This window comes from Aliivibrio sp. S10_S31, assembly GCF_014694495.1.
Lineage (GTDB): Bacteria > Pseudomonadota > Gammaproteobacteria > Enterobacterales > Vibrionaceae > Aliivibrio > Aliivibrio fischeri.
In genome coordinates, this window is record NZ_JAAUWR010000002.1 from 173,015 (window position 1) to 288,357 (window position 115,343).

At 38.7% G+C, this 115,343-nt stretch carries 111 protein-coding genes and 7 tRNA genes (2 of these 118 running past the window's edge); 68 read left to right on the forward strand and 50 right to left on the reverse strand.

The genetic code is table 11. The features are described 5' to 3' along the window. Window positions 1–992 carry the 5' portion of a glutamyl-tRNA reductase gene (gene hemA, locus HC728_RS02290; protein ID WP_188863894.1) on the reverse strand. 265 nt of this gene lie to the left of the window's left edge, so the window shows 992 of its 1,257 coding nt (coding positions 1–992); it begins with the start codon at window positions 990–992; the stop codon falls past the left edge of the window. 169 nt (window positions 993–1,161) lie between these two features. On the opposite strand from hemA, the gene lolB reads away from it, so the two are divergent. From lolB to HC728_RS02350, 12 genes are all read left to right on the forward strand, one after another. Then, complete coding sequence (gene lolB / locus HC728_RS02295; protein ID WP_233650317.1) at window positions 1,162–1,788, forward strand: lipoprotein insertase outer membrane protein LolB; 627 nt, start codon at window positions 1,162–1,164, stop codon at window positions 1,786–1,788. Further along, window positions 1,785–2,651 carry a 4-(cytidine 5'-diphospho)-2-C-methyl-D-erythritol kinase gene (ispE, locus tag HC728_RS02300; protein ID WP_065624609.1) on the forward strand — a complete coding sequence of 289 codons (867 nt, stop codon included), beginning with the start codon at window positions 1,785–1,787 and terminating at the stop codon, window positions 2,649–2,651. Before lolB ends, ispE begins: the two co-directional genes overlap by 4 nt. A 38-nt stretch (window positions 2,652–2,689) precedes the next feature. Then, window positions 2,690–3,637, forward strand: coding sequence for a ribose-phosphate pyrophosphokinase (locus tag HC728_RS02305; protein WP_005418196.1), 948 nt, complete (start codon window positions 2,690–2,692; stop codon window positions 3,635–3,637). Window positions 3,638–3,818: 181 nt separating this feature from the next. Continuing rightward, window positions 3,819–4,409, forward strand: a complete 591-nt coding sequence (pth, locus tag HC728_RS02310) for an aminoacyl-tRNA hydrolase (protein WP_005418195.1) — start codon at window positions 3,819–3,821, stop codon at window positions 4,407–4,409. A gap of 19 nt (window positions 4,410–4,428) precedes the next feature. Beyond that, the gene (ychF, locus tag HC728_RS02315) at window positions 4,429–5,520 is read left to right on the forward strand and encodes a redox-regulated ATPase YchF (protein ID WP_005418193.1); all 1,092 of its coding nucleotides are present in this window, start codon (window positions 4,429–4,431) and stop codon (window positions 5,518–5,520) included. 307 nt (window positions 5,521–5,827) lie between these two features. Further along, window positions 5,828–5,904 (forward strand) — tRNA-Met (locus tag HC728_RS02320). Between the two features lie 78 nt (window positions 5,905–5,982). Further along, window positions 5,983–6,067: transfer RNA gene (locus HC728_RS02325), tRNA-Leu, on the forward strand. A gap of 25 nt (window positions 6,068–6,092) precedes the next feature. Next, window positions 6,093–6,167: transfer RNA gene (locus HC728_RS02330), tRNA-Gln, on the forward strand. Between the two features lie 80 nt (window positions 6,168–6,247). After that, window positions 6,248–6,332 (forward strand) — tRNA-Leu (locus tag HC728_RS02335). 10 nt (window positions 6,333–6,342) lie between these two features. Continuing rightward, window positions 6,343–6,419, forward strand: a tRNA-Met gene (locus HC728_RS02340). An 88-nt stretch (window positions 6,420–6,507) separates the two neighbouring features. After that, window positions 6,508–6,592: transfer RNA gene (locus tag HC728_RS02345), tRNA-Leu, on the forward strand. A 25-nt stretch (window positions 6,593–6,617) separates the two neighbouring features. Continuing rightward, window positions 6,618–6,692 (forward strand) — tRNA-Gln (locus HC728_RS02350). Window positions 6,693–6,880: 188 nt separating this feature from the next. Here HC728_RS02350 and HC728_RS02355 read toward each other — a convergent pair. Then, complete coding sequence (locus tag HC728_RS02355) at window positions 6,881–8,038, reverse strand: 2-octaprenyl-3-methyl-6-methoxy-1,4-benzoquinol hydroxylase (RefSeq protein ID WP_190395093.1); 1,158 nt, start codon at window positions 8,036–8,038, stop codon at window positions 6,881–6,883. Between the two features lie 214 nt (window positions 8,039–8,252). Here HC728_RS02355 and miaB point away from each other — a divergent pair, with 214 nt between their 5' ends. From miaB to lnt, 5 genes are all read left to right on the forward strand, one after another. Further along, on the forward strand, window positions 8,253–9,677 hold the full coding sequence (gene miaB / locus HC728_RS02360; protein WP_190395094.1) for a tRNA (N6-isopentenyl adenosine(37)-C2)-methylthiotransferase MiaB: 1,425 nt from the start codon (window positions 8,253–8,255) through the stop codon (window positions 9,675–9,677). A gap of 145 nt (window positions 9,678–9,822) precedes the next feature. Beyond that, complete coding sequence (locus tag HC728_RS02365; RefSeq protein ID WP_190395095.1) at window positions 9,823–10,896, forward strand: PhoH family protein; 1,074 nt, start codon at window positions 9,823–9,825, stop codon at window positions 10,894–10,896. A 16-nt stretch (window positions 10,897–10,912) separates the two neighbouring features. Beyond that, complete coding sequence (gene ybeY, locus HC728_RS02370; protein ID WP_012533592.1) at window positions 10,913–11,374, forward strand: rRNA maturation RNase YbeY; 462 nt, start codon at window positions 10,913–10,915, stop codon at window positions 11,372–11,374. A gap of 67 nt (window positions 11,375–11,441) precedes the next feature. Then, complete coding sequence (gene corC / locus HC728_RS02375) at window positions 11,442–12,320, forward strand: CNNM family magnesium/cobalt transport protein CorC (protein WP_005418183.1); 879 nt, start codon at window positions 11,442–11,444, stop codon at window positions 12,318–12,320. A 95-nt stretch (window positions 12,321–12,415) separates the two neighbouring features. Continuing rightward, a complete protein-coding gene (gene lnt / locus HC728_RS02380; protein ID WP_190395096.1) occupies window positions 12,416–13,930 on the forward strand; it encodes an apolipoprotein N-acyltransferase in 1,515 nt (504 codons plus the stop codon). A gap of 58 nt (window positions 13,931–13,988) precedes the next feature. Here lnt and HC728_RS02385 read toward each other — a convergent pair whose 3' ends face one another. Continuing rightward, the gene (locus HC728_RS02385; protein WP_017018574.1) at window positions 13,989–14,471 is read right to left on the reverse strand and encodes a zinc ribbon-containing protein; all 483 of its coding nucleotides are present in this window, start codon (window positions 14,469–14,471) and stop codon (window positions 13,989–13,991) included. 166 nt (window positions 14,472–14,637) lie between these two features. Between HC728_RS02385 and leuS the strand changes: the two genes are divergently transcribed. The 12 genes from leuS to lipA all read left to right on the forward strand — a co-directional run bounded on the left by leuS (window position 14,638) and on the right by lipA (window position 27,326). Further along, the gene (leuS, locus tag HC728_RS02390) at window positions 14,638–17,214 is read left to right on the forward strand and encodes a leucine--tRNA ligase (protein ID WP_017018575.1); all 2,577 of its coding nucleotides are present in this window, start codon (window positions 14,638–14,640) and stop codon (window positions 17,212–17,214) included. Window positions 17,215–17,381: 167 nt separating this feature from the next. Then, window positions 17,382–17,999, forward strand: a complete 618-nt coding sequence (lptE, locus tag HC728_RS02395) for an LPS assembly lipoprotein LptE (protein ID WP_017018576.1) — start codon at window positions 17,382–17,384, stop codon at window positions 17,997–17,999. Window positions 18,000–18,001: 2 nt separating this feature from the next. After that, complete coding sequence (holA, locus tag HC728_RS02400; RefSeq protein WP_017018577.1) at window positions 18,002–19,036, forward strand: DNA polymerase III subunit delta; 1,035 nt, start codon at window positions 18,002–18,004, stop codon at window positions 19,034–19,036. Between the two features lie 47 nt (window positions 19,037–19,083). Beyond that, window positions 19,084–19,407 (forward strand): ribosome silencing factor, encoded by a 324-nt coding sequence (gene rsfS, locus HC728_RS02405; protein WP_080562627.1) that lies wholly within the window; start codon window positions 19,084–19,086, stop codon window positions 19,405–19,407. Between the two features lie 4 nt (window positions 19,408–19,411). Next, window positions 19,412–19,882, forward strand: coding sequence for a 23S rRNA (pseudouridine(1915)-N(3))-methyltransferase RlmH (gene rlmH, locus HC728_RS02410; RefSeq protein WP_005418174.1), 471 nt, complete (start codon window positions 19,412–19,414; stop codon window positions 19,880–19,882). Between the two features lie 3 nt (window positions 19,883–19,885). Beyond that, window positions 19,886–21,766, forward strand: coding sequence for a penicillin-binding protein 2 (gene mrdA, locus HC728_RS02415; RefSeq protein ID WP_012534288.1), 1,881 nt, complete (start codon window positions 19,886–19,888; stop codon window positions 21,764–21,766). Then, window positions 21,766–22,887, forward strand: a complete 1,122-nt coding sequence (gene rodA, locus HC728_RS02420) for a rod shape-determining protein RodA (RefSeq protein ID WP_005418170.1) — start codon at window positions 21,766–21,768, stop codon at window positions 22,885–22,887. The genes mrdA and rodA overlap by 1 nt, the downstream gene beginning before the upstream one ends. Beyond that, window positions 22,887–23,696 (forward strand): septal ring lytic transglycosylase RlpA family protein, encoded by an 810-nt coding sequence (locus HC728_RS02425; protein WP_017018578.1) that lies wholly within the window; start codon window positions 22,887–22,889, stop codon window positions 23,694–23,696. Before rodA ends, HC728_RS02425 begins: the two co-directional genes overlap by 1 nt. 280 nt (window positions 23,697–23,976) lie before the next feature. Beyond that, a complete protein-coding gene (locus tag HC728_RS02430) occupies window positions 23,977–25,152 on the forward strand; it encodes a serine hydrolase (RefSeq protein ID WP_005418164.1) in 1,176 nt (391 codons plus the stop codon). A gap of 134 nt (window positions 25,153–25,286) precedes the next feature. Beyond that, entirely contained in the window at window positions 25,287–25,556 is a 270-nt protein-coding gene (gene ybeD / locus HC728_RS02435) for a DUF493 family protein YbeD (protein ID WP_005418162.1), read from the forward strand. A gap of 134 nt (window positions 25,557–25,690) precedes the next feature. Next, window positions 25,691–26,368, forward strand: coding sequence for a lipoyl(octanoyl) transferase LipB (gene lipB / locus HC728_RS02440; RefSeq protein ID WP_017018579.1), 678 nt, complete (start codon window positions 25,691–25,693; stop codon window positions 26,366–26,368). Continuing rightward, complete coding sequence (gene lipA / locus HC728_RS02445) at window positions 26,361–27,326, forward strand: lipoyl synthase (RefSeq protein WP_190395097.1); 966 nt, start codon at window positions 26,361–26,363, stop codon at window positions 27,324–27,326. Before lipB ends, lipA begins: the two co-directional genes overlap by 8 nt. A gap of 78 nt (window positions 27,327–27,404) precedes the next feature. Here lipA and HC728_RS02450 read toward each other — a convergent pair whose 3' ends face one another. The 5 genes from HC728_RS02450 to HC728_RS02470 all read right to left on the reverse strand — a co-directional run bounded on the left by HC728_RS02450 (window position 27,405) and on the right by HC728_RS02470 (window position 33,125). Then, window positions 27,405–28,661: a glutamate-5-semialdehyde dehydrogenase gene (locus HC728_RS02450; protein WP_190395098.1), complete on the reverse strand. Its 1,257-nt coding sequence runs from the start codon at window positions 28,659–28,661 to the stop codon at window positions 27,405–27,407. A gap of 14 nt (window positions 28,662–28,675) precedes the next feature. Next, a complete protein-coding gene (proB, locus tag HC728_RS02455; RefSeq protein WP_011261449.1) occupies window positions 28,676–29,785 on the reverse strand; it encodes a glutamate 5-kinase in 1,110 nt (369 codons plus the stop codon). 168 nt (window positions 29,786–29,953) lie between these two features. Then, a complete protein-coding gene (gene frsA / locus HC728_RS02460; protein WP_190395099.1) occupies window positions 29,954–31,192 on the reverse strand; it encodes an esterase FrsA in 1,239 nt (412 codons plus the stop codon). Window positions 31,193–31,336: 144 nt separating this feature from the next. Next, window positions 31,337–31,795 (reverse strand): xanthine phosphoribosyltransferase, encoded by a 459-nt coding sequence (gene gpt, locus HC728_RS02465; RefSeq protein ID WP_005418150.1) that lies wholly within the window; start codon window positions 31,793–31,795, stop codon window positions 31,337–31,339. Window positions 31,796–31,832: 37 nt separating this feature from the next. Next, window positions 31,833–33,125, reverse strand: a complete 1,293-nt coding sequence (locus HC728_RS02470; RefSeq protein WP_012534046.1) for an NCS2 family permease — start codon at window positions 33,123–33,125, stop codon at window positions 31,833–31,835. A gap of 830 nt (window positions 33,126–33,955) precedes the next feature. On the opposite strand from HC728_RS02470, the gene HC728_RS02475 reads away from it, so the two are divergent. Continuing rightward, window positions 33,956–35,410: an aminoacyl-histidine dipeptidase gene (locus HC728_RS02475; RefSeq protein ID WP_017018582.1), complete on the forward strand. Its 1,455-nt coding sequence runs from the start codon at window positions 33,956–33,958 to the stop codon at window positions 35,408–35,410. Window positions 35,411–35,523: 113 nt separating this feature from the next. Here HC728_RS02475 and alr read toward each other — a convergent pair whose 3' ends face one another. The 11 genes from alr to bolA form a co-directional block, all read right to left on the reverse strand. Next, complete coding sequence (gene alr / locus HC728_RS02480) at window positions 35,524–36,735, reverse strand: alanine racemase (RefSeq protein ID WP_063653214.1); 1,212 nt, start codon at window positions 36,733–36,735, stop codon at window positions 35,524–35,526. 189 nt (window positions 36,736–36,924) lie between these two features. Beyond that, a complete protein-coding gene (gene dinB / locus HC728_RS02485) occupies window positions 36,925–38,022 on the reverse strand; it encodes a DNA polymerase IV (protein ID WP_190395114.1) in 1,098 nt (365 codons plus the stop codon). 112 nt (window positions 38,023–38,134) lie between these two features. Continuing rightward, on the reverse strand, window positions 38,135–38,368 hold the full coding sequence (gene nqrM, locus HC728_RS02490; protein WP_005418142.1) for a (Na+)-NQR maturation NqrM: 234 nt from the start codon (window positions 38,366–38,368) through the stop codon (window positions 38,135–38,137). An 11-nt stretch (window positions 38,369–38,379) separates the two neighbouring features. Beyond that, a complete protein-coding gene (locus HC728_RS02495; RefSeq protein WP_370539778.1) occupies window positions 38,380–39,372 on the reverse strand; it encodes an FAD:protein FMN transferase in 993 nt (330 codons plus the stop codon). Between the two features lie 199 nt (window positions 39,373–39,571). Then, window positions 39,572–40,798: an NADH:ubiquinone reductase (Na(+)-transporting) subunit F gene (gene nqrF, locus HC728_RS02500; protein WP_005418137.1), complete on the reverse strand. Its 1,227-nt coding sequence runs from the start codon at window positions 40,796–40,798 to the stop codon at window positions 39,572–39,574. 29 nt (window positions 40,799–40,827) lie between these two features. After that, complete coding sequence (gene nqrE / locus HC728_RS02505; RefSeq protein WP_005418136.1) at window positions 40,828–41,424, reverse strand: NADH:ubiquinone reductase (Na(+)-transporting) subunit E; 597 nt, start codon at window positions 41,422–41,424, stop codon at window positions 40,828–40,830. A 7-nt stretch (window positions 41,425–41,431) separates the two neighbouring features. After that, window positions 41,432–42,064, reverse strand: a complete 633-nt coding sequence (locus HC728_RS02510; RefSeq protein ID WP_005418135.1) for an NADH:ubiquinone reductase (Na(+)-transporting) subunit D — start codon at window positions 42,062–42,064, stop codon at window positions 41,432–41,434. Continuing rightward, the gene (locus HC728_RS02515; RefSeq protein ID WP_065597188.1) at window positions 42,064–42,831 is read right to left on the reverse strand and encodes a Na(+)-translocating NADH-quinone reductase subunit C; all 768 of its coding nucleotides are present in this window, start codon (window positions 42,829–42,831) and stop codon (window positions 42,064–42,066) included. Before HC728_RS02515 ends, HC728_RS02510 begins: the two co-directional genes overlap by 1 nt. Further along, complete coding sequence (locus HC728_RS02520; RefSeq protein ID WP_005418132.1) at window positions 42,821–44,065, reverse strand: NADH:ubiquinone reductase (Na(+)-transporting) subunit B; 1,245 nt, start codon at window positions 44,063–44,065, stop codon at window positions 42,821–42,823. Before HC728_RS02520 ends, HC728_RS02515 begins: the two co-directional genes overlap by 11 nt. Before the next feature lie 3 nt (window positions 44,066–44,068). Then, a complete protein-coding gene (locus tag HC728_RS02525) occupies window positions 44,069–45,409 on the reverse strand; it encodes a Na(+)-translocating NADH-quinone reductase subunit A (protein ID WP_017018585.1) in 1,341 nt (446 codons plus the stop codon). Window positions 45,410–45,802: 393 nt separating this feature from the next. After that, a complete protein-coding gene (gene bolA / locus HC728_RS02530; protein WP_017018586.1) occupies window positions 45,803–46,117 on the reverse strand; it encodes a transcriptional regulator BolA in 315 nt (104 codons plus the stop codon). 95 nt (window positions 46,118–46,212) lie between these two features. Here bolA and HC728_RS02535 point away from each other — a divergent pair, with 95 nt between their 5' ends. From HC728_RS02535 to HC728_RS02565, 7 genes are all read left to right on the forward strand, one after another. Next, window positions 46,213–47,361 (forward strand): methyltransferase, encoded by a 1,149-nt coding sequence (locus HC728_RS02535; protein WP_005418124.1) that lies wholly within the window; start codon window positions 46,213–46,215, stop codon window positions 47,359–47,361. 14 nt (window positions 47,362–47,375) lie between these two features. Next, complete coding sequence (locus HC728_RS02540) at window positions 47,376–47,945, forward strand: YajG family lipoprotein (protein WP_005418122.1); 570 nt, start codon at window positions 47,376–47,378, stop codon at window positions 47,943–47,945. Next, the gene (locus tag HC728_RS02545) at window positions 47,945–48,508 is read left to right on the forward strand and encodes a peptidylprolyl isomerase (protein ID WP_065621602.1); all 564 of its coding nucleotides are present in this window, start codon (window positions 47,945–47,947) and stop codon (window positions 48,506–48,508) included. Before HC728_RS02540 ends, HC728_RS02545 begins: the two co-directional genes overlap by 1 nt. 86 nt (window positions 48,509–48,594) lie before the next feature. Further along, window positions 48,595–49,938, forward strand: coding sequence for an MFS transporter (locus tag HC728_RS02550; RefSeq protein ID WP_005418120.1), 1,344 nt, complete (start codon window positions 48,595–48,597; stop codon window positions 49,936–49,938). A gap of 282 nt (window positions 49,939–50,220) precedes the next feature. Beyond that, window positions 50,221–51,045, forward strand: coding sequence for an outer membrane protein OmpK (locus tag HC728_RS02555; RefSeq protein WP_054775853.1), 825 nt, complete (start codon window positions 50,221–50,223; stop codon window positions 51,043–51,045). Between the two features lie 107 nt (window positions 51,046–51,152). Next, the gene (gene panE / locus HC728_RS02560) at window positions 51,153–52,046 is read left to right on the forward strand and encodes a 2-dehydropantoate 2-reductase (protein WP_176694932.1); all 894 of its coding nucleotides are present in this window, start codon (window positions 51,153–51,155) and stop codon (window positions 52,044–52,046) included. Continuing rightward, window positions 52,043–52,633, forward strand: a complete 591-nt coding sequence (locus HC728_RS02565) for a DJ-1 family glyoxalase III (protein WP_005418115.1) — start codon at window positions 52,043–52,045, stop codon at window positions 52,631–52,633. The genes panE and HC728_RS02565 overlap by 4 nt, the downstream gene beginning before the upstream one ends. A 72-nt stretch (window positions 52,634–52,705) precedes the next feature. Here the strand turns inward: HC728_RS02565 and thiI are convergent, their stop codons facing one another. From thiI to pomA, 3 genes are all read right to left on the reverse strand, one after another. Further along, window positions 52,706–54,154: a tRNA uracil 4-sulfurtransferase ThiI gene (thiI, locus tag HC728_RS02570; protein WP_005418113.1), complete on the reverse strand. Its 1,449-nt coding sequence runs from the start codon at window positions 54,152–54,154 to the stop codon at window positions 52,706–52,708. Window positions 54,155–54,313: 159 nt separating this feature from the next. After that, window positions 54,314–55,243, reverse strand: a complete 930-nt coding sequence (locus HC728_RS02575; protein WP_005418111.1) for a flagellar motor protein MotB — start codon at window positions 55,241–55,243, stop codon at window positions 54,314–54,316. 15 nt (window positions 55,244–55,258) lie between these two features. Next, on the reverse strand, window positions 55,259–56,023 hold the full coding sequence (pomA, locus tag HC728_RS02580; protein ID WP_005418107.1) for a flagellar motor protein PomA: 765 nt from the start codon (window positions 56,021–56,023) through the stop codon (window positions 55,259–55,261). A 278-nt stretch (window positions 56,024–56,301) separates the two neighbouring features. Between pomA and xseB the strand changes: the two genes are divergently transcribed. The 3 genes from xseB to dxs are packed head-to-tail and all read left to right on the forward strand — an operon-like array spanning window position 56,302 to window position 59,338. Continuing rightward, the gene (gene xseB / locus HC728_RS02585; RefSeq protein WP_005418105.1) at window positions 56,302–56,544 is read left to right on the forward strand and encodes an exodeoxyribonuclease VII small subunit; all 243 of its coding nucleotides are present in this window, start codon (window positions 56,302–56,304) and stop codon (window positions 56,542–56,544) included. Continuing rightward, window positions 56,537–57,433 carry a (2E,6E)-farnesyl diphosphate synthase gene (gene ispA, locus HC728_RS02590; RefSeq protein ID WP_012533019.1) on the forward strand — a complete coding sequence of 299 codons (897 nt, stop codon included), beginning with the start codon at window positions 56,537–56,539 and terminating at the stop codon, window positions 57,431–57,433. The genes xseB and ispA overlap by 8 nt, the downstream gene beginning before the upstream one ends. A 21-nt stretch (window positions 57,434–57,454) precedes the next feature. After that, window positions 57,455–59,338, forward strand: coding sequence for a 1-deoxy-D-xylulose-5-phosphate synthase (gene dxs, locus HC728_RS02595; RefSeq protein ID WP_065622221.1), 1,884 nt, complete (start codon window positions 57,455–57,457; stop codon window positions 59,336–59,338). A gap of 62 nt (window positions 59,339–59,400) precedes the next feature. Here dxs and HC728_RS02600 read toward each other — a convergent pair whose 3' ends face one another. Next, the gene (locus HC728_RS02600; protein ID WP_012533834.1) at window positions 59,401–59,751 is read right to left on the reverse strand and encodes a putative quinol monooxygenase; all 351 of its coding nucleotides are present in this window, start codon (window positions 59,749–59,751) and stop codon (window positions 59,401–59,403) included. Between the two features lie 72 nt (window positions 59,752–59,823). Between HC728_RS02600 and HC728_RS02605 the strand changes: the two genes are divergently transcribed. Continuing rightward, window positions 59,824–60,102 carry a hypothetical protein gene (locus HC728_RS02605; protein WP_017018593.1) on the forward strand — a complete coding sequence of 93 codons (279 nt, stop codon included), beginning with the start codon at window positions 59,824–59,826 and terminating at the stop codon, window positions 60,100–60,102. Here the strand turns inward: HC728_RS02605 and HC728_RS02610 are convergent, their stop codons facing one another. The 10 genes from HC728_RS02610 to nrdR form a co-directional block, all read right to left on the reverse strand. Further along, a complete protein-coding gene (locus tag HC728_RS02610) occupies window positions 60,103–62,337 on the reverse strand; it encodes a LuxQ periplasmic sensor domain-containing protein (protein WP_012534091.1) in 2,235 nt (744 codons plus the stop codon). Between the two features lie 2 nt (window positions 62,338–62,339). Next, window positions 62,340–63,458 (reverse strand): substrate-binding domain-containing protein, encoded by a 1,119-nt coding sequence (locus HC728_RS02615; protein ID WP_012532964.1) that lies wholly within the window; start codon window positions 63,456–63,458, stop codon window positions 62,340–62,342. Further along, window positions 63,458–63,961 (reverse strand): phosphatidylglycerophosphatase A, encoded by a 504-nt coding sequence (gene pgpA / locus HC728_RS02620; RefSeq protein ID WP_017018595.1) that lies wholly within the window; start codon window positions 63,959–63,961, stop codon window positions 63,458–63,460. Before pgpA ends, HC728_RS02615 begins: the two co-directional genes overlap by 1 nt. Next, window positions 63,958–64,956, reverse strand: coding sequence for a thiamine-phosphate kinase (gene thiL, locus HC728_RS02625; protein ID WP_017018596.1), 999 nt, complete (start codon window positions 64,954–64,956; stop codon window positions 63,958–63,960). Before thiL ends, pgpA begins: the two co-directional genes overlap by 4 nt. Before the next feature lie 84 nt (window positions 64,957–65,040). Then, complete coding sequence (gene nusB / locus HC728_RS02630; RefSeq protein WP_005418093.1) at window positions 65,041–65,508, reverse strand: transcription antitermination factor NusB; 468 nt, start codon at window positions 65,506–65,508, stop codon at window positions 65,041–65,043. Beyond that, window positions 65,508–65,978, reverse strand: coding sequence for a 6,7-dimethyl-8-ribityllumazine synthase (gene ribE / locus HC728_RS02635; protein WP_005418092.1), 471 nt, complete (start codon window positions 65,976–65,978; stop codon window positions 65,508–65,510). The genes nusB and ribE overlap by 1 nt, the downstream gene beginning before the upstream one ends. Before the next feature lie 153 nt (window positions 65,979–66,131). After that, complete coding sequence (ribBA, locus tag HC728_RS02640) at window positions 66,132–67,241, reverse strand: bifunctional 3,4-dihydroxy-2-butanone-4-phosphate synthase/GTP cyclohydrolase II (RefSeq protein ID WP_017018597.1); 1,110 nt, start codon at window positions 67,239–67,241, stop codon at window positions 66,132–66,134. 40 nt (window positions 67,242–67,281) lie between these two features. Continuing rightward, window positions 67,282–67,938 carry a riboflavin synthase gene (locus HC728_RS02645; RefSeq protein ID WP_017018598.1) on the reverse strand — a complete coding sequence of 219 codons (657 nt, stop codon included), beginning with the start codon at window positions 67,936–67,938 and terminating at the stop codon, window positions 67,282–67,284. Between the two features lie 3 nt (window positions 67,939–67,941). Next, window positions 67,942–69,060: a bifunctional diaminohydroxyphosphoribosylaminopyrimidine deaminase/5-amino-6-(5-phosphoribosylamino)uracil reductase RibD gene (gene ribD / locus HC728_RS02650; RefSeq protein WP_017018599.1), complete on the reverse strand. Its 1,119-nt coding sequence runs from the start codon at window positions 69,058–69,060 to the stop codon at window positions 67,942–67,944. 1 nt (window position 69,061) lies between these two features. Continuing rightward, window positions 69,062–69,511 (reverse strand): transcriptional regulator NrdR, encoded by a 450-nt coding sequence (nrdR, locus tag HC728_RS02655; protein WP_005418088.1) that lies wholly within the window; start codon window positions 69,509–69,511, stop codon window positions 69,062–69,064. A gap of 169 nt (window positions 69,512–69,680) precedes the next feature. Between nrdR and HC728_RS02660 the strand changes: the two genes are divergently transcribed. Then, window positions 69,681–71,669, forward strand: a complete 1,989-nt coding sequence (locus tag HC728_RS02660; protein ID WP_017018600.1) for a methyl-accepting chemotaxis protein — start codon at window positions 69,681–69,683, stop codon at window positions 71,667–71,669. A gap of 84 nt (window positions 71,670–71,753) precedes the next feature. Next, window positions 71,754–72,080, forward strand: coding sequence for a lipoprotein (locus HC728_RS02665; RefSeq protein ID WP_011261423.1), 327 nt, complete (start codon window positions 71,754–71,756; stop codon window positions 72,078–72,080). A 95-nt stretch (window positions 72,081–72,175) separates the two neighbouring features. Here HC728_RS02665 and HC728_RS02670 read toward each other — a convergent pair whose 3' ends face one another. Continuing rightward, the gene (locus HC728_RS02670; protein ID WP_190395100.1) at window positions 72,176–76,627 is read right to left on the reverse strand and encodes an SslE/AcfD family lipoprotein zinc metalloprotease; all 4,452 of its coding nucleotides are present in this window, start codon (window positions 76,625–76,627) and stop codon (window positions 72,176–72,178) included. Window positions 76,628–76,929: 302 nt separating this feature from the next. Next, the gene (gene glyA, locus HC728_RS02675) at window positions 76,930–78,180 is read right to left on the reverse strand and encodes a serine hydroxymethyltransferase (RefSeq protein WP_005418084.1); all 1,251 of its coding nucleotides are present in this window, start codon (window positions 78,178–78,180) and stop codon (window positions 76,930–76,932) included. 399 nt (window positions 78,181–78,579) lie between these two features. Between glyA and HC728_RS02680 the strand changes: the two genes are divergently transcribed. Next, window positions 78,580–79,188 (forward strand): YitT family protein, encoded by a 609-nt coding sequence (locus HC728_RS02680; protein WP_011261421.1) that lies wholly within the window; start codon window positions 78,580–78,582, stop codon window positions 79,186–79,188. A gap of 93 nt (window positions 79,189–79,281) precedes the next feature. On the opposite strand, the gene HC728_RS02685 is transcribed toward HC728_RS02680, so the two are convergent. The 8 genes from HC728_RS02685 to gmhB form a co-directional block, all read right to left on the reverse strand. Beyond that, complete coding sequence (locus HC728_RS02685) at window positions 79,282–79,611, reverse strand: MliC family protein (protein WP_012532970.1); 330 nt, start codon at window positions 79,609–79,611, stop codon at window positions 79,282–79,284. A gap of 77 nt (window positions 79,612–79,688) precedes the next feature. Then, window positions 79,689–80,657: an ABC transporter ATP-binding protein gene (locus HC728_RS02690; RefSeq protein ID WP_017018602.1), complete on the reverse strand. Its 969-nt coding sequence runs from the start codon at window positions 80,655–80,657 to the stop codon at window positions 79,689–79,691. Beyond that, window positions 80,654–81,658 (reverse strand): ABC transporter ATP-binding protein, encoded by a 1,005-nt coding sequence (locus HC728_RS02695; protein ID WP_017018603.1) that lies wholly within the window; start codon window positions 81,656–81,658, stop codon window positions 80,654–80,656. The genes HC728_RS02690 and HC728_RS02695 overlap by 4 nt, the downstream gene beginning before the upstream one ends. Before the next feature lie 87 nt (window positions 81,659–81,745). Then, window positions 81,746–83,584: an extracellular solute-binding protein gene (locus HC728_RS02700; RefSeq protein ID WP_190395101.1), complete on the reverse strand. Its 1,839-nt coding sequence runs from the start codon at window positions 83,582–83,584 to the stop codon at window positions 81,746–81,748. 33 nt (window positions 83,585–83,617) lie between these two features. Then, window positions 83,618–84,670, reverse strand: a complete 1,053-nt coding sequence (locus tag HC728_RS02705) for an ABC transporter permease (RefSeq protein ID WP_017018605.1) — start codon at window positions 84,668–84,670, stop codon at window positions 83,618–83,620. Window positions 84,671–84,672: 2 nt separating this feature from the next. After that, complete coding sequence (locus tag HC728_RS02710) at window positions 84,673–85,701, reverse strand: ABC transporter permease subunit (RefSeq protein ID WP_005418068.1); 1,029 nt, start codon at window positions 85,699–85,701, stop codon at window positions 84,673–84,675. Window positions 85,702–85,994: 293 nt separating this feature from the next. After that, window positions 85,995–86,162 (reverse strand): hypothetical protein, encoded by a 168-nt coding sequence (locus tag HC728_RS02715; protein WP_012533973.1) that lies wholly within the window; start codon window positions 86,160–86,162, stop codon window positions 85,995–85,997. A 215-nt stretch (window positions 86,163–86,377) separates the two neighbouring features. Next, window positions 86,378–86,929: a D-glycero-beta-D-manno-heptose 1,7-bisphosphate 7-phosphatase gene (gene gmhB / locus HC728_RS02720; protein WP_054776033.1), complete on the reverse strand. Its 552-nt coding sequence runs from the start codon at window positions 86,927–86,929 to the stop codon at window positions 86,378–86,380. Between the two features lie 223 nt (window positions 86,930–87,152). On the opposite strand from gmhB, the gene metN reads away from it, so the two are divergent. The 17 genes from metN (at window position 87,153) to ureG (ending at window position 102,980) form a co-directional block, all read left to right on the forward strand. Next, window positions 87,153–88,187, forward strand: a complete 1,035-nt coding sequence (metN, locus tag HC728_RS02725) for a methionine ABC transporter ATP-binding protein MetN (protein ID WP_065597199.1) — start codon at window positions 87,153–87,155, stop codon at window positions 88,185–88,187. Continuing rightward, window positions 88,177–88,854 carry a methionine ABC transporter permease gene (locus HC728_RS02730; RefSeq protein WP_065597200.1) on the forward strand — a complete coding sequence of 226 codons (678 nt, stop codon included), beginning with the start codon at window positions 88,177–88,179 and terminating at the stop codon, window positions 88,852–88,854. Before metN ends, HC728_RS02730 begins: the two co-directional genes overlap by 11 nt. A gap of 38 nt (window positions 88,855–88,892) precedes the next feature. Beyond that, entirely contained in the window at window positions 88,893–89,702 is an 810-nt protein-coding gene (metQ, locus tag HC728_RS02735) for a methionine ABC transporter substrate-binding lipoprotein MetQ (protein WP_065597201.1), read from the forward strand. Window positions 89,703–89,781: 79 nt separating this feature from the next. Next, complete coding sequence (tsaA, locus tag HC728_RS02740; RefSeq protein ID WP_065597202.1) at window positions 89,782–90,495, forward strand: tRNA (N6-threonylcarbamoyladenosine(37)-N6)-methyltransferase TrmO; 714 nt, start codon at window positions 89,782–89,784, stop codon at window positions 90,493–90,495. A gap of 148 nt (window positions 90,496–90,643) precedes the next feature. Continuing rightward, window positions 90,644–92,359 (forward strand): proline--tRNA ligase, encoded by a 1,716-nt coding sequence (locus tag HC728_RS02745; RefSeq protein WP_065621591.1) that lies wholly within the window; start codon window positions 90,644–90,646, stop codon window positions 92,357–92,359. Between the two features lie 440 nt (window positions 92,360–92,799). After that, window positions 92,800–94,407: an ABC transporter substrate-binding protein gene (locus HC728_RS02750; RefSeq protein ID WP_235630875.1), complete on the forward strand. Its 1,608-nt coding sequence runs from the start codon at window positions 92,800–92,802 to the stop codon at window positions 94,405–94,407. Next, window positions 94,398–95,381 (forward strand): ABC transporter permease subunit, encoded by a 984-nt coding sequence (locus HC728_RS02755; protein WP_190395102.1) that lies wholly within the window; start codon window positions 94,398–94,400, stop codon window positions 95,379–95,381. The genes HC728_RS02750 and HC728_RS02755 overlap by 10 nt, the downstream gene beginning before the upstream one ends. 18 nt (window positions 95,382–95,399) lie before the next feature. After that, window positions 95,400–96,182, forward strand: a complete 783-nt coding sequence (locus HC728_RS02760) for an ABC transporter permease (protein WP_005418038.1) — start codon at window positions 95,400–95,402, stop codon at window positions 96,180–96,182. Then, window positions 96,154–96,909: an ATP-binding cassette domain-containing protein gene (locus tag HC728_RS02765; RefSeq protein WP_190395103.1), complete on the forward strand. Its 756-nt coding sequence runs from the start codon at window positions 96,154–96,156 to the stop codon at window positions 96,907–96,909. Before HC728_RS02760 ends, HC728_RS02765 begins: the two co-directional genes overlap by 29 nt. Window position 96,910: 1 nt before the next feature. After that, window positions 96,911–97,498 (forward strand): ATP-binding cassette domain-containing protein, encoded by a 588-nt coding sequence (locus HC728_RS02770; RefSeq protein ID WP_190395104.1) that lies wholly within the window; start codon window positions 96,911–96,913, stop codon window positions 97,496–97,498. Between the two features lie 369 nt (window positions 97,499–97,867). Then, a complete protein-coding gene (locus HC728_RS02775) occupies window positions 97,868–98,731 on the forward strand; it encodes an urease accessory protein UreD (RefSeq protein WP_065597207.1) in 864 nt (287 codons plus the stop codon). A 16-nt stretch (window positions 98,732–98,747) separates the two neighbouring features. Continuing rightward, the gene (ureA, locus tag HC728_RS02780; RefSeq protein ID WP_005418034.1) at window positions 98,748–99,050 is read left to right on the forward strand and encodes an urease subunit gamma; all 303 of its coding nucleotides are present in this window, start codon (window positions 98,748–98,750) and stop codon (window positions 99,048–99,050) included. A 10-nt stretch (window positions 99,051–99,060) separates the two neighbouring features. After that, on the forward strand, window positions 99,061–99,417 hold the full coding sequence (locus HC728_RS02785; protein ID WP_005418033.1) for an urease subunit beta: 357 nt from the start codon (window positions 99,061–99,063) through the stop codon (window positions 99,415–99,417). Then, window positions 99,417–101,120 (forward strand): urease subunit alpha, encoded by a 1,704-nt coding sequence (gene ureC, locus HC728_RS02790; protein ID WP_005418031.1) that lies wholly within the window; start codon window positions 99,417–99,419, stop codon window positions 101,118–101,120. Before HC728_RS02785 ends, ureC begins: the two co-directional genes overlap by 1 nt. A gap of 61 nt (window positions 101,121–101,181) precedes the next feature. Further along, window positions 101,182–101,673 (forward strand): urease accessory protein UreE, encoded by a 492-nt coding sequence (gene ureE, locus HC728_RS02795; protein ID WP_190395105.1) that lies wholly within the window; start codon window positions 101,182–101,184, stop codon window positions 101,671–101,673. A gap of 11 nt (window positions 101,674–101,684) precedes the next feature. Continuing rightward, a complete protein-coding gene (locus tag HC728_RS02800; RefSeq protein WP_190395106.1) occupies window positions 101,685–102,350 on the forward strand; it encodes an urease accessory UreF family protein in 666 nt (221 codons plus the stop codon). A 9-nt stretch (window positions 102,351–102,359) separates the two neighbouring features. Then, window positions 102,360–102,980, forward strand: coding sequence for an urease accessory protein UreG (ureG, locus tag HC728_RS02805; protein ID WP_190395107.1), 621 nt, complete (start codon window positions 102,360–102,362; stop codon window positions 102,978–102,980). A 117-nt stretch (window positions 102,981–103,097) separates the two neighbouring features. Here the strand turns inward: ureG and nanQ are convergent, their stop codons facing one another. From nanQ to HC728_RS02825, 4 genes are read right to left on the reverse strand one after another with little or no spacing between them, the layout of a single operon-like run. Next, a complete protein-coding gene (nanQ, locus tag HC728_RS02810) occupies window positions 103,098–103,568 on the reverse strand; it encodes an N-acetylneuraminate anomerase (RefSeq protein ID WP_155653293.1) in 471 nt (156 codons plus the stop codon). 55 nt (window positions 103,569–103,623) lie between these two features. Continuing rightward, window positions 103,624–105,141 (reverse strand): sodium:solute symporter, encoded by a 1,518-nt coding sequence (locus tag HC728_RS02815; RefSeq protein ID WP_012532967.1) that lies wholly within the window; start codon window positions 105,139–105,141, stop codon window positions 103,624–103,626. A gap of 60 nt (window positions 105,142–105,201) precedes the next feature. Then, the gene (locus HC728_RS02820; RefSeq protein ID WP_190395108.1) at window positions 105,202–106,077 is read right to left on the reverse strand and encodes an N-acetylmannosamine kinase; all 876 of its coding nucleotides are present in this window, start codon (window positions 106,075–106,077) and stop codon (window positions 105,202–105,204) included. Beyond that, entirely contained in the window at window positions 106,074–106,811 is a 738-nt protein-coding gene (locus HC728_RS02825) for an N-acetylmannosamine-6-phosphate 2-epimerase (RefSeq protein WP_005418021.1), read from the reverse strand. The genes HC728_RS02820 and HC728_RS02825 overlap by 4 nt, the downstream gene beginning before the upstream one ends. Before the next feature lie 227 nt (window positions 106,812–107,038). Between HC728_RS02825 and nagA the strand changes: the two genes are divergently transcribed. After that, window positions 107,039–108,199 (forward strand): N-acetylglucosamine-6-phosphate deacetylase, encoded by a 1,161-nt coding sequence (gene nagA / locus HC728_RS02830; protein WP_190395109.1) that lies wholly within the window; start codon window positions 107,039–107,041, stop codon window positions 108,197–108,199. Between the two features lie 58 nt (window positions 108,200–108,257). On the opposite strand, the gene HC728_RS02835 is transcribed toward nagA, so the two are convergent. Beyond that, window positions 108,258–109,136 carry a MurR/RpiR family transcriptional regulator gene (locus tag HC728_RS02835; RefSeq protein ID WP_005418003.1) on the reverse strand — a complete coding sequence of 293 codons (879 nt, stop codon included), beginning with the start codon at window positions 109,134–109,136 and terminating at the stop codon, window positions 108,258–108,260. A 283-nt stretch (window positions 109,137–109,419) separates the two neighbouring features. Between HC728_RS02835 and HC728_RS02840 the strand changes: the two genes are divergently transcribed. The 3 genes from HC728_RS02840 (at window position 109,420) to HC728_RS02850 (ending at window position 110,834) form a co-directional block, all read left to right on the forward strand. After that, window positions 109,420–110,313 (forward strand): dihydrodipicolinate synthase family protein, encoded by an 894-nt coding sequence (locus HC728_RS02840; protein ID WP_065604039.1) that lies wholly within the window; start codon window positions 109,420–109,422, stop codon window positions 110,311–110,313. A 126-nt stretch (window positions 110,314–110,439) separates the two neighbouring features. Continuing rightward, on the forward strand, window positions 110,440–110,646 hold the full coding sequence (locus HC728_RS02845) for a YaeP family protein (RefSeq protein ID WP_005418000.1): 207 nt from the start codon (window positions 110,440–110,442) through the stop codon (window positions 110,644–110,646). Then, window positions 110,646–110,834 (forward strand): DUF4250 domain-containing protein, encoded by a 189-nt coding sequence (locus tag HC728_RS02850; protein ID WP_005417999.1) that lies wholly within the window; start codon window positions 110,646–110,648, stop codon window positions 110,832–110,834. The genes HC728_RS02845 and HC728_RS02850 overlap by 1 nt, the downstream gene beginning before the upstream one ends. 99 nt (window positions 110,835–110,933) lie before the next feature. On the opposite strand, the gene HC728_RS02855 is transcribed toward HC728_RS02850, so the two are convergent. After that, window positions 110,934–112,280: a sodium-dependent transporter gene (locus tag HC728_RS02855; protein ID WP_012534139.1), complete on the reverse strand. Its 1,347-nt coding sequence runs from the start codon at window positions 112,278–112,280 to the stop codon at window positions 110,934–110,936. A gap of 491 nt (window positions 112,281–112,771) precedes the next feature. On the opposite strand from HC728_RS02855, the gene HC728_RS02860 reads away from it, so the two are divergent. The 3 genes from HC728_RS02860 to HC728_RS02870 are packed head-to-tail and all read left to right on the forward strand — an operon-like array spanning window position 112,772 to window position 115,171. Beyond that, window positions 112,772–113,212: an ATP-dependent zinc protease gene (locus tag HC728_RS02860; protein WP_005417997.1), complete on the forward strand. Its 441-nt coding sequence runs from the start codon at window positions 112,772–112,774 to the stop codon at window positions 113,210–113,212. After that, window positions 113,212–114,117 (forward strand): 30S ribosomal protein S6--L-glutamate ligase, encoded by a 906-nt coding sequence (gene rimK, locus HC728_RS02865; protein ID WP_012533521.1) that lies wholly within the window; start codon window positions 113,212–113,214, stop codon window positions 114,115–114,117. Before HC728_RS02860 ends, rimK begins: the two co-directional genes overlap by 1 nt. Then, window positions 114,104–115,171, forward strand: coding sequence for a succinylglutamate desuccinylase/aspartoacylase family protein (locus HC728_RS02870; RefSeq protein WP_005417995.1), 1,068 nt, complete (start codon window positions 114,104–114,106; stop codon window positions 115,169–115,171). The genes rimK and HC728_RS02870 overlap by 14 nt, the downstream gene beginning before the upstream one ends. 60 nt (window positions 115,172–115,231) lie before the next feature. Here HC728_RS02870 and HC728_RS02875 read toward each other — a convergent pair whose 3' ends face one another. Further along, window positions 115,232–115,343, reverse strand: the final stretch of a protein-coding gene (locus tag HC728_RS02875; RefSeq protein ID WP_005417988.1) for a GreA/GreB family elongation factor. 374 nt of this gene lie beyond the right edge of the window; 112 of the gene's 486 nt are visible here — the last part of the coding sequence; the start codon falls outside the window, past its right edge; its stop codon occupies window positions 115,232–115,234.

The window sequence follows — 115,343 nt, forward strand, 5'->3', positions numbered from 1 at the left end:
AATTCTGCGCTCTCTTCACTGACAATTGCTTCAGCTTGTATCGCTTCTATTTTTCGTTGTTCTATATTGTGATCAATAATAGATTGAAGATCATCAACTGAATATAAATACGCATCATTTAATTCTGCGACTTCACCCTCAATATCTCGAGGAACAGCAATATCAACAAACAACATTGGTTGGTGTTTACGTAATTTCAACGCACTTTCAACCATCCCCTTACCAATAATAGGCAAAGGACTTGCAGTAGAACTAATAATGATATCGGCTTTAGGGAGATGCTCAGGGATCTCAGGAAGACTAATGACTTCAGCATTAAATTGCTCCGCTAATCCCATCGCTCGCTCACGAGTTCGGTTAGCAACAATCAGTCTTTTACAACCAGAATCATCTAAATGTTTTGCGACAAGCTCAATGGTTTCACCTGCTCCAACCAAAAGTACGGTCGAATCAGACAGAGATTCAAAAATTTGACGAGCTAATGTACATGCTGCATAAGCAACAGAAACGGCATTGCCACCAATATTGGTTTCAGTGCGTACTCTTTTTGCTACCGAGAAATCCTGCTGAAATAATTTTTCAATTGTTCCTTCAACCGCATTGTGCTCTCGTGCATCTGCAAAGGCTTTTTTAACTTGCCCCAAAATTTGTGGTTCACCTAAAACCAGCGAATCCAAACCACAAGAAACACGCATAAGGTGTTTTACTGCAGCTTGCTCTTCATGGATATAAATACTAGGCATTAAGACTTCTAGTGCGACATGATGAAATTCAGCGAGCCAATTAATCACATAACCGCTGCTAATACCGTGTTTAACTTCGCAATAGATTTCTGTTCGATTACAGGTCGATAGGATTACACCACTTTGAATTGCATCACTGTTTTTTAATTCATCTAACGCTTTTGTCAATTTTTCCGGAGAAAATGCAACTTTCTCACGTAAATCAACAGAGGCTGACGTATGATTAATTCCAATAACAAGCAATGACATTCGGCAAACGGACCAATAATAAAAATAACAAGGGCGGATTTTACTTGATGCGACCCAATTTTAAAAGGCATCAGGGCTTTTGTGTAAGAAATTAGTGATATTCAAATACTATTTGGCTCCAAATTCGCCATTAATTTGCTACAATTGTTGCATTACTTCAGAATTAAAGATGAGATTATCAAGAATGTTTCCTCGCTTTGTACGTTCCCCTTTTACTATTCTCATATTCACGCTTTTTCTTAACGCCTGTTCAACAACCCCTTTAACACCTCAACAATCGACAGATTGGGATAAACATCAAGCAAAACTCGAACAGATTACGCAATATAAAGTAACAGGAAAAATTGGATATCAAGCACCGAACCAACGCCATAGTTTAAATTTCCAGTGGATTCAGAAACCAGAACAAAGTCAACTATTGCTCACTTCATTTCTTGGCCAAACGGTAATGAAACTAACAATGACAGAGCAAATGACAACAATCGAGACTGGCGATGGACAAAAATTTGAAGGTCGTGATCCTGGAAGATTAATGTATAGCTTAAGTGGCATCAGCATGCCTATAGGGTATTTACAAGATTGGATTAAAGGCTTACCAACCGCCGCAGATAATTTCCAACTCAATGAGCTTAATACTGTAGAACACTTATCAAAACAAATTGGTCAAACTAACTGGCATTTACGTTACAACAGCTATATTGAAAAAAGTAACCTACTTCTCCCTAATTCAATGAAACTCACTCAACAAGATACCACCATTAAAATCATTGCTTCAAATTGGATAATTTCTCAATGATCACCAAAACAACTCGCTGGCCATCCCCAGCCAAATTAAACCTATTTCTTTATATCAATGGCCAACAAGAAAATGGCTATCATGAGCTTCAAACTTTATTTCAATTTATTGATTTATGTGATCACCTCACCATTACTGCTAATCAATCAGGTCAAATAACCCTTGCACCAGACATTCCTGGAGTAAAAACGGAAGATAATCTGATATGGAAAGCGGCAACGCTATTACAGCAGCACAGTCAATGTGAATTCGGTGCTCATATCGAAATAGAAAAGATTTTACCTATGGGTGGAGGTATCGGTGGTGGTTCCTCTAATGCAGCGACCGTACTCGTCGCCCTTAATTTTCTATGGCAGCTCAATTTAAGTAACGATACTTTAGCAGCACTCGGAGTAAAACTAGGGGCTGATGTGCCTATTTTTGTTCATGGATTTGCCGCTTTTGCAGAAGGTATTGGCGAGAAATTGCAACCAGCCACCCCTAAAGAGTTATGGTACGTTTTAATCAAACCAGAAGTCAGTATCGCAACCGTCGATGTTTTCACTCATCCTGATTTGGTCAGAAATACACCAAAACAGCCACTTAACGCACTTTTAGAGGCAACATACGTAAACGATTGCGAAAAAATTGTCAGAAGTGTGTATCCAGAGGTTGATTACCAACTTTCATGGCTGTTAGAATATGCGCCATCGAGATTAACAGGAACAGGCGCTTGTGTTTTTGCTGAATTTAATAGCGAAAAAGAAGCACAAGAGGTTTATTCTTTAATCCCTGATAATGCAACCGGATTTATCGCCCGAGGTATGAATACTTCGCCACTCAACCGAACACTGGAAGAGTATAAATCATTATGCAAAATATAAAATTCTCACAATTTGGACGCAACCCTGAGGTTTCCACCGTGCCTGACATGAAGCTATTTGCTGGTAATGCAACTCCTGAACTAGCCCAACGTATCGCTGATCGACTATATATTTCACTTGGTGACGCTACTGTAGATCGTTTTTCTGACGGCGAAGTAGCCGTTCAAATTAACGAGAATGTACGTGGTAGTGATGTTTTCATCATTCAATCGACTTGTGCTCCTACTAATGACAACATTATGGAATTAGTAGTGATGATTGATGCACTTCGTCGTGCTTCTGCTGGCCGTATTACTGCGGTAATCCCATACTTTGGTTACGCTCGTCAAGATCGTCGTGTACGTTCTGCTCGTGTACCAATCACTGCAAAAGTTATTGCTGATATGCTTTCAAACGTTGGTGTTGACCGCGTTTTAACTATCGACCTTCACGCTGAACAAATTCAAGGTTTCTTCGACGTACCTGTAGACAACATCTTCGGTACTCCTGTACTGCTTGATGACATGCGTACTCGTGGTTTAGAAAACCCTGTTGTTGTTTCTCCTGACCTAGGCGGTGTTGTTCGTGCTCGTGCAACAGCAAAAGCATTAGGTGATGTTGATATCGCTATCGTTGATAAGCGTCGTCCACGTGCTAACGTTTCTGAAGTAATGAACCTAATTGGTGATGTTGACGGTCGTGATTGTGTAATCGTTGATGACATGATCGATACTGGCGGTACATTATGTAAAGCTGCTGAAGCGCTTAAAGAACGTGGCGCAAAACGCGTATTTGCATACGCAACTCACGCAGTATTCTCTGGTAGTGCACCACAAAACATTGCAAATTCAGTTCTTGACCAAGTTATCGTAACTGACTCAATTACTCTTTCTAAAGAAATGGCAGCAACAGGTAAAGTAACTGAACTTAGCCTTTCTCGCATGCTAGCTGAAGCGATTCGTCGTATCAGCAATGAAGAGTCTATCTCTGCAATGTTTGACCACTAATCAAACAGAAATCTATTCAAACGCCCTGCCTTTGCGGGGCGTTTTTGTATTTGGAATTCTTGTGGTAATATGGCGCGCCTTTTTAATGGTGCATACTAATATCATTAATTGTATTTAGCTCTCATACGCTCTAAACAAGTTCATTAATCATATTAGTATCCAAGATAAGAGAGATAATTCTTTGAGTAATCAGATCAAACTTCTCGTTGGACTAGCAAACCCTGGTCTTGAGTATAAAAGAACTCGCCATAATGCTGGTGCATGGGTTGTTGAAGAACTCGCTCGAGTTCATAATGTTTCTATGCGAGAAGAAGCTAAATTCTTCGGCTTAACTGGTAGGATCCAAAGTAATGGTGATGATCTTCGATTGTTAATCCCAACCACTTTCATGAATCTATCAGGTAAAGCTATCGCTGCGATGGCAAAGTTCTATCAGATCAAACCAGAAGAAATTCTTGTTGCTCATGATGAACTGGATCTCCCTCCTGGTGTTGCTAAATTTAAAAAAGGTGGTGGACACGGGGGCCATAACGGTTTGCGTGACACCATTAGTAAATTAGCGAATACGAAAGAGTTTTACCGCCTTCGTATTGGCATTGGTCATCCTGGCCATAAAGATAAAGTTGCCGGTTTTGTTTTAGGTAAAGCGCCAACTAAAGAGCAAGAATTAATCGATGCTGCAGTAGATGAATCTACACGCTGCCTTGATATCCTTCTCAAAGATGGATTAAGCAAAGCACAAAATCGTTTACACACATTCAAAGCTGAATAACACAGATAAGGTTTACATCATGGGTTTTAAATGCGGAATCGTTGGTCTTCCAAACGTTGGTAAATCAACACTATTTAACGCACTAACAAAAGCAGGAATCGAAGCAGCAAACTTCCCTTTCTGTACAATTGAACCAAACACAGGTGTGGTTCCTGTTCCTGATCTACGTTTAGATGCATTAGCAAAAATCGTAAAACCAGAACGTATTCTTCCTACTACAATGGAATTCGTTGATATCGCTGGTTTAGTGGCAGGCGCATCTAAAGGTGAAGGTCTAGGTAACAAATTCCTAGCAAACATCCGTGAAACAGATGCAATTGGTCATGTTGTTCGTTGTTTTGAAAATGAAAACATCATTCACGTTGCTGGTAAGATTTCACCAATTGAAGATATTGAAATCATCAACCTTGAACTTGCTCTTGCTGACTTAGATTCGTGTGAACGTGCAATGCAACGTAATGCGAAAAAAGCAAAAGGCGGAGACAAAGACGCGAAGTTTGAAATTTCTGTACTTGAGAAACTGCTTCCAGTATTAACTGAAGGTGGTATGGCTCGTACTGTTGAGCTAACGAAAGAAGAAGCGGCAGCTATTGGTTACCTAAACTTCCTAACGTTAAAACCAACCATGTACATTGCTAACGTAAGCGAAGATGGCTTCGAAGATAACCCATTCCTAGATATGGTTCGTGAATACGCAGAAAAAGAAAACAACGTGGTTGTTCCTGTTTGTGCTGCTATTGAATCTGAGCTTTCTGAACTTGACGATGAAGATCGTGAAGAGTTCCTTGCTGATATGGGTATCGAAGAACCAGGTCTAAACCGTGTAATCCGTTCTGGTTACGAACTGCTTACTCTTCAAACTTACTTCACTGCTGGTGTTAAAGAAGTTCGTGCATGGACTATCCCTGTAGGAGCTACAGCACCACAAGCTGCTGGTAAGATCCATACTGACTTTGAAAAAGGCTTTATCCGTGCTGAAGTTATTGGTTACGACAACTTCATCGAGTTCAACGGTGAGAGTGGTGCTAAAGAAGCAGGTAAATGGCGTCTAGAAGGTAAAGAATATATCGTTAAAGATGGTGATGTTGTTCATTTCCGCTTCAACGTATAATTAAATAAGGCCAGCAAATTTGCTGGCCTTTTTATTACTTGCTAATAATTCAACCACTTAAGATTACTTTTCAACCAGTCCTCTGTTATTTTTCTTCCCCCCTTTTTATCTCTTATATACTGAGTTTTATTCATTTATGCTCATATTTGCATATAAAAAGCACGGTTTGATTAAATTCCGTTCGAACAAACAAAGAATTACTGTTTTTTTCAAAAAAGTGTTGACGCATAAGCCTTAGATACGCATAATGCGCTCCGTCCTCACCGCTAAGGCGAAAGAGAGACAAGCAAGAAATGCAATACAATTTGGCTACTTAGCTCAGCTGGTTAGAGCACATCACTCATAATGATGGGGTCACAGGTTCAAATCCCGTAGTAGCCACCATACAATTTTTAATTGATTATCCAATTGTCGATTAAAATAAAATTTCTACTTAACGTATTAACGTTAAAATAGTAGAATGCGGACGTGGCGGAATTGGTAGACGCACCAGATTTAGGTTCTGGCGCCGTAAGGTGTGAGAGTTCAAGTCTCTCCGTCCGCACCATTATTTAGATTCGTAAGAATCTCGTTGGGATATCGCCAAGCGGTAAGGCAGCGGCTTTTGATGCCGCCATTCCCTGGTTCAAATCCAGGTATCCCAGCCACTTTAAAACATAATTGATTCATTTCGATTATGACAACGTGTTATTGAATCACCAATCTTCAATTTCACTACAATATTTGTGCGGACGTGGCGGAATTGGTAGACGCACCAGATTTAGGTTCTGGCGCCGCGAGGTGTGAGAGTTCAAGTCTCTCCGTCCGCACCATTAATTGAATGGCTACTTAGCTCAGCTGGTTAGAGCACATCACTCATAATGATGGGGTCACAGGTTCAAATCCCGTAGTAGCCACCATTCTTCTCTTCCTCATTAACTTGAGAGTAAGTAAGAAAGGAAAAAGTGTTATTAGATCACCAATCTCTAATTTCACTATAAAATTTGTGCGGTCGTGGCGGAATTGGTAGACGCACCAGATTTAGGTTCTGGCGCCGTGAGGTGTGAGAGTTCAAGTCTCTCCGACCGCACCATTATTTAGGTTCGTAAGAATCTCGTTGGGATATCGCCAAGCGGTAAGGCAGCGGCTTTTGATGCCGCCATTCCCTGGTTCAAATCCAGGTATCCCAGCCACTTTTAAAAAGCTCATCATTAATTTGATGGGCTTTTTTTTCGTCTGTAAGATCCTATTTTCATCCACTCATGCCAATCAGGATAATTAGTTAATCAGATACAAAAAAGGTGACCAATTAATGATCACCTTTCGTTTTTTGTCCCTTGTCCCTTGTCCCTTGTCCCTTGTCCCTTGTCCCTAATATTTTCTATAACCCTAATGCATATTTCAATGCTTGGATCTTTAATGGACCTGCTGATTCTGCAGCTCTTAATCCAATATTACGTAATAATTTAACCGGAGGCAGTGTATTGCTAAATAAGGTATAAAAAACATCCATACTGGTTTGCATTAGTAAATTATCTGTTCGTCTTCTGTTTTCATATCTTACTGGCGCTTTATCACTCTCTACGCCATTTTTTTCGACTTCTTCTAAAAAGACATTCACATCTTTAAAACCTAAATTAACACCCTGCCCTGCTAGCGGATTAATGGTATGTGCCGCATCACCAAGTAACACACACCGATGGTTTACATATTGTTGAGCATGCCTGCGTGTAAGAGGAAAAGAACCAAAGCGTTCAACTTTAAAACCACCAAGTTCTGCAGGAAAGTGTCGCTTGATTTGTTCTTCTAATTGAGTATTACTCATTGTAGTTAATTGCTTAATACGAGTAGGTGAGTCATACCAAACTAATGAGCCTTTATTTCCAAATAAAGGTAAGAATGATCTTGGCCCTGACGGTGTAAACCATTGCCATGTAATGTCTTGCTGTTCTTGCTCGGTTTCAATATTAATCAACATACAATGTTGACGATAATCCCAAGCAGTTATTCCTATTTTTGCTTGTTGACGAACATAAGAGTTAGCGCCATCAGCTCCAATCACCCATTTTGCTTTTAATACGGAATTATCACTTAGAGTTAACTCATTGTATTCTTGATGAAAAGTGATTGTATTAATGTTTATTGGAGTGAGTACATTTAGGTTACTGTAATGAGAAAATTCATTCCAAAGACCTAATTGGATTAATCGGTTTTCAACAATAAAGCCAAGTTGTTCCAGATTAAGAGCATCTGAATGAAAACGCGTCCTACACTCAGGATGTTCCCACGTTTCTAATCGCTTATAAGGGCATACTCTTGTCTCGCTTATAAATTTCCAAGCACCTAAAGAATCTAATAAGTCGACTGATGATTGTGAAATAGCCGAAACTCGAATATCCATAGGTTGTGCTTTGTCATAAACCGCTGGTTCTCTTGCTTCAAGCAAAACAACTGAGTGACCTAATTTAGCCAAACCAACCGCAGTTGCTGCGCCAACCATGCCACCACCGACTACGGCATAATCATATTCTTTTATCATCCATCGACCTTATTGAATCAATTATTTTCCCTTATTCTAGCCTGATTTATCAGTAATCGAAATCACTCACTGCATGTCCTTATAATTTTCATGGTCTACTACACCTAGTCACAGCGCTTGGAAAGCAGTACAATACGCGCCCTATCCGTTTTGATCGAGCTTGTCTCTCAAAACTGTACCGAATTTTAGTAATACAAAACGAGTGAAAAGTTACATGACTAAGAAACTGCTGATCAAAACCTGGGGCTGTCAGATGAACGAATACGATTCATCTAAAATGGCCGACCTTTTAGGTGCCGCAAATGGTTATGAATTAACAGAAGAACCAACAGAAGCTGACGTTCTACTATTAAATACCTGCTCTATTCGTGAAAAAGCACAAGAGAAAGTGTTTCACCAATTAGGCCGCTGGAAAAACCTAAAAGATAAAAAACCAGATCTAGTGATCGGTGTTGGTGGTTGTGTTGCAACTCAAGAAGGTGATCATATTCGCCAACGAGCTCCATATGTTGACGTTATCTTTGGTCCACAAACTTTACACCGTTTACCTGAAATGATCCGTCAATCTCAATCAAATGAAAAGCCAGTAATGGATATTTCATTCCCAGAGATCGAAAAGTTCGACAACCTTCCAGAACCAAAGGCAGAAGGTGCAACAGCATTCGTTTCTATTATGGAAGGGTGTTCTAAGTACTGTACTTACTGTGTTGTTCCATACACTCGTGGTGAAGAAGTAAGTCGTCCTCTTGATGACGTATTATTTGAAATCGCACAACTTGCAGAGCAAGGCGTACGCGAAGTAAACCTATTAGGTCAAAACGTTAACGCGTACCGTGGTCCAATGCACGATGGTGATATCTGCACATTTGCTGAATTACTACGTATGGTCGCATCTATCGATGGTATCGACCGTTTACGCTTTACAACAAGCCACCCATTAGAGTTTGGTGATGACATCATCGCTGTATACGAAGATACGCCAGAGCTAGTAAGTTTCTTACACTTACCTGTTCAAAGTGGTTCTGATCGTATTCTAACTATGATGAAGCGTCCTCACACAGCGATTGAATACAAATCTATCATTCGTAAGTTACGTAAAGCTCGTCCTGATATTCAAATCAGTTCTGACTTTATTGTTGGCTTCCCTGGTGAAACGGCGAAAGACTTCCAAGATACAATGAAACTGATTAAAGATGTTGATTTCGACATGAGCTTTAGTTTCATCTTCTCTGCACGTCCAGGAACACCTGCTGCTGATTATCCATGTGATATCCCTGAACAAGAGAAGAAAGATCGCCTAGCTGAACTGCAACAGCAAGTAAACAGCCAAGCAATGCGCTACTCTCGTTTAATGCTAGACACAGAGCAACGTGTATTAGTTGAAGGTCCATCGAAGAAAAACCTGATGGAGCTTCGTGCTCGTACTGAAAACAACCGTATTGTAAACTTTGAAGGTTCAGCGGATCTTATTGGTCAATTTGTTGATGTTAAAATCACAGATGTATTTGCAAACTCACTGCGTGGTGAACTAGTTCGTACAGAAAAAGACATGGGTTTACGTGTTGTTATGACTCCAGCAGAAATGATGGAAAAAACACGTCGTGAAGATGATCTTGGTGTAGGTACTTTTACGCCATAATGTGACATCCTCAATAAAATCAAAAACTAAAAAAGATGATTAAGGTTTCTTGATCATCTTTTTTCTTATTTAACCTTGAGATAATTTATACTTTACCCAATAAATAATAGATAAGCATTCGTAATTAGTATTCTGAGAGGCAATATTGAGCATTAAAACAACCAAATTAGAGTTGACCTTAGAGCCAGCAGACAATCATCGTTTATCTAGCCTTTGTGGGCCTTTTGATGACAACATCAAGCACCTTGAACGTCGTTTAGGGGTGGAGATTAACTATAGAGGCAACCTATTTACTGTGGTCGGTAAACCTCATACCGTTTCAGCTACTATTGATATTCTCAAAGATCTATACGTCGATACCGCTCCTGTAAAGAATCAATACCCTGATATTGAGCCAGAACAAATCCATTTAGCGGTAAAAGAATCCGGTGTTTTAGAACAGGCGAAAGAAGACGTTTCAACCATTCCTTATGGAAAAGAAGTCTTTATTAAAACCAAAAAAGGGTTAATAAAGCCAAGAACCGAAAACCAAGCGCAATACGTAACCAATATGGTAACTCATGATATTACCTTTGGCATTGGCCCTGCAGGTACAGGGAAAACCTACCTTGCGGTTGCTGCTGCCGTTGATGCTTTAGAACGCCAAGAAGTTCGTCGTATCCTGCTTACTCGTCCAGCTGTTGAAGCGGGTGAAAAATTAGGCTTTTTACCAGGTGATCTTAGCCAAAAGGTTGACCCGTATTTACGCCCTCTTTATGATGCGCTATTTGAAATGCTTGGCTTTGAGCGTGTTGAGAAACTTATTGAACGCAACGTCATTGAAGTAGCTCCACTTGCTTATATGCGTGGTAGAACCCTTAACGATGCCTTTATCATCCTAGATGAAAGCCAAAATACAACTGTAGAACAAATGAAAATGTTCTTAACTCGTATTGGTTTTAATTCACGTGCGGTTATTACTGGCGATGTAACTCAAATTGATTTGCCTCGTGGCGCTAAATCAGGTCTTCGTCACGCGATTGAAGTACTTTCTGAAGTAGATGAAATCAGCTTCAACTTCTTTATTGCAGATGATGTGGTTCGTCATCCTGTCGTAGCTCGAATTGTGAACGCTTATGAAAAATGGGAAGCAAAAGATCAAAAAGAGCGTAAACTAGAGGAAATACGCAGAAAGCAGGAGCGTGATGCTCGTATTGCTGAAGCAGAAAATAATCAGTAACAAAATCAGGTGAACAATGAGTATTGAACTCGATCTACAAATTGCATGTGAAAATGAAAACGGCTTACCATCAGAAAAAGATCTGATGACATGGTTAAATGCAGTTATTCCACAATTTCAACCGCAAGCCGAATTAACCATTCGTATTGTAGACGAAAAAGAAAGTCATGAATTAAATCACGAATATCGTGGTAAAGATAAGCCAACTAATGTACTTTCATTTCCGTTTGAAGCTCCTCCTGGTCTTGAACTCGATTTACTTGGCGATTTAATTATCTGTCGCCAAGTTGTTGAAGAAGAAGCTATCGAGCAAAATAAGCCATTATTAGCACATTGGGCTCATATGGTTGTACATGGTAGTCTTCATCTGCTAGGTTATGACCATATCGAAGATGATGAAGCTGAAGAGATGGAATCGCTCGAAACAGAATTAATGCAAGGTATGGGATTTGAAGACCCATATATTGCTGAGAAATAACAACGGAATAACCCGTAGTTACTAATGTGCGCTATCCACATTGATAGCATTTACTTTAAAAGAAGCCATGAACGACGAAAATTCACAGAATACAGAAGGTCCGAGTAGAAAGTCCTTCTTAGGACGCCTTTCACAACTATTTCAAGGAGAACCTAAAGATCGCCAAGAGTTGGTTGATGTATTTAGAGACTCTGAAGAAAATGAAGTTATCGACCATGACACTCGAGATATGCTTGAAGGTGTTATGGAAATAGCCGAAATGAGAGTAAGAGACATTATGTTACCTCGCTCTCAAATGGTCACGGTCGAGAAAACTCAAGACCTTGAATCACTGATAGCAACCATCATTGAAGCGTCTCACTCACGCTATCCAGTGATCAGTGAAGATAAAGACCATGTTGAAGGTATACTCCTTGCGAAGGACTTACTAAGATACTTAGGCTCTGACTGTGAAGCCTTTGAAATAGAGCAAGTTATTAGACCTGCTGTTGTAGTTCCAGAAAGCAAACGTGTTGATAAGCTTTTAAAAGAGTTTAGAGAAGAGCGTTACCACATGGCCATCGTTGTCGATGAGTTTGGTGGAGTTTCTGGTCTAGTTACCATTGAAGATATCTTAGAAGAAATCGTTGGTGACATTGAAGATGAATTTGATGACGAAGAAGAAAAAGACATTCGTCAGTTAAGCAAACACACATTCTCTGTGAAAGCATTAACTGAAATCGAAGATTTTAATGAAGCGTTCTCAACCAACTTCAGCGACGAAGAAATTGATACTGTAGGTGGTCTTGTATTAACTGGATTTGGTCATTTACCAGAAAGTGGTGAAACGATTGAAATCTCAGGATTTACATTCAAAGTTACTGCTGCAGACAACCGTCGTATTATTCAACTTCAAGTGACGATTCCTGATAAAGAGTCTGAAAACAAAGATCCTGAAGAAGAATAACAAAATCAGCCACTGATATTTCAGTGGCTGAACTTTATCTAATTTATACAGACTAACTCTCTTTCGCTACTTACCATCTATTTGAGTTATAGCCGATGCCTTTACTTTCTCATTACTTTATTCGCCTTCTTGTTGCTTTACTCTCTGGCGCAAGTGCAACCCTTGCTTTTGCTCCCTACTCTTTATGGCCTTTTGCTTTTATTGCGCCTTTAATCCTTTTATTACTAATGCATAAACAAACAACCAAAAAAGCCACTTGGTTAGGTTTTGTTTGGGGTTTAGGCTACTTTGGTGCAGGTGTGAGTTGGGTTCATGTCAGTATCGATAATTTTGGTGGTATGCCTGTTGCTGCCAGTCTATTTTTAATGATAGGGCTGATCAGCTACCTTTCGTTATATCCAATGCTATTCTCGTTTCTTTTACAACGCTTTTTTAGCAATCACAACATCACAAAGTATTTACTTGCCGCACCTGCTCTTTGGATTATCACCGATTGGCTTCGTGGTTGGGTATTTACTGGCTTTCCATGGTTATGGCTAGGTTACAGCCAAATTGATAGCCCACTGTCAGCTTGGGGGCCAATATTAGGCGTTGAAGGCATTACTATAATGATCCTTCTATCTGTTGGCACTATTGCGTACAGTTTCCTTGAAAAGAAATGGTCTCTATTACTTATTCCAGCTGTAATTTTAGCGACATCTTTTGCTATAAAACCTTTTGATTGGGTTACACCTCAAGCAGATAAAGCAACTAAAGTGGCGTTAATTCAAGGGAATATCAATCAAGCAATTAAATGGCTACCGAGCGAGCGTTGGCCAACGATCATGAAGTACATGGATTTAACACGTAAAAATTGGGATGCCGATGTCATTGTATGGCCAGAAGCCGCTATTCCAGCATTAGAAGTAGAGCTCCCTAGCTTTCTTCGCAACTTAGATAGTGCTGCATCAATGAATAACAGCACAGTTATCACCGGGATTGTAGGTCAAAGCCCTACCGGTAATTTCTACAATAACATTATTTCATTAGGTGTTAACGGCACTAATGGATACGATTACGGACAGCAACCAAGATACAGCAAACACCATTTACTTCCATTTGGTGAATTCGTCCCTTTTGAAAATTTATTACGCCCAATTGCACCAATATTTAATCTACCTATGTCATCATTTAGCCGAGGTGATTATATTCAACCAAATATGAAAGCTAGCGGCACTCATTTAGCCCCTGCATTGTGCTACGAAATCGTTTATGGGGAACAAGTGAGAGAAAATATCACACCACAAACCGATTATATTTTAACCCTGTCTAATGATGCATGGTTTGGTACTTCTATTGGTCCATTGCAACATATGGAAATGGCTCAAATGCGAGCGTTAGAGATAGGGAAACCAGTAATTCGTTCAACTAACAACGGGGTTACAGCAATTACTGACCATAAAGGGCATATAACAAAACAAATCCCACAGTTCACTACTGCAGTATTACGTGGAGAGGTTATTCCTACTACAGGGACTACCCCTTACCGCTACTGGGGTTCGATTCCTTTATACTTATTAGTCGGTCTATTTCTGCTTGTTGCTTGGCGTAAACGAAAAGACAATATGTAACATCTTACGGTCTGTATCTCTTTTTGATATACAGACCTTTAACCAATAGCCTTTTAAACTAAGGTTTTAAAGAAACTCTTGTAAATTCTTCATGTTGACAGTGAGTACACGGCTCTATGATTTGAGCGTGGTTAAATTGCTCACGATGCCCGCACTTTTCACACACTAGAATACCTAAACCAATAACCTCTCCTGCCTGATATACCCCTTGATGCTCCAAATCATCAAAGACCTCCTTCCATTCAACTTGCGTTCTATCGGTTATCTCCAATAAGCCATGCCAAATTGAATCCGCAATTAATCGGTAGAAAGGCGAATCAGGGAATGTGCTTTTGCTCTCTTCATAACTTTGAGCAAATTCTTTAATATCACGTTTAACGTAAGTGGAAATGAGAGCAAGCTCATCTTTAGTCATATCAGAAGCGGCATCCACCACTTCCTCTGAAGATTTAGCCCAATGTTCAAATTCTTCAGGACTTCTTTCTAATACATTCATTACCCGCTCAAAGACGGCGTTATAACCTGTTTTTTGCTTAGACATAAGTCACCTCCAAGATTTCACTAGATTTATATAGCGAAGAGTGAGTTAAAGGTTATCAGGTCGCTTGAGTATAAGCGCTCCATTAGTTATTCTATGCCGATCAAGTATTATCTGATCAAACCGATCTCACATTTTTTGTGATCCACTGACATAACTGGGTAAATCGATGCAAGAACAATATAATCCACAGGATCTTGAACAAAAGATCCAAAAACATTGGGACGACAACAAAACGTTTGTTGTAACTGAAGACGCAAATAAAGAAAAATTCTACTGTCTCTCAATGTTCCCATACCCAAGTGGTCGTCTACACATGGGTCACGTTCGTAACTACACTATCGGTGATGTAGTTTCTCGTTACCAACGTCTACAAGGTAAAAACGTAATGCAACCTATTGGTTGGGATGCGTTTGGTCTTCCTGCTGAAAATGCGGCTGTTAAAAATAAAACAGCTCCAGCACCTTGGACTTATGAAAATATCGAGTACATGAAGAACCAACTTAAGCTATTAGGCTTTGGTTACGATTGGAATCGTGAATTTGCAACATGTACTCCTGAGTACTACCGTTGGGAACAAGAGTTCTTCACAAAACTGTACAACAAAGGTCTAGTTTACAAGAAAACCTCTTCTGTAAACTGGTGTCCTAATGACCAAACAGTTCTGGCTAACGAACAAGTTGAAGACGGTTGTTGTTGGCGTTGTGATACCCCTGTTGAACAAAAGAAAATTCCACAGTGGTTCATTAAAATTACTGAATACGCACAAGAGCTTCTTGATGATCTAGATAACCTTGATGGTTGGCCTGAAATGGTTAAAACCATGCAACGTAACTGGATTGGCCGTTCTGAAGGCGTTGAGCTTTCATTTGCTGTAAACGGCGAAGAAGCACCTTTAGAAGTATATACTACACGTCCTGATACGCTAATGGGCGTAACTTACGTTGGTATTGCTGCTGGTCACCCTCTTGCAGAAAAAGCATCTCAAAATAACCCTGAGTTAGCCGCTTTTGTTGAAGAATGCCGTAACACTAAAGTTGCTGAAGCTGAATTAGCAACAATGGAAAAGAAAGGCATGGACACTGGTCTACGTGCTATTCACCCATTAAATGGTCGTGAAGTACCAGTATTTGTTGCTAACTTCGTATTAATGGATTACGGCACAGGTGCGGTAATGGCGGTTCCTGCTCACGATCAACGTGACTTTGAATTTGCAACTAAATACGGCCTAGATATTATCCCTGTAATCAAGCCAGAAGATGGTTCTGATTTAGATGTATCTGAAGCGGCTTACACAGAAAAAGGCGTTCTATTCGATTCAGGTGAATTCGACGGCCTTGCTTTCCAAGAAGCATTCGATGCTATCGCAGCGAAACTTGAAGCTGAAGGCAAAGGTAAGAAAACAGTAAACTTCCGTCTACGTGACTGGGGTGTATCTCGTCAACGTTACTGGGGCGCTCCAATCCCAATGGTAACCACTGAAGATGGTGAAGTTCACCCAGTACCTGCTGACCAATTACCAGTAATTCTTCCTGAAGACGTGGTAATGGATGGCGTTACTAGTCCAATTAAAGCAGACAAAGAGTGGGCTAAAACGACATTTAACGGCGAACCGGCTCTACGTGAAACAGATACGTTCGATACCTTTATGGAATCATCTTGGTACTACGCTCGCTACTGTTCCCCACAAGCAGACGATATCCTAGATCCAGAAAAAGCAAACTACTGGTTACCAGTAGACCAATACATTGGTGGTATCGAGCACGCTTGTATGCACCTATTGTATTCTCGCTTCTTCCATAAGCTTCTACGTGATGCGGGTTATGTTACTTCTGACGAACCATTCAAACAGCTTTTATGTCAAGGTATGGTACTTGCCGATGCATTCTACTACACCAACGACAAAGGCGGTAAAGAGTGGGTTGCTCCTACGGATGTAACTATCGAGCGTGATGGTAAAGGTCGTATCGAGAAAGCCGTTGATGATCAAGGTCGTGAAGTTGAACACTCAGGCATGATCAAAATGTCTAAGTCTAAAAACAACGGTATCGATCCACAAGAAATGGTAGACAAATACGGTGCTGATACCGTTCGTCTATTCATGATGTTTGCTTCACCAGCAGACATGACACTTGAATGGCAAGAGTCTGGTGTTGAAGGTGCAAACCGTTTCCTTAAACGTGTATGGAAACTGGTTCACGAGCACACAAACAAAGGCACAACTGAAGCGCTAGATACATCATCACTAACAGGTGATCAAAAAGCACTTCGTCGTGACGTTCACAAAACAATCGCAAAAGTAAGTGATGATATTGGCCGTCGTCAAACATTCAATACAGCAATCGCTGCTATTATGGAATTGATGAACAAGCTAAACAAAGCTCCTCAAGAATCAGCACAAGATCGTGCTCTTCTTGATGAAGCACTAAAAGCAGTTGTTGCTATGCTTTACCCAATGACACCACACGCAAGTTTTGCAATGTGGGAAGCACTAGGTGAATCAGATTTAGATTCTGCAACATGGCCAACATTCGATGAGAATGCACTAGTTGAAGATGAAAAAACAATCGTAGTAATGATCAACGGTAAACTTCGTGCAAAACTTGTTGTTGCAGCTGATGCAACAGAAGAACACGTACGTGAACTTGGTCTAAAAGACGAAAACGCAATGAAGTTCTTAGATGGCTTAACAATTCGTAAAGTTATCTACGTACCTGGTAAGTTATTAAACATCGTAGCGAACTAAGAAACGATAAGAAAAGTAATTTGAACCATTTTTCTTATTACTTTTCTACTAAAGCATAAGCGGATATCCGCTTGTGCTTATTTAACCATTTTGTCTTATGCAATCCATAAGAGTGCCGATAAAATGGTTAAATAAGCATTTTTATCACCACTTGAGGGAGTTACTCGGTGAAACGACTTTTATCTCTATTTTCTCTTCGAACGTTAATTGTTCTGACTCTTTCATTAATAACTTCAGCCTGTGGATTTCACCTACGTGGTGATTATTTATTACCAGATGAAGTTCATGAAATATCATTAACGAGTTTTGACCAATACAGCGCATTAACTCGTGATGTTCAAAAGCAACTTCGCATGAATGGTATCCGTCAGGTGGCACCAACAACAGTAACGCCAAGCTTAGATTTAATCAGTGAAAGCCTAAATGAGCGTACGTTATCACTTTATCAAAACAGCCGTGCAGCTGAAAAAGAACTTACTTACAATGTTCGCTATAGCGTTTTAATTCCGGGCCATGATTTAAAAATATATACAACAACGGTAAACCGTAATTATCTTGATAACCCACTAACAGCCTTAGCAAAATCGGTCGAACGAGATATGATTGAAGGTGAGATGCGAACTCAAGCTGCTGAACAAATCTTACGTCAAATGGCGCGTTTAAAAGCAGATGATACGCCAGTTGTGACAACTGATGTAATTACGCACGATGATGAAACTGAAAGTAAAGTGACAACGAAAGAAGTCATAAAATCAATGAGTTCTACAGCTGAAACGACTCAATAATCATGCGTGTATTTCCAGAACAACTAGCTCAAAACTTAGAACGTGGGCTACGTCAATGCTATTTACTGTTTGGTAATGAGCCTCTGTTAAAACAAGAAAGCCTTGATGCAATTCGCCAAGCGGCATTTGCACAAGGTTTTGAAGAAAAGCACCAATTTACACTAGATAAGCAGTTAGATTGGAATAACGTTTTTGATTGTACTCAAGCGTTAAGCCTTTTTTCATCTAGACAAATAATAGAGCTAACCATTCCTGATACAGGAATGACAACCGCACATACAAGTAAGCTAAAAGAACTCGTACCAACACTGCATGACGATATAATTTTATTGTTACAAGGTCCAAGAGTTAATAAAGCTCAAGAAAGCACTCAATGGTTTAAGGCGTTAACGCAGTTAGGTTTATTTATTCCATGTAATACACCTGACAATCAGCAGTTACCTCGTTTTATCCAACAACGTTGTAAAAAATTAAAGCTAAAACCTGATGCAGAAGCGATTCAAATGCTTGCCCAATGGCACGAAGGCAATTTATTAGCGCTTGCTCAAAGCCTAGATAAATTAGCCCTTTTATATCCTGATGGCTTACTAACATTAATTCGAATAGAAGAAGCCTTAAATAGAAACAATCATTTTACGCCGTTTCAATTGGTCGACACGTTATTATCAGGTCAAGCCAAACGTGCACAGCGCATTCTTCGTCAACTTGAAAGTGAAGGAACAGAAGTCATCATTCTTCTGCGCACATTACAAAAAGAGCTACTATTACTACAAACATTCCAATATTCGCTATCTCAAGGCGAAGCAATGTTTACTGTTTTTGATCGATATAAAGTATGGCAAAACCGCCGAGCACTATATCAAGCAGCTTTACAGCGCTTATCAATAACTCAAATAAAACAATTAATTCGCTTACTTGCACAGATCGAAATAGCGACAAAAACAGACTATGACAGTGATTGCTGGCCACAACTTAGCCAACTAACGCTGGATATGTGCAATATTCACATTTCGGTGACATCGAACGTCTCTCATTAAGCGGCGTTCACTGATATACTTCATTATAAATAACCCATTTCTAGGTGATGACTTTGCAAGATAAAGAACTCCATGATTTTCTATTCAACAACGTTGATGATATGAAAGCTGAAAACATAACAACTCTTGATGTTCGTGGTAAATCAAGCATTACCGATTTTATGATCGTATGTACAGGAACATCTAAACGTCATGTAAGCTCTATTGCATCAAATGTATCAGACAAAGCAAAAGAAGCTGGCCTAATGCCTTATGGGATTGATGGTGAAGCAGAAGGCGAATGGGTTGTTGTCGATATGGGAAATGTTATGGTTCATATCCTACAAGAAGAACACCGTGAGTTATACCAACTAGAAAAACTGTGGAGCTAACTCCATGAAAATTCAGTTAATCGCTGTTGGAACCAAAATGCCTAAATGGGTTGAAGAAGGCTACAAAGAATACAGCCGACGCTTCCCTAAAGATATGCCTCTTGAGCTCGTAGAAATCACAGCAGGAAAACGTGGTAAAAATGCCGACATAGCTCGAATCCTTCAAAAAGAAGGCGAAGCAATGCTTGCTGCTGTTCCTAAAGGCAACCGTATCGTAACGCTTGATATTCCAGGAAAACGCTGGGATACAGAACAATTAGCAGAACAACTAGAAGCTTGGAAATTAGACGCTCGTGATGTCTCTATTTTAATAGGTGGCCCTGAAGGTTTAGCTCCTGCATGTAAGGCTGCGGCCGATCAAAGCTGGTCTTTATCACCACTAACCCTTCCTCATCCTCTGGTTCGAGTTGTGATGGCTGAAAGCCTATATCGAGCATGGAGTATTACGGCAAATCATCCTTACCATAGAGAATAAGAGTTGATTAAGCGCAAACGCACACAGATCCGTGACTATCACGCTGAAACGAGATTATTTGCATCACGTGCAATTATCTCGTTTTCAGGGATCATTGTACTTATTGGTCTGCTTTTGACTAACTTGTACAACATTCAAATCAATGAATTTCAAGATTATAAAACACGCTCAAATGATAACCGTATTAAGATAGTCCCTATCGCACCAAACCGAGGATTGATTTTTGATAGAAATGGAAATCCATTAGCGGAAAACCGCCCTGTTTTTAATTTAGAAGTCACCCCTGACAAAGTGTCAGATCTTTCTCTTTTGTTTACAGAATTACAAACTATCTTGCCAATAACACAAGATAATATTGATGACTTTCAGAAAGAACGTCGTCGTACTCGTCGTTTTAAATCCGTCCCTCTTCTTACTCAATTAACACAAGAGCAAGTTGCAATATTTTCTGTTAATCAGCACAAATTCCAAGGGGTTGAAATAAAAGCCTACTTAAAGCGCTTTTATCCTTACGGTAAAACACTCACTCATGTACTTGGTTATGTAGCTAAAATTAACGATCGTGATTTAGCTCGTCTAGCACGAGAAGAAAAAGACGCAAATTATCAAGCAACTCGTGATATTGGTAAATTAGGTATTGAGCGCTTTTATGAAGATATTCTTCATGGAACCGCAGGCTATCAAGAAGTTGAAGTAAATAGTCGTGGTCGTGTTATTCGTACTCTGAAGTACGTACCACCAATCCCAGGTAAAGATATCGTTTTAAACCTAGATATCAAACTTCAAAAATTTGTTGAAAAGCAACTGGATGGACGTAGAGGTTCAGCCATTGTACTTGACCCTAAAACCAGTGCAGTTTTAGCTATGGTTTCAAGTCCAAGCTACGATCCAAACTTATTTGTACATGGTATTTCAAGTAAAAATTACAGCGCTTTATTAAATGACCCTGATCGTCCACTAGTTAACAGAAGTACATTAGGTATCTATCCACCAGCATCAACCGTAAAACCATTTATCGCTGTTTCTGCATTAAAAGAGAAAATTGTTACCACAGAAACAACTCGTGATGATCCTGGCTATTGGCGCATACCGAACTCTAAAACTAAACCATTTAGAGACTGGAAGCGTTGGGGTCACGGTACAGTTAACTTAAAACAATCGATTGAAGAGTCTGTTGATACCTTCTTCTATCAAATCGCCTATGATATGGGCATTGATAGATTATCAAGTTGGATGATGAAATTTGGTTTTGGTGATTACACCGGTATTGATATTCGTGAAGAAAGTAAAGCGAATATGCCTACCCGAGAATGGAAAGTTGCTCGTTTCCGTACCCCATGGTACCAAGGGGATACTATCCCTGTAGGTATTGGTCAAGGCTACTGGACAGCAACGCCAATGCAGCTTGCAAAAGCAACGGCTGTATTAACCAATCATGGTAAAGTTCAAGCACCACATTTATTAAAAGGCATTATTGAAAATAATAAAGAAGTGCCTTATGAACCAGAGCCTTACCCACCAATTGAAGGGGTAAAAGACAGTTACTGGCAATTAGCTATTGATGGCATGATTCTAGTAAATAATGGACGTAAAGGTACAGCAAGACGAGCTTTTGCTGGCACACCTTATGTAAGTGCTGGTAAATCAGGTACATCGCAAGTATTCGGTCTAAAAGAAGATGAAGAATATAATGCAGATGAAATTGCAGAACACTTACGTGACCACGCTTTATTTACCGGTTTTGCACCAGCAAAAGATCCAAAAGTTATTATTTCTCTCGTATTAGAGAATGGTGGTGGTGGCTCTAGCCAAGGTGGTCCAATAGCTCGTCATGTCTTCGATTATGTATTACTACCGAAAACGGAAGAGGCAGCTAAGAAGTAATGAGAGTTGATATTGCATCAGGAAAGAATCGCGACTTTTTTCATCGAATTCATTTAGATTTACCACTATTGCTAGGCATTTTATTATTGATGGCATGTGCCTTAGTTATTATGTATAGCGCCAGTGGTCAAAGCTTATTGATGATGGATAAGCAAGCAATGAGAATGTTGCTTTCTTTGGGAGTCATGTTCTTTCTTGCGCAAATATCACCAAGAGCCTACGAAGCCGCTGCTCCCTATGTTTTCACTATAGGAATTTTCCTATTATTAGGGGTTCTCCTTTTTGGAGAGGCATCAAAAGGGGCTCAACGGTGGTTAAACTTCGGCTTTGTTCGATTTCAACCATCAGAACTTATCAAATTAGCCGTACCATTAATGGTGGCTCGTTATATTGGTAATAAACCCTTACCACCAACGGTTAGAACTCTCTTTTTCGCTCTGTTAATGGTCTTTGTTCCAACCATCATGATTGCCAAACAACCAGATCTAGGGACCTCAATACTGATTGCAGCATCAGGTATTTTCGTTATTTTTCTAGCCGGTATCAGTTGGAAAATAATCACAGCAGCAGCAGTTGCCGTTGGCGCTTTTATCCCTATTTTGTGGTTTTTCTTGATGCGGCCTTATCAAAAAGTTCGTGTTCAAACATTATTTAACCCCGAATCCGATCCTCTTGGTGCTGGTTATCATATTATTCAATCCAAGATAGCGATTGGTTCTGGTGGCCTATTAGGAAAAGGATGGTTACACGGGACTCAGTCTCAACTCGAATTCATACCTGAACGACATACCGATTTCATTTTTGCCGTGATTGCAGAAGAATGGGGACTTATTGGTGTTATTGCTTTATTAACACTCTATCTATTTATCATTGGTCGCGGTTTATTTTTGGCGAGTCAAGCACAAACGGCTTTTGGGCGCATGATGGGAGGAAGTGTTGTACTAAGCTTCTTTGTTTATATTTTTGTAAACATCGGCATGGTCAGTGGTATTCTTCCTGTTGTAGGCGTTCCTCTTCCCTTAGTTAGTTATGGTGGTACTTCCATGGTTACCCTAATGGCAGGTTTTGGTATTCTAATGTCAATTCACACTCATAGAAAAGTTCACTCAAAGGCAAATTAATGCGCGTTATTTTACTTGCAGTTTCTCTTATATTAGCAGGTTGTGCTTCTGAACCACCTCAAAAAACAACTGATGAACCTAATGCTGGTCGTTATCAAATAGATAATGATATTGCACCTGATATGCCAATTTCAGTTGAACATATCGAAGATGCTCACCCTCGCTATGAACCAAAAAGTTTATATGGTAATAAAGATTACACCTTATTAGGCAAAGATTACCCGATAGTGAAAAAACCCAAAGGGTTTACTCAAGAAGGGATAAGTTCTTGGTATGGTAAAAAATTTCATGGCCATAAAACATCAAATGGCGAAGTGTATGATATGTATTCAATGAGTGCTGCTCATAAAACACTGCCACTTCCAAGTTATGTAAAAGTAACTAACAAAGACAATGGAAAAACAGCCATTGTTCGAGTCAATGACCGTGGACCTTTTCATGAAGGTCGAATTATAGACCTAAGTTTTGCAGCGGCCGCCAAACTTGATGTACTTAAAACCGGTACAGCAAATGTTAAAATCGAATATATTTCTGTAGCTAAACCGACTAACCCACAAGAATGGCACGCAATAGACCCTAATCAATATCATATTCAAATGGTCGCCGTTAAAAATGAACAAAGTGCGGATAAAATAGCAAAGAAACTAGAAGCACAATTTAATGCTCCAACAAACATTATAAAATCAGGTAATGTTTACCGTGTTCGTTTAGGGCCTTTTATTGATAGAGACAACGCAGATAAAACATTAATCGAAGCAAAAAATGGACAATATACTTCAGCATTTATCATCCAAGAATTGAAGAAATAATGATTTCAAAGACAACAATATCAACAGAAATGTCAATCTTTAGTAAATATTGTAAGTAAATATCTAGCATCTCTTATTGATGTAAATATTAATGAACTAATGCGAAATCTTATTGTCTTTAGATAACAACAAGATAGGGATGTCTCATAAAAAGAGCAGATGAATTTTTATTATCTTTCTTTTCATATAAAATCAGTTATTTAATTACACATCTGGTTATGATATTCAAATCTGCTATTATGTACGCAGTTTCACTACCTCACAGTGCAAAGTTATTATTATGAAAAATTCAGCGAAACAGTTAAAACGACTTATCTTATCGAGCTTTATTTTAGGCTCAACCGTTGCTGTAGCAGCACCTGCGGTTATTCCAAATGCACCGCAAATCGCAGCTAAAGGCTACGTATTAATGGATTATCATTCAGGCAAAGTATTGGCTGAAAAAGATATGAACGTTCGTATGAACCCTGCAAGCTTAACTAAAATGATGACAAGTTATGTTATCGGTCAAGAAATTGAAAGTGGCAACATTTCAATGGATGACGATGTAGTTATCAGCAAAAATGCTTGGGCTAAAAACTTCCCTGGTTCATCAAAAATGTTCATCGAAGTGGGCAGTACTGTAAAAGTTCGTGAACTTAATAAAGGTATTATCATTCAATCTGGTAACGATGCTTGTGTAGCAATGGCTGAGCACGTAGCGGGATCTGAAGATGCATTTGTTGACCTAATGAACGCGTGGGCAAAAACATTAAATCTGAAAAACACACACTTTGCTAACGTTCATGGTCTTGATCGTGATGACCTATACTCAACGCCTTACGATATGGCATTAATTGGTCAAGCTTTAATCCGTGATGTGCCTGAAGAATATCGCGTATATTCTGAAAAATCATTTACTTACAATGGTATCACTCAATACAACCGAAATGGTCTATTGTGGGATAAAAGCATGAACGTTGATGGCATTAAAACAGGCCATACAAACGGTGCTGGCTTCAACCTAGTAAGTTCAGCAACAGAAGGAAAAATGCGTTTAGTTGCTGTTGTTATGGGAACTAAATCAGGTAACGCTCGTAAAGCAGAAAGTAAAAAATTACTTAACTACGGTTTTCGTTTCTTTGAAACAGTTTCACCACATAAAGCAAATGAAACATTCGTAACTGAAAAAGTATGGATGGGTAGCACCGATGAAGTTGCTTTAGGTGTTGCAGAAGATACGTATGTAACTTTACCGCGTGGCCAAGCTAAGAAAATGACCGCAAGCTTTGTATTAGAAAAAACGCTTGAAGCACCTATCTACAAAGGTGATGTTGTTGGTAAACTTTACTACCAAATCGATGGTGAAGACATTGCTGAATACCCACTACTTGCTCTAAATGATGTTGAAGAAGGTGGTATCTTTAGCCGTCTTATCGATTACATTGTTCTAATGTTTAAAGGCTGGTTAAGCTAATATTCAGCTAAACTTAGAATACATAAAAGGCAACTTCGGTTGCCTTTTTAATTTACTGGATTAACACTTGTTATCTGACCTAGGTCACAGTAATATTCTCAACATATATCATCCACTCTCGATTGGAGACGGTTATGCAAGAGCAACCAAAGCTAAAAGATCTTCTAGAATTCCCATGTAAATTTACTTACAAAGCCGTTGGCCTTGCTCATGAAGAGCTACCTGAGCTTGTTCTTGAAGTAATCCAACGTCATGCTCCTGGCGATTACACACCAGCAGTAAAGCCAAGTGGCAAAGGTAACTACCACTCAGTATCTGTTAGCATTACAGCAACCTCTATTGAGCAAGTAGAGACGCTTTATAAAGAACTAGCGGAAATCGAAATCGTTCGTATGGTTCTATAATAAAATGATAGGCAATATTAGTTGATAATATTGCCTACCTTTTTGATCTTTTGATATACCCCTACATTTCTTATCTATTCCTTCCCTTCTATCCTTGCTATCATTAGGCAAATTTTCAACCTAGTGTGATCTAATTGAACAAACGTCTAGTGGTTAAAAATCTTGGTCGACAAGATTACGAACCGGTATGGAAAGCAATGCATACTTTTACCGATGAACGTGATGAAAATACATGTGATGAAGTATGGCTAGTGGAACATAACCCTGTATTTACACAAGGACAAGCAGGTAAAGAAGAACACGTTCTTGCTGCTGGTGATATCCCTATTGTAAAAAGCGATAGAGGTGGGCAAGTGACTTATCACGGTCCGGGTCAATTAGTTGCTTATGTATTAATTAATTTGCGACGTAAGAACATTGGTGTACGTGAATTAGTAACGCATATTGAAAATACCGTAATCAATACATTAAGTCATTTTAATGTTGAGTCAGCTGCACGTCCTGATGCTCCGGGAGTGTATGTTGATAATAAAAAAATCTGTTCATTAGGATTACGTATCCGTAAAGGGTGTTCATTCCATGGATTAGCACTTAACATTAATATGGATTTATCTCCTTTCCTACGTATAAACCCTTGTGGTTATGCTGGTATGGAAATGACCCAACTTCATGACTTAGTTAAAGATAACATGACAGTAGAGAATAAAGTAGAACACGTCGAAGATGTTCATCCTTTACTGATTAAAGAATTAACAACACTACTTGATTACATTGATATCGAGTATTTAACGGAAAGCAGCAATCATGAGTAAGCCAATCCAAATGGAAAAAGGTGTAAAATACCGCGATGCCGATAAAATGGCATTAATTCCAGTTAAAAACATGCCTACAGAGCAAAAAGAAGTACTACGTAAGCCTGAATGGATGAAAATCAAACTTCCTGCTAGCAGTAAACGTATCGACGATATCAAATCAGCAATGCGTAAGAATAATCTTCACTCGGTATGTGAAGAAGCGTCTTGCCCTAACCTCGCTGAATGTTTTAACCACGGTACTGCAACCTTCATGATCTTAGGTGCTATCTGTACCCGCCGTTGCACTTTCTGTGATGTTGCCCATGGCCGTCCTGTTGCACCAGAAGCTGAAGAACCAAAAAAACTGGCTAAAACAATTCAAGATATGAAATTGAAGTATGTGGTAATTACTTCGGTTGACCGTGATGATTTACGTGATGGCGGTGCTCAGCATTTTGCAGATTGTAACCGCGAAATTCGTGCATTAAATCCTGAAATCCGCATTGAAACATTGGTTCCAGATTTCCGTGGTCGTATGGATCGTGCTCTTGAAGCGATGATCGATAACCCACCAGATGTATTTAACCATAACTTAGAAACGGCTCCTCGCTTATACCGTAAAGTACGCCCAGGAGCGAATTACCAATGGTCTTTAGATCTACTTAAAAAGTTCAAAGAGCAGCACCCGAACGTTCCAACTAAATCGGGCTTAATGATGGGCTTAGGTGAAACAAAAGAAGAAATTGTTGAAGTATTAAAAGACTTACGAGCTCATGGTGTAACCATGCTTACTTTAGGTCAATACTTAGCACCAAGTCGTCACCACTTACCAGTTGAGCGCTACGTTCCACCTGCTGAGTTTGATGAGTTAAAAGAAATTGCATTAGAGCTTGGGTTTACTCACGCTGCTTGTGGTCCTTTTGTTCGCTCTTCTTACCATGCTGATCTTCAAGCTAAAGGCGAAGAAGTTAAGTAAGGTCTAGGGTCTGAATAATAAAAAAGGTTGACGTTTTGGCGTCAACCTTTTTTGTTTATAGATACTTTAGAGTTAGAACTAAGAACGGATTAGGTAATCTGCTTTACCAACCCATTTATAGCTTGTTAGCTCTTCTAAGCCCATTGGACCACGCGCGTGAAGCTTCTGAGTAGATACTGCAACTTCTGCACCTAAGCCAAACTGAGCGCCATCAGTAAAGCGTGTTGATGCATTAACATATACCGCAGCAGATCCAGCCATATTAATAAACTTCTCTGCCGATTCAATGTTGTTAGTTAAGATGGTATCTGAATGACTCGCGTTATGCTTTTGCATATGTGCAGCAGCTTCATTTACATCTGCCACCACTTTGACACCTAATGTATAACTTAGCCATTCGGTATCAAAATCGCCCTCTTGCGCTTCACGTAATGATACGCCTTGAAACTCTTTTAATAATGCGTACGCTTTAGGCTCTGCAACTAACTCAACACGGCCTGCCATGTTATCGGCAAGTAGTGCTAAAAACTGTGGTGCGACCGCTTCATGAACCAATAAGGTATCGAGTGCATTACATGCTGATGGGCGCTGCGCTTTTGAGTTATCAACAACAACTAATGCTCTTTCTAGGTCAGCACTTTCATCAACAAACGCATGGCTAATACCAAAGCCACCAATGATCACAGGAATAGAGCTGTTTTCTTTACACATTTTATGTAAACCAGCACCACCACGTGGAATGATCATATCAACATAATCATCCATAGTCAGAAGTTGAGACACTAATTCACGATCTGGCTTTTCGATATATTGAACAGACGCCGCTGGTAATCCTGCTTTTTCCAAAGCGACTTGAATAACTTTTACCAATTCCATGTTAGAGAAAAACGTCTCTTTACCACCACGTAAAATGCTTGCATTACCTGTTTTTAAACACAAGGAAGCAATATCAATAGTTACATTTGGTCGTGCTTCATAAATCACACCGATAACCCCAATAGGTACACGACGGCGTGATAATGACATACCGTTTTCAAGGACTTTACTATCAATCTCACTACCTACAGGATCGTTCAGATTAATAACATTACGCACATCATTAGCAATACCAACCAAACGCTCTTCAGTTAATAGAAGACGATCTTGCATCGCTTCAGAAATACCAGCTTCTACAGCCGCTTTAATGTCTTTTGCATTGGCAGCCAATATCGCATCTTTATTTGCTTCTAATTCATCAGCAATAATTGCAAGTGCTTTATTCTTTTGCGCTGTTGGAGCAACAGCTAAGTCAAATGCAGCGGCTTTAGCTGCTTGACCCATAGTTGTTAAATTCACAATATATCCTTTTACTAAATCAGTACTAAATCATCACGATGGATAGCTACAGGGCCATATTCGTAGCCTAATACTGCGTAAATATCCTGACTGTGTTTTCCTAAAATCTTAGATAAGTCATCACTTGAATAACGTGAAATACCACGAGCGATCAATTCACCTTTTGTATTCACAATTTTCGCTACGCCACCACGAACGAAATGGCCTGATACTTCAGTGATACCTTTACTTAATAAACTGCTGCCTTTTTGTTGAACTGCATTAACAGCGCCTTCATCAATAACAATGCTGCCTTTTGATGGAGGTCCAGCTAAGATCCAACGTTTACGGCTCTCTAGAGCACACTCAACAGGTAAGAACTTCGTACCTTGAGGTTTAGAGTTCACAACATCAGTAATTACATTCTCAGCACTACCAGCGGCAATAATTACTTCGATACCCGCTCGGCGCGCCACATCAGCAGCTTGCAACTTCGTCGCCATACCACCGGTACCAAGTGTTGTACCACTTCCGCCAGCTATCTTGCGTAGTGTTTCATCGATAGTATGAACTTCTTTGATTAATTCTGCTTTTGGATCTTTACGTGGATCAGCGGTAAATAGACCCGATTGGTCTGTTAACAATAATAATTTATCTGCACCCGCTAAAATACCGACTAATGCAGAAAGGTTATCGTTATCACCAACTTTAATTTCATTGGTTGCTACCGCATCATTTTCATTAACGATAGGAACGATATTATTTTTTAATAGCGCCTGAAGCATATCTCGTGCATTTAAATAACGCTCACGATCATCCAAATCAGCTCGAGTTAATAGCATTTGACCTACGTCGACACCATAAATACCAAACAAACTTTGCCATGCTTGAATTAAGCAACTTTGACCAACAGCAGCTAATAACTGCTTGTTAGCCATGGTTTTGGGTAGTTCGGGGTAGTTAAGATGCTCACGGCCAGCAGCAATTGCGCCAGACGTAACAACAATAACTTGATGGCCAGCTTTTTTTAGCTGAACACATTGGCGAACTAATTCGACCATGTGTGCTCTATCTAATTTTAATGTGCCACCGGTGAGTACACTTGTACCAAGCTTAACTACTATGGTTTGAGATTGTGTATTCAATTCCCTACTACCTATTTTACTTAAATAAATGATGTAAATTTTACGACGATAATCATCGTAACGTTGTTGGTAAAACTGACACTACTTTTAGCAAGCAAATCAGAACAGTACAAGCTTAAAATAGCATTTAATAACATTTCACTTTAATTCTATTAATAAATAGAGAAACTATTGCTTCATTTCCTCTTTGATCCATTCAATCATCTGCTTTAATGCTTCTTCATAGCCACTATGTAATGTCTTACTATTTAGCTCAACCCCTTTACCATATTTGCTAAAGAGCGCCGCTAATTTGTTATCTGACTTAGGTGAAACAGGATCATCCTTCAGACCAATAGCCAAAACAGAAACTGATGTTTTTCGCCCACCAGACAAGAAACCTTGATTTTTAAGCGACCATGCTTGCATTTGACTTGTAAGGCTATTTATATCAACAACTTGCTTAGCCAACCTTGAAGCTAACACATCAAGATACATTTTAGGCATGGTTTTTAATCTTGTTGAATTGGTCAGAATTTGATGAACAGGAGCGCCCAATGCAACACACGCTTTTAATCGATTTGGCTCTAAAAACGAAAGACGCAATGCGACATTACCACCAAATCGAAATCCCATAACAGCAGCATGAAAACGGTCAACCCACGGAATATTTGGAAGATAATTCAATACAGCTTGATGCAAACAACTTGAATCTTCACTTAATGGCCAGTGGGAGCTATGGCCTATTGATGGCATATCTAATGTCAACATCGCCATATTATTAGGAGCAAGAAAGTCACGATACAAACGCCACATGTCCGTTTGTAATGAATCCATACCACCACTCACTATAACGACAGGCAATGGCTTTTCTGTATTGGGTAAATGCAAATAACAGGTTATTTTTCTTCCCTGGTACGGCACAAGTATTTTTTCAACACGGTGAGACGTTTGTTTTGCTGCCATATCATAGGCTTGACTAGCTAACACTTGTGATTGAATTGCTAAATTATCTCCCTTTATATGAGGATAACCTGCCACGCTAAAATACAAACTGGCTTTAAAATACGCTTCTGCCGCCTCATCGCCATCCAGTTCTGAAGCCGTTTTTTGATGTTCCATTCCCGCATGGATCCATTCATAGGCCCAGTTTCCAGAATGATAACCGCTTACGGTATCTAACCATTCATCACGAGAACGATGCTTTTGACTATTTGCAATACGAGCCAATATGGATTCAAGCTCTATTGCATCTACGCCTTGCCATATCCATTGTGGTCGGCGTAATTCACGATACCAAGTGCGCCCACTTTGTTCCAATTGCCCCAAACTACTCGGAAGATAAGGAACCAAGCCTGACGTCTCTAATGCTTGCTTATGATTTTTAAACAATTTAACTGAAAGGTTTTCACTCTCTGGTTGAGGCATATCTACCACCAATCAACAACATATTCATCTTCTCACTATATACTGAAAGAAGAATAAGGAATATGAAGAAGCGAATAAAATTAAGTTTTGAATAAAAAAAATGACCCTATAAAAGAGTCATTTTATTAAAAATTTTTTTGCTAATTATTTTTTAGCAATAGGATCGACGTAAGTTACCGCCATATCCCAAGGTTGTTCAATCCATGTATCTTGTGGGATATCTACAACATAGGCGTCTACTAGATGTACGCCTGCAGGTTTAGCACATACCGTTACTAATTTACCTTTAGGGTACATTTCACGTAATTTAACCGCAGTATCACCGCTATCTACTAGATCATCAATGATAATGAAACCTTCACCGTCACCTTCCATCGCTTTAACAACCGTCATATCACGCTGATGATCATGGTCATAGCTTGAGATACATACTGTATCAACATGACGAATATTTAACTCACGAGCCAAGATTGCAGCAGGAACTAAGCCACCACGGCTCACAGCCAAAATACCTTTCCATTGATCGGCAGGAAGTAACTGTTCAGCAAGCTGACGAGTATACATCTGCATGTTATCCCAAGTGATTACAAATTTATTAGCCATAATTGACAAAACCTCTAAGTGACACAGTCATCAACGACTATGCCGTAAAAATAAATTTCAGCGTGAATAATGCAGCTAGAACCCAAACGCTGATATGAACTTCGCGACCTTTACCACTAAGCAACTTAATTGCAGCGTAAGAAATAAAGCCTAATGAAATACCATCAGCAATAGAAAAGGTTAACGGCATTAATAAGCATACCACAACAACTGGGGCTGCTTCAGTAAGATCTCGCCAATCAATGCTAACAAGACCTGACATCATCAAAATCGCGACATAGAACAAAGCACCAGCGGTTGCATAAGCTGGAACCATTCCTGCTAATGGAGCAAAAAACAATGCAAGTAAGAACAGAATACCAACAACAACAGCTGTCAAACCAGTTCTACCACCTGCAGCTACCCCTGCAACACTTTCAATATACGATGTCGTATTTGAAGTACCCAATAAAGCACCAACTGATGTCGCTGTTGAGTCAGCAAGTAGCGCTTTATTTAAACGAGGGATATTGCCGTCTTTGTCCATGATCCCCGCTTTCTGTGATACGCCAACTAAAGTGCCCGCTGTATCAAATAAATCGACGAATAAGAATGCAAATACTACTGTTAGCATGCTTAGTTCAAACGCACTAGAAAAGTCTAATTGTAAAAAGGTAGGTGCGATACTTGGCGGCATTGACATTACACCAGCATACTGAACATCACCAAAAAGCAATGCAAGTGCGGTTACAGCCAAAATAGCAATCATAACAGCAGCTTTATAGCCACGATGCACTAAAGCAATGGTTAAAAAGAAAGCTAATGCCCCCATAACAGCAGGAAAACTGTTAATGTGGCCCATTGAAACCAATGTCGCAGGGTTATCAACAACAATCCCTGAATTTTTTAGTGCAATAAATGCCAAAAATAACCCAATACCGGCAGAAATGCCCGTTCTTAAAGAAAGAGGGATTGAGTTAATAATTAATTCTCTAATCTTAAATAAGCTAAGAAGAATAAATAAAACCCCTGACATAAATACTGCAGCAAGAGCGACTTGCCATGTATGACCCATACCTAAAACAACGGTATAAGTAAAAAAGGCATTAAGTCCCATACCTGGAGCTTGAGCTATCGGGAAATTTGCAACAAATCCCATAATGAAACAGCCAATAGCTGCTGCAATACAAGTTGCGACAAATACAGCCCCTTTATCCATTCCCGCATCCGCCAAAATCGCTGGATTAACGAAAATAACATAAGCCATGGTTAAAAACGTGGTTATACCAGCTATAACTTCAGTACGAACAGTCGTACCATTAGCTTTTAGTTGAAATAATTTCTCAAGCATTAGAGTAATTTCCTAGTGAATTTATGCAATCTAAACGTTTGCGTAATCGATTGGCTGAGAATTATAAAGTGGAATTATGCTAATTTCTAGCGATAGTTGCCCTTTTAATAAGCAAACAGTAAATAAAGTGAATGCACTAATCTTACGATCATGAAATTAATTTAATGATTCAATTAGTTAGAATGAAAAATAAAAAGAGTGTGGAAGTGATTAATATTTTTTAGATAAAAAAAACGCCATCCAAAATAGTTTTGAATGGCGGAGAATTAACTGCCCATAAGGGTAGAATAGAATTCCAATTATAGGGGTATTACTTTAACGTATAAAACCGAAGTTTTATTAGTAACCAAAGCACATTGGGTACACAAATTGACTTGTGTATACAGAGCGTTGATTCCAGAATTTTGAAGAACTTAAAAAAGACATAACATCACCTTATCAATTGATAGTTTTTAACATTTTAAATTGATCTCGGTTCCTTGGAGGCGATAAATCGGACTCATCCTATGAGCATTTCTATTTGCCTTATCAGCAGATGAGATAACTATACCACCAAGAAATTAAATTACAACAAAAACATGACGAACCTCACATAAAAAACAGAAAATAGCTTATTGACTATACTAATAATGTAATTTTATTACGAAACCGTTTGCGAATGCTGCTCATTTAATCGTCTGTCATTTCATCATTTTAAATTGTTTTTCCATTTAGAATATCAAACAGAGTAATTCGCTAGATTCAGAGGTATACTGAATTGTATTAACAAACAATGACTCAAATAATTAGAGCATTAATAAGTAAAAACCGTTTTCATAAAGGAGATTCTTGTGTCTGAGATCAGTCAACTAACCCCTCAACCTCTTTGGCAATTTTTTGACAAAATCTGTTCTATTCCTCACCCTTCAAAACATGAAGAAGCATTGGCTCAATACATTATTGAATGGGCAACAACTGAAGGTCTAGATGTGCGTCGTGATCCTACTGGTAACGTTTTTATTAAAAAACCAGCAACACCAGGCATGGAAGATCGTAAAGGCGTAGTCCTACAAGCTCATATCGATATGGTTCCACAAAAAAATGAAGATACAGAGCATGACTTCACTAAAGATCCAATTCAACCGTACATTGATGGTGAGTGGGTAACGGCAAAAGGAACAACGCTTGGTGCTGATAACGGCATGGGTATGGCATCTTGTCTTGCAGTGTTAGCATCAAAAGAGCTAAAACACGGCCCTCTAGAAGTATTATTAACTATCGATGAAGAAGCTGGTATGACAGGAGCTTTTGGTCTGGAAGCAGGATGGTTAGAAGGTGATATCCTTTTAAACACAGATTCAGAGCAAGAAGGTGAAGTTTACATGGGTTGTGCTGGCGGTGCCGATGGTGCTATCAAATTAGACATTGAACGTGAAGCCCTTCCTTCTGGTTACATCACGCGCCAAATTACACTTAAAGGCTTAAAGGGTGGTCACTCAGGTTGTGATATTCATACTGGCCGTGGAAATGCTAACAAACTACTAGGTCGTTTTTTAGCTGGTCACGCACAAGAGCTTGATTTACGCCTTGTTGAATTCCGTGGCGGTAGTCTACGTAATGCAATTCCACGTGAAGCTTTTGCTACTATTGCAGTTCCTGCCAAAAATGAAGCTAAATTAGCCGAATTATTTACTTTCTATACAAACCTATTAAAAGATGAATTAGGCAAAGTAGAAACAGATATCGTTAGCTTTAACGAAACAGCATCTGCAGAACAAGTACTAACAAAGAACACTCAATCTCGTTTTATTGCAACACTAAATGCATGTCCAAACGGTGTAATTCGCATGAGCGATGATATCGAAGGTGTAGTTGAGACGTCATTAAATGTTGGTGTGATCACCACTGACGAAAACAGCATTACTATTCTATGTCTTATCCGTTCATTAATGGATTCAGGCCGTAGCATGGTTGAAGGTATGCTTTCATCTGTTGCTGAGCTAGCTGGTGCTCAAGTCACTTTCTCAGGTACTTACCCTGGTTGGAAACCTGATGCGGATTCAGAGATCATGCACGTTTTCCGTGATGTATATGAAGGTATTTACGGCAATAAACCTAATATCATGGTGATTCATGCTGGTCTTGAGTGTGGGTTATTTAAGAAACCTTACCCAGAAATGGATATGATTTCATTTGGCCCAACAATCAAATTCCCTCACTCTCCAGATGAGAAAGTGAAGATTGATACTGTTGCATTATACTGGGAACAAATGGTGGCTATTTTAGAAAATATTCCTAAAAAATAATGCTATCTAACTAAACAACAAACGGTCAGCACATGCTGACCGTTTTTTATTTACGCAATTATAATCTAAATAAGTACCTAATTTCTCTTACTTAAATTCGTGCAATCCGACGTCTATTTGTAGATCTTAGGATTTGTAGAACCCCAAATAACATAAAGTTCAGGCATGCTACGGCTACTGAATGCTTCCATTTCTTTCGCCTCAATAGTGAATTCATTTTGCTTACCAAATAATACAACCTCATCTCCAGGCTGCACATTTTTAATATCAGTGACATCTACCATTGTGGTATTCATTGATGTTACACCAACAACATTCGCTTTTTGGCCATTAATCAGTACGTAACCATTATTACCAATAGAACGAACGTAACCATCAGAATAACCTAATGGTAAATTAGCTAAAATAGAATCGCGCCCTAGCACATAAGTACTGCTATAACCAATAGTACTCCCTTTTGGTAAATAGTTTAAAGAAGCCACAGATGTTTTGAATTGAACAATGCGTTTGTATTCAGGATTATTTGGCATATCACCATAAAGAAGACCACCAGGACGAACCATATCTAAGTGCGCTTCAGGTAGATTGATTGTGGTGTATGAATTTGCCACATGCAGTGTAATATCATCACGGTTTAATTGTGCTTCATCAATTAACCATTGGCTCTCTTGTTTAAAAAGGTTTAATTTAGTGCGGATTTCATCGACAGATTCATTTGGAAAGTGAGTCATAATGCCAACAATGTTCACATGTCCATTAAAGGCAATGTTTAATGCTTCTTTCTTACCCTGAGGTTGTGATAAATCCAAACCATTGCGACCCATACCACCAGCATTCAAAGCCAGGTGCACAGGAATAATCGTGTTGTTCTGTTTTGCTAATTTCGCAATAATATTAGCTTGTTCACTTGAACCAATTAACTCTTCAATTTTATATTGTAAACCAGATTCAATTTCATTCGGTGATGCCGCACGAACGCGCATTAGTTCGCCGACAAAACCTTTAGCACGCACAATACGAGCTTCTTCATTACTTGTGATACCAATACATTCAACATTGCGCTCAATAACTGAGGCCATTAAACCTTCAATACCATTACCATAAGCATCCGCTTTCATTATGGCGCACACTTTTGTGTCTTGCTCTAATGATGCTCTTAAAGTATCAATATTATTTTGGAAAGCTTGGGTATCGATCTCTAACCATGCGTTAGTTTGTTGAATTTTTTCTTGATTTGTTAATGTATCTAAAGAAAGAAGTGGAGCTGAATTAGCGATACTTGGTAATGCCAAACTTAACGCTAATGCACATTTAGTAAACTTCATAAACAACCGTTTTTATATAATAATTATTTCGAAAACTCGAAAGGGAATTATATATCGTCGTTTTTTTAACCTCTACAGAAACAGTGCAAATAAGAACCAACTGATTTAACTTTAATCAAAAATCAATAAATTTAAATGGAATTTATATTAAAATCTCAATACTGAAACACTAAATTATATTATTCATCATTAAATGAGTTGTAATTGTTGAAAATACTCTTTCTCTTTGAGCGTAACACTTAATCCAATTAAACGAATCTCTCTTCCCTTTTGCCTTTCTAACACCTCTTCTAACAGCTCCTTAAAAAATGGTAGCGTTAAGTTATGATGTACATGTTCAATTGTCGTTTGTTGAAAGTCAGCAAACTTAATTTTAATCCCTTGCTTGGCAATAAAAGTTGAACCATTCGCTTTTAATAACCTTTTTTCTAACTCAGGAAATAACCTATTTTCGATAACATCCCAGCATTCATTAAAACTACTGATATTATGTGTAAATGTGCGCTCTACTCCCACAGATTTTCGGTTACGTTCTGTAATAACCTCTCTCTCATCAATACCATGCGATCTTTTCCATAATGATGCACCCATTTTGCCAAATTTCAGTAATAAATCTCTTTGATCGCTCTTTTGTATATCCTCACAAGTATACAATCCAAATTGATGAAGACGCTCCAAACTTACTTTTCCTACTCCTGGAATTTTCTCTAGAGGTAACCCCTTAATTTCGTTCATCATGGAATCAGGAGTAATAACATACTGTCCATTTGGTTTATTAAGATCTGATGCAATTTTAGCTAAGAATTTAAGTGGGGCGATTCCAGCAGAAGCGGTAAGCTGAAGCTCATTAAAAATATCTTTTCTGATTTGCTCTGCTATTAATGTTGCAGAACCGTGTAAAAGTGAGCAATCACTAACATCTAAATACGCTTCATCTAATGAGAGGGGTTCAATTTTATCGGTATATCGTCGAAATATACGATGAATATGGTGAGATACTTCTTTATAGACCTGCATTCGGCCCGGTACAACAACGAGATTTGGGCATAATTTTAATGCTTTACCTGTTGGCATAGCAGAACGAATACCAAACTTCCTAGCTTCATAATTACAAGTACTTAGTACACCTCGTTGACGTTCATGCCCCCCAACCGCCAAAGGTACATTGCGTAAACTGGGATTATCTCGCATTTCAACAGCCGCATAGAAGCAATCCATATCAATATGAATAATCTTTTGATTTCTAGTTACTTGCTTCGAAGAAGGTAATTGGTAGTCGATACTCATAAAAATTAACTGTATAAAAACACAGTTAATAATAACTTTGAACCATTTTTTATTCAAATAAAAACAGCACCAATAATAGGTGCTGTTTAAAAATGGAATTATGAGGTATTAATTATGCGATACGGTCTTTTTCCCATGCTGCTAATTTTTCAGCTCTAAGTGCTGCTTTAGCTTCACGCTTTTTGCGGGCATCGCATGGTTCAGGACAATTACAAACTTTATCAATACCAACAGCACCAAGACCACCACAGCTACCTTTTACAACTTTACGCTGAATGATGTAACCAATAGCCATTGCAGCAATCACCGCTAAGAAAACAAAAAATGTAATCAGAAATGTATTCATTATTTACTCACTTACTTCAAAAAAGGCTTAAAGGCTTCAGATGCTATCTCTTTAAAGCCATCTTTCGTTTTCACTATCATGAAAACAGGAATATTGTGTTTATTAGCAACCTCTATACCTTGCTCTTCACCAAGAAGCATTAAACCCGTAGCAAGTCCATCGGCCGTCATTGATGATTTATCGAGTACCGTTACAGATACTACCTTATTTGATATAGGGTAACCTGTAATTGGGTTAATAATATGAGAGTAACGGATACCCTCTTTCTCAAAGTATATACGGTAATCACCAGATGTCGCTACTGCATGATGACCCGGCTCTATAATCTCTTGAATCGCACGCTCATCAACTGATGGTTTTTCAATTGCGATACGCCAAGCAACATTTTCTTTATTTTTGCCTTTCACTCGCATCTCACCACCGACTTCAACCATGTAATCAGTGATGCCAAGATCTTCTAGATAATTCGCAACAACATCAACACCCCAACCTTTTGCAATAGTTGATAAATCAACATATAACTCAGGAATATCTTTTGTAACCGTGGTTTCTGTAGCTGTTAAATGCTGAATACCCACAATTTTACGTCGTGCATTTAATTCTTCATCAGTAGGAACGACTTCTGGTCGAGCTTCTGGGCCAAATCCCCATAGATTAACAAGAGGACCAACAGTTACATCAAGTGCACCTAAAGTAACTTTATTTAATCGAATAGCTTCTTTAATAACTGTTGCTGTATCTTTTGATACGGTAAATGGGGTCAGTTCTTTACTTTGGTTAAAGCGACTCAACTCTGAATCTTTTCTGTAAGTCGACATTTGGTCATTAACAAGCTCTAATCGCTTATCTATCTCCGCATGAACGTCTTCAGATTTAGGCAGTCCATCTTTGCTTATATATTTAATATTATAGCTTGTCCCCATCGTAGGGCCATTCAGATACACTTGCTCACGCTGATCACCACAACCAGCAAGTAAAATAAGGGCAAAACAAGATAATAAAATAAGTTTTGCTTTATGAATTAACTGAGTAAAACTGACAAACACTGCCAACTCCTTTAAATACAAACAATACACAGGAATATAAATTTAAGTTTGTTTGCTAAACCTATAACCCTGTACTTTGTCAGGTTAAATACGGACCATAAATACGAAAAAAGGCTGACTCAGTACTGAGTCAGCCAATATTTCTTACTTCGATAGATTAACCACCGAAGTCATCTAGTAAGATGTTTTCATCTTCAACACCAAGATCTTTCAGCATGCCGATAACAGCAGCGTTCATCATTGGTGGACCACACATGTAGTATTCACAATCTTCAGGTGCTTCATGATCACGTAAGTAGTTTTCATAAAGAACATTGTGGATAAAGCCTGTGTAACCATCCCAGTTATCTTCTGGCATTGGATCAGAAAGTGCACAGTGCCATACGAAGTTTTCGTTATCAGCCGCTAGGCCATCGAAATCTTCAACATAGAACATTTCACGCTTAGAACGTGCACCATACCAGTAAGACATCTTACGCTTAGACTTAAGACGTAATAATTGGTCAAAGATATGAGAACGCATTGGCGCCATACCTGCACCACCACCGATGAATACCATTTCATTGTCAGTATCTTTAGCGAAGAACTCACCAAATGGACCTGAAATAGTACATTTGTCACCAGCTTTTAGTGACCAAATATAAGAAGACATTACACCAGGTGGAACATCAGGATTATTTGGCGGCGGAGTCGCGATACGAACGTTCAGTTTAATAATGCCTTTCTCTTCTGGGTATGAAGCCATAGAGTAAGCACGGATTGAATGTTCATTAACGATTGACTCGTAACGGAACAAGTTAAACTTATCCCAGTCACCACGATATTCTTCAGGAATATCAAAATCTGAATATTTAATATGGTGTGGTTCAGCTTCAATCTGAATATAACCACCAGCACGGAATGGAACTTCTTCACCTTCAGGGATAGCAAGCGCTAACTCTTTAATGAAAGTAGCTTCGTTATCATTAGAGATAACAGTACATTCCCACTTTTTAACACCAAAGATTTCTTCAGGAAGTTCAATTTCCATGTCAGTTTTCATTGAAACTTGACATGCTAGGCGCTCACCTTCGCGAGCCTCACCTTTTGAAATGTGATCAAGCTCTGTAGGTAGAATATCACCACCACCAGATTTCACTTTCACACGACACTGACCACAAGAGCCACCGCCACCACAAGCAGATGATACGAAAATACCAGCGCTACCAAGAGCACTAAGTAATTTACCACCTGGTTGTGTAATGATTGCTTTATCAGCATCGCCATTTACAGAGATAGTAATGTCACCTGATGGTACTAACTTAGATTTAGCGAATAAGATCACTAATACTAAAGCCAATACAATAATGGTAAACATCGCTACACCAAGAATAATGCTTTGCATTTGTTATTCCTTATTATTGGGTGCTTACCCTACAGTTGAACACCAGAGAAAGACATAAAGCCTAACGCCATTAAACCTACTGTAATGAAAGTAATACCAAGGCCACGAAGACCTGGAGGTACATCAGAGTACTTCATTTTTTCACGAATACCAGCAAGTGCTACGATAGCCAACATCCAACCAATACCTGAACCGAAACCGTATACTACAGATTCAGCAAAGTTATAGTCACGTTGAACCATGAAAGATACACCACCGAAAATAGCACAGTTAACTGTGATTAACGGAAGGAAGATACCTAGAGCATTGTACAAAGGTGGGAAGAAGCGATCTAAGATCATTTCTAGAATTTGTACTAGTGCTGCAATTACACCGATAAAAGTAATAAAGCTAAGGAATGTTAAATCAACACCCGCAACTAACGCATTTTCTTTTAGTAGGTACGTATAAACAAGGTTGTTCACAGGTACAGCGATTGTTAGAACAACAACTACCGCAACACCAAGACCAAACGATGTTTTTACTTTCTTAGATACAGCTAAGAACGTACACATACCTAGGAAAAATGAAAGCGCCATGTTTTCGATGAAGATCGATTTAACAAGTAAACTAATATAATGTTCCATTTCGACCTTACTCCTTCGCTTCTACTTGTTCTGGTTTAAGGATACGGATAGCCCAGATCATAAAACCAATTAAGAAGAATGCTGATGGTGCTAGAAGCATTAGACCATTTGGTTGGTACCAACCACCGTTAGAAACAAGTGGAAGAACTTCAACACCAAATAGCTTACCAGAACCAAGAAGTTCACGGAAAAATGCTACTGTCATCAGTACAAAACCATAACCAAGACCGTTACCAATACCATCGATAAATGATGGGAATGGAGCAGATTTCATTGCGAACGCTTCCGCACGACCCATTACGATACAGTTTGTAATGATCAAGCTTACAAATACTGAAAGCTGTTTAGAAATATCATATAGATATGCTTTCAATACTTGGTCAACAACGATAACCAAAGAAGCGATGATCGCCATCTGAACGATGATACGAACGCTGTTTGGCATGTGGTTACGAATTAGCGAAACGAATAAGTTAGACAAAGCAGTAACAAACATTACCGCTAAAGTCATAACGAAAGCCGTTTCAAGCTTAGTTGTTACAGCTAGAGCTGAACAAACACCAAGAACTTGTAGCGCGATAGGGTTGTTATCCAACACCGGCGCTAAAATGCTCTTTTTAATATCTTTTGCGCTAGCCATTAGTTCAGACCTCCATCACGAACTTTAGCAAGGAATGGACCGAAGCCGTCATTACCTAACCAGAAGTCAAACGTGTGTTGAACACCGTTGCCTGTTAGCGTTGCACCAGAAAGACCATCTACACCGTACTCAGAACCAGCTGGAGCACCGCCTTTAACAATCTTAATTGCAGGTTTATGATTTTCATCAAACAGTTTCTTACCTACGAATTGTGCACGCCACGTTGGGTTTTCAACTTCACCACCAAGTCCCGGAGTTTCCGCTTGGTCGTAGTAAGTGATACCCGCAATAGTGTTACCATCAGTCTCAACTGCAACAAACGCATACATCATTGACCATAACCCAGTACCGTGAACAGGTAGGATAATTTTAGTCACTTTGTCGCCATCTTTAACTAGGTAAACAACACCCACGTTTGCACGACGAATGATTTTTGCTTTATCTTGCTCAGCTGTTAGCTTAATTGATTGTTTTGGATCTTTAGCTGCTTTACGTTGATCGTAAGTAGCTGCGTCACCATCAACGAAATCACCTGTTGCAAAATCAACAAGACGAGGTTCGATGTTTGCAGCGAATAGCTCAGGAACAGTACCTGAACCTGTAACACCTGCAACTTCAACAATTTTGCTTTGCTTATCTAGAACTGCGTTTGCTTTTTGCTTATCACGCAGACCGACTGCCGCCGTTGATACGATGATTGAACACACTAGGCTCAAACCAATAACAACACCGAGAGTCTTTTTAATGCTATCGTTATTACTTGCCATAGCGTTTTAGTCTCCGTTTCACGTTACCTTCAACTACAAGGTTATCAAACAGTGGAGCAAACAAGTTTGCAAATAGAATAGCTAACATCATACCTTCAGGGTATGCAGGGTTAACTACACGGATCATTACAGCCATACCACCAATTAAAATACCGTACCACCACTTACCTTTATTAGTAAATGAAGCCGATACTGGGTCTGTTGCCATAAAGATCATACCAAACGCGAAACCACCAAGAACTAGGTGCCAATGCCAAGGCATGCTGAACATTGCATTTGTGTCAGAACCGATTAGGTTAAACAGTGTAGACACTGCAACCATACCGATCATTACACCAGCAATGATACGCCATGAAGCAATACGCATGTAAACGATCATTAGACCACCAAGGATCAGAGCAAGAGTCGAAACCTCACCAATTGAACCTGGGATATTACCAATGAATGCGTCCATCCAAGTGATTGTGTCGCCAGTAATTGTATTTACTAGGCCACCTTGACCACCTTGTGCCCATTGGCTAAGTGCTGTTGCACCAGAGAAGCCATCAGCAGCAGTCCAAACTGTATCACCTGAAATTTGAGCTGGGTATGCAAAGAATAGGAATGCACGACCCGCTAGCGCAGGGTTTAGGAAGTTACGACCAGTACCACCAAAGATTTCTTTCGCTACAACAACACCGAAAGTAATACCTAACGCTGCTTGCCATAGTGGAAGTGTTGGTGGAACGATCAATGCGAAAAGGATAGAAGTTACAAAGAAACCTTCGTTAACTTCATGCTTACGCACCATACAGAACAACACTTCCCAAAAACCACCAACAAGGAACACTGTTGCGTAGATTGGTAAGAAGTATGTTGCACCCAGTAGCATGCTACTGCCCCAACCTGCATCAGCACTTACTGTGCCACCTAGCATTTCAGTCAACCAGTAGTGCCAGTTGCCAGAAATAACTGCTGCAAGTTCAGCGCCTGAATACATATGTTCAAGAGCAACAATTGCTTGGTTACCTGCGTTGTACATACCCCAGAACATTGCTGGGAATACCGCAAACCATACCATGATCATGATACGTTTTAAGTCAACGCTATCACGAACATGTGAACCACCTTTTGTTACTGTACCAGGAGTATAGAAAAGTGTTGCTGTTGCTTCGTATAAAGCAAACCACTTCTCATATTTACCGCCTGGCTCAAAATGATGTTCAACTTTTTCAAATAAATTTAAAAGGCTCATCAATTACCCTTCCTTCTCGATGGTATCCAAGATCTCACGAAGCATTGGACCATACTCATATTTACCAGGGCACACATATGTACATAGACCTAGATCTTCTTCATCTAATTCTAATGCACCTAAGCGTTGTGCACTGTCAACATCACCAGCACAAAGGTCACGCAATAACATGGTTGCTTCCATGTCTAATGGTAATACGCGTTCGTAGTTACCGATTGGCACCATTGCACGATCACTACCGTTAGTAGTTGTCGTCATGTTAAACAGTTGACCTGAGAATAAGTGACTCAAGAATGAACGAGTTACTGAGAATTTGTTTTTGCCAGGAACAGCCCAACCAAACAATTCTTTCTCACGACCTTCACGAAGAACAGAAACTTGCTGATGGTAACGACCAAGGTAAGCGTGAGGACCTGATGCTTGCGTACCGTTAAGTACAGAACCAGAAATCACACGAACTTCACCAGGCATTACTTCACTGTCAGTTAAATCAACTAAGCTTGCACCAGTAATAGTACGAACTAAGCGAGGATTATTTACTGCAGGGCCAGCTAAAGATACGATTCTTTCAGAGTAGATTTCACCCGTTAAGAACAGTTGACCGAATGCAATCACATCTTGGTAACCAATGCTCCACGCTACATGATTTGTATCTACAGGATACAAGTAATGCATGTGAGTACCGGCTAAACCTGCTGGATGAGGGCCATCAAATACATGTTCTTCAACATTTTTTTGAGAAGAACGAGGTAAGCTACCTCCTTTCTTACATACATAAACTTTATCGCCTGTTAATACAGATAATAAGTCTAAGCCTGCAACAAAAGCTTCTTCTTGTTGGTTAATGATCACTTCTGCATCAGCCGCTAACGGATTAGTATCCATAGCAGTTACAAAGATAGCCTTTGTTTCAGAATCAATCGCTGGAACCTTGCTGAACGGACGAGTACGTAATGCAGTCCATGCACCTGAATCAACCAGTTGTGTTTTAATCGTTTCACGATCAAGCGACACTAGTTCATTTGCTGCATAGCTATTAAAAGTAACCTGCTCTTCGCCTTCAACTGCAATTACTACAGATTGAAGTACGCGTTTCGCACCACGGTTAATTTCAACAACCTTACCACTTACTGGAGCAGTAAATACTACGCCTGGATTCTTTTTATCAGCAAAAAGAACCTGACCTTTCTTTACTACATCTTCCACGCGGACATGCATCGTAGGACGCATACCAACGTACTCTTCGCCAAGCAAGGCGACTTTAGTGATGGATTTACCATCATTAATCACCTGAGTAGGAACACCTGCAATAGGAAGATCCAAACCCTTTTTTATTGTAATCATACGCACTTGCACTAATTTTATGGGAAAAAAGATTCTATATAAGACACGACACTGCATGTGTCCAGTATTGGCGACACAAATCACGCAACACTATTAACATCCTAGTAATATGCTTTTTACATAAATACGAAAAAAGCTGTTTTAAGGCGGAGGATTCTATCATTTTTTATGGTGTAGATGCCACGTTCAATGACTCGATTCCTGCTATTTTTTACTATTCATTGTCAGAAATCATTGAAATAGGTTGAGCATTTTAGACCTACTGCACAATTCTTGTTCAAAATCAAAAAATACCCCATAAGTAGCAATGACATTAAATATTGGTCATTTTTTAACAAACAGCCTTACTTTATATTTATTTTATGTTAAAAAATAAACATTAGCGTTTCATTTTTAACCTTTTCCACCGCCCATACAGTTGGGACTAAGAGGAACTTGCTCTGTATCTAGAGCTTGCCATTCTGTTTCTGTATACGTATGAATGGCTAAAGCATGAATATGGTCTGACAATTCTTCAGCTAAGATGTTATTAATAGTCCGATGACGAGCAATTAAACGTTTACCTTCAAATTCATCGCTCACTACAATCACCTTAAAATGGCTCTCTGAACCTTCAGGTACGTTATGCATGTAGCTTTCATTTAGAACTTTAAGATAAGAAGGCGCTAACGCTTCGCGTAATTTTTGTTCAATTTGATGCTGAATCATATAATTCCTTTCTTTATTTGAATTCTTCTGTTTCCACTTTATACACCATTTGCGACAATAGCTAGAAGCCTTCCCTATTTGAAGATCAAATCATTATGAAAACAGAACTGAGTCTACTTGACCGAAGCCTAAATTTACAACGTTACCCTAAACGTGCTCAAGAACTACTGCAAGCATGGGATGCGGGTGATGAATACATCATTAAATATGTAGAAGAAGAGCTAAATCTAGAAGATGGCAAAAACATTCTTATCTTAAATGATAATTTTGGTGCATTATCATGCTGGTTCTCAGACAAGCATAACGTAACAATGATGACCGATTCATTTGTTTCACAACGTGGTACATTAAAGAACCTACAACGAAACCAATGTAACCGTGTACAGCTCATCACATCAACTGAAGAGATGCCACAAGGTTTCGATTTAGTATTAATGCAAATCCCAAAAAACAATCGAATGTTAACATGGCAGTTGCAGCAACTACGCCAATCTATGAACGCTGATTGTCCTATTATTGCGGTTAATAAAGCTAAAGAAATTCATAATTCAACACTTGAGCTATTTGAAGAGTACCTTGGTGAAACTAAAACATCGCTTGCTTGGAAGAAGCACCGCTTAGTATTTTCAAACGCAAACGCAACGAACCCAAAAACCATCGCAGAAGCTGTTTGTTGGAGTGTTGATAATGAAGACATCGATCTTCTTAACTACCCTAATGTATATTCAGGGGAAAAATTAGATCAAGGTGCTCGCTTTATGCTTGAGCATATTCCTTCAGATCCTGAATTACGACACATTATAGATCTTGGTTGTGGTAATGGTGTACTCAGTGTAAAAGCTGGTCAACTAAACCCTGAAGCTCGTATTACTTGTGTTGACGAAAGCTTTATGGCTGTTGAATCTGCACGCCGTAACTTAGAAGTAAACTTAGGCAAAGAACGTCAATTCCAATTTATTGCTAATAACTGTTTGGATGGATTTAAAAAACACAGCAGTTATCTTGTACTATGTAACCCTCCATTCCATCAAGGCCAAGCGATTACTGACCATATTGCATGGCAAATGTTCTGTGATGCTAAGCACATCTTATGCAAAGATGGTAAATTATTAGTTATTGGAAACCGTCATCTTGATTATGATGGTAAATTATGTCGCTTATTTGGTGAAGAAAATGTCACCACAGTTGCTAGCAATTCAAAATTCGTTATTTTAGAAGCTGTTAAAGCCGAAAAATCAAAATAAAAAAGGATTAAACCATGAAAAAGGTCATCATTGCCCTTTCTGCACTTTTTTTAGCTGCTTGTAGTGCACCATCAGATCCACAATTGGATATTCAACCTAAAGCATCATCAAATGCTCACCAAATCGTTGATGGTATTAAATTAACATTAGATAGCAGCGATTTACGTACTGCACAATACGTCGCTGTCATTGATAATGGTCGTCAAAATGTACAACCAATTCACGCAAAACAAAATCTACGTGTAACTCTAGAAGATGCATTATCTTCACAACTTAAAACTCAGGGTTTTGTTATTACTGTAGATAGCGATAACACATTACGTTTAGATATTATTGAAGCTCTAGTAAGTGTGCAGCATTCTCTAATGAGTAATGAAATCAAAACTCAGGTTAAGCTTCAAATTACAGCAGAAACACCAAAAGGTAAGTTTGTTAAAACCTACAATGGCGTATCAGAAAAAACAGGCTCTATGAGTGCTGATAATCAAGACATTGAACAAGTTCTTAATGACTTATTAAATGCAGTATTAGATAAAATCGCTGTTGATGAAGAATTACAAACATACATTAAAGGTAACTTTTAATGATTAAAATGATTTCAAAAGCCGCATTAATTATTGCCGCTCTTAGCACGACGAGTCAAATGGCGCTAGCAGAATCAGTAAAATTTGAAACCACATTAGGTAACTTTACTGTTGAACTAAATTCAGAGAAAGCCCCTATTTCTGTGGCAAACTTCATTCGTTATGTTGAAGATGGCAGTTATGTGGGCACTCAATTTCACCGTGTGATCCCAGGCTTCATGGCTCAAGGTGGTGGTTTTGATAAAAATATGATGAAAAAGCCAAGCTATGGTCCTATCAAAAATGAAGGCTATAACGGCTTAGGTAATGACACTGCTACAATTGCAATGGCTCGAACTAATAACCCTGACTCTGCTACTCGTCAATTTTACATTAACCTAAATGACAATGACTTCTTAAACGCAAGTCAGCGTCCACCAGGTTATGCTGTGTTTGGTAAAGTAACACAAGGTTTTGATGTGATTCAAAAAATGGCGACTAAGAAAACCAAAGCACTACCAAATGGTATGCGAGATATTCCAGTTGAACCAATTATCATAACTAAAGCAACATTAATTAAATAATTTAGTTAATATAGCACTACTCTAAAGCAGCTTTCGGGCTGCTTTTTCTATCTATTTCAATAAGAACAAATAACAAGGAGCGTTTCATGTCTCATTCCATGCAATGGAAAACAGCCATAAAAAGCTACATGGATAAACGTTTACTTTGGGTTTTCATGCTAGGTTGTTCTAGTGGCTTTCCTTGGGTACTTATTGGCTCGAACATGTCGGGTTGGTTAAAAGATGCTGGATTAACTCGTGCTGCTATCGGTTATTTCGGTTCAGTATTCGCGGTATATGCAATTAACTTTATGTGGGCACCACTTGTTGACCGTGTAAAGCTCCCTTTTATTGGAAACAAACTAGGCCAACGCCGCAGTTGGATCTTTGTTTGCCAAGCGATTGTTCTGTTTTGTACGTTGCAAATTGCAGGATTAGATCCTTCAAAAAATTTAATGCTAACATCAATGTTTGCACTTGCTATTGCGACTGCGTCAGCGACACAAGATGTTGCCATTGATGCATTTCGTATTGATACCTTCCCAAAATCAGAATCCACAAAAATGCCTCAAGCATCAGCAATGGCGGTGATTGGTTGGTGGACTGGCTATTCATTACCTGGTTATCTCGCTTTTATCAATGCCGATAGCATCGGATGGAATGGCGTTTACTATGGCATGGCAGGAATTGTTGGCTTATTAATGGTATTCACTCTATTAGTCGGCGAACCAAAAACCAAACGTGATGAACTACAACACGAAGCCGAAGAACGTCATAATAAATTGGTTGGTTCTAAAGTTGCCGCTTGGTTTACCGTAACAGTGATTGAACCATTTTATGACTTCTTTAATCGAAACGGAGTAAAAACAGCCTGTACTCTACTATTATTCGTTTTCTTATTTAAAATTGGTGAAGCTTTTCTTGGAAGAATGTCGATCACTTTTTATAAAGAAATCGGATTTAGTAACGAACAAATTGGCTATTACTCTAAATTGATCGGCTGGGGGGCAACCGTATTTTTCACCCTACTAGGCAGCTTAATCAATGTTCGTTTTGGTGTTGTAAAAGGTCTAATGATTGGCGGTGTGGCTATGGCTGCAAGTAATTTGATGTTTGCGCTTATCGCTAATGTCGGTCCTAATGAACATTTATTCCTAGCAACGATTATTGTAGATAACTTCACAACTGCGTTTTCAACCGTTGCCTTTGTATCCTTCTTAACCATACTGACTGGCGAAGCATTCTCTGCGACTCAATATGCGTTGCTTGCTTCATTAGGAAACTTAGGCAGAACAACATTAGCTTCTTTCAGTGGTGAATTGGCTGATTACTTAAATAGCTGGCCTTTATTCTTTATATTAACGGCAGTAATGGTTATCCCTAGTCTAATTATGTTGCTTATGCTTAAAGGGCATTTCAAAGCGCTTCTTGATAAGCATCAACGCTCTTAAAGTTCTTATACGTAACAACTGTGCTACCAAAGCCTCCTAATTTAGGAGGCTTTTTTGTTTTTGTTCACATTTTTATGTCAGAGTTTTGTCAAGCGAGTGATATTGATCACCTTATTTTATTAGTCCAATTTATAAACACGATCGAGATCTACATATAACATTGCTATTACATAAATTGCATTTAAAAAAGTGAACTTTCTCTATATTATTTGCGTCATTCGGAAACGATATTTATATCGTTCTTCTATTATTATTGTAATACATAACTATAGAGATACCATTATGCGTAAATCCCTTTTAGCTCTATCTGTTCTTGCTACTCTTTCTGCTCCAACTTTCGCTGCTGATTATACTGATGGCGATACTCATAAGAATGATTTCAAATTCATGCAGTTTAACTACATGTATTCAATCGATGAGAAACCAGCTTCAAGCACTGCTGCAGAAAATACACATGACTATTTAGAAATGGAATTTGGCGGTCGCTCTGGCATTTTTGATCTTTATGGTTACGTTGACGTATTCAACCTAGCAAACAAAGACGATACAGATAAATCAACAGCTCCAGATAAAATGTTCATGAAATTCGCACCACGTATGTCTTTAGATGGACTGACTGGTAAAGATTTATCAATGGGCCCAATTCAAGAGCTTTACGTTGCAACTCTATTTAACTGGGGTGGTAATCGCGGTGGAGTTAATAACTCTTTCTGGGGTTTAGGTTCTGATGTTATGGTTCCGTGGTTAGGTAAAGTTGGTCTTAACTTCTACGGTCTTTATGATTTAAACACTAAAGATTGGAACGGTTATCAAGTATCGGCTAACTGGTTCAAACCATTCTACTTCTTCGATAACGGTTCATTCATTTCTTACCAAGGTTACATTGATTACCAATTAGGTATGGATGATAGCCAAGCTGGTACAAAGAGCAATGGCGGCGCTATGTTTAATGGTATCTACTGGCATTCAAACCAGTTTGCTGTTGGTTACGGTCTGAAAGCTTACCAAGATATTTACGGCTTAGAAGATGGTGCAGCTACTGGCTTTGGTGGAGAATGGGAATCATCAGGCGTGAGTCATTACCTAAGTGTTACTTACAAATTCTAATCTAACTTAGAATATCTATTTTACTAAGGCGCTCACTATGAGCGCCTTTGTTTTTTGTAGCAAACCAATTACACTGCTTTCATTATTTCTTCTTAATGGATTCATCTGTGAATATCACCATTCTTGGTCCCGGTGCAGTCGGCTCTTTATGGGCGTGTTATCTACAAAAAGCAGGACACAACGTCTGCTTATGGACAAGAAATTCAATGCCTTCTGAGCAATCACTTTCATTATCTGCTAATGAAAACTCATCACACCAATTTAAGAGCAATGATAAACAAGCCTTGATCGATTGTGATTTGCTAGTAATTACAGTTAAAGCTTGGCAAGTCGAAAGCGCCTTACTCCCTTTACTTCCATCATTATCAAAAGAAACCATACTGCTGTTTATGCATAATGGCATGGGGGCAATTGATGGCTTAAAAGAACGCATTAATCACCACCCAATTTTGCAAGCAACGACGACTCATGGTGCCTTAAAAGAAAATAGCACTAACGTAATCCATACAGGTTATGGACATACCTCTGTAGGGCCATTTAACCCACTAGGTAAACAGTGTCAATTTATTCAAGATGTATTAAACCATAGCTTACCAAGTGTCGATTGGAACCCAGAAATCAATATCGCGTTATGGAAAAAACTCGCTATCAACTGTGCGATTAACCCATTAACAGCAATTCATCAATGTAAGAATGGACAATTAGAACAACCCGACATTCATCAATATGTTGTGAACATTTGCTCTGAAGTGCATGAGGTTTTGCAAAAAGAAGGCATTGAATGGCGTTACTCAGAATTACTTTCAAGCGTTAACCAAGTTATAAAAGCAACATCTGCCAATTATTCTTCAATGAATCGCGATTGTTTTTATCAACGCAAAACTGAGATTGATTTCATTACTGGTTATTTATTAAAGCGTGCTAAATTTCACGGTATTTCAGCACCTATTAATCAATCGTTATATAATCAGATTAAACAATTTGAAGAGAACACATTATGACTAAAAAAATTCTCGTATGTATCGCACCCGGTACTGAAGAGTTAGAAGCTATTACGGTAATTGATATTCTAGAGCGTGCAAAATTTGATGTGACCGTTGCAAGTACCGCTTTTGATGGTTCATTAACAATGAAAGCAGCACAAAGAGTGATGTTAACCGCTGATGTAAAGCTTGTTGAAGTTGCTGATGAAGAATTTGATTGTATTGTTCTTCCTGGTGGATTAAAAGGTTCTGAAAATTTCAGAGACAGCACCCTACTCATTGAGATGTTAAAGCAACAAAAATACGATGAAAAATGGGTTGCTGCAATTTGTGCCGCTCCAGCCATTGTTTTACAGCATCATAATTTATATCCAGATGCATTAATGACTTGCTACCCAAGCTTTATGGAAGCAATTCCAGAGAAAAATCGCCGTATTAAGCGTGTATTTACGGATGTGTTAAATCACTTAATTACAAGCCAAGGCCCAGGTTCTGCTCTTGAGTTTGCGATGGAAATTGTCACAACTCTTGCGGGTAAAGAGCTTACTGCTAAATTAGCCGCTGATTTAGTAACACTTCCTAATCTTAATTATCATCAAGTCTAACTCCAATCGGTGATAGACAAAAAAAGGGCGTTGAATAATCAACGCCCTTTTTAAATGCTGCATATTTACTGACTATGGACGGTAAACTTTTACGTTCTTGTAGCCATTCTCAATTAATAATAATGCTTGAAGACGGCTCATCACACCACGCTCACAGTATAATAAGTACTCTTTAGATTGGTCTAGATCACCAAACTTAGTTGCTAATTTGAAGAAAGGTATGTGAGTTACCTCAACACCATCAAGCTCTAACGGTTTTTCATCTTCTTCTTCAGCACTACGGATATCAAGAACCACAACATCAGAACCTAGCTCAGATACCATTTCAACTTCTGGAGCTTGCTCTTGGCTTTCTTTTTCAATATCACGAATGTCCATAACACGTGCGTTATAAACCGCTTGCTCAAGAACAGAGAAATCGAATTTCGCTTCTTCTTTTTCTAGTTTTTCTTTCACTGCTTTTACTGTTGGTTTCTTAGAAATTACACCACAGTATTCAGGCATTGTTTTCGCGAAATCTTCAGTACCAATCTCACGAGCCAAATCAATAATATCTTCTTTATCCCAGTTAATTAGAGGACGTAGAATCAGTGAATCCGTTACGTTATCAATATGGCGTAAGTTAGTTAGTGTTTGACTAGATACTTGACCTAATGCTTCACCAGTAACTAATCCTTCAATACCAAATTTTTCAGCAACCATGCCACCTGCACGCATAAACATACGTTTTAAGATAACACCCATTTGGCCATCATCTACTTTCTCTAAGATCTCAGCAACAACTGGATCAAAATCAACAGAGATAAATTTAACTTTTGCTGATGAACCGTATTTTTTCCACAAGAAGTGCGATACTTGTTTCACGCCAATCTCGTGAGCTGGGCCACCTAAATTAAAGAATAAGTAATGTACTTTTGAACCACGTTTAATGTGTAAGTAGCTTGATACACCAGAATCAAAACCACCAGAAATCAAACTTAATACATCTTCTTGAGTTCCAAGAGGGAATCCGCCTAAGCCTTTATGACGAGCAATAATCAGGTTTAATTTGTCATTTGCTACTTCAAATTTAACCGTCACTTCAGGGTTCTTTAGACGAACACTTGCACTTTCTACTGATTGATTTAAACCGCCACCAACGTAACGCTCAAGCTCAATAGATGTAAAGTCATGATTACCACGACGCTTAACACGTACACAGAACGTTTTACCTTCAATAACTTCACGGTTCATTTCAAGACATTGCTCAAAAATATCGTGCATGTCTTTAAAGCCTGACTGCTTAACTTCAAGTACATGGTGAATACCTGGAGTTTGCGTTAGTACCGACAATGTTACATCACGGTATTCATCACTCAGTCCTGTCACTTCGATATGATCACGACGGTTGATGACTTCAACACCTTTGGTTTCACGCTGAATAATACTGCGTAGGTTAGATTCAAGAATACGAATAAAGCGCTTACGTACTGAATCACTTTTAACAAAAACTTCTGGGTGTGGCTTAACGATAAACTTCATATATAGACTTCACTGATGTAGGAAAACAATCAAAAGGATAGATAAGGTTGGTTCAGGACCGAATCTAAGGCGCAAGATTATACCGAAAAAAAAGGCGAGTTGCTAATTCAACTCACCTTTCATTATTATCTTAATTATCTCTGACCTCTTTAACTCAAATTACGGTTGAGCACTAGGTACTTCATCACTCTCATGAGGTTTACCCTGCATGATACTGATTTCAACACGACGATTTCGAGCTCGCCCTTCAGCGGTTTTATTTGAAACTAGAGGTTCTGTTGACGCCATACCACGAACACGTAAGCGGTCACTTTCAAAACCTTTAACTCTTTCCATCTCAAGAGCAACGGATACCGCTCGCTGAGCAGATAAGTCCCAATTAGAACGGTAAAGTTCTGAATCTAAAGGCTGATTATCGGTATGTCCTGATACACGAATGATACCTGGAACATCCTTAACTAACTCTGCAATTTGACGAATAAGTGGACGGAACTTCGGTTGTAAAAAGGCTGATCCTGCAGGAAATGCACCTTTTTCTCGAATACGAATAACGAGTTGTTGACCTAAATTCTCAACTTCAATCGCCCCTTCACTAATCTCACGCTCTAGTGCTTTTTTAATCGTATCTTCTAACTCTTGTTGACTTTGAGTTTGACTTTCAGATTCTGAATTACTTTGAGCGCTCGTTTGTGTCGAATTAGATGGTGACTCGCCACCAGTCTGTTTACCCGCTTCTCGTTTAGTACCACCAGCACGATCCGATTCTCCATCATGAAAATCTAATGTTTTCTGTGGAATATCAATTGTCTGCTGCATGATAACTTCAATTGGCGTTGGCTCAGGTCGCCCCGGACGGAATTCTTGAGCAATAACACTTGTCCCTTTTGGTATGTCTTTTACTTCTAAAACGTTTTGCACACCAAAAGCGAACTTCATTGAACCTGCAATCTGCTTAAACTTCAATACATCCATTTCTGAGAACGAAAGTAATAGAACGAAAAAACACATTAATAATGTTGCTAAGTCAGCAAATGTTGCCATCCATAAGGGGGCACCAGGAGGACATTTGCAGTCGTTTTCATCTTCCATTAGTGACTCCCAGTCTTATTCTTCGCCAGTGTCAACAACACGTTTTTTCTCATTTAAATAGTTACGTAAGTAGCTATCAATAACACGAGGGTTTTGACCATCTTGAATCGCTAAAATGCCATCAAGAATTAAACGGCGATTCAATTTTTCTTGTTCTTTACGTAATTCAAGTTTATGAGCAATAGGGAATGCAACCATGTTTGAAATTACCGAACCATATAGTGTTGTTAATAGCGCAACCGCCATTGCAGGACCGATAGATTTAGGATCATCCATGTTTGATAACATGCCTACTAGACCAACTAAGGTACCAATCATACCCATAGCAGGAGCTACATCACCAAAAGCAGTAAATACACCAACACCACGTTCATGACGTTCATTCGTTAATGCGATGTCTTTTTGTAATGTTGCTTTCACAACTTCAGCATCATGACCATCAACCAATAAATCAATACCTTTTTGCATAAAAGAGTTACTGATTTCTTTTTCTTCTAATGCTAAGAAACCGCCTTTACGAGCTGCATCAGCCATTTCAACAATAGTTACAATAAGATCAACAGGTTCATCTGTTTTAAAAATAAATGCTTTACCTGCAATTTTACCAGCGCCAAAAAATTGGCCTACGGTAAATTTCATTAAAACAACAAAAATTGAACCACCAACTACGATTAAAACCGATGTTGTGTCCATAAAAATGGCTAAACCACCAGCCAGTACCATTGCCATAATAATAAATGCAAAACTACCAACTAAGCCTATTAACGTTGCTAAATCCACAGAGCGCTCCCCTATATGCTGCTTGTGTTTACTTACATAGTGCTAAGCAAAATTTAAGCCATAAAATTGTATCGCTTTTTTGCCGCTTATTTCTTATCGACCAAAGCGTTGGATGGTTTAATTTTTTTGTACAAAAAGATTCGTCCTATTAAGATATCGATTGAAAAGTAGCCCTTAATCACTAAATTTTACTTTTATACGTGACTTTCTCACCTGTTCAATTGACCCTCACCTCTCTCTGAGTTACCTTTCTTGGATCATTTTAAGAGTGAATCATTATGGCTGTAAAAAAACCTGAAAATTTATCGTTTGAAGCGGCAATAGAAGAACTGGATTCTGTCGTCAATCAATTAGAAAGTGGCGATTTGCCTCTTGAAGATGCATTGAAGAAGTTTGAACGTGGCATTTCTTTAGCACGAGCTGGACAAGAAAAACTGACTCAAGCGGAACAACGAGTAGAAATTCTTCTTCAAGCTGACGATAACGCAGAACTAACACCTTTTGATGGACAAGATGACTGATTCACTAAAACAACAACTTACATTTTTTCAAAATAGAAACATTGAACAATTAAATCAGTGGCTTGAAAAAATCGAAATTCAACAACAACCACTAACTGAAGCAATGAAATATTCATTGCTGTTAGGTGGTAAACGCGCTCGACCATATTTAGTTTATATCACAGCACAAATGCTTGGCATTAAAGCTGAATTTGCCGATAGTGCAGCCGCAGCGATTGAATGTGTCCACTCTTACTCATTGATCCATGATGATTTACCAGCAATGGATAATGATGACCTTCGCCGCGGTCATGCGACTTGCCATATAAAATATGATGAAGCAACAGCGATTCTTGCTGGTGATGCACTTCAAACACTTGCTTTTGAAATATTAGCGAATGGTCAATTAAGTGACGATGCAGAAACATCACGCATCGATATGATCCGCGTATTATCAAAAGCATCTGGTGCCTCAGGTATGTGCATGGGACAGTCGTTAGATTTGCAAGCTGAAGGCAAAAAAGTTGACCTTACCTCTCTTGAGCGCATTCATGCGAATAAAACCGGAGCGCTTATTAAGTGTGCGGTTCAACTCGGTGCTCTTTGCGCTGGAGATAAAGGCAAAGCCATACTTCCACAGTTAGAAGTTTATGCTGATGCCATTGGTCTCGCCTTTCAAGTACAAGATGATATCTTAGATATCATTAGTGATACTGAAACTCTCGGAAAACCACAAGGTTCTGATCTAGAATTAGATAAAAGTACCTACCCTGCTTTACTTGGCCTTGAAGGTGCTAAACATAAAGCAGAACAACTGTATCAAACAGCAATTGAAGCATTAAACGACATCCCTTATAACACGGATGCAATGCAAGCGTTCGCTCAATACGTTATTGAGCGTAAAAACTAAAACAGATAAGCGCTAACTACTATGTCATTAGATATTTCAAAATACCCAATTCTGGCTTTGGCAAATACACCAGATGAATTACGTTCTTTACCAAAAGAGAGCTTACCAGCGTTATGCGATGAGCTACGTACTTACCTTTTAAACTCGGTAAGTAAAACAAGTGGTCACTTAGCATCTGGTCTTGGTGTCGTAGAGTTAACCGTCGCTTTGCATTACGTTTATAACACCCCATTTGATCAGCTTATCTGGGATGTTGGCCATCAAGCTTATCCTCATAAGATACTAACAGGACGCCGAGAGCAACTTTCAACCATCCGACAAAAAGACGGGTTACACCCATTCCCGTGGCGTGGTGAAAGTGAATATGATGTTCTTTCTGTTGGTCACTCATCAACATCTATTAGTGCCGCTTTAGGCCTGGCTATCTGTGCTGAAAAAGAGCAAGAGAATCGCAAAATAGTCAGTGTTATTGGTGATGGTGCCATTACAGCCGGTATGGCATTTGAAGCCTTAAACCACGCTGGTGATATTCACCCTGATATGCTTGTTGTTCTAAATGATAATGAAATGTCAATTTCTGAAAACGTTGGAGCATTAAACAATCAACTAGCGCGCGTATTATCTGGTAGCTTATACACCTCTATTCGTGAAGGCGGTAAAAAAGTGCTTTCTGGTACGCCTACGATTAAAGAACTACTAAAACGCACAGAAGAACATTTAAAAGGCATGGTTGTACCGGGCACCATGTTTGAAGAATTAGGCTTTAATTACATTGGTCCGGTAGATGGCCATGATGTTAATGAACTAGTTAGAACACTTAAAAATATGCGCAACCTAAAAGGACCGCAATTTTTACATATTATGACGAAAAAAGGTAAAGGCTATGAGCCTGCTGAGAAAGATCCTATCAGCTACCATGGTGTACCTAAGTTTGATCCAAGTAACACCTCGTTACCAAAATCGTCTGGTGGTAAACCAACCTTCTCTGCTGTTTTTGGCGACTTCCTTTGCGATATGGCGAAGGAAGACAGTAAGCTTATGGCCATTACGCCAGCAATGCGAGAAGGCTCAGGTATGGTTCGTTTCTCTAAAGAATACCCTAACCAGTATTTTGATGCTGCCATTGCAGAACAACACGCAGTTACTTTAGCGAGTGGGATGGCAATTGCCGGCTACAACCCAATCGTTGCTATCTATTCAACGTTTTTACAACGTGGTTACGATCAATTAATTCATGATGTTGCTATTATGGATTTACCCGTGATGTTTGCTATTGACCGTGCTGGTTTAGTCGGTGCAGATGGACAAACACACCAAGGCGCCTTTGATATCAGCTTTATGCGCTGTATTCCAAATATGGTTATCATGACACCAAGTGATGAAAACGAATGCCGCCAAATGCTTTACACAGGCCATAAACACACTGGCCCTAGCGCTGTTCGTTACCCACGCGGAAGTGCAACAGGTACCCAAGTAAATAATGAAATGCAAGCACTTGAAATTGGTAAGGGTCGTTTACTCCGTGAAACTAAAGTGACAGAAAAGGGAGAGCGAGTTGCTATCTTAAACTTTGGTACCTTCTTAGCAAATAGCTTAGAAGCAGCAGAAAAGTTAGATGCTACCGTTGCAGATATGCGTTTTGCTAAACCTCTTGATGAAGCACTTATCTGTGAGTTAGTAACCAATCACGACGTTTTAGTGACTATTGAAGAAAATGCGATTTCCGGTGGTGCAGGTTCAGGTGTCATTGAATTTTTAATGAAAAACCGTCTTGTTAAACCAGTTCTTCAACTAGGTTTACCAGATGAATTCATAGCTCAAGGTACGCAAGAAGAAATGCATACGGAATTAAAACTTGATGCAAATGGCATTGAGCAACAAATTAGAGATTACCTTGATCTCTAATTTCATGCCCATCTTAGTTTCCTAAAACAATGCCACCGTTTGGTGGCATTTTTATTTATATTTTATGAAAGCTTAGGAGCATCAAAATCAACTGGCTCATCCGTATAAATACACACATTCCATTTAGCAACTAATCCATCATCTGCGATACATTGCTGCTCAAAAAATTGTTTAATTTCATCACGTTGACAATGCGCTTCAAATGCTTCGTTATCTGCCCAAATTTCATTAAAGGCAATTGGATAGCTATCACCTTCAGCAAATGGGGTTTGAATATGACGAGTAACAATATATTGAATACATCCATCCTCTCTTATTGTGTTTGGTTCTAAGCTTTGTAATACCTTAAATAATTCATTTAATTTACCTTCTTTTGGTAAAAACTGAGCAACACAATACACTTTTTTAGACATACAGCTTTCCTTGTTATATTGACTGAAATGAGGATATATCTCATCATTAGATGTATTTAACTAACGAGCCTAATGATGAAATCAGACGTAGATAAAATGCTAAATAAACATCAACAGCTAACCCATAGTGTTGATGTCAAAGTCACTTCTCATACTCAAAGAGATATCGGTGATTGGATACAGCATACTATTATGATTGAAGGTTGTAATGTTCCATTTAAATTTAATAGAACAAAAGCCTACCAATCTCTCAAAGGAGCAAAGGTTAATCTAACCTATTACCCTAGTAATGAAAAAATTGCAGGCTTTGACATTGAAGTAATGAGAGTCGTTCGAATTAAGCGAAGCTAATTACGAGTCAAAAGGTGGCAAACCGTTCTCCGATTTATAAAAAGCCAATGCATCCAATATCGACTTTTCTTTTATTGGTTTAGTAATAATATAATTTGCCCCTGCCGAGAAAAATTCTTGATTGGATTCCTCTAACGCATCAGCAGTATACGCATAAATAGGCGTCATTATTTTCAAATGATTACGAATATATTTGGTTGCTTTAATACCGCTCATTCCCGGCATTTGGTTATCCATTAAGATCAAATCAAATTCAGATTTAGAAAGCTCAGCAATACCTTGAGCAGCATCATTTCGCCACGTAACGTTTAACCCATACTTTTGGCAATAAGCTTTAGCAATGTAAGCATTCGATTTATTATCCTCAATTAATAAAATCTTTAACCCCGTTGGTAATGACGTTATCTCATTTTCTGCTTTAGCATCTGAAATATTGGCTTTATCTTCACATATCAAGACAGGAATAAGAACGCTAAATGTAGAGCCTACACCTATCGTACTATTTATAGTTATTTTACCTTTAAGTAAATCAAGTAATTGCTTAACAATAGCCAGTCCTAATCCACTTCCACCAAATTTTCTCGATTCAGAAAAGCCTGACTGCTCAAATGGCTCAAACATTCTTGCTTGCTCTTCAGCACAGATCCCGACCCCTGTATCATCAACCGAAAACTGTAAGTAATAATCAGAATTATGCTTATTAAGAGATAAGGTTAACTTTACTTTACCTTTCTCTGTAAATTTAACGGCGTTACTTAATAGATTAAAAAGGATCTGCGTTAATCTTACCTGATCAGAATTAATGAATACGTCTGGATTAACATGGTTTTCAATTGAAAAGAATACGTTTTTATTTTTACAAATAGGAAAATAAATTGCATTAATATTTTCTAATACATCACTCAGTTTAAAAGGAGCGCTATTTATTTTTAATTTCTCTTGTTCTATCTGTGAAAAATCTAAAATGTCATTTAATACAGCAAGTAAATGCTCTCCTCCTTGATGGAGAATATTCACTTGTTTTTGTTGCTCTCTATTTAAGTTACTACTTTTTAATAGACTAGATATGCCTAAAATACCATTTAAAGGTGTTCTTATTTCATGACTCATTCTTGCTAAAAAGTCAGATTTAACTTGAGCTAATTTCTCTGCCGCTCTTTGAGCTTTATAACTGTCTTCTTTAGCTTCAATTAGTTCAGAAAATGTCTGCTCTAATTTTTCCCCAATTTGATCAAACTCTAAAATACCACAACCTTGATACTCACTTCGTGTTTCATTTTTTGATACTGTATTTGTGTATTTTAATAACGAATTTAATGACAAGAGTATTTTATGCTCAAATAACCCTCGAATTAATACAGCGATAGCAATAAGTACAAAAAATGAGAGAACAACACTATAAATAAATCGTTGCTCTAACAATTCAATATTATCCTTATTCTTTAATGATAATATTGATATTTCACCCGACATTGATTTAATATTAATAGGTGTAAAGTTTAATATTTTACTCGGTATTCTTTTTCTTGTGCCGTTTAAAATAGAGGTGACTTCTTGATATATTTCTGTATTGGAACTTACACTTGATGCTAATATCTTATTATCATTAATAATAAATACATCTTGACTATTCGTTAGTTTTTTAAGTTTATTCAAAAATGAGATGTTATTATTCAACATTACTGCATTATATATAAATGCAACAATTCTACCTGAATCATTATTAACTATAGGGGTTTTTCTAATTAAAAAATCAGCGTCTGATAAAGGATCTTCCATCTTAATATAATACCAAGTGTTAATATTAAGATTTTTTTTAATGATTATTTTCAAACACTTTTCATTTAGGCTTAAAAATGAACTATTTCCATCATCCCAGTACAGTTTGTTATTTACTTCTATAAACCTAAAGTCTGGTGAATTATAAGGGGATTTAGCTTCAATATTAGAAAAATACGTATTTAATTTATTTTTATAATCACTTTCTACATATTGATCATAGATAGCAAGACTTTCTGCATCCGTATCTTGTCGAATTTGAAGAATGGATAATCTATGTTCAAAGAAGTTATTAATTATGCCTGAGGTTTGTTGTAAGTTTCGTTTAACTTCTTCATTAATCGTATTCACACTTAATTGATAGGTATGTATGGTTATACCTACTGTTAGAATAGAAAATATAATAAAAATTGATCGGAAAATAAGATCCGCTAACGAGGCTTTACCTTTATTCATTATTAGTGTTCTACACCAGAATAACGAAATGCACGCTGTTTCAACATATTAAGCGTTTCTTCACTCGTATCAGATGTAACAAGTTCAAACTCACCAGAATAAACAGTAGGTACTGGTTTATTCTCTAAATCTAGTTTGATAGCTTCTGCCATTGCTATACCAGTGTCATCAGTCATACGCATAACAGTAACATCGAGCTCCCCATTTTCTATGGCTTTTAACTCTAATGAACCACCGCCCCAACCATTAATGACAGTCTTAGTGTTCTTATTTTCATTAATCGCATCAATAGCACCTAAAGCGATATCTGTAGATGAAGAATAGATAAAATCAATATCAGGGTTATCTTTTAATATATCTTGTGTTGCAGCATAAGCGCTTTCTTCAGTCGCTTCGGTATAAAAAGAAGAAGTCAGTGTGTATTTATCACTATCCATAGATTGAACAAAAACATCACCTCTTGCGGTACTCAGATAGCCATATGAATAATATAACATTCCATAATTAGCATGTTCAGGAAAACGGTGCTGAAAATAGTTTGCTAATAATTTAGTACCAATAACATGGTCAAATCCCACATAAAGTAATGGTTGGCTACCATGCCATGCTTTTACTGGAGTCGTGATGTTTTGCAAAATAATCTTGGTTTCTGGATTCTGCAATACATGTTCAATAAATTTACGATGACGAGTCGTGTTAAGAGTAAAAATTAAATAATCTGATTTTTGCTCTATCGCTTTATGCAGAGAACGACTTTGTTCTTTAAAATCAACATTTAGACGTGTTGAGACTGGCGTTAGTTCATATTGGATATTTAACGCTTTCAGACGTGATTCAAGAGCAACAATATTTCGTTGCCAATAATCAGATGATTGCTCACCAGGATAAACAAAAGATATTTTAATTGGTTTTGTTTGTTTGATAGCTAGAGGGACTGGCTCCCCTCTAACCGCTTCTTTTAACGTATTAGTTAGTGCTTTTTCTTCAGGATATAGATCAAGATATTCATTATAGCCCCAATACCCAACTAAAACCGGATCAGCTAAAGCCAGTTTAGAGGTACAAAAAAATGAAATAAGCGATATAAATAAGGAGCTTAATAATAATCTACTGTTGCGCATTACAACCAACCAGAATACTTTCCAACTAACCAAAGGCTAATTAGAGCCATAAATCCAGCAACAATATCATCAAGCATGATGCCAAAGCCGCCATGAACTTTATTATCTAACCATCCAATTGGCCAAGGTTTTACCATGTCGAAAAATCGAAACAAAATAAAACCAGTTAGTAACCATTTCCAATCAGTTACTTCTAAATTTAAATATGGAACAATACTCATGGTGATCCATAAGCCAACAAACTCATCCCAAACAATTGATCCATGATCATGAACCTTCATGTCAGCTGAAGTAATGTCGCAAATCTTAATACCAATAAGAGCAGAGGCGATAACCACTATGACAAACAAAGTAAACGGTAACTGAGCAAGTAATAAATACAAAGGAATCGCAGCCAGTGTACCCATGGTTCCAGGTATTATTGGAGAGAGGCCACTCCCAAATCCAGTAGCTAATAAATGCCACGGGTTTTTGAGACTAATTAAGGCTAGAGGGTTTGTCATTGTTCTCTCCTAAAGTGGTCGTAACCTAATAATTGCCAATCTAATAGTTTATTATTATCAAACAATTGTACACTATCTGGTAAACCATTAAATGGTTTATCAATTATCTCACCAATTATACTAATTTTTTTATTTAAAATAGTAGCTATTTGTTTGATTGCTTTACTATTTTTTTTAGGTGCAGTGAAGCAAAGTTCATATTCTTCACCACTAGTTAATGCAAGTTTCTGACATTTTTCTTTATCTTGACGATAATACGTAACAAGTTCACTTGAAATAGGTAAATTATTAACATTAATAACGGCACTCACATTTGATTGCTTTAATATATGACCTAGATCCGAAATTACACCATCAGAAATATCTAATGCTGCGTGACATAAATGACGAATATCTTGCGCAAGCTCAACTTGTGGTGTTGAGTAATAATGACGTTTTTCTAACTCCTTTTCTAACTCTCCCTTCACATTTTTTTGTGAATTTAAAATCACTTCAAGGCCTGCGGCACTATCACCTAAATTACCTGTAACATAAATATCATCACCTATTTGTGCAGCACTTCGAGTTAATGCAGTTCCTTTAGGTATAATTCCTTGTACCGTAATAGTAATGCTTAAAGGCCCTTTTGTTGTATCTCCACCAATGAGCTCAACTTGATATTGTTTAGCTAAATCAAAGAATCCTTTACAAAATCCTTCTAGCCACTTTTCATCAGATTGAGGTAAGGTTAATGCTAAAGACACCCACGTTGGTTTTGCTCCCATGGCCGCTAAATCACTTAAGTTAGACGCAAGTGCTTTATGCCCGACGCTAATAGGATCTGCATCAGCTAAAAAGTGCGTTCCAGCGGCTAAAGTATCTGTGGTTATTGCTACTTGATAGCCCTCAGGCACAGTTACTAATGCGCAATCATCCCCAATACCTAAATCAACATCATCACGCGAAACATTTTCTTGAACAAAAAATCTATCGATTAAATTAAATTCACTACACATATTCGATTAATACTGTTTTTTAGTTATAAAAAAGGCCAGCAACGAGGCTGACCTTTACGATTTAATTAGTATGCTATGACCAACTTATTTTTTACGTAAAGTTGGAGCCGCTTTATCTAATACACCGTTTACAAACTTGTGGCTATCTTCTGCTGCGAATACTTTTGCAAGTTCAATCGCTTCATTGATAACAACTTTGTATGGTACATCATCACGATTCATCATCTCGTAAATAGACATACGTAGTAACGCAAGTTCCATTTGGTCAAGATCTTGAAGCGGACGAGATAAGTATGGGCGCATTTTCCCATCTAATTTCATATGATTTAGAGCTACGCCTGAGAAAAGATCGCGGAAATACGCTACATCTGTCTCTGGAGTTTGTAGCTTAGGCTCATTTGCATGATGCTCTTCTTCATCATATTTTTCAGCAGTTAAAAACTGCTCTTCGATATCTGCAACATTTTCTTTGCTTAGTTGCCATGAATAGATTGCTTGAAGAGCAAATTGACGTGCATTACGACGTGCGGCTGGTTTCACACTAACCCCCATTAGGATTCGATTTGAGACAGAACATTAATCATTTCGAGTGCGCTTAGTGCAGCCTCTGCCCCTTTATTACCAGCCTTGGTACCGGCGCGCTCGATTGCTTGATCGATAGTATCAACAGTCAAAACACCAAATGCTACTGGAATGCTATATTCCAGAGATACTTGTGCTAGACCTTTATTACATTCACTACATACATAGTCAAAATGTGGTGTGCCACCACGAATAACAGAACCCAATGAAACGATAGCATCATACTTTGCTGTTTTAGCTACTCGTTGAGCAACTAACGGTAATTCTACGGCACCTGGGCAGCGAACAACGGTGATGTTTTCTTCAGATACTTGACCAAAACGCTTTAGAGTGTCGATAGCACCTGAAAGTAGACTTTCATTAATAAAGCTATTAAAGCGAGAAATAACAATTGCAATTTTCGCATTAGGAGCAGCAACGCCGCCTTCGATTACGTTCATGAGCCTTCCTGTATCTGTTTTATTCCAATTAAACTGGTTTCTATTTATCAACTACGCATTCATAGTGAGAATCGCCGGATTCTATCACAGCTTTGTGACAAATATCTAATTATTTAGGCCCTACTCATCGAATAGGGCCATATATTTATGCTTTTATTTCGTTACGTATTCAACAACGTTCAAACCAAAGCCAGATAAGGCATGGTAACGCTTTGACGTTGATGAAAGTAAACGCATGTCAGAAATACCAATATCAGCCAAAATTTGAGAGCCAACACCCACACGGCGAGAAGTACCTTGTTTCTTCGCCATGGTTGGTGCTTCACCACTGTCTTGACGCTCAAGAACTTTCACTTTATGTACGATACTGTCTGTTGATTCTTCATTGCCAAGAATCACTAATACGCCACCTTCATTGGCAATACGCTGCATTGCCGTTGGCAGTGTCCAGCTGCGTTCTGCACAACGATCTGAATGCAAAATATCAGTGAACGTATCTTGTAAATGAACACGTACTAACGGTGCTTCACTTAATGTATTTTCTTTCTTCAATGCATAGTGAAGCTGATTATCAATCGTATCGCGGTACGTAACTAAATCAAACTCACCAAATTCGGTAGGTAATTTACACTCAGCTACACGTTCAATTGTGGTTTCATTGTTATTTCGGTATTCAATTAAATCAGCAATCGTACCTAATTTAATGCCATGTTTTTCAGCAAAAATTTCCAAATCCGGGCGACGCGCCATTGTTCCGTCATCATTTAAGATTTCAACAATCACACCCGCAGGCTCATAACCAGCTAAACGAGCTAGATCACAACCCGCCTCTGTATGACCAGCACGAGTTAATACGCCACCTTCTTGCGCTGCAAGTGGGAATATATGACCCGGTTGAACTAAATCTGCAGCAACGGCATTTTTAGCTACTGCCGCTTCGACTGTACGTGAACGGTCTGCTGCTGAAATACCAGTTGTTACGCCTTCTGCCGCTTCAATTGATACCGTAAAGTTCGTTGTAAATTGTGCATTATTGTCTTGCACCATAGGAGGCAGACCTAGTTTTTCACAACGATCTTTTGTCATGGTTAAACAGATTAAACCACGTCCATGAGTTGCCATAAAGTTAATAGCTTCAGGAGTGATTTTCTCAGCGGCAATAATTAAATCACCTTCATTCTCACGATCTTCGTCATCCATAAGAATTACCATCTTACCTAAACGAATATCTTCAATAATGTCTTTTGCTGAGCTAATTGCCATGTGAAATACCTTTTATATTAATTAGGTTAAGTGGTGAGGCTTAATTTAAGAAGCCTGATTTTGCCAAAAGATCCATCGTAACAGAAGACTCTGGTTGCTCTTCTTTCTGTCCGATCACAAGTCTTTCTAAATATCGAGCGATCACATCAACTTCTAAGTTAACTTTCTGACCCACAGAAAAGTTATCCATCGTAGTCTCTGCAGCCGTGTGCGGAACAATGGTCAATTTAAATGCATTTTTTCGAATATCATTAACCGTTAAGCTAATGCCATCCACAGTAATAGAGCCTTTCTCTACAACGTATTTTGCTAATGTTTGAGGCAATTGTATCCAAAACTCAATGGCACGGCCGGTTTGGTGACGTTCAATTATTTCACCGACAGCATCGACGTGACCAGAAACAATGTGCCCACCAAATCGGGTTGTTGGCAACATCGCTTTTTCAAGATTTACCTTATCGCCAGCTTTATAATTAACAAAACCGGTACGCTTTAAGGTCTCTAACGATAAATCCGCAGTGTAAGTTTGCTCTGTCATCGCAATAACCGTTAAGCAAACACCATTAGTAGCGATACTATCTCCAAGCTTTACATCACTCATGTCTAGCTGTCCAACATTAACCGTTACGCTAATATCTTCACCTTTTGGTGTAATCGCTTGCAGTGTACCTACTGACTCAATAATTCCTGTAAACATGGCTTACCTTGCTATTGTTGCGGTAATTCGAATATCTTTACCGACCATACGTATGTCTTTTATATCCAAGTCAATTGTCTCAGACATCGTTTCTAATCCAATTAAATTAATGATGCTACGCCCATCCGCTCCCATCAATTTAGGAGCGAGATAAATAATCAATTCATCAACTAAATTTTCTTTAATCATACTTGCTGCTAATGTAGCACCAGCCTCAACCCAAATATGATTTACATTAAAATCACGAGAAATTTTATTTACGACTTCTTTAAGGTTCAATTGATGATCATCAACACAACATTGTATATGATTTTCAGAAGTCACGATTGGATGTGTGTTTTGAGATGAGATCGTAGCCACTTCACCAGAGGCTTGAAACAATTTTAAATCGGATGTTAATGCATGCTGACGATCTAAAATAAAACGCATTGGCTGTCGAATAGTCGCTTGTTGGTAGCTTTCTTGAATTGAAGGAGGAAGATCGCTCCAACGCACATTTAATGAGGCGTTATCGTCAATCACCGTTTTCGCTGTTGAGAGTATTGCACCAGATTGTGCACGAAAGCGTTGAACATCTTGTCTTGCTTCTTTTGAAGTGATCCATTGACTCACTCCATTTTTTAATGCGGTTTTCCCATCAAGACTCGCTGCCATTTTTAACTGTACAAATGGTTTTCCAGTTTCCATCCGAGTTAAAAAATGAGGGTTTAAGGCTCTAGCATCGGCTTCAAGCAGACCTGATGCAGTTTCAATTCCAGCTTCGTTTAACATAGCAAGACCACGACCAGCAACTTGAGGATTTGGATCAACCATGGCACAAATTACTTTTTTTACGCCCGCTTTTATAAGTCCTTCAGCACAAGGAGGTGTGCGTCCATAATGAGAGCAAGGTTCAAGCGTAACATAAGCCGTTGCCCCTTGCGCTTCTTTTCCTGCTTGTCTTAATGCATGAACTTCAGCATGAGGCTCACCCGCTTTTAAGTGCGCCCCTTCCCCAACAATCTTCCCATCTTTAACCAATACACATCCCACATTAGGGTTGGGTGCTGTGGTATAAATGCCTTGCTTAGCTAATAAAATAGCTTTTTGCATCATCAGATGATCTTGGGTAGTAAATGTCATGTTATTTCTCTAATTTTGCAATTTCTTCACCGAACTCTTTAATATCCTCAAAGCTTCGGTAAACAGAGGCAAAACGAATATAAGCCACTTTATCGAGTTCTTTTAATTGGTCCATAACAAGGTTACCAATCATATCTGATGGAACTTCACGTTCACCAGTAGCTCGAAGCTGTGATTTTATCGTATTTAATGCGAGTTCAACTAAGTCAGCGCTAACTGGTCTTTTTTCCAATGAACGATATAGACCACCGGATAATTTATCTTCATCAAAAGGTTCACGGTTACCATTTGATTTAATCACTTTTGGCATCACTAATTCAGCTGATTCAAATGTAGTAAATCGCTCACTGCACGCCAAACACTGACGACGACGACGAACCTGATGTCCATCAGACACGAGTCGTGAGTCAATAACCTTAGTATCTGTTGCGCTACAAAATGGACAATGCATTACTTGCCTCCTAATTTTTTTCAATTAGTGTACAAGAAAAGCAGATGCCTGCCTATGTCCCTTCATTAAGTTCCTGTTTAAACCAAAAGAAAAACCCAGTTTTAATTATTAAAGTATCAATTAATGCAACCGATAAATGTATATACCCACATTAATTAAAAGGTTAACTATGATTTTGTCTGTCTTTAAAAGTATAAAATATCGATTATTAATCATATCACTTCTACCGACATTGATTATCTCAACATTCTTATTTCAATTGTTACTGCAAGAAAATGAAAATGTTTATGATGCCAATTACTCTTTAGAAGCCGTGACCCTTTTTAATGCCTTAGATAATGTGGCACATAACTTTGCAGTTGAGCGCGGATTAACAGCTGGTTTTATCGCCTCGAAAGGGCGTTCAGGAAAAGATAAGCTGCTCTCGCAACGACAGAAATCAGACCAAGCAGAACAAATCCTACGAAGCTTTACTCCTCTCTACCTAGACAAACAGTTAATCAACGCTCTTCTTTCAGATATCATCCAGCAACTCAATCATAAATCAACTATCCGCTCGCAAGTTGATAATCTCTCTATCCAAGACTCCCCGTTTATCTATTATTCAACACTCAATCAACTTTCTCTTGATTCAATCTCAATCATCATTGGTAATATTGATGATCAATTTATTCGTAATGAAATGCTTGGTCTCTCTTCACTGTTACAGGTAAAAGAGGAGGCAGGGAAAGTTCGAGGTGCGCTTAATGGGGCATTTGCAGGAAAAAGGTCAAGCTTAGATAAATTTGCAGATATAAATAGCTATATTTCAACAGAATCCCTATCAATTCGACAAGCTCAATCCGTGTTATCTAACCGCTTTACAAAAACATTAAACACCACAATTGAATCAAAAACATGGAAGCAAGTCTCCGATATTCAATCATCATATTTATCCCAAAAAGATAACTTAAATGATCTTAGTGGGCCCAATGCTAGCGAATGGTTCTCTCTAGCAACTCAGCGTATTGGTTTAATAAAAGCAATAACCGATAACATCTCAACAGAGTTAAATGATGCTGCAAAACATAATATGGACGCCGCTAAACTAACTCGCAATATTTACATTGCTATTGCTGTATGTTTGATACTTCCCATTGCTGCAGTTAGTTTATTAACAACACGCTCTATCAGTAATCGTATGACATCATTTAGTCAGCGTATTAATGAAATGTCTGCGACAAAGGATCTCACGCTGACTCTTGAAGACAATAATGAAAATGAATTTGATCACATAGCAAAAGACATTAACTCTTTAATTGAAAGTATTTCCTTACCACTAAGAGCAGCTCATAGTGTGGCATCCAAAACACAAGATGAATTGAATGAATTAAGCCATCATTTAAAGCGAGCGACTCAATCAAGCCAAACAACGTTAAGTCACTGCGATAGTATTGCAACTGCTATGACTGAAATGGCTCAAACCAGTTCTGAAATTGCAGGAGTAACTAATAATGCTCACGAAACAACGACTCAAGCCACAACCAACGCTACTAACTGTAAAGAACATACTCAAATCACGACTCGCGTTGTAAACGATTTACATCACAGTATTATTAACACACATGAGCACGTTCAAAATTTGGAAAAAGAAACGCTCAATGTTTCTGATATTTTAGACACGATAACGGCAGTCTCTGAACAAACCAACTTACTTGCATTAAATGCAGCAATCGAAGCCGCTCGAGCAGGCGATCAAGGACGAGGTTTTGCCGTTGTCGCAGATGAAGTGAGAAAATTAGCTCAACGCAGCCAAGAAGCGACTAATGATATTCGCCAGTTACTTGATGCTATTGGAAACAGTGCAAAACAATCTTTTATTTTAATGGAAGAAAGTAAAACACTAAGTAGTAAGACTCAAGACAGTGTGATTAACTCTTCTAGTTATATTGATTCTCTACACTCTGCAGTAACAGAAATAGACAGTTTTAATACCAGTATCTCTGCGGCAACCTTAGAGCAGTCTGAAACAGCAAATTCTGTTAACGCTGATATTGATGAACTTGCCTCGCTGGCTAATGGAACAAATGAATTAATTCAGCATCTTGAGAATGAAATGCACAATATTGAACAAACTATGTCTGAGTTAAGTATTCAAATTAATACAATTCGAGTTTAATGAATATTTGTTAAGCAGAAATTCGCTTTCATTGCATATAAACGATATATTTAATAGATAGTCTAGTTTAAAGGAATTATCACAATGAAAAAAATCAGTTTAGCGTGCCTATTTACGCTTGTTTTAGCCGGTTGTAGCAGTGCACCAAAACAACAAGATAACTATCAAGACGCCTCTTTTGAACTGTGTAATACAGAAGTAAAAGTTTACTCTGTAAGTGATGATGGCCGTGTTCGTATCGTATGTAGTGATGGTTCAAAATTCCAACTGAATAATGAAAAAACACTGGATATCATGCGTGATATTAATGTTGATTACTGTACTGGTGAAGGCCTAGGTAAATTTAACGAAACTAGCCGCTACTACACTTTCCAATGTAAATCTGGCGCGTTAATTAATATTAACAAGTAATACCCAATTTAATCAGTTTCTATTTAATTAAATAGCTGACAATAAAAAGCCCCCGAACCGTGATGGTTCGGGGGCTTTTTTATTATGACTTCCTATTAATTAGGCAGTGCATTGATAGTTAGTGGATCTTTTTTCGGCTTATTTAACTTCAACTCAGCAAGCTTACTTAAACCAGCAGAGCTAATACCACCAAAGTACACTTTAGTACCATCAGCATTGGTCACTGAAGTTTCACCTACATTCCATGCTTGGAAGAACTCACCCAAATCATAACCTGATACGTAAGAACTACACACCATCATTAGATCACCAGCGCTTAAGCCTGTGTCACCAGAACTACAGTAATTGATACCCGCATCACCTTGTTGATCACCACGAGCCTTACGGTGCATCAGCTTAATCATATTCCAACCTTGGTCTTGATTGTAGATAGCAGGTTTAGTTTCACCATCAACATACCAACGATCAATTTCGAAATGATTTTCAGCCCAAATCTTCAATTGACCAAACATAACTAGACGAAGACCTGCATCACCATGACTCCATGCATGGCCATCATTTGAGCTTAACCAAGCTGGCGCTTTTTGAATGCTCGTTCTAATACGATCCATTTCTGGATTAGCATTACGGCCTTCCAATTCTTGCATATATAGCGCTAGAAGATTGTTTGTCACTTCAGTACTGCCCGGTGCCGAGAATGGTGCTGAAGCAAGGTTATGACCAACTTCGTGCCATACCAACCAATCATCAATTGCATTTGTTGGTATTTTATTTGAGCTAGCATTAAATGAGCTACTCATCACAGGGTAACCTGAATGCGCCGCACCAATCGAAATCTGCACATCATTCACGAAACGATGACGGAACTCTTTTAGCTCTGGGTAAGTAAAGCGACGATGTTTACCATCAGCACTCTCTTCATCACGACCGTAAAAATCACTTGCAGCATCAGCAAAGCGGTTCATATTTTTGCTGAATTCATTTAGATCAGCGGTCTTAACGTTATTTAGAGCTGTGGTGTAAATAAATGAACCTGTATCAATTTCTGCGATTGGCGCAGTTGAAGAATCAGGTGTATTTACCCACTCACCAAGGTTATTAGCTGGATCTTTCTTCCACCATGCCGCTTTTTCAACACCATCCAAACTAAATTCAGCGACGGTTGAAGCACCACTTAATGTTTCTGTAGGTTTAATATAAATTAAACCACCATAAGGAACTTTAAATGTTGTTGAACGACCATCATGAGCAAAGCTCATCTGCATTCTAGGAGGACGATTTAAACTTGTCTCATGTTGTGGCTTACCAGTTAAATCATCCGCCATCATAACGGTAATCATTGCAGTCACATCACCACTAACCGTTACCTCACTTAATTGAGGAGCCCATAAGCCCGTTGATTGGTTATTTCCTGCAGAATAACTTACCGCCTTACCTGCTGTTTCGATATTAACGACTTCAGATGTTGTAGCGCCAACAGTTCGGCCTGGGTACTTAGTGGTATCAACCGTTATTTCATGGTCCCAGAAAGATCGACCTAGCATAATGCGAGTTAACGGTTTCTCCATGTAGTTTAGCGGATAGCTAGGATTCATTTGTCCCGCTAATTCACCTTCACCATGAATCATACCATTTGCAATTAATGTCGCTTTTAGATCAACTGGACATGCAGCTTCTGGAACATCAGTCTGATGTTGATTATCTGTATAACAATTTAAGAAGTTAACCGCAGTTTTAAACCCTAACTCATCTTGAACATTAGGATCATAAGCGTATGGGTTATCGTTCCACATCCAAATTGAAAGATTATCGTACGTTTGATTTAGCTCAACAGTAGATAAACGTGTACCTTGCTTACCTTTAGTGCGGTAATACATTTCATGCTCCATTAGAGCATTAAAATTATCACCAAGGTTTGCAGCTTTAACCATACTTTCTACAACATCTTGGTTCATTTGATAACGATCGAAATCCGCACGCCAATATGCGCCACGAACTTGTATACCATCACCCTGACGAGTTTCTATACAGTTAAACTCATACTCATAAGAATGAGTACATAAAGGCGTTCCTTCAAATGCTTCTTGTAATTCAGATATAGCAGTCGCTCTCTCTTCACCATTCTTAACGAAAATACGAGCAAACTTAGTCTCCATTACAGGATTGCCATCTTTATCTAGTAAAGGATCACCTTTATCATCACGTTTGATAATTTCATACGTTGGAATTTCAAACTTGATCTTAGTTTCATCTTTAGTCCATTCTACCGAACCATCTTGATTCACGGTATAAGGTTGCTGTCCATCCACATCTTGGAAACGCTCAAGAACCACCATCTCATATTGGCTCTTCACATGAAGGTTTGGAGATGGCGCTTGACAGTAATATGACGAACCACAAAATGCTTGTGATGTTGGGGTAACGTTACTTCCGCCCAATGAAACACCAGCTGAATCAGCTAAACGTCCAATTGGTTCAGGGTTAGTCACCTTATCAATCGCATCCATAAATAAAACACTACCACCTTCATTAATATAAGTAATTAAAGCAGTAATATCATCTTGGCTTAGATTTGGGTTGTCTAAATCAGCGATAAAGCGATGGCTCATGCCGTCACCTTGAGGCTTAGGAGGATAAGCCTGAAGAATTAATAACGGCGTTTCACTTGCTGATAGACGTCCAGAAAAACCATCCTTAGTTAATTTTTCAACAGATGAAAAACCAAAAGATGGGTTTACAAAGAAGTCATATGCGTTGCCGTGAGAAGTACCTGAACGTAAGGCTGTAGCAACGTTGATATTTGTTGCAACGTTAATACCTTTAATTGACTTATCGTTATTTAACCACGTAAATAAGTTATTAAAGAAAGTCTTCATACTGCCATTATCATTGCGAGGATCGTTAGCTAAATCAAACGATGATGTACATGATTGTAATGCAGAGTCTATTCTTAGTGCATCATTAGCCCAATAGTTATCTGGACATGAAATAATGCTTGGGTACATGCTATTACCCATAAATACCACTTTACCAGAACCAATTTCGCCAGCGGTAACAAAAGGAAAACCAAAAGTAGCGTTATCTTTTGAAACTAGAGGGATCGGTGGCATCTCAATAGTTGGATGAACGGCAATATAAGGACGGCCTTCACGAGTCCATGCTTGCTGCTCACCAAAGGGAATATCCTTATTGATATCCGCGCGAGGCATCATTATAGGAAATGCTCGGTTAGATAGATTTAAGGCTCGCATTCCTCGAGTATACCCTGTAGCACCATAAAAACTGCCGTTGTCATTGAAGACATGGAAGCTCGTTACTCCATTGAATATTTTCGTCAAAGAATCGGTCACATAAGTGCCATTATCCAATGAAAATACATGCGGGAAATCTGAAAAATAAAACGATGCTCGTTGCTGTTGTAACTCAGCATCGATAGCAGCAGTTAGCCCATTTTGGAACTGTGCATCAAATTCATCAGGTAATGAAAAATTCGTCCCTTCAATTTGTCCACCATTAGGTAAACTCAAATTAATCAGTTCGTTAATTACATTTGGATAAAGAGAAAATGTATCTTGAACTTTTTCAGAGATAAGTAACCCATTATGATTATTCTCTGCATAGCGTGTAATTAACGATTGGATATTCGCTTTAACAACTGCATTATCACTAACGTCTGTAATCTTATAACTAACTTGGTTACCAGCAACACTACCAAATTCAAAGGTATCGATACCAAAGGTAAGCTTGTCGCCCCACAAGTATTCGAATTCACCATTTTCGCCCGTAATACCTACTGCATTAGCAGAAAAGAAATTAACTCCAGCTAATGGTGTACCTGTACTATCCGTTAACTGGCTCTTAGTTAATACTTTCGCCTCAGCACTCGGTTTATAGGCATAGCTATCTTCTGCACTAGCAGAAACAAAACCACTATTTAAATCATTACTTGTACCAGGTGTTACTTCAGGAACAATTTCAGTATCAACGTGTGAACTCGGTGCTTTACCAACTTCATCAGTCGCTTCTTCTTCTTTTGACTTCAAAAATGCATTAACAGATTCGTTATTATCTAAATCTGAATAAATATCTTGAATATCAATAGAATCAAAGTCATCCAAACAAATACTATCTTCTTGGGTACATGTAGAAATAGACTGAAGAACTCTCGTTGCATTTGCCCCTTTTACTTCTTGAAGGTCAAAAGAGGCTTCTGATGTAGTATTTGTTACACCAGAAATCTTAGCTTCTGGAGTTGGCGCTTTAAATTCACCTAGAGTCAGCCCACCCAAAGAACAATCAAATACCGAACCTTCTTTTACTGTAAAAGTTCCAGAGTCTGTATTTAAAGGCTTTCCATTACAATAGACATCACCGGTAATGGTTTTTCCTGAGGCCATTAATGTACTGATATAAGTAATAGGAATCACTGGGGGAGTAGGAGGCGTTGTAGCCCCACTATCAGGTCCACTTCCTATATTTATTTCTTCTTGATTACAGCCAGCTAGCAACATTGGTATCAATGACGCTAATAATAGTTTTTTATTCATGATTCAACCTTTTAGAAGTGCTGAAACTAAACGTTCAGTTCACTAAGATCGAAACATACCACAACTATTTTTAGTTATTCTCAAAAATAATACAGAAATAGAATTAAAATCATGAAACAGAAATTACTTTGCATATTTATCATTATTTATCTGTACTTTATTTCACACTTGTTAACGTAAAAAACCATACCAATAACTGATTAAATACAAAATAATCGTATAGAAAAGAAATAGTTAAAACTATCAATAAAAAAGGCTAGCCCATTACAGGCTAGCCTTTAACATTTTAATAAAGTAAAAAATTAAGCGTAAACTGGTAGACGCTTACAGATTTCTAATACTTTTGCTTTTGTCGCTTCAATTACAGACTCATCACCCATGTTATCTAGAATGTCACACATCCAGCCCGCAAGGTTTTTCGCATCTTCTTCAGTAAAACCGCGACGCGTAATTGAAGGCGAACCAATACGAATACCAGAAGTAACAAATGGGCTACGAGGATCATTCGGTACTGAGTTCTTATTTACAGTAATGTTAGCAGAACCTAGTGCAGCATCCGCTTCTTTACCCGTAATATCTTTATCAATTAAATCAACTAGGAACAGGTGGTTCTCAGTTGAACCTGAAACGATGTTGTAACCACGAGCTAAGAATTCAGCAACCATTGCTTTTGCATTAGCAACAACACGAGCTTGATATTCTTTGAACTCAGGCTCAAGCGCTTCTTTAAATGCAACGGCTTTACCAGCGATAACGTGCATTAAAGGACCACCTTGACCACCAGGGAATACTGCTGAGTTTAACTTCTTGTAAAGATCTTCACCTTCATTAGAAAGGATAAGACCACCACGAGGACCTGCCAGTGTTTTGTGTGTCGTTGTTGTTACAACGTGAGCATGAGGCACAGGGTTAGGGTAAACACCTGCAGCAATAAGACCTGCTACGTGAGCCATATCTACAAAGAAGTAAGCGCCAACTTTGTCTGCGATTTCACGCATACGTGCCCAATCACATACTTGAGAGTAAGCAGAGAAACCGCCGATGATCATCTTAGGTTTATGTTCTACTGCTAATGCTTCCATTTCTTCATAGTCAATTTGACCATTTTCATCAATACCGTAAGGAATGATGTTGTAAAGTTTACCAGAGAAGTTTACTGGAGAACCGTGAGTTAAGTGACCACCGTGAGCAAGGCTCATACCTAATACAGTATCACCAGCATTTAGCAGTGCCATGTAAACTGCGTTATTCGCTTGTGAACCAGAGTGAGGCTGTACGTTTGCGTACTCAGCACCAAACAACTCACATGCACGTTCAATAGCAAGTGTTTCAACTTTATCTACGTACTCACAACCACCGTAGTAACGTTTGCCAGGGTAACCTTCAGCATATTTGTTCGTTAATTGTGAACCTTGAGCTTCCATTACTCGTGGGCTAGTGTAGTTTTCAGAAGCAATCAGCTCGATATGCTCTTCTTGACGTACTGTTTCTTCCTGGATTGCTGCAAATAAGTCCGCATCGTAATCGGCAATGTTCATATCACGCTTAAGCATCTGTATCTCCTGACTCAGATAAATATAAAACCCAAAAATAGCCCAATGACGCAAACGTTTACGTCACCAGTCTCAACTGCAATGTATTCTACATAATTTGATCTGGATCAGATACCCTAAATTGCATATTAATTTGTTATTTTTGTTGCGGATTACTCATTATCAACATGAAATATATTCATAATCATCAATATAAATAACTAGTTATTCAAATAATTGCATGAACGAAAACAGAGATATGACATTTTAATATTGTTATATATGTCAATTTTTCTGCTTTACACTCTGTAAAGGCTTTACTACAAATCCTCTATTTATTTACACCTAGCTAATTGCATAAATTCCGATTCACTCTATCCTAGCGACCATTATTATGTTCGTCGCAAGGTATTGCACACTGTGGAAAAAATAAAACATTCACATAAAGAAGATGTGATCGCTATTTTGACAGGCACTTTTTTAGTATCACAAGGGATTTTCTTTTTACAAGCCGCACATTTACTGACTGGCGGAACAACAGGATTAGCTTTATTAATTAGCCAAATGAGTGGCATCAGCTTTGGTATTCTTTATTTTCTATGTAACCTACCTTTTTATGCTCTGGCTTGGCAACGCTTTGGGAAACGTTTCGCATTAACCAGTTTAATTTCTGGGGCGCTTGTTTCTATCATGACTGATCATTTGAATATGATGATTTCAGTGGATCATATCAATGATATTTACTGTGCCGTTGCTGGTGGGTTATTGATGGGTTTAGGTATGTTGATTCTATTTAGACACCGCTCAAGTCTAGGTGGTTTCAATGTGCTATGTCTGTTTATTCAAGAGAAATTCGGGATCTCTGTAGGTAAAGTTCAAATGGCCATTGATTGCTGTATTTTAACGGCTTCGTTTTTCTTTATCACTCCATGGTTACTCCTCGTTTCAGTATTAGGTGCCGTTGTTCTCAATATTGTATTGGCAATGAACCACAAGCCAACTCGTTATATTGTTACCTACGGTTCTTAAGCTAAATACAATAATGCCCATACAAATGAATGTATGGGCATTTTTATCTCATCTATTTTCTACAAAATATCTGATTATTTACTTAAATTAGTATTATTTTGAAACGGTACAGTTTCTCAATACGACTCGACCAAGCTCTAAAATGGCTTCATCGCCTTTTCCATGAAATACAATTGCAGAGCTAACATCGGGCATATCATCATTTAATACATACTTCATTCCTGATGCCGATACCGCACGTTTTAATACGTATTCCTCTTTCGGTAGCTTTAACAACGCATCATCATTATTGAACGTAATATCAAAATTTCTTCCTGCTTCACACTCATAATGCACAGGTTTCGCTGACCCCATATCTGGAACCGTCACTGAAGAACAACCACCAAGCACACCAAAAATAGCCAACACCAATAATCTCTTCATTCTTTTAAACCTATGTTAATTCTAACCTTGTAACTATAGGATAAAACAGAGCCATTAAGATGTTTCAAAAAAGATATTTATTTATATAAATGGCAAGCCACTTCATGCGCATTATTATCAAGCAATTGTCTTTTGGGCTCATCACGAAAACACGCTTCTTCCGCTTTTGGACAACGAGTTGAAAAACGACACCCCTTTGGTGGATTAATTGGAGAAGGTACATCGCCTTTTAATATAATCCTTTCTTTCCCTCTAAATTTAGGATGAGATACAGGAATAGCGGATAATAGTGCCTTGGTATAAGGGTGTTTAGGTGAATGATAAAGCGTCTCTGAATCCCCATACTCAACAATTTTACCCAGATACATCACCGCCACTTTATCTGAGATGTGCTTGACCACCGATAAGTCATGAGCAATAAAAATTAACGCCAAATTCATCTCTTTTTGTAAATCGAGTAATAAGTTAACGATTTGCGCCTGAACAGAAACATCTAATGCAGAAACCGATTCATCACACACAATTAATTTAGGTTTTAATGCTATTGCCCTAGCGATACCAATACGTTGTTTTTGTCCACCAGAAAACTCATGAGGATATCGAGTAGCAGCACTTGGTGGTAATCCTACTTTAATCAGTAACTCTTCGACCCATTGCTTTCGCTCTTCTTTTGTTCCTACATCATGAATAACAAACGGTTCTTCTAAGATCATTTCGATGGTATGACGAGGGTTTAATGATTCGGTTGGGTCTTGAAAAATAATCTGCATTTCTTGGCGCAATGAACGCATCTCTTTATTGCCCAAATGGGTAATGTCTTTTCCTTCAAAAAAGATACGTCCTGCTGTTGGTTCAAATAATTTAAGTAAACTACGGCCTAACGTACTTTTACCGCAACCAGACTCACCAACTAAACCTAAGGTTTCCCCCTTATTCACACTTAATGAGACCCCATCAACAGCATGAACGACGTAACCTTTATTAAAAATCCCTTTTCCCGAATAAAAGTGTAATTTCAGATCATCAACTCGTAATAATTCACTCATTTTGCCTCCTCATTACTGATTAATGCTTCACTAAAATGACAACTTACTTGATGTAACACACCGACTTGATTCATTACTGGTACTTCTACATCGCACTTGTCTTGCTTATATTTACAACGAGTAGAAAAACGACAGCCACTTGGCATTTCATTTAAAGAAGGGACGGTTCCAGGAATGGTATCCAGCTCAGTTTTGGGTTTTAAATGTAAGCTCGGCATTGATGCCATCAAGCCTTGTGTATAGGGGTGCTTAGGGTTATCAAATAATTCAAAGATCCCCGCTTGTTCGGCGACACGCCCTGCATACATCACGACCACTTCATCACAAATTTCAGCGACAACACCAAGATCGTGAGTAATAAAAATGATCGACATACCCGTTTCATCTTGAAGCTTTTTCATTAACTCTAAAATTTGTGCTTGAATCGTGACATCCAATGCGGTTGTTGGCTCATCACAAATCAAAATATCAGGCTCACAAGCCAAGGCAATGGCTATCATGACTCGTTGACGCATACCACCAGATAAATTATGAGGGTATTCATGAAGACGTGATTCAGGCGATGGGATCCCCACTTTTTCAAGCATTTCTAAAGAATAAGCAAGGCGCTGTTTTTTATTGAGATCAGGTCGATGAAGTTCTAACACCTCATTAATTTGTTTCCCTATGGTATGAACAGGATTAAGTGCTGTCATTGGATCTTGAAAAATCATTGAGATACGGTTACCGCGCATTTCATATAATTTATCAGGGCTTAGTTGAATTAAATCCGTATCTCCATACAAGATCCGCCCACTGACGACATTGCCATAAGGTTTAGGCAATAGCCCCATAATCGACATTGAGGTAACGCTTTTTCCGCATCCCGATTCACCAACAATGCCAATGGTTTTTCCTTTTGGAACTTGAAAACTGACGCCATCAAGCACCCTCACCGTTCCCTCATCCGTTTGAAATTCAGTGACTACATTTTCCACCGATAAAACAATATTTCTATCCATATGCTTCTTCGCTATTTTTATTATTATTTACACTAGGCGATCCCTCGCCTAGTCTTTATTACTGGCTATCAATACGTACTGATATATCTATAATTTATAGGTATCATCGATAATCGTAACGGGTTCAAACGTTTTACCCGACTTCATTGCCGCTTTTGTTTCTTTCTTTATCTCTTCATCAATCCAGAACGTACTGAAGGTTTGAGCAAAACCCCAACCGTGAAACAGATAACCGGTCTGCTTAGTGGCCATTTGCTCTGGTAACTTCATCCAACGCCAAAAACCAGCACGAGCGTAAGGCACCATATAACCAGGCACAATAACATTCGCATCGGCAATCACTTGTTGGATCTCACGAGAAAGCGCCCGTTTTTTCTCAATGTCGAATTCACTTTTAAATGAGTCGATCAACCCATCTAACTCTGGTGATGTGAAGTTGGTGAAATGATTGGTTTGTGGCTTATTGGCATTATCTGAATGGAAATACTCCCAATAGGCAGGAATGTCTCCCGTCCCCATATTATGGAAAGAAATATCGTGTTTTTTCTCAAGTACGTATTTAAACATACTAGAGCCATCAATCAGATTAAGTTCAAAATCTAAACCCGCTAATTTTGCCTGTTCTTTTAATACCGCAACTCGAGGAGTGAATGACTGCTGTGAATAGGTAACCGCAAAACTCAAGCGTTCCCCTTTATCATTGATACGGATACCGTCAGAGCCTACTTTGCTAAACCCTGCCTTTTCAAAATACTCAATGGCTTTTTTAGCATCAAACTTAGGCGCTTTTATGTCGGTATTATCGTAACCCGGGTGACCAAAGCCCATACCATTTGGTTTACGTGAATAATCATTACGTAAAACCTTAGCAATCATCATGTCAAAGTCGGTCGAAAACATAATGCCTTTACGAACATTAATATCATCTAGCATTGGTTTTGCCGTATTCAGCCAAAGTCCCCCGGCTCCAACCGCAGCTTGGTTATATACCCATGCTTTTTGTATGTAGCCATTCTGATAATTTTTACCATCCGATTTCTCATGCCACAAATCAGGTCGCACTAAATCAAACGAATCTAAATTGCCTTTTTCAAAATGTTTAAGGGCAATATCCGCATCACGGATCACTTTAATATTAATTTTTTCGACATTAAAACGGTGTTGATTGTATTTATTTTCATAACCCCACCAATCCTCACCGACGTGTTTAAACGCAATGTTTTTGCCTTTTTTAATCTTGTCTATGTAATAAGGCCCAGTCACCGGCTCTGGTTTGAAGTTGTATTTACGAACAAACTTATCATCAATACCGTCGTTATTTTTATCGACTTTCGGCTTGCCATAAAAATGGGCAGGACGCGGCATTAAGTTTGTATATTCAATTAATTCATCTCGGTTACGAGCTTTTGCAGAAACCACCGCTATCGTATGTTTATCAAAAGAGATCACATCTGCAATTTCATTGGTAAAAAAGTCGTTATACCAAGGAGCAACTATATCTTTTGAACGCATTAGTTTAAGCATAAACTGATAGTCGTCTGCTGTAACTGGTTTGCCATCACTCCATGTTGCTTTAGGATTTAACTTAAAATAAACGGTTTTGTTATCATCACCAAACGCCCAAGATTGCGCTAATCCTGGCAACCATTCATTGGTGTTTGGGTGTTTCATTAATGGCGGTAAGTTGGCTTGTAATATCCACGAACGAAAGGTGCCATTAGAGTCCGGCCCTACCGTTCGAAACGTTTGAGGAAAGCTCAATGTATAGGTTCGAAACGTCCCACCAAAGGTCGCTTTTGGTGATGCAAATGTCGGTGCTGAATCATTCGTTTCCCACTCTAGATTGTTGGGTAAATCAGCAGATAACGTTTGAAAGCTGAATAATGCAGCGATTGATACCGCTAATGTTGTCAGTCCTTTTTTCATCATCGATTCCTTTCTTATTATTTCCGATTGGTATTAAACATATCTCGTGTGTTTTTTCGGATCGAACGCCTCACGGATCCCTTCCCCAATAAACGTCACCATGATTAATACGGTGACAATTGCCGTCACAACAGAGCTCGCTATCCATGGTGAATCTAAATTTGATTTACCTTGTTGCAATAGTTCACCCCAACTTGGTGTCGGTGGCATTAAACCTAGCCCCAAATAATCCAAAGCAGTAAGAGCAGTGATATTGGCGACAATGGTAAATGGCGCTAAGGTAACAATCATTACCATGGTATTTGGTAAGATATGGTGGAACAAAATTCGTGTATTTGATGCACCTAATGCTTTAGCGGCCATGACGTATTCCCGAGCTTTCTCTTTATAAGTCATGGTTCGCATATACCATGTCATCCCCATCCAGCCAAACATGACATTGATTAAGGTAAAGAGCATAAAACTGGGCTTCATGATGGAGACTAAGATCATGATGACATATAAGAAAGGCACCATAGACCAAATTTCGATAAAACGTTGAAAAAACAAATCAAACTTCCCACCAAAGAACCCCATTGCACAACCAACAGAAACACCGATGGCGTAAGATATTGCCAAAGTAATTAAAGCAAAGCCCATAGCAATCCGAAAGCCATAAACCAAGCGAGACACAATATCTCGACCAATCGTATCGGTGCCTAAATAATGTTGTCCTTCAAAACTGGGCTCAGTAGGAGGAAAATCCCCTGAAAAATCCTGTTCATAAGGGTTCCAAGGAATAATGGGCATGATAACGAAATTCCCTTTCCCCTCTTGTTCAAATTTAACTTTCAAATCTCGATAGTTGGTCTCATGGACATAATCAAGACCAAAGGTATTTCCAGGTTTCACATCGCCATAAGTTGGAAAATGCCACTCACCTTGATAACTCACCAATAAAGCACGGCTATTTACAAACACTTCGGCAAAAATAGAAAGGACCAATAAAACGGATAAAATTAAGAATGACCAATAACCTCTTTTGATCCCCTTAAAACGCTGAATTTTCTTTTGCGTTAATGGACTTAAATTGAATGATAATGTCATAACTAGGCTCCAAACTTCACGCGTGGATCCACCACAGCAACACACACATCAGACAAAATATTGCCTATCATTAACATCATGGCGTTAATAGCAAACAACCCCATAACCACTGGGTAATCACGCTCCATAATGGCTTCGTATCCAAGCAACCCAATACCATCAATATTAAAAATAACCTCAATTAAGAATGAGCCCGTCATAAAGAACATCAGCGAATTACCAAAATGACTCGCAACAGGAATTAAGCTATTACGCAATGCGTGTTTACGCACTGCTTTTCTAAATGGCAACCCTTTCGCAATGGCAGTACGAACATAATCAGACGCTAAGTTCTCCATTAAATTATTTTTCATTGTCATGGTAAGTAGTGCAAAGTCGCCAATCAAATAACAAAATAGAGGAAGGATGGCATGCCACATAATGTCTTTGATTTGTTCAAATGCACCGAAATCATCAAAGTCATCACTAATAAAGCCGCCCATTGGAAACCACTCTAATTGATAACTAAACAAGCTAATCAAAAAGACCCCAATGACATAACCGGGTAAAGCAAAACCAACAAAGATGGCAATTGAGGAGGTTGAATCTAGAATAGAACCATGTTTTAGCGCTTTTAAGTAGCCAAGCGGAATGGATATGAGATAACTGAGCAAAAACGTCATCCCTCCATAAAAGAGAGAAACAGGTAAACGTTCGGCTATCATGTCCCAAACAGGTTCATAATAACGAGTGGACTCACCCAAATCTAAAACAACCAACTTAGTTAACCAATCATAATACGCTTCAAACACCGGCTTATCTAAGCCATAAAAAGCATTCAGTTCTTCAATCTGCTCTTCCGATAAGGCGTTATTACCATCGGTAACACTGCTTGTGCCGCCCGTTTCTGAAGCACCCTGCATTTGTAGACTTAGCAACATACGCTCTACTGGCCCACCCGGAACAAATCGAGTAAGAGCAAAAATAAGTAAAGTAATACCGATAAAGGTAGGAACAACTAATAAAAGTCGCCTAAGTAGGTAAGATATCATCCGTGACAGTACTCCATGTCCTTCGACAAACTCCTTTGTCGTTATACGAGTTAGGCTATATTTCTAGCCCAAACTGTATTTATTTTTATAATAATTTTATTAAGTTAGTTCAATAGTTAAGTAACTACAAAGGCAACCATCGATAATGTAATTGAGTTAACAGTTTGCAGAATAGCACGGGGATTAGAAAGTAAAAGGCGAGTTTTTGACACAATTGTTATGAAAGTGTCACAAATTAATCCTCATTGGATTAAATTATCTACTGATAAAAAGAGAATTTTTAAACGAGGTTGTTACTGAAAAGGAATTTCACTTAAATGAGAAAGTATATCTTGTTGTTGTTCATCCGTAAGTAGATCCCACGTGTTAACCGTTTCATCTACAGGAGCTTTTTGATGGCATAATGCTTTCGGTTGCTCTTTGTCTAAAAGCAAACTCTTACCTTTATCAAGCTTATTCATAACGACCACCTTCATCTGTAATCCTTAATCAGATCACTTAAAATCCATCTATATACTCAACTCTAGGTAAATTTGCCTAATAAAGATACACTTTTCTCATCTTAAAAATAAGACAGAAAGAAAAAGTCCGCTAACATATTCATTGTTAACACATAAAAAAACGCCCACAGATTTCTCTATAGGCGTTTCATTTATATTCTCTTTAACGAATCTAGCTAAGCAGACAAGAACTTTGGTACATCCGCAACACTATCAAGAACTGTTGTTGCTAATGCTTCACCTTCTTCAGTTACTGGCTTACCAGTTCGAACTAAAATACGAGTACCAACACCAGCCGCTTGCGCTGCCATCATGTCTTCTTTCTTATCACCGATCATGATTGAATTTTCCATGTCGATATCTAAGAAACGTTGTGCAGAAACCAACATACCCGGATTTGGTTTACGGCAGTCACATGCTTCTTTGTATTTTTCAACAGTCGCTTCAGGGTGGTGAGGACAGTAATAAATACCATCGAAGTCAACGCCATTATCAGCAAAGTTCCAATCCATCCACTCAGTAAGGATTTCAAATTGATCTTCAGTGAACATACCGCGAGCAATACCTGATTGGTTAGTTACCAATACTAATAGGTAACCCATTTCTTTGAGTTTTTTCGTAGCCTCAAATACACCATCAATGTATTCAAAATCATCGCGTTTATGAACATATCCGCGATCAACGTTGATCACGCCATCTCTATCAATAAATACCGCTGGTTTGGACAAGGTGACACCCTCTATGAATCAAATCGATTAATACTAAAAATTATCTCATGCTTTTTACTTATTGACACCTTATTTTATGCGTTTAGACGTCTAGACGTAAAAATATCTATTGACTTAAATCAGTATCCGAAATAGCATCAGTAAAACATAAAAAATGAGAGATTGCTCAGGTTTTGTAACCTTTGTTAACTATCTTTTTACGAAATGCAGTTCAAGGCGAATCATGATTGAAATAAACCGTGTTAATAAGATTTTTTATCAAGGAGCAAAGGAAATTAATGCTCTTAAAGATATTAATCTTCGTATTGCTCAAGGCACCATCTTTGGTGTGATTGGCTCATCGGGTGCAGGGAAAAGCACACTGATACGCTGTGTAAACATGTTAGAAAGACCAACTGATGGTGAAGTGATTGTCGATGGCGTAGATTTAACGAAACTCTCTTCTAGCGAGTTAAGTAAAGCTCGTCGTAATATTGGGATGATCTTCCAACACTTTAACCTTTTAGCATCACGAACTGTATTTGATAACGTTGCTTTACCATTAGAGCTTGCTGGTAAATCAAAACAAGAAATTCAAAAGAAAGTAACTGAATTATTAGATTTAGTTGGCTTAGCAGATAAACACCATACTTATCCTGCAAACCTTAGTGGTGGTCAGAAACAACGTGTTGCTATCGCTCGTGCACTTTCAACGGATCCAAAAGTGTTACTGTGTGATGAAGCAACTAGCGCCCTTGATCCTGCAACAACAAAATCAATTCTAGAACTGATTAAAGATCTAAACCGTAAATTAAGCATTACTATTCTTATCATTACCCATGAAATGGAAGTGGTAAAAAACATCTGTCATGAAGTAGCAATTATCGGTGGTGGTGAACTGGTTGAGAAAGGAGCTGTTAGTGACATTTTTGCGCATCCAAAAACAGCACTAGCTCAAGAATTTATTCGTGCAACATTAGATCTATCAATCCCTGAAGATTTCAAAGCCCGTTTGAAAGATACTTATGTTGAAGGTAGTTACCCTCTTATTCGTTTAGAATTTACAGGCTCAACGGTTGATGCTCCTGTTATCAGTCAAATATCTCGCGAATTTGATATTGATATTAGTATCTTAAGCTCTGATATTGATTACGCTGGTGGTGTTAAATTTGGTTTAATGCTTGCTGAAGTATTTGGTAATCAAGAATCAACTCAAAAAGCAATTGAGTTCTTACGTAATCATCATGTAAAAGTAGAGGTGTTAGGTTATGTCGTTTGATGTGATTTCTGCATGGCTTAATTTAAACAGCAAGTTATTATTAAACGCAACTGGCGAAACCCTATATATGGTTGCGGTTGCTGGTATCGTTGGCTTTGCTATTGGTATCCCTCTTGGTGTTGTTCTTCATATCACTAAAAAAGGTGGTCTAATGGAAAACACCGCGTTTAATAGCGTACTTGGTGCGATTGTAAACGTAGGACGTTCTGTACCTTTCTTGGTTTTAATGGTTGCAATTATCCCTGTAACAAAACTGATTGTTGGTAGCTTTATTGGCACTACAGCAGCTATCGTTCCACTAACCATTGGGGCGATTCCATTTGTTGCTCGTTTAATTGAAGGTGCGTTAATCGAAGTACCAAGTGGTCTGGTTGAAGCGGCACAATCAATGGGCGCAACACCACTGCAAATCATTACAAAAGTACTGCTTCCAGAAGCACTACCAACTATTTTAAACTCAGTTACAATCACACTAGTCACTCTGGTTAGCTACTCTGCAATGGCAGGTACTGTTGGCGGCGGTGGTTTAGGTGATGTTGCTATTCGATATGGTTTCCACCGTTATGATTTAACTATCATGGCAGTGACCGTTGTTATGCTGATTGTTTTGGTTCAAATCATTCAATCTGTTGGTGATGCTTTAGTTAAAAAAGTCGATCACCGTTAATTTTATTTAATATGGAATTCATTTTTAAGGAGTAAATAATGAAATTGAATCTGAAAAAACTGGCTGCTGTTGCTGGCCTAGCATCAACACTTATCCTTACAGGTTGTGGGCAAGAAGAAGCAAAAACAAACTCAATCAAAGTGGGTGTAGTCGCAGGAGCAGAAGCGCAAGTGGCTGAAGTAGCTGCTAAAGTAGCAAAAGAGCAATACGGCCTTGATGTTGAATTAGTTATATTTACTGATTATGTAACACCAAACGCGGCATTAGAGGATGGCTCTATTGATCTAAACGCATTCCAACACAAACCATATCTCGATCAACAAATTGCTGACCGAGGTTATAAATTTGAAATTGCTGGTAGCTACTTTATATACCCAATAGCTGGCTATTCTAAACAAATAACATCAGTTGACCAAATTAAAGATGGTGACCGTGTTGCTGTACCAAACGACCCAACAAACTTAGGCCGTTCTCTGCTTCTTCTTCAACAACAAGGACTAATCACTCTTCGTGAAGATGCTGGCCTTACAGCAACGGTTCGTGATATTACCACTAACCCTAAAAACATAAAAATTGTTGAATTAGATGCAGCACAGCTTCCTCGCTCTCTTGATGATGTAACATTATCAATAATTAATAATACTTATGCTAGTAATCTTGATTTAACACCAGAAAAAGATGGCATTCTAGTTGAAAACAAAGAATCTCCATATGTAAACCTAATTGTCGCTCGTAACGATAACGTTAATTCAGAAAACGTAAAAACATTTGTTAAAGCATACCAATCAGAAGAGGTTTACCAAGCTGCATTTAAAATCTTTAAAGGTGGCGTAGTTAAAGGTTGGTAATCTCCTTCTTTTAACCAGTTATTCCACAAAAGGTTGACGTGAGAGCGTCAACCTTTTTTAATGCCTGAAGATATTAATAATGAAAAACGGCCTAATGACTTATCACATCGACCCTATTGGTTTTATTCAATCGCCTTATAAAGAAAAATTTGCGGTACCTCGTCAACCTCGTTTGGCTCCAAGTGCCACATCAAGAATTAAACTCGTCGGTGAGGCTAATTCACCAGAAGCGATTCGTGGCATCGAACAATTCTCTCACCTATGGTTACTTTTTCTATTTGATCAAAACCTTGAAGCTGGCTGGAGACCAACAGTTCGTCCACCACGATTAGGTGGAAATGAACGTATTGGTGTGTTCGCTTCTCGTGCCACATTTCGTCCAAATGGCATTGGTATGTCTGCTGTTGAACTAAAAGGAGTTATCCAGGAAGGTAATCAAACCTATTTAGAATTGGGCAGTGTCGATTTAGTGGATAACACGCCGATTATTGATATCAAGCCTTATATCCCCTATTCAGATTCAATTCCCGATGCCCTTGGCGGTTTTGCCGATAAAGAACCTGATGTGTTGAATGTGTTTTTATCCATCGATGCACAAAAATCACTGAGTTCTCACCCACAAAGAAGAGAGATAGAGGCGGTGATCAAAGAAGTACTAGGACAAGATCCTCGTCCAGCTTATAAAAAAGGAAAAGTCGATAACAAAGAATACGCCGTAAATTTGTTTGATTTAAACGTAAAATTCCTTGTTGAAAGCAATTCTATTACAGTTACTGCAATTGATCGCTTTTGAGATCGCTTTAGGGCTGATATTATATAGGGCTTAATTTTAGATTTGAGCCCATTCTTAAGAGAACAGACTCTATACTAAGGTTGAACTCTCGGTTTAACTGTTTAAATCGAGCTATTCCAATATTCATAACTAACAAATGGATGAAAACATGCGCACTAGCAAATACCTTCTTTCAACACTGAAGGAGACTCCAAACGACGCAGAAGTAGTAAGCCACCAGCTTATGCTACGTGCAGGTATGATTCGTAGACTGGCTTCAGGTTTATATACTTGGCTACCTACTGGTCTACGTGTACTGCGTAAAGTCGAAAACATCGTTCGTCAAGAGATCGACAATGCAGGTGCAATCGAAACATTGATGCCCGTAGTTCAACCATTTGAACTTTGGGAAGAAACAGGCCGCTCAGAAAAAATGGGCCCTGAACTACTTCGTTTTACTGACCGTCATGTTCGTCCGTTTGTACTTAGTCCAACAGCTGAAGAAGTTATCACTAGCCTTGTTCGTAACGAAGTTAGCTCTTACAAACAACTTCCGCTAAACCTGTACCAAATTCAAACTAAATTCCGTGACGAACGTCGTCCACGTTTTGGCGTAATGCGTGCTCGTGAATTCTGCATGATGGATGCATACAGCTTTGACATCGACAAAGAAGGCCTACAAAAGTCTTACGATGCAATGCACGATGCATACTGTAAAGCATTCGACCGTATGGGTCTTGAATACCGTCCAGTACTAGCTGACTCAGGCGCAATTGGTGGTAGTGGTTCTCAAGAGTTCCACGTACTTGCTGAAAGCGGCGAAGATTTAATCGCATTCTCAACAGAATCTGATTACGCAGCAAACATCGAAAAAGCAGAAGCCGTAGCACCAACAACAGAACGTGCTGCTCCTACTCAAGAGATGACAACCGTTGATACTCCAAATGCGAAAACTATCGCAGAATTGGTTGAACAACACGGTATCGCAATTGAAAAAACAGTAAAAACACTGTTTGTTAAAGCATCAGATGAAGTTGATGCAGATATCATCGCACTTATCATCCGTGGTGATCACGAGCTTAACGAAGTTAAAGCTGAAAACCTTCCACAAGTTGCTTCTCCACTAGAAATGGCTGACGAAGCACAACTTCGTGACCTAATCGGTGCTGGTGCTGGTTCTCTTGGCCCTGTTGGCCTAGAACTTCCATTCATTGTTGACCGTTCAGTTGCTGTAATGAGTGATTTTGGTACTGGTGCAAACATTGATGGTAAACACTTCTTTGGTGTTAACTGGGAACGTGATGTACAACTTGGTCAAGTTGAAGATTTACGTAACGTTGTTGAAGGTGACCCAAGCCCATGTGGTAAAGGTACACTACAACTGAAACGTGGTATCGAGGTTGGTCACATCTTCCAATTAGGTACAGCTTACTCAGAAGCAATGAACTGTGGCGTTCTAGATGCAAACGGTAAGAACGTAATTCTAGAAATGGGTTGTTACGGTATCGGTGTATCACGTGTTGTTGCATCAGCTATCGAACAAAACAACGACGAATACGGCATTGTATGGCCAGAAGCGATTGCACCATTTACTGTTGCTATCGTTCCTATGAACATGCACAAATCTGAGCGTGTTAAAGAAGCTGCTGAAAAACTGTATGCTGAATTAACAGCAATGGGTATCGAAGTTCTATTCGATGACCGTAAAGAACGCCCAGGTGTTATGTTTAAAGACATCGAGCTTATCGGTATTCCACATACTATTGTTATTGGCGATCGTAGCATGGATGAAGGTAACTTCGAGTATAAGAACCGTCGTGCAAACACGAAAGAAGCGGTTGAAATGGCAAACATTGTTGAGCACATTAAAGCGCAATTAAGCTAATTTCACACAGCATTAAATACCAAAGGCTAAGTAGATTTACTTAGCCTTTTTTATATCAATGAAATAATTTTACTTTCATTGATTTATTTCTTGATTACTTTAAATCTACTGATAGAATCCGCTGCAACAAAATTGCTCTCTATTTTTACCGTTGTTCTACGGCTTGCAATTTTTTATATACCGATGCGTTTAACTCTCTACTTGTTAATACCATCACACTCGATCTGATATTATTTATCATCAATCTATACGTATTTAGTGCTTTAATTGCTAATGAGTAATTACCTTTTTATTAAGGTGCTTTGTACTGCCTCAAATATAACCGAATCACAATCGTTATATTCGAATGATGAGTTTAGATCGCCACTTAATTTCTAATGCAGTTCGTAAATGCATTCTCTCATTTACCTGCACTACTTCTTTTATATTGGAAAAAAGTTGTGAATACATTACTGAATAAAATGAATAGAAAAAAAACACGTATTCTTTCTCTATTTATTTGTACCTTACTAACGATGACAAGCTTTGTTACGCTAGCGACAGCATCCCCTTCTAAATACCCAGAAACCTTAAAAGTGGCTCTTGGTAACGAACCAACAACGGGATTTGATCCTATTCTTGGTTGGGGAAAATACGGTAATCCACTATTCCAATCGACTCTATTAAAAAGAGATAAAGACTTAAATTTTGTTGGCGATTTAGCAACGGAATGGCGTCTAACGAACAACAAATTAACTTGGATCGTCACCCTTCGTGATGATGTGCTTTTTAGTAACGGAGCACCGCTTACAGCTGAAGATGTTGCATTTACCTACAACCAAATCTTAGCTCAAGGCAGTACCCATGATTTAAGTGCATTAGAAATGGCCGAACCATTAACGCCAACCTCTGTTGCTTTTCATTTAAAGCGTTGTGATATTACCTTCTTAGATCGCTTATCTTCTATTGGTATCGTTCCAAAAAAATATTACCAACTACGTAGTGACAGTGCGATAAAGTACGGTTCCTTGCCTATGGGATCAGGCCCTTACATTCTCAATAAATGGGAAAAAGGCCAATACGTTAGTATGAGCTTAAATCCTTATTATTATGCTAAAAAACCAAAGTTTAATAACATCATTGCCGTGTTTGGAAACGAAGATTCTCGCTTTATTCAATTAAAAACACATCAACTTCACTTAAGCGTCATTCCACAACGTTACGCCAATCAAAGCATTGGCGATTACAAGCTATGGTCAGTACCAACACTGGATAACCGTGGTATTGTTTGGCCAATGAATTATCATGAAGGATCAGATATGACGTATGTAAGCTCTGATCCAGCAATACGTGAAGCCTTCGAATGTCTTATTGATAAGCAATTAATCGTTGAAAAACTACTGGATGGTTATGCAACGCCAGCCTACTCAATTGCTGATAATATGCCGTGGGGATTAGATACCTCCTCTATAATTCCAACGCCAATAAATTTAGCTCATATCGAAACACTGCTAAAACAAGCAGGATGGAGTGATACTAATAATAACGGCATTATCGATAAACAAGGCTATGAAGCCTCTTTTACTCTTCTTTATAAGGCTGGAGATAGCGTAAGAGAGCAACTGGCTTTAGCTATTAGCTCTATGGCAGATAAAATTGGCATAAAAGTGACAGTTAAAGGACTTGAGTGGAACGCCATTGCTCTCCAAATGACAACCACGCCTGTTCTTATGGGATTTGGCAGTCATTCAGCCAGTGAAGTGAATTATGTTTATCACTCTGATTTCGCACATACCGATTTCTACAACTCTGGTGGTTACAGTAACCCACAAGTCGATCTAGCTATTGATAACGCATTAAAAGCTGACACTTGGGATGAATCTATTCCTTTTTGGCAACAAGCTCAAAAACAAATACAACAAGATCGCCCTTGGACATGGTTAGTTAATATTAACCATCTATATATGGCTGACAAATGTTTGGATTTAGCGCAGCCAATTACAGAGCCTCATGATCACGGTTGGCCATTAACTGCAAATATCGAAGAGTGGCGTTGGCAGTGTCAATAAATACTCATCATCCTCGCATTGTTTGCTTTAGTATCACACGTTTACTACTGCAACTTTGCTTGGCTCTATTCATTATTAGTGTATTGATTGCGTTTCTCCCTATCGATCCTATTGCTCAATATTTTAATGGTAATGTCCTTGCAGTATTTGGCGAACAAAAAACGCAGTTAATAGAGCGACTTGGATTAAATCAATCCATTCTTGAGCAAATAATGACATTTGGTCACGCCTTATTCTCTGGAGATCTAGGGTACTCTTACCATCGCCAAGAAGAAGTTAGCCAAATCATTTGGCAGCGCAGTCGTTACTCTATTATTTTAATGAGTAGTGCGAGTCTGCTTGCCTTAATTTTTGGTTACAGCATTGGGTTGTTTCTTGGATTAAAACCCAACACTATATTAAGTAAGATCATCACCCAATTAGCGTTAATGGTTAACGCTATTCCAAGCTTTTGGATTGGCTTGATTCTAATTACAATCTTTGCAATTAAACTGGTCTGGTTGCCAATAGGAGGAATATCACCTATTGGAGTATCGCCAGAAACAACCTCTTTTTATGACAAAATACCTTATTTCATTTTGCCATTAACCACGTTAATTCTGGGTTTGATTGCTCCTATCATTTTACATACCAAAGAGAAAGTGATTGATGTTATCCAGAGCCAACATGTGCAATACGCTCGAATTCATGGGTTATCAACATTATCGGTTGTTCGTTTCCATCTATTAAGAAACACCTTAATACCGGCAATTGTTATTCAACTCGCGGGATTCTCTGAGTTATTTAGTGGATCTGTCATTATTGAAACGGTGTTTAACTTTCCTGGTATAGGTCAAACCTTAGTGCAAGCAGGCTTAAGTGGTGATACTCCATTATTGTTCGGTATCACCTTATGTTGTGCTGTGTTTGTTTTTGTTGGTAATGCAACAGCATCACTATTAAGTAAACGACTCTCTTTATCGACATCGTTTTAATTTTAAAGGAGATATCCCATGCTTAAAAAGCACCTTCCTTTATTATTATTTTGCTTATTAATTTTGATTTCGATTACTTGGCAAAATAATGGCGAATCCATTGATTTATTCAATCGAAATATCGCCCCTAATGTACATGAATGGTTCGGCACCGATTGGCTTGGTCGAGATGTATTTAGCCGCACACTAAAAGCATTACTGTTTAGTCTTGCTATGGGAGGACTCTCTTCTATTTTATGTGCATTACTTTCATTGTGTTTCGCGCTAATTGGAAACATTAACAACACTTTCAATAACTTAATTAATCTTATGGTCGATGTATGGAGTTCACTCCCACATATCCTAGTGATGATCGTATTATCTGTGTTAGTTGGTGGGGGTTTTGAAGGATTAGTTATAGCAATTACATTAAGTCACTGGCCAAAGCTAACTCGCCTATTAAAAATTGAAATTGAACAACTTAGACAAAAACCATATGTCCTACATTCGTTATCATTTGGCTATTCAAAAATACACACTTATGCCGTACATATTACTCCGCATATTTTACCTCAAATGCTAATAGGTATGCTTATGCTATACCCCCAAGCCTTGGTTCATGGTGCTGGCCTCACTTTTTTAGGTTTTGGTATAGAACCCTCAACACCCTCTATGGGCGGTATGCTATCAGAAGCCAGCCAATACCTACTCAGTGGACAGTGGTGGCTCGCTCTATTTCCGGGGATTATGCTAGTAATAAGCTCACTGCTATTAATATCAATTGGAAAATCTTATGAAAAATCAAAGCAGCATAATGCTTGAATTAAAAGGCATAGAGATAAGATTAAAAACAAAGACACTACCTTTGTTTTCCAAGCTATCATTATCTTTAAAACAAGGGGAAATACTCGGTATTATAGGATCAAGTGGCAGTGGAAAAAGCACATTAATTAATGCCATCATGCATGCACTGCCTTCTGAATTTGAACTATCCGGAAAAATCAATATAGCATCAGGGACACGGTTAGCTTTGGCTGCTCAAAGTCGTAATGCATTAAACCCTACGACCAAAATTGGCCGACAACTATCACAATTTATTCCGAAAAACTCATGGTTTACTCATAAGAATAAAGACAAGGTCCGTGAAGCGTTAACTCATGCACAACTGCCTTTTTCCGTGGCAGAGCTCTACCCACACCAATTATCTGGTGGAATGGCAAAGCGAGTACTTTCCGCGTTAGCTTTTATTCAGCAACCAGGTATTTTAATTGCTGATGAACCAAGCTGTGGGATTAATGACGAATACAGCGCTCCCCTCTTTCAACATTACCAGCATCTTGCTCATAAAGATGGAAAAACAATCATTATCGTTAGTCATGATTTATCTCATATCATTGATATTGCGGATCATATATTGGTTCTAAAAAACAATAATGATGATGAAGATACCGCATCTATTGAGCACACTACGCCAAGTCATATTATTAATGGCGAAAGTAACGCATATAGCCAAGCATTGTGGCATGCACTACCAAAGAACTGGAATTAATATGATTTCTTTAACTAATGCGACTGTTGAATATCAAGAAAAAACACTCTCACTACCCAATATCAGGCTCCATAAAGGAGAAATACTTGGATTGAATGGAGTAAGTGGCTCTGGTAAATCTACTCTTGCGATGCTATTAGCGGGATTTATCAAACCAAAAACGGGAGAACTTAACGTTCCTGTCTATGGAAAAAAAACACCTAACCCTGTTCAATGGGTTGGTCAACATCCTGAGCTGGCTTTTAACCCTAAATGGCACATACTTAAATCACTAAAAGAAAGCTTTCAAGAACATGACGTTGAACCCCTTCTACAACAGTTTGAGATTGATAAACAATGGTTAACTCGTTTGCCTACGGAATTATCAGGTGGACAGTTGCAGCGCTTAGCTTTACTTCGTGCTCTTACACCTAGTACTCAGTATTTATTATGCGATGAAATCACCGCTCAACTTGATTCTATAACTCAACAAACCATTTGGAAGCAGTTATTGATTTTACAAGAAAAGAGAAATCTAGGGCTCTTAGTTATTTCACACGAAAAACACTTACTCAATTCCATTTGTAAAAAAATAGTTACTATAAATTAAGAAGAAGTCTTCTGTTATTTCTATCAAATAAAAGAACAAATTTTCTTTTTATTTTGAATAAAAAAAACGAGTTAAAAAAGTGCATTTTTTCGTTATTTATCTATTGCCAAGTACAAATTATAGGATTAATATCCGCAGGGTAAATCGTTCAAAACATCTTATCTAAAGACAATTTATTTATTCATATTCATGTTTACACAAAATAAATTCTCTTTAATTTAAACCAGAGTAATTCACTCGACACTGCCTAGATTTAGGCAATTAAAATTTATTCAGAATACTTATTTCTCTAGTTTTAAACTGGAGGCGTACGCTATTTATTTTCATTCTTTCTTCTTCAAGAAATATGCTATATCGGCAGGGTTAGTTATGCCAAAAATAAATACATCATCTTCAGGTTGGTTAGCTGATATTTCCCTTTTCTATGAAAAAAGAGGGACAAATACCAAGTTGGTTCATCGTGAGCAAGTTGGCCCTTTAATGGTGCAGCGCCCTTTTTATCCTGAAACCGGTGTCGCCCATACCTATCTACTTCACCCTCCCGGTGGCGTAGTCGGTGGGGATCAATTAAATATCAATATTCATGTATCACCACAGGCTCACTCACTTTTAACCACACCCGGTGCGACTAAGTTTTATCGCAGCTCTGGCGCTATCTCTTCACAAACACAAAACCTCACGGTTGAAAGTGATGGATTTTTAGAGTGGTTACCTCAAGAAAATATCTTCTTTCCTGATAGTCAGGCCCAATTAAAAACTCAAGTTGAGCTTCATAAGAATGCGCATTTTATTGGATGGGAGATGAACTGTTTTGGTCGCCCTGTTCTGAATGAAATATTTGAAAATGGATTTGTTACTGGCAGAACCAATATCAAAGTAGATGATCAACTGCTGCTTTCTGAGTCTATGTACATTGATTCAATTGATGAAATAAAACACGCCGCAGGCATGAGGCACTATCCCATGCTTGGCAACCTTTATATTTACCCCGCGTCAGAAGCACTAGAAGAAAAATTAAGAACACTGATTGATGAAAATTTCCATGAACAACCTGAGTTATTTGGCAGTAGCAACCCTATTTGTGGGATTACTGAGATTGATGGCTTATTGGTTATTCGTTATTTAGGTCACCAAACAGAACCTATGATGGCGTGCTTTAGCACCTTATGGCAGCACACTCGCCAACATTGGTTAGGAAAATTACCCGAAGTCCCACGAATCTGGGCTACATAATTAAGTTGGAATCGCTATGGAATTAACACCAAGAGAAAAAGACAAACTGCTGCTTGCCTCTGCTGGCATGATAGCTGAAAGACGTAAAGCCCGCGGACTAAAACTGAATTATCCAGAAGCTGTGGCTTTAATTTGCTTTGAGATTATGGAAGGTGCTCGTGATGGTCGCACAGTAGCTGATCTTATGAACTACGGTCGTACCATTTTAACCGCTGATGATGTGATGGAAGGCGTACCAGAAATGATCCCTGATGTTCAAGTGGAATGTACTTTCCCTGACGGCACCAAGCTTGTTTCAATTCATGAACCAATTGTTTAAGGAGAAAATCATGATCCCTGGAGAATTAAGAGTGAATGATGACCTTGGTCAAATCGAATTGAACGTAGGTCGAACAACACAAACGCTTTCTGTCGCTAATTATGGTGACCGCCCTATTCAAGTTGGCTCTCATTATCACTTTTATGAAGTCAATGAAGCGCTTCATTTCGATCGTGAGCCAACCAAAGGCTTCCGTTTAAATATCCCTGCAGGAATGGCGATTCGTTTTGAACCCGGCCAACGTCGCACCATCGAACTGGTTGAATTTGCAGGAAAACGTGAAATCTACGGTTTCCAAGCCGCCATCATGGGTAATGTCGATGAGCACATCACTGCAACAATTTCTGACGATAAAGAGGTGAAGTAATGGCACATATTTCTCGTACGGCTTATGCCAATATGTTTGGACCGACAACAGGCGATCGCCTTCGTCTAGCTGATACTGAACTGTTTTTAGAAGTAGAAAAAGATTTTACAACCTACGGCGAAGAAGTGAAATTCGGCGGCGGTAAAGTGATCCGTGATGGCATGGGTCAAAGCCAAGTGGTTAATAGTGAATGCGTTGATGTGGTTATTACCAACGCATTAATTCTCGATCACTGGGGTATTGTTAAAGCGGATATCGGTATTAAAGATGGTCGTATCTTTGGTATTGGTAAAGCGGGCAATCCTGATGTTCAACCGAATGTCGATATCGTTGTTGGCCCTGCAACCGAAGTTGTGGCTGGTGAAGGTAAAATAATTACCGCTGGCGGTGTTGATACGCATATTCATTTTATCTGTCCTCAACAAGCTGAAGAAGGTTTAACTTCTGGCGTAACTACCTTTATTGGCGGTGGAACAGGCCCAGTAGCAGGTACCAACGCAACCACGGTAACGCCGGGTATTTGGAATATACACCGCATGTTAGAAGCGGTTGATGACTTACCTATTAACGTTGGTCTATTTGGTAAAGGCTGCGTAAGTAAACCTGAAGCACTACGTGAACAAATTGAAGCCGGTGCAATGGGACTAAAAATCCATGAAGACTGGGGCGCAACCCCTGCGGCTATTCATAACTGTTTAAACGTGGCTGATGAAATGGACATTCAAATTGCCATTCACTCAGACACTTTAAATGAGGGGGGTTTTTACGAAGAAACCGTTAAAGCCATTGGCGATCGTGTTATTCACGTATTCCACACAGAAGGTGCTGGCGGCGGTCACGCTCCAGATGTGATTAAGTCTGTGGGCGAGCCTAATATTTTACCAGCATCAACCAATCCAACCATGCCATACACCATCAATACCGTTGATGAACATTTGGATATGTTGATGGTCTGCCACCACTTAGATCCTTCTATTCCAGAAGATGTGGCTTTTGCTGAATCTCGTATTCGCCGTGAAACCATTGCTGCTGAAGATATTCTTCATGATATGGGGGCAATTTCTGTGATGTCATCGGACTCACAAGCAATGGGCCGCGTAGGTGAAGTGATCATTCGTACTTGGCAATGTGCGAATAAAATGAAACTTCAACGTGGCATTTTAGAAGGTGATAACGAGCATAACGATAACGAACGAATTAAGCGTTACGTAGCTAAATACACCATCAACCCAGCGATTGCTCATGGTATTTCACACGAAGTTGGCTCTGTTGAAAAAGGCAAACTGGCTGATTTAGTATTATGGAATCCAGCATTTTTTGGTGTAAAACCGGCGCTTGTAATGAAAAGTGGTTTAGTCGCTTACGCCCCAATGGGAGACATTAATGCGGCAATCCCAACACCACAGCCTGTACATTATCGTCCAATGTTCGCCTGTTACGGTAAAGCGAAATTCAAGTCTTCAATGCTCTTCCTATCTCAAGCAAGCATCGAAGCGGGTGTGCCTGAGAAGTTGAATCTACAAAGCCAAATTGGTGAAGTAAAAGGGTGTCGTAATATCTCGAAAAAATCGATGATTCATAACAGCTATACACCAAACATTGAACTAGACAGTCAAACTTATGAAGTAAAAGCCGATGGCGTTCCTCTTGTATGCGAACCAGCTACAGAGCTACCAATGGCACAACGTTATTTCTTATTCTAACCCCCTGCCTCACTGGTTTTCTACCTATTTACCGGCGGGGCACTTTTTAGAGTGAACAATCATGATTAAATTTACTCATCTTGTACATCACCACCATGATGAGCATCATCACAATGAAGAGCATGCTCATAACACAACTGAACTAACCATTTGCCTAACGATGCAAGAGCGCACTAAAAGTCGCTTAAAAGTGATGTTAAGTGATGGCTCTGAAGCGGGTCTGTTTTTACCACGTGGGACTGTATTAAAAGAGCACGATATCGTTGAAAGTGACGATGGTATTCAAGCGATGATCACTGCAGCTGAAGAGACTGTTTCAACGGTTTACAGCGATGACTTATTGCTACTTGCAAAAGCATGTTATCACTTAGGCAACCGTCACGTTCCTCTACAAGTTGAAGCTGGTTGGTGCCGTTACCTACACGATCACGTACTTGATGACATGGTGCAACGTTTAGGATTAAACGTAAAAGTTGAACAAGCAAAATACCAACCTGAACCGGGTGCTTACGGTGGTTCAAGTGCGGGTTCACACGATGGTCATCACCACTAAGGGCGGTCATTGTGTTAGAGGATTTACGGCTCTATCAATTAATTAGCCCGTCATTACCCGTTGGCTCATTCACTTATTCGCAAGGATTAGAATGGGCGATTGAAAAAGGCTGGGTAACCAATGTGACTGAGCTAAAGCATTGGTTGAGCAATCAATTAATGGACAGCTTAGCCACTCTAGAGCTGCCTGTTTTAGCCAAATTAACTCAGTTATTGCAGCAAGAAGAATGGCAACAAGCTCAAGATTGGTGTGATTTTATTATCGCCAATCGAGAAACCAAAGAGTTACGTCTTGAAGAAAGACAAAGAGGACTCGCTTTCTCTATGTTATTGCCAAAATTAGGGATCGAATTAAATCAAACCACCCTACCAATGGTAAAACAAACTCAAGTTGCTGCTTTTGCGTTAGCCGCTAACCATTGGAACTTAACACCAACTAAACTCGCTGCAGCGTATGCGTGGGGATGGTTAGAAAATGCCGTTATCGTTGGTATTAAATTGGTTCCATTAGGGCAAAGTGCCGGACAACAACTGCTACTCGATATGGCAGAAATTATTCCACAAGCAGTAGAAAAATCACAGCACTGGCCTGAACACCTAATAGGTAGCTTCACCCCAGCGCAAGTATTGGCAAGTTCTCGACACGAGAGCCAATACACTCGACTATTTAGATCGTGAGAAAATAAAATGCAAGATTACAAACAACCTTTACGTATTGGTGTGGGCGGCCCTGTTGGTTCAGGCAAAACAGCACTATTAGAAATACTGTGTAAGACACTGCGCGATACATACCAAATCGCTGTAGTAACCAACGATATCTACACGCAAGAAGATGCCAAGATCCTAACTCAAGCTGAAGCACTAGATGCAGATCGTATCATTGGTGTAGAAACCGGTGGCTGTCCTCACACTGCCATTCGTGAAGATGCATCAATGAACTTAGCGGCCGTTGAAGAGTTAGCTCAACGCCATAAAAACTTAGATGTTGTTTTTGTAGAAAGTGGTGGCGACAACCTAAGTGCAACCTTCAGCCCTGAACTAGCGGACTTAACCATCTATGTGATTGACGTTGCTGAAGGTGAGAAAATCCCACGTAAAGGTGGCCCAGGTATCACAAAGTCTGATTTATTGATCATCAACAAAATCGACTTAGCGCCATACGTTGGTGCGTCTCTTGAAGTGATGGAATCAGACACTGCACGTATGCGTCCAACCCGTCCATACGTGTTTGCAAACCTGAAAGAAGGTGTTGGTTTAGATAAAATCATCGAATTCATCGTTGATCGCGGCATGTTAGACGCAAAGTAATTACGCTAAACAAATTGCGATAAACAAGCATCAATATAGACCTTCCTAAATAAGACAAAGCCCTGATACTACTTATGCCATAACTAAGTACGTATCAGGGCTTTTATTTTCAATTAATTAAGCTAACAAACTACGGTGAACTTTAATCACTATCTTCTTAATCAATCCTGATTGAGATACGACACACCCCGGTTTATGCGGCTCTTCAGGTAAGAATACGGCAAACATTTTAGGATGCATAATCACGTCATTACATTGATTCATACTTTCAACTAAGTAAAAATCATTTTCTTCATCATAAGATTTAGCTATTGGGTTAACCTCATCCTCTAATGAATATTGGATACGCTCTTCACCACGAATTAAGCACTGCACATCAATGTACTCTTTATGTACTTCAGCTTGTTTGCTGCTTGCCTCACCCGTTTCAAACTCCATGACATTAGCAAAAATGTTTTCGCCATCAATAATGTGTTTTCCTGTTGGTAACGCTTCTAAATCTGTTTCATTTAAATACGCCAAACACTGCTGAATAACACGTGGTAAATACTGGTTTGTTTTTTGGTGCTCAATATGACCATAAATCATAACACTGTCCTTAAAAGAGCCTTTATAAATACAAAGGCTCAAACTCAATTATCAATTACGCTTTTTCAGTGGTGGTTGAACGCTTTTCTTTTGTTGCACTTAGCTCATCAATTTCATCACTGTTTAAATTATTCTTGAACATTGGTGCGGTTAGGTAACCCACGATAACCACCATCAAAGTACCGATAACACCGTAGAAAAAGAAGTTTAAATCCGTAGCTGAACGCACCCAAAGCACAGTAGCAATACTTGCAACTACACCTAATAACGCACTGTTTGCATTTGCACGGCGAACGAATATACCAAGCATAAATAGTCCCGTCATTGGACCACCCATTAAGCCAAGTAAGCTGTTGAACGCATCCCAAATTTCACTTTCGTTAGACATAATTAAGTATGTTGAAGCGACGACACCTAAAAGACCAGCAACAACAGTTAGTGTTCGACCAATTCTTAGCTTCTGCTCTGAGGTTGGGTTCTTGCTCACTTTTTCGTAAATGTCAGAAGTAAAACACGCTGCAATACTATTTAGACTACTTGAAATACTTGATTGTGACGCTGCAAATATCGCTGCGATAATTAGACCAGCAACTCCGACAGGCATTTGAGAAATAACGTAGAAAGGTAAAATACCGCCCGTGTTAAAGTTCTCAGGAAGCAACTCTGGGTTTTGAGTGTAGTAAGCAAATAATGCAGAACCTACAGCGAAGAAGAAAATAGGAACACAAGCCACTAATTTCGCATTAGTGATCAATGCTTTTTTAGTCTCATCAATATTGTCTGTCACAATGTAGCGCTGAACCACATCTTGGCTAGCAGTAAATTGTTGTAAAGAAGCAAAGAAAAAACCAATCATTAATACTGGAATCGTACTGTCCGTCCAGCTCCAGCTAAATTGCTCTGCAGGGAAATATTTATCCGCTTGGTTCGACATGCTAAACACTTCAACAATACCGCCATCCACATTAAAGCAAATAACAACAAAGATAAGAATTGCAGCAACAGAAAGCATCACACCTTGAATTACGTCGGTCCAAATTACCCCTTCAATACCACCAAGGAAAGTATAAATAATACAAAGAACACCAATTAAGAACACAATCATTAACGGGCTAATATCAATGAATGGCATTAACGCCAACGCCGTTAAATAGGTAACAATCGCAATACGACCAATATGGAAAAGCATGAAAGAAATACTGCCAAATAAGCGCATTTTTACATCAAAACGTCTTTCTAGGTATTCATATACAGAAGTCAGATTTAGCTTTCTAAAAAAGGGAATATAGAACCAGAAAACGATAGGAAGAATAGCAATAGCGACATACTGACCAATTAAGAAAGTCCAGTCACTTGTATACGCTTTTGCCGGAATAGACATAAAGGTAATAGAGCTTAAGGTTGTTGCAAATACACTGAAACCAGCAGCCCAGCCGGGGATCCTTCCCCCAGCTTTAAAGTAATCATCAGCTGATTTTTGACGACGTGCAAAATAAACACCCACTGCCATAATTGCCCCTAGATAGACAAAGAGAGCAATGTAATTTAATGTACCAAATGATTGTGCTTCCATCGGAATATACCTTGTATAATTTTTGTAGGGTTAAATTACTATTTCTTAGAAGTTCTTTTTTTAACGTATTTTGTTAGCCCAATGAGCAACACCAATCAATCCTGCATCAGCGCCGCAACGAGCATGCTGAACCTTGGTTTGGTATGGTGAAGGTTGTTGTGCTAGGTAATGCTGTACGAGTTCTAAATAATGAGGAGCAAGACCAACACTGCCTCCTAAAGTGACCAATTCAATATCTAATACCATTTTTAAATCGGCAATTAAGTTGGCTATCGCCTTAGCTGAACCGTTTACGATATCTGTGGCATTAGGGTCATTTTGCGAAAAATGTTTAAAAACCATTTCCCCTGTGCAGTCATCGCCAAAATAGTTTTTTCCGGCTTGGCCTATCGCGGTACCTGAAGCAATACTTTCAACACAGCCTCGACGACCACAGCCACATATCGGTCCATTAGGATCCGCAAGCGTATGTCCTGCGTGACCTGCAATACCATTCGCACCGATAAGCAGATCATCATTAATAACAACGCCAGCACCAACGCCAGTGGATACGGTAATAAAAGCCATGTTGACCATATTTAACTTAAGTGTTTGGTATTCAGCCCATGCGGCAGCTTGCGCATCATTAATGACTGTTGTTGGCTTTTTCGTAATTTTTTCAATCACAGCTCTTAGTGGATAATTATTTAATCCCCCCAAATTTAACGGATTTAAAGCAGTTAATACTCCATCATTAATGATCCCAGTTGATGCTACAGCCACTGTTGAAATATCATCTAAAAATGGCGTTAATAGTTCCTCTAACGCTTTATCCATCTCTTCTGGTTGGCTAGACGATGGTGTCGCTATTTGCTGACGACGTAGCACTTTTCTAGAGTCAATGATTGCCGCCGCAATTTTAGTTCCACCAATATCAACCGTTAGGCAAGGCTTCATGCGATGTCCTTAATCATGTTTTTCTTACCAAGCTCAACTTCAGATTTAAACCAACCACAAATATGCTCAATACGTGTAATTGCTGAACCAACAGTGACGCAAGATGCTCCCGCTTCTATTGCTTCTCTAGCCAGTTGTGGTGAATTAAAACGCCCTTCAGCCATAACAAAACACCCTTGATTTGCTAATTGTTGAATGAACGGGAAATCCGGTTCTTTTGGAGTGATTGGTGTGGTGTATCCAGATAATGTTGTACCTATAATTTCAACACCCAGTCCATGGCAAAACATTCCCTCTTCATAAGTCGAAGAGTCCGCCATGACTAAACAACCTAAGCTTTGAATTTTCTTTACTAATTCTTCGACGGGTACAGGTCGAGGTCGGTGAGTCGCATCAATTGCAATGATATCTGCCCCTGCTTCTTTTAATGCAATTACGTCCTCGATATAAGGTGTAATTCGAACCTCAGAGTCATCAAGATCACGTTTAATAATGCCAATAATAGGAACCGATACATGTGGTCTTACTGCTTTTAAATTATCAATGCCTTCAATTCGTAAACCAATAGCGCCCCCTTCAACACTTGCCATTGCCATAGCAGCAACAATTTCTGGTTTATCCATTGGGCCATCATCAACTGGTTGACATGATGAAACGAAGCCTTGAGATAATGCATTTAATGTCTTGTCGATATTGCTTCCCATAAAGCTGAACTCCAAACTTAATAGCAACATAATAGTATTACTCCAAACTACACCAATGGAGTAATACTTCAATCCAAAGATGTAAAAATGGAGATCTGGATCTCTTTAAAAATAAAACCAACAAAATCTGAAGGTACAAATCGCCCTATTTATAAGGATTTTAATTGATTGCATTTCGACATTACTGTATTTTTGACTGTATAAAATACGGAGTGTAACTCCAGTAGGAATGAATATTTGATGGATAAGGCAGAAAAATGAACAGTACAAATGCTCAAAATAATCAGTATATGATTACCAATGTTGATGTATTTAATGGTCAAAAAATAGAAGAAAAACAGGCTATTATTATCAATAACGACTCAATTTCATCCATAATTTCAATGAAAGAAGCTGATTCTTTAACTCTAGATCGCATTGATGGAGAAGGTGCATTAGCAACCGCAGGTTTTATTGATATTCAATTGAATGGTTGTGGTGGCGTGTTACTCAATACCGACATAACGCTTTCAACATTAGAGACGATGAATAAAACCAACGTAAAATACGGAACAACTCAATACTTACCAACCTTAATTACCAGTACTGAAATCGACCTTCATAATACCTTGTCAATGATGACCAATTTTGAAAATGCAGAACAAGAAGGTGTATTAGGACTTCACCTTGAAGGACCTTTCATCAGTATTGAGAAAAAAGGCGCTCATCAAGCTCAATACATTCGTGAACTAGATTTAAATACTGCTCACCTGCTTGCGCAACATCGTGACCAAATAAAAGTCATTACTCTTGCTCCAGAACATATCAAACAAGACGTCCTAGATTGCTTAACAGCCGCTGGGATCACGGTTTCAATTGGGCATACCAACGCCACTTATGATCAAGTAAACGCCCGTACTGGTTTCACTATGGCTACGCATTTATATAATGCAATGACACCTCTAGGTTCAAGAGAACCAGGTGTGGTTGGTTATATTTTCGATCAAAAGCCTCATGCTGGTATTATTGTGGATGGCATTCATGCTTCATACCCATCCGTTAGAATTGCTCACCAACAACTAAAAGAAAAACTCTTTTTGGTGACCGATGCAGTCACTCCCGCAGGAACAGATTTAACAGAGTTTGATATGGCAGGAACGCCTGCTTACGTAACTGACGGAAAATGTCACTATAAGGACGGCACCATTGCAGGCGCAGCTATTACCATGATTGATGGGGTACGTAACTTAATTAAACATGTGGGTTTATCAAAAGAAGAAGCATTGAGAATGGCAAGCTTATACCCAGCTCAAGCGTTGAAAATAGACAATGAATACGGTCAATTAAAAGAAGACTACAAAGCAAATATTACTCTTATCGACAGTAATAATGACATTACAACAACGATTCAAATGGGTAAATTGGTTTATCAGAAATAAAAAATAGGCCGTGAATATGTGTATATTCACGGCCTTATAATTTTATACAGTCAAAGAATTACGATTGATTAGAAAGCGCTTCTGTAGTCTTCAGCTTATTGGCTTTTGCACCGCTAATATCACGTTTAACTAATAAGGTATAAATTAAATCCAATACGAACAACTGCGATATCTTAGTACCAATAGAGTCACCTTGCAGTTGTCCCTGCCTATTACCGTTCACTAAAACATAATCAGAATACTTAGTAATATCCGAGCGAGGATTATGCGTAATGGCAATCGTCGTCGCTCCATTCTCTTTTGCTAAACGTAATGCTTTTGTCGTTTCAACTGAGTTACCAGAGTGGCTAAGCCCTACTGCGAAATCCCCAGGTTGCATTAACGATGATTTAATATACATAAAATGGTTATTGGTAAATGCATCCACATTTAAACCAATTCGCATAAATTTATGTTTTGCACTTTCAGCGGTTAAACCTGATGAACCAACACCAAAAAAGTAAATCGCTTTTGCGTCTTTTAATGCTTCAGCTACCGACTCTAAAGACTGGAAGTTAAGCAAATTCATGGTTTCTGCAAGAACACTTTCAATAGTTGATTGAAGCTTATGCCCTATCACTTCCGCATTATCTTCAGCAGTAACATCGGTATCAAAGATCTCTTTTTCTCGACCTTGAAGGTTAGAAACTTCAATCGCCAATTCCATTTTAAAATCTTGATAGCCCTTAAAACCGAGAGTTCGACAAAAACGAATAATGGTTGCATCACCCGCATTTACAATCTGTGATAATTCAGCAATCGAGTGTTTACTCACTTGAGTCGCATTAGACATAACATAATCAGCAATACGCTTTGAAGATGGAGTCAGACTATTATAAAGACTGCCTATCGTATCGATGATGTTGCCCGCTTTTATTTGAATATTATGGTTGGACATCAGAAAGTAACCCTTGAATAAAACACGTTATGAATTCCATTTTGTCATGCCACTCCCACTTTGTGAAGTGTAACTCCATAATTATTATTCGCACTAAAAAAGAATAAATACGACACATATAAAAATAATTAGCGCTAAATTTACTCTCACAGATCACATTTACGACATTACGCTGTGATTTTCATGTTGCTAAATGAAACTTTACTCCATAAGATTAGTTTAACTCCAATATTGATATTTAAATGAAGAATAACTTCATTAAAAATAAACTAACGAGGCTTAAATGAAAAAGTTAACCGGTTTAATTGCAGCTCCACATACTCCATTTGATTCTTCAAACAACGTAAACTTTGAAGAAATTGATAAAATCGCCAAGCATTTAATCAAAGATGGCGTAAAAGGCATTTATGTATGTGGGACTACTGGAGAGGGCATTCACTGTAGTGTTGAAGAACGTAAAGCCATTGCTGAACGTTGGGTAAGCGCTTCTAATAATCAATTAGATATCATTGTACATACAGGTGCATTAAGCATTGTTGATACGCTAGAACTTACACGCCATGCAGATACACTAGATATTTTAGCTACATCTGCAATTGGTCCATGTTTCTTCAAACCAGGTAGCGTTGCTGATTTAGTTGAATATTGTGCAACCATTGCAGCAGCTGCTCCATCAAAAGGCTTCTACTACTACCACTCTGGTATGTCTGGCGTGAATTTAAATATGGAAGAATTTTTAATCCAAGCTGATAAACGTATTCCTAATTTATCTGGTCTTAAATTTAACAGCGGTGATTTGTACGAATACCAACGTTGCCTTCGAGCTTGCGATGGTAAATTTGATGTTCCATTTGGTGTTGATGAGCACCTACCTGGCGCACTTGCTGTTGGTGCAAAAAGTGCAGTAGGTAGTACTTATAACTACGCAGCTCCACACTTTAATTCAATTATCGAAGCGTTTAATCGTGGAGATCAAGAAGCGGTATTCAATAAGATGACAAATGTTATTGAGCTTATCCGTGTACTGGTTGATTTCGGCGGTGTGGCTGCTGGTAAAGTAGCAATGGAGCTTCACGACATCAATGCCGGTGATCCTCGCTTGCCTCTAATGCCGTTAACTGCAGAGCAGAAAGTAACCGTAGCAACTCGAATGAGAGACGCTGGTTTCATGCAATAAAATACAGACTTATCTTTGCTCTAAAGCTGAAAAACTTCCCCCTAGGTTTTTCAGCTTTTTTTGATCTATGTTTTCCCTTTTTCAACGTGTAAACTCACTATAGTTATCATTTATATGAGAAAAATTATGAAAGTTTATGATTGTTGTGACAAAGTTCGTGAGTTGTATTCGTTAATTGGTAGTGGTGATCAAGGTTATATCCCACAAGCCATCACTTGTGCCGTAAAAACACTAAACGATATCGCGGCAGATGAATCACTACCTAAAGAAGCTCGAGAACGTGCTGCCTTTGCTGCTGCTAACTTATTAATTTCAGATTTTGAGGATAAGTAATGACACCTGAAAAAATGGCTTCAATGGATCCTGTCATGCTGATGAGTATGGTTAATATGAAAATCAGAGACGAATTCGGTGATTTAGATAGCTACGTAAAATTCTATGAACTAGATAAAGACGCTCTCATTAAAAAGCTAGCTGATGCAGGGTTTGACTACCTAGAAGAAGCAAAACAATTTAGATAAGACAAATCCAATCAAAAGTAAAAAGCCAGCATAATTAACATGCTGGCTTTTTTTATATTTTAGGACGAGACAGTTTGAATGTTGAGTATTTATAACTAACTAGAATGATGCCCATAAAACTGTGATAACCAAAATAGGACACACAAATTTTACATACAGAGGCCAAACTTTACCAAAGAAACCTTGCTGGAACTCAGGATAACCCTGCTCAAGTTCTTTAATTTTAGAATGACGGCTCCATACCCAACCACCAAACACACAGAACAATAATGCTGCAATTGGCTGTAAATACTGAGTTGCAATCATAGCAACTAAACCAAATAGCTCACCAAAATTAAAGACAATAACAACGCTGAATGCTGCAATTAATGAACCTAAAACCCAACTTGTTGGCGTTCTTTTTGTTTCAAATCGCTCACTTACTAACGATACTGAACACTCAAGCATAGAGATCGACGAAGTTAAAGCTGCGATCGTTAACAACGCAAAGAAAACAATAGCAAATAAATCACCAAACAAACCTAAGCTATCAAACATCATAGGTAATACAGTAAATACTAAAGTATCAGAACTTAATAACGAACCGTCCTCTGCATAAATTTGAACGCCTTTTTGCATAGCAACAAACATCGCTGGCATAACAACAAGACCTGCAATAAAAGCAACAGCGGTATCAACTAATGTTACGTTCATAGCCATCTTTGGTAGGTTCTCTTTCTTACTTAAATAAGAACCATAAATCAGCATTGAACAACCACCAATAGTCAGAGAGAAAAAGCCCTGTCCCATTGCAGCTAAAATCAATTTCTTATCCATTACCTTTTCAAAATCAGGAATAAGGTAATGCTTTAACCCTTCTACAGCACCTTGCTGCATCATGATATAAACAAATAATAAGCCAAATAAAATGAATAATGCAGGCATCAAGCGAGTTGACCATTTCTCAATACCGTCTTTGATTCCACCTTGTACGATTAGAATAGTTAATACATAAAAAAGTATCGTACCTAGTAAATTACGTTCAATACTGAAGCCTTTAAACCATTCAGCAACATCATTCAATCCAACAACGTTTGCCATAGCGCCCAGTAAAAAACAGATTAACCATCCACCAACAATGCTATAAAACATCAATACAGCGCTAGGTACACTTAATCCAATCCAACCAACAAATGCACCAAACCTCTTACCTAGCGGATTAGACGTCAATGAACGCATACTATCTACCGGGTTTGCTTGCCCATGGCGACCAATGGCCATTTCGACAACCAACATAGGAAAAGCAACGACTAAGATCATAATTAAATAAACAAGCAAGAAGGCACCACCACCATTACTTGCCGCTTGAGTAGGGAAGCCCCAGATGTTACCAAGGCCAACTGCAGCCCCTGCTGCTGCCAATATAAAACCTAATCGTGAACTAAAACTTTCTCTATTACTGCTCATTAAAACGTATCACTCAACTAGTACAATGCAATTATATTACCTCAGATTTCATTAAAAACCAGAAATAATTATCAAAGTAATTGATTTATTTCTTATTGATCGCGATTTAAAGCAATATTCACTATTCTGCAATGAATATAAGGAATTATAGTCATTCATTTTTCTTTATAATTCGCCTTACTAAATTGCTTTTTTTTTAATCAGCACAAATAGAACGACTTATTCTATTCACAATAAATAAGCATTAGAAAAAGTAATCCAAAAGCGTCAAAATTATAATCAATATTTTATTTGACGAAATTAAAAACTACTGATAAATTCGCCGTCATTGAGTCACGGTGTACACATCCTATAACACCTCTCTACTTACTCCACCAAACTCCAGACTACTGAGTAACACACTCAGACAATTAGATGGTAGCCAAATGGGTTAGATATCCGCCAAGTATTAACTATACTTAGTGTGGATTTTTTCTATTTGAGACAAATTAATGACAGATAAAATCATTGTCGGATGGCGCGAATCACTAAGCCTTCCAGAACTTGGTATTAAATTAATTAAGGCAAAAGTTGATACTGGCGCCAAAACTTCTTGTTTGCATGCTTTTAAAGTAGAGCCCTTCACAAAGGATGGTGAAGACTGGGTCCGCTTCTGGATTCACCCAGAAAAGCGTAATAACGATTTTGTGCAAATTTGTGAAGCACCAATCGTAGACCAACGAAAAGTAAAAAGCTCAAGCGGTCAAGAAGAGATGCGCTACGTCATCAAAACAATGATCCGACTCGCAGGCCAAGAGTGGCCAATTGAAATTACATTAAGTAACCGAGAAACAATGGTGTTTCGTATGTTACTTGGAAGAACCTCAATGCAAGACCGCATTGTTGTAGATCCATCGTCATCTTACCTTGTTGATTTTGAGGAAACTGTATAATGAAAATCGGTATTTTATCGCGTAACCAATCTCTTTACTCTACTAGCCGTTTAATTGAAGCTGCTGAGAGTCGTGGACATGAAGTAAAAGTGATTGATGCATTACGTTGTTATATGAATATCAATTCAGAAAAACCTCAAATTCACTTCAAAGGTGAAGAGTTGGTTGATTACGATGCGATCATTCCACGTATTGGTGCTTCTGTTACTTTCTACGGTACAGCGGTATTACGTCAATTTGAAATGATGGGTGTATACCCAGTAAACGAATCTGTTGCAATTACTCGTTCTCGTGACAAATTACGCTCAATGCAATTACTGTCACGTAAAGGCATTGGTATGCCAATTACTGGCTTTGCAAGCAAACCAGATGACGTTAAAGATTTATTAGACATGGTTGGCGGTGCGCCAGTTGTGATCAAGCTCTTAGAAGGCACTCAAGGTATTGGTGTTGTTCTTGCAGAAACACGTAAAGCAGCAGAAAGTGTTGTTGAAGCATTCATGGGCTTAAAAGCAAATATCATGGTTCAAGAGTTCATCAAAGAAGCTGGCGGTGCTGATATCCGTTGTTTCGTTATTGGTGGCAAAGTGATTGCAGCAATGAAGCGTCAAGGTGCTGAAGGCGAGTTCCGCTCTAACTTACACCGTGGTGGTTCTGCATCGCTTGTTAAATTAACTCCTGAAGAGCGTAAGACAGCGGTAGCTGCTGCAAATATCATGGGCTTAAATGTTGCTGGTGTAGATTTACTTCGCTCTGAGCGTGGTCCACTGGTTATGGAAGTGAACTCATCTCCGGGCTTAGAAGGCATTGAAAAAGCAACTGGTAAAGATGTTGCTGGCCTAATTATTGATTTTATTGAGAAAACTGCAGCGACTAAAAGGACTAAAACTCGTGGCAAAGGCTAAAAAAAATCAAGCGTTTGAATTATTAACGCACTCGGTTGCACCTGGTGAAAGAAAGGTAATTGAGATTGAAGCCGCTAAGCTTTATACGCATTCACCTTTATCTATCCCTGTTGAGATCATTAACGGCCAGCATGCTGGCCCAATCCTGATGGTAAATGCTGCCATTCATGGTGATGAACTTAATGGTGTTGAAATTGTACGTCAATTAATCAATAACATTGACCCGAAGAAACTAAAAGGCACACTGATTGCTGTGCCTATTGTTAATGTCTTTGGTTTCATTCATAAATCACGTTATCTTCCTGATCGCCGTGATTTAAACCGTTGTTTCCCTGGTTCTGAAAAAGGGTCTTTGGCATCTCGCATGGCAAATACCTTCTTCACTCAGATTGCACAACGTTGTGATTATATTGTTGATTTACATACAGGTGCGATTCACAGAACGAACCTTCCTCAACTTCGAGCTGATTTAAGTAATCCTGAGACGTTACGCATTGCACATGCATTCGGTACGCCAGTGATTGTTGACTCACCTCTTCGTGATGGTTCTCTTCGTAGTGAAGCTGAAAAATGCAATATCCCTGTATTAACCTATGAAGCAGGTGAAGCATTGCGCTTTGAGCCAATTGCGATCAATGCAGGTTATGTAGGTGTACAACGTGTGATGCAAGCTATTGGCATGCTAAAAGCGAGCAGAAAACGCTTACCAGAAGCTGTTATAGCTAAATCAACAAGTTGGTTACGTGCAGAAAGCGACGGTATTTTACGTACTGTTGTAACACTGGGTGAACAAGTTGAAAAAGGCCAAGTTCTGGCTTACATCAGCGCACCGCTAGGCCATAGTGAAATTGAGCTGCGAGCTCATAAAGGTGGCATCGTCATTGGTCAACAAACCTTACCTTTAGTTAACGAAGGTGATGCTGTTTTCCACCTTGCTTACTTTACAGAAGATGACGAAATGGTTGGTCAAACAGTAGAAACTTACATTGATGAAATCATTGAGGCTGATACTGATCAGCTGACTAATGGTCAAATCGCTGTTCCTAGCGTTTAATCACATAGCTAACATCAAATTTTAAAAGAGAGGTTCGCCTCTCTTTTTTGAGCCAAAAAATCACTGAACATCAATAATTTCGTATTGCTGTTTTTTCCCAGCTAAGTTCAATTCAAATTCATCTCCAAGCTGCTGCCCTATTATTGCTTTCCCTAATGGTGCAGATGGTGTG

Excerpts from the sequence above, each read along its gene's own strand:
- lolB (WP_233650317.1), top strand. The coding sequence starts at position 1,162 with ATGAGATTATCAAGAATGTTTCCTCGCTTTGTACGTTCCCCTTTTACT.
- ispE (WP_065624609.1), top strand. The coding sequence starts at position 1,785 with ATGATCACCAAAACAACTCGCTGGCCATCCCCAGCCAAATTAAACCTA.
- ychF (WP_005418193.1), top strand. The coding sequence starts at position 4,429 with ATGGGTTTTAAATGCGGAATCGTTGGTCTTCCAAACGTTGGTAAATCA.
- HC728_RS02355 (WP_190395093.1), bottom strand. The coding sequence starts at position 8,038 with ATGATAAAAGAATATGATTATGCCGTAGTCGGTGGTGGCATGGTTGGC.
- miaB (WP_190395094.1), top strand. The coding sequence starts at position 8,253 with ATGACTAAGAAACTGCTGATCAAAACCTGGGGCTGTCAGATGAACGAA.
- ybeY (WP_012533592.1), top strand. The coding sequence starts at position 10,913 with ATGAGTATTGAACTCGATCTACAAATTGCATGTGAAAATGAAAACGGC.
- corC (WP_005418183.1), top strand. The coding sequence starts at position 11,442 with ATGAACGACGAAAATTCACAGAATACAGAAGGTCCGAGTAGAAAGTCC.
- lnt (WP_190395096.1), top strand. The coding sequence starts at position 12,416 with ATGCCTTTACTTTCTCATTACTTTATTCGCCTTCTTGTTGCTTTACTC.
- HC728_RS02385 (WP_017018574.1), bottom strand. The coding sequence starts at position 14,471 with ATGTCTAAGCAAAAAACAGGTTATAACGCCGTCTTTGAGCGGGTAATG.
- leuS (WP_017018575.1), top strand. The coding sequence starts at position 14,638 with ATGCAAGAACAATATAATCCACAGGATCTTGAACAAAAGATCCAAAAA.
- holA (WP_017018577.1), top strand. The coding sequence starts at position 18,002 with ATGCGTGTATTTCCAGAACAACTAGCTCAAAACTTAGAACGTGGGCTA.
- rsfS (WP_080562627.1), top strand. The coding sequence starts at position 19,084 with ATGACTTTGCAAGATAAAGAACTCCATGATTTTCTATTCAACAACGTT.
- rlmH (WP_005418174.1), top strand. The coding sequence starts at position 19,412 with ATGAAAATTCAGTTAATCGCTGTTGGAACCAAAATGCCTAAATGGGTT.
- rodA (WP_005418170.1), top strand. The coding sequence starts at position 21,766 with ATGAGAGTTGATATTGCATCAGGAAAGAATCGCGACTTTTTTCATCGA.
- HC728_RS02425 (WP_017018578.1), top strand. The coding sequence starts at position 22,887 with ATGCGCGTTATTTTACTTGCAGTTTCTCTTATATTAGCAGGTTGTGCT.
- HC728_RS02430 (WP_005418164.1), top strand. The coding sequence starts at position 23,977 with ATGAAAAATTCAGCGAAACAGTTAAAACGACTTATCTTATCGAGCTTT.
- ybeD (WP_005418162.1), top strand. The coding sequence starts at position 25,287 with ATGCAAGAGCAACCAAAGCTAAAAGATCTTCTAGAATTCCCATGTAAA.
- lipA (WP_190395097.1), top strand. The coding sequence starts at position 26,361 with ATGAGTAAGCCAATCCAAATGGAAAAAGGTGTAAAATACCGCGATGCC.
- frsA (WP_190395099.1), bottom strand. The coding sequence starts at position 31,192 with ATGCCTCAACCAGAGAGTGAAAACCTTTCAGTTAAATTGTTTAAAAAT.
- gpt (WP_005418150.1), bottom strand. The coding sequence starts at position 31,795 with ATGGCTAATAAATTTGTAATCACTTGGGATAACATGCAGATGTATACT.
- HC728_RS02470 (WP_012534046.1), bottom strand. The coding sequence starts at position 33,125 with ATGCTTGAGAAATTATTTCAACTAAAAGCTAATGGTACGACTGTTCGT.
- alr (WP_063653214.1), bottom strand. The coding sequence starts at position 36,735 with ATGAAGTTTACTAAATGTGCATTAGCGTTAAGTTTGGCATTACCAAGT.
- dinB (WP_190395114.1), bottom strand. The coding sequence starts at position 38,022 with ATGAGTATCGACTACCAATTACCTTCTTCGAAGCAAGTAACTAGAAAT.
- nqrM (WP_005418142.1), bottom strand. The coding sequence starts at position 38,368 with ATGAATACATTTCTGATTACATTTTTTGTTTTCTTAGCGGTGATTGCT.
- nqrF (WP_005418137.1), bottom strand. The coding sequence starts at position 40,798 with ATGCAAAGCATTATTCTTGGTGTAGCGATGTTTACCATTATTGTATTG.
- nqrE (WP_005418136.1), bottom strand. The coding sequence starts at position 41,424 with ATGGAACATTATATTAGTTTACTTGTTAAATCGATCTTCATCGAAAAC.
- HC728_RS02510 (WP_005418135.1), bottom strand. The coding sequence starts at position 42,064 with ATGGCTAGCGCAAAAGATATTAAAAAGAGCATTTTAGCGCCGGTGTTG.
- HC728_RS02515 (WP_065597188.1), bottom strand. The coding sequence starts at position 42,831 with ATGGCAAGTAATAACGATAGCATTAAAAAGACTCTCGGTGTTGTTATT.
- HC728_RS02520 (WP_005418132.1), bottom strand. The coding sequence starts at position 44,065 with ATGAGCCTTTTAAATTTATTTGAAAAAGTTGAACATCATTTTGAGCCA.
- HC728_RS02525 (WP_017018585.1), bottom strand. The coding sequence starts at position 45,409 with ATGATTACAATAAAAAAGGGTTTGGATCTTCCTATTGCAGGTGTTCCT.
- bolA (WP_017018586.1), bottom strand. The coding sequence starts at position 46,117 with ATGATTCAGCATCAAATTGAACAAAAATTACGCGAAGCGTTAGCGCCT.
- HC728_RS02535 (WP_005418124.1), top strand. The coding sequence starts at position 46,213 with ATGAAAACAGAACTGAGTCTACTTGACCGAAGCCTAAATTTACAACGT.
- HC728_RS02540 (WP_005418122.1), top strand. The coding sequence starts at position 47,376 with ATGAAAAAGGTCATCATTGCCCTTTCTGCACTTTTTTTAGCTGCTTGT.
- HC728_RS02545 (WP_065621602.1), top strand. The coding sequence starts at position 47,945 with ATGATTAAAATGATTTCAAAAGCCGCATTAATTATTGCCGCTCTTAGC.
- HC728_RS02550 (WP_005418120.1), top strand. The coding sequence starts at position 48,595 with ATGTCTCATTCCATGCAATGGAAAACAGCCATAAAAAGCTACATGGAT.
- HC728_RS02555 (WP_054775853.1), top strand. The coding sequence starts at position 50,221 with ATGCGTAAATCCCTTTTAGCTCTATCTGTTCTTGCTACTCTTTCTGCT.
- HC728_RS02565 (WP_005418115.1), top strand. The coding sequence starts at position 52,043 with ATGACTAAAAAAATTCTCGTATGTATCGCACCCGGTACTGAAGAGTTA.
- thiI (WP_005418113.1), bottom strand. The coding sequence starts at position 54,154 with ATGAAGTTTATCGTTAAGCCACACCCAGAAGTTTTTGTTAAAAGTGAT.
- HC728_RS02575 (WP_005418111.1), bottom strand. The coding sequence starts at position 55,243 with ATGGAAGATGAAAACGACTGCAAATGTCCTCCTGGTGCCCCCTTATGG.
- xseB (WP_005418105.1), top strand. The coding sequence starts at position 56,302 with ATGGCTGTAAAAAAACCTGAAAATTTATCGTTTGAAGCGGCAATAGAA.
- ispA (WP_012533019.1), top strand. The coding sequence starts at position 56,537 with ATGACTGATTCACTAAAACAACAACTTACATTTTTTCAAAATAGAAAC.
- dxs (WP_065622221.1), top strand. The coding sequence starts at position 57,455 with ATGTCATTAGATATTTCAAAATACCCAATTCTGGCTTTGGCAAATACA.
- HC728_RS02600 (WP_012533834.1), bottom strand. The coding sequence starts at position 59,751 with ATGTCTAAAAAAGTGTATTGTGTTGCTCAGTTTTTACCAAAAGAAGGT.
- HC728_RS02605 (WP_017018593.1), top strand. The coding sequence starts at position 59,824 with ATGATGAAATCAGACGTAGATAAAATGCTAAATAAACATCAACAGCTA.
- HC728_RS02610 (WP_012534091.1), bottom strand. The coding sequence starts at position 62,337 with ATGAATAAAGGTAAAGCCTCGTTAGCGGATCTTATTTTCCGATCAATT.
- HC728_RS02615 (WP_012532964.1), bottom strand. The coding sequence starts at position 63,458 with ATGCGCAACAGTAGATTATTATTAAGCTCCTTATTTATATCGCTTATT.
- pgpA (WP_017018595.1), bottom strand. The coding sequence starts at position 63,961 with ATGACAAACCCTCTAGCCTTAATTAGTCTCAAAAACCCGTGGCATTTA.
- thiL (WP_017018596.1), bottom strand. The coding sequence starts at position 64,956 with ATGTGTAGTGAATTTAATTTAATCGATAGATTTTTTGTTCAAGAAAAT.
- nusB (WP_005418093.1), bottom strand. The coding sequence starts at position 65,508 with ATGGGGGTTAGTGTGAAACCAGCCGCACGTCGTAATGCACGTCAATTT.
- ribE (WP_005418092.1), bottom strand. The coding sequence starts at position 65,978 with ATGAACGTAATCGAAGGCGGCGTTGCTGCTCCTAATGCGAAAATTGCA.
- ribBA (WP_017018597.1), bottom strand. The coding sequence starts at position 67,241 with ATGGCAATTAGCTCAGCAAAAGACATTATTGAAGATATTCGTTTAGGT.
- HC728_RS02645 (WP_017018598.1), bottom strand. The coding sequence starts at position 67,938 with ATGTTTACAGGAATTATTGAGTCAGTAGGTACACTGCAAGCGATTACA.
- ribD (WP_017018599.1), bottom strand. The coding sequence starts at position 69,060 with ATGACATTTACTACCCAAGATCATCTGATGATGCAAAAAGCTATTTTA.
- nrdR (WP_005418088.1), bottom strand. The coding sequence starts at position 69,511 with ATGCATTGTCCATTTTGTAGCGCAACAGATACTAAGGTTATTGACTCA.
- HC728_RS02660 (WP_017018600.1), top strand. The coding sequence starts at position 69,681 with ATGATTTTGTCTGTCTTTAAAAGTATAAAATATCGATTATTAATCATA.
- HC728_RS02665 (WP_011261423.1), top strand. The coding sequence starts at position 71,754 with ATGAAAAAAATCAGTTTAGCGTGCCTATTTACGCTTGTTTTAGCCGGT.
- HC728_RS02670 (WP_190395100.1), bottom strand. The coding sequence starts at position 76,627 with ATGAATAAAAAACTATTATTAGCGTCATTGATACCAATGTTGCTAGCT.
- glyA (WP_005418084.1), bottom strand. The coding sequence starts at position 78,180 with ATGCTTAAGCGTGATATGAACATTGCCGATTACGATGCGGACTTATTT.
- HC728_RS02685 (WP_012532970.1), bottom strand. The coding sequence starts at position 79,611 with ATGAAGAGATTATTGGTGTTGGCTATTTTTGGTGTGCTTGGTGGTTGT.
- HC728_RS02690 (WP_017018602.1), bottom strand. The coding sequence starts at position 80,657 with ATGAGTGAATTATTACGAGTTGATGATCTGAAATTACACTTTTATTCG.
- HC728_RS02695 (WP_017018603.1), bottom strand. The coding sequence starts at position 81,658 with ATGGATAGAAATATTGTTTTATCGGTGGAAAATGTAGTCACTGAATTT.
- HC728_RS02700 (WP_190395101.1), bottom strand. The coding sequence starts at position 83,584 with ATGAAAAAAGGACTGACAACATTAGCGGTATCAATCGCTGCATTATTC.
- HC728_RS02705 (WP_017018605.1), bottom strand. The coding sequence starts at position 84,670 with ATGACATTATCATTCAATTTAAGTCCATTAACGCAAAAGAAAATTCAG.
- HC728_RS02710 (WP_005418068.1), bottom strand. The coding sequence starts at position 85,701 with ATGATATCTTACCTACTTAGGCGACTTTTATTAGTTGTTCCTACCTTT.
- HC728_RS02715 (WP_012533973.1), bottom strand. The coding sequence starts at position 86,162 with ATGAATAAGCTTGATAAAGGTAAGAGTTTGCTTTTAGACAAAGAGCAA.
- metN (WP_065597199.1), top strand. The coding sequence starts at position 87,153 with ATGATTGAAATAAACCGTGTTAATAAGATTTTTTATCAAGGAGCAAAG.
- HC728_RS02730 (WP_065597200.1), top strand. The coding sequence starts at position 88,177 with ATGTCGTTTGATGTGATTTCTGCATGGCTTAATTTAAACAGCAAGTTA.
- metQ (WP_065597201.1), top strand. The coding sequence starts at position 88,893 with ATGAAATTGAATCTGAAAAAACTGGCTGCTGTTGCTGGCCTAGCATCA.
- tsaA (WP_065597202.1), top strand. The coding sequence starts at position 89,782 with ATGAAAAACGGCCTAATGACTTATCACATCGACCCTATTGGTTTTATT.
- HC728_RS02745 (WP_065621591.1), top strand. The coding sequence starts at position 90,644 with ATGCGCACTAGCAAATACCTTCTTTCAACACTGAAGGAGACTCCAAAC.
- HC728_RS02760 (WP_005418038.1), top strand. The coding sequence starts at position 95,400 with ATGCTTAAAAAGCACCTTCCTTTATTATTATTTTGCTTATTAATTTTG.
- HC728_RS02765 (WP_190395103.1), top strand. The coding sequence starts at position 96,154 with ATGAAAAATCAAAGCAGCATAATGCTTGAATTAAAAGGCATAGAGATA.
- HC728_RS02770 (WP_190395104.1), top strand. The coding sequence starts at position 96,911 with ATGATTTCTTTAACTAATGCGACTGTTGAATATCAAGAAAAAACACTC.
- HC728_RS02775 (WP_065597207.1), top strand. The coding sequence starts at position 97,868 with ATGCCAAAAATAAATACATCATCTTCAGGTTGGTTAGCTGATATTTCC.
- ureA (WP_005418034.1), top strand. The coding sequence starts at position 98,748 with ATGGAATTAACACCAAGAGAAAAAGACAAACTGCTGCTTGCCTCTGCT.
- HC728_RS02785 (WP_005418033.1), top strand. The coding sequence starts at position 99,061 with ATGATCCCTGGAGAATTAAGAGTGAATGATGACCTTGGTCAAATCGAA.
- ureC (WP_005418031.1), top strand. The coding sequence starts at position 99,417 with ATGGCACATATTTCTCGTACGGCTTATGCCAATATGTTTGGACCGACA.
- ureE (WP_190395105.1), top strand. The coding sequence starts at position 101,182 with ATGATTAAATTTACTCATCTTGTACATCACCACCATGATGAGCATCAT.
- ureG (WP_190395107.1), top strand. The coding sequence starts at position 102,360 with ATGCAAGATTACAAACAACCTTTACGTATTGGTGTGGGCGGCCCTGTT.
- nanQ (WP_155653293.1), bottom strand. The coding sequence starts at position 103,568 with ATGATTTATGGTCATATTGAGCACCAAAAAACAAACCAGTATTTACCA.
- HC728_RS02815 (WP_012532967.1), bottom strand. The coding sequence starts at position 105,141 with ATGGAAGCACAATCATTTGGTACATTAAATTACATTGCTCTCTTTGTC.
- HC728_RS02820 (WP_190395108.1), bottom strand. The coding sequence starts at position 106,077 with ATGAAGCCTTGCCTAACGGTTGATATTGGTGGAACTAAAATTGCGGCG.
- HC728_RS02825 (WP_005418021.1), bottom strand. The coding sequence starts at position 106,811 with ATGTTGCTATTAAGTTTGGAGTTCAGCTTTATGGGAAGCAATATCGAC.
- nagA (WP_190395109.1), top strand. The coding sequence starts at position 107,039 with ATGAACAGTACAAATGCTCAAAATAATCAGTATATGATTACCAATGTT.
- HC728_RS02835 (WP_005418003.1), bottom strand. The coding sequence starts at position 109,136 with ATGTCCAACCATAATATTCAAATAAAAGCGGGCAACATCATCGATACG.
- HC728_RS02840 (WP_065604039.1), top strand. The coding sequence starts at position 109,420 with ATGAAAAAGTTAACCGGTTTAATTGCAGCTCCACATACTCCATTTGAT.
- HC728_RS02845 (WP_005418000.1), top strand. The coding sequence starts at position 110,440 with ATGAAAGTTTATGATTGTTGTGACAAAGTTCGTGAGTTGTATTCGTTA.
- HC728_RS02850 (WP_005417999.1), top strand. The coding sequence starts at position 110,646 with ATGACACCTGAAAAAATGGCTTCAATGGATCCTGTCATGCTGATGAGT.
- HC728_RS02855 (WP_012534139.1), bottom strand. The coding sequence starts at position 112,280 with ATGAGCAGTAATAGAGAAAGTTTTAGTTCACGATTAGGTTTTATATTG.
- HC728_RS02860 (WP_005417997.1), top strand. The coding sequence starts at position 112,772 with ATGACAGATAAAATCATTGTCGGATGGCGCGAATCACTAAGCCTTCCA.
- rimK (WP_012533521.1), top strand. The coding sequence starts at position 113,212 with ATGAAAATCGGTATTTTATCGCGTAACCAATCTCTTTACTCTACTAGC.